The sequence below is a fragment of the Kurthia massiliensis genome, assembly GCF_000285555.1.
In the GTDB taxonomy this organism is placed as follows: Bacteria; Bacillota; Bacilli; order Bacillales_A; family Planococcaceae; genus Kurthia; species Kurthia massiliensis.
Map to the genome: position 1 here is coordinate 730,307 of NZ_HE610996.1, position 83,417 is coordinate 813,723.

The window sequence follows — 83,417 nt, forward strand, 5'->3', positions numbered from 1 at the left end:
AATTCACTTGATAGTCTTTCATGTCGTCGCGAAGTTTCGCTTTTAAAAACTTACCGACAGACGTTTTCGGAATTTCACGTACGAAGACGATATCGTCTGGAAGCCACCATTTTGCTACGTGCTGTGCTAAAAATGCGTTTAATTCCTCTTTTACCGTCTCATCATACTCTTCACGTAATACGACACAAGCGAGTGGACGCTCTTGCCATTTGACGTGTGGAATCGCAATAACGGCCGCTTCAAATACCGCTTCATGAGCCATTAACGCATTTTCTAAATCTACTGATGAAATCCATTCACCACCAGATTTAATTAAATCTTTCGTGCGGTCGGTAATTTTAATATAGCCTTGTGGCGTACGTACCGCGATATCCCCCGTATATAACCAACCATCTTTAAACGCATCTAACGTGCGCTCATCTTGATAATATTCGCTCGAAATCCACGGTCCACGAACGCGTAACTCACCCATCGTTTGACCGTCCGCTGGTACAACGCCATCTTCATTGACGATTTCTGTTTCAATGAGTGGCACCGTTAGCCCTTGTGTCGATAACGCTTTAATTTTATCTGCCTCGTCCCACGTATCCATTTCTGACGTTAATGATGCGACCGATACGATTGGCGACGTTTCCGTCATGCCGTAAACCGTTTTATACGGAATGTTGTATTCTTTCTCATATTTTTGAATCAGTGCAGGTGGTGTTGCTGAACCGCCTGCAGCGACCATTTCTAACGACGATAAATCACGTGGGTTTTTGTCTAACGACTCGCTTACGCCAAGCCAAATCGTCGGTACACCTGCCGTTACAGTGACACGTTCTTGCTCGATGAAGTCGATTAAAATGTCATTCGTAAAGTTCGGCCCAGGTAATACGAGTTTCGCGCCAAAGTTTACAGATGCGTATGGGATACCCCATGCATTTGCGTGGAACATCGGCACGACTGGTAACGTGACAGAACGCTCTGAAATGCCGAATGAATCACGTAATCCTAAATTAATTGAATGTAATACGAGCCCACGATGCGTATAAATGACTCCTTTCGGATAACCTGTCGTTGCAGATGTGTAGCACATCGCAGCCGGTGTTTGTTCATCTAAATCATCTGGGAACTCGAAATCTGAAGGTGCTGCCGCTAACAACGTTTCATAATCATATACGTTCGCAAACGTCGTTTCTGGCACTTCACCTGTGTCGCTCATGACGACGATATGTTTCACGCTCGGTAAATTTGGCAGTAGTCGCTCAATCGTTTCAAATAAATCAATGTCGACTAATAAAATTTCATCTTGTGCATGATTCACAATATATTCGATATGTTCATCAGCTAGACGAATGTTAATCATATGTAGTACCGCGCCTGTGCATGGTACTGCAAAATATGCTTCTAAATGACGATGTTGATTCCATGCGAAGCTGCCGACTTTCATCCCTTTTTGCATACCTAACTGTTGTAATGCTGCTGCAAGTTTACGCGTACGTACCGCAAAATCTTTGTACGTTAAACGATGCGTTTTTGTCGCAGACGTACGCGACACGATTTCTTTATGGCCAAAATACGTTTCTGCTCGTTTGACAAAGCCTGTTAAAACAAGTTGTGTATCCATCATATTGATCATCCCCTTTTCCATATGCACAAGACTTCCAAATCCTGTTAAAAACATTGTATATAAAACGACTCGACAAATCTATATATTTTAGAAAATTTTTAATTTTAATAGCATTTTCATTTACTTATATAGAAAATTTAAGTTTTATATATTAGACCGTTTGACATGTATATAAAAAAGGGAACAACTTACTAGACTAGAAAAGAGGAAGTGAGTCGATAATGGAACGTTATTTTGTCGTTGAAAATGCAGTACGATTGAAAGATCGCGTTGATCTATTGTTGCAGTCAGGTGTAAAACGTGAAGATATTTATTTGTTTGCTCGCTACGAGGAACGTGCGGAAGATATCGCCAAAACATTACATATTTCACAAGTCGGCGTTTCCGAACAGGGCGTTTTGCAATCTGTTAAAAATTTATTTACGTCGCGCGATTATGAGCTACGTGCGCAAATGATGTCGCTCGGCATTAGCGAAGAAGAAGCGAAGCAGTTAGACATTCCACTCGATGAAGGTAAACTCGTCGCGATTATTAAACATTAAAAAAGAGCCGCCCGCTATTTGGGTGGCTCTTTTTCATTGATTATGAAGCTGTACGGTTTAGCTTACGATCTAGTTTTTCTAACATATCAACAGTCATTTTATCTAAGTCATATTGCGCTTTGAAACCCCATTCGGCTTTTGCTGCTGAATCGTCTAAAGAGTTTGGCCAGCTATCTGCAATTGCTTGACGGACAGGATCTACGTCGTAATCCATCGTAAAGTTCGGCATGACACGTTGAATAGAAGCAGCGATTTGTTCTGGTGTGAAGCTCATCGCTGTAATGTTGAACGCATTGCGGTGAATAAGTTTGTCGCTATCTGCTTCCATTAAATCAACGATCGCTTGCAATGCATCTGGCATGTACATCATATCCATATACGTACCTTCTGCAATATAAGACGTATATTTACCTTCTAATACGGCTTTGTAATAAATGTCGACCGCATAGTCTGTCGTACCACCACCAGGAGGCGTTACGTTTGAAATTAAGCCTGGGAAGCGGACGCCGCGTGTATCAACACCGAAGCGTTCATAATAGTAATCGCATAATAATTCACCCGCTACTTTATTAACACCGTACATCGTCGTTGGACGTTGCAATGTATCTTGTGGCGTATTGTCTTTCGGTGTTGATGGACCGAATGCACCGATTGAACTTGGTGTGAAAAATTGTAAGTTTAGTTTTCGAGCTGTTTCAAGTGCGTTCATCAAACCACCCATATTTAAGTTCCATGCAAATACAGGGTTTTGCTCAGCAGTTGCAGAAAGAAGCGCTGCCATATGCATTAACGTGTCTGCTCCGAAAGCTTTCGCAATGTCATACATGCGGTCAGCATCCATGACATCAAGTACTTCAAACGGCCCCGAAGAAGTTACCGGTTTACGGATATCTGTCGCAAGAACGTTTTCTGTCCCGTAGATTGCACGTAACTTTTCTACTAACTCTGAACCAATTTGACCACAAGCACCTGTTATCATGATTTTCTTCATTTCTACGTCCTCCTCTTACAGCTTACAATTGTATTTTTCAGAAATACACTTTTAAAATAAAAACATTTGTGTTTTCTAGATGTACAATAAATATGTTACAAACGCTGTTTTATCAATGTTTTTTGTTGAATTTATTATATAATGTATCATTCAAGAAAACAATATGTGTATTTCTAAAAAACACATCTCCCAAAAGACATGAGTCGTCCTTGATATTAAACAGACAATTTAGAAACGTCTAAAAATAGCGGTACAATAGGAAAGATAGCGTTTTCTAATACCGTCCATGAATGTTCACATTTTAGACACATTTATATTTTTTTGTACAAAAAAACAGCCCGAGTAATGCTTGAGCTGTCGTTGTCATCAATTAACGGTTTTCCATCCATTCTGGTTTACCGAAACCTTTGAAATCTGAATCGATCACTTTTTCAAATTCAGCTGATTCTACAACTTCTTTTAAGTCTTTCGCCAGTTGAGAATTTTCGTCCGCTTCACGTACTGCTACGACGTTACGGAATTTATCCGGCATGTTTTCTAAAAATACCGCATCTTGTAAATCTAAATCTGCTGCTAACGCGAAGTTACCTGGTACACCTGCTAAATCTGTCGTTTCAACAGCGCGCGGAAGACCAGCTGCTTCAATTTCTTTGAACACTAAGTTTTTCGGATTTTTCGTTACGTCTTTAATAGAAGCTGTTAATGGATCTACATCCTTGCTTACTTCAATTAATCCTTGTTCTTGTAATGATTGCAACGTACGTGCTTCATTTGATGGGTCATTCGCAAGTGCGATTGTCGCGCCATCTGGAATATCTTTTACTGATTTATATTTATCAGAGAAGAAGCCCATCGGAGCAGTTGGTACGATAATAAGTGCTTTTAATTTCGTACCGTTTTCTTTGTTGAAGTTGTTTAAGTATACAGAGTGTTGGAAAAGGTTCGCATCAATTGCGCCTGAATCTAACGCTTTATCTGGTTGAATGTAATCGCTAAATTCTTTTACAGTTACTTTGTAACCTTTGTCTTCTAATGCAGGCACGATTGCTTTGTTTAACATATCGCTATAAGGGCCTGCTGTTGCGCCAATCGTAATGTCTTTTGATGTCGTTTCTTTCGCTGTGTCTTTTTTGTCATCGCTACCACAAGCGGCAAGTGCTGCTGTGACGACTACTAACAATAATGCTACGAGCCATTTTTTCATTCGTAAATCCCCCTATTTTTTATTGACTGCTTTCGCAATCGTATCGCCCGCAATTTGTACGACTTGGACGATAATAATTAAAATCACGATCGTGGCAATCATAATCGTATTGTCGTAACGGTAGTAACCGAAGCGAATCGCTAAGTCCCCTACACCACCGCCGCCGATCGTACCTGCCATTGCAGAGTACGCGATTAAGCTAATGATCGTCATTGTAATTCCTTGAATGATGCCTGATTTTGCTTCTGGTAATAATACTTCTTTAATGATGAGCCAAGGTGATGCACCTGCCGCAATCGCTGCTTCGATGACCCCTTTGCTCACTTCTTTTAATGATGTTTCAACGAGACGTGCGAAAAATGGAATCGCTGCGACTGATAAAGAAACACTTACCGCAAGCGGCCCTGTCGTATCCGTTAATAATACTTTCGTTAATGGAATGAGTGCGACAAGTAAAATGATGTACGGAATTGAACGAATGAAGTTGGCGATAAAGCCAAATACATTGTTTACGAGGCGGTTCATTTTTTTGCCGAAGCTACGAACAGCGAAGAGCTCGCGACTCGTAATAAATAGTAATAATCCTAGCGGTAAACCGATAATCATCGCAACGATTACCGAAATGCCTACCATTAGTAACGTTTGTCCGAATGCTGTCCAAATGTCTGGCAACATCGATACGAAGTGTTCGAAATCAAACATATTATTGCACCTCCACTGTTACGCCGCGCGATTCCATATACGTCGTCGCGCGGTGAATATCTGCATCGTCACCGATCAGTTCCATAATGAAAATGCCGAGTGGACGTTCTTGTATGTACTCGATTGTTCCGTGAAGGAAGTTGCCGCGTACTTCGAATTGTTGCAACATATCTGAAATAACGCTTTGACCAGCGATATTCCCTTTGAACAACACTTTGACGATTGTTCCTGTAAACTGCTGCATAATATGTGCTGGGATGTCGAACGATACGACGCTTCCGATAAATTCTTGTGTTAATGGCTTTTGTGGATTCGCAAAAATGTCGTACACACTGCCTGATTCAACGACACGTCCATGTTGCATAATTGCCATGCGGTCACAAATGTCTTTCACGACTTCCATCTCATGTGTAATGAGTACAATCGTAATGCCGAGTTCACGGTTAATTTGCTTCAACAATTTTAAAATTTGTGTCGTTGTTGTCGGATCGAGTGCGGACGTTGCTTCATCACAAAGCAGTACGGTCGGTTCGTTCGCCAGTGCTCTAGCAATACCGACACGCTGCTTTTGACCACCTGATAACTGTCCTGGATAAACGTCTTTTTTATCTGATAAACCGACCATCGTCAACAATTCATTAATACGTGCGTCAAACTTACTTTTCGGCACACCCGCTGCCTTTAACGAAAATGCGATATTTTCGCCGACTGTTTTTTGATCAATCAAATAAAAATGTTGAAAAATCATGCCGATTTTCAAACGTGCTTGGCGTAACGCCTTTCCTTTTAACGTCATTAAATTTTGTCCATCGACTAAAATTTCTCCACTCGTCGGTTGTTCTAATAAATTGATACAACGTAGCAATGAACTTTTTCCTGCACCTGAATAACCGACAATCCCGAAAATTTCACCATCTTCAATCGTCAAATTGACTTGATCGACACCAATGATTTGTTTGCGCTTTGCTTTATATACTTTTGACATATTTTTAATTTCAATCATCTGCATAACCTCATATTTCCCAAAATAAAAAGACGTCTTTCACTGAAAGACGTCCTATGTGTAAACGTATTTATCTTTCAGAAATGAATTCTGTAGGAATTAGCACCTTCCCATATTGGGGGTTGCTGGACATCGTCGGGCCTAATCCCTCCGTCGCTCTTGATAAATCCTAGTTATTCGGTTGTTTTTATGTTGAAATTAATATTATTGCTTTTTAAGTAATATGTCAACGAATTTTCAGAAAAAAATTAATTTTTCAACATATCTGCATATAAATCTGCACGACGGTCGTCATATACCGGAATACGCGTACGTACTTCATCGACTTTATCGAAATCAACGTCGACAATTGCTAATTCTTCATCTGGTTGACCCGTCCATAATACTTCACCCCACGGTTCAATAACCATTGATGAACCGTTGAAGTTTTCAGGTTTGTAGCTCGTACGGTTAACCGCTACGATGAAGCATTGGTTTTCGATAGCACGCGCTTGTAATAACGTTTTCCAATGATCGATACGCTCTGTCGGCCATTGCGCAGACACGAAAATGACTTTCGCGCCTTTTATCGCGTGCAAACGAAGCCATTCTGGGAAACGAATGTCGTAGCAAATAACGCCTGCCGCATCTAAGTCCCCGAGTTTAAAATTATTTTGGCCACTACCAGCCGATAAATATAAATGCTCGTCCATTAAACGGAATAAATGCGCTTTATCGTATTCACCGACTTGTTCACCTTCGTTATTAAAGACGAGCATCGTATTGTAAAATTCATCGCCTTTTTTTGTTGAGACAGAGCCACCGACGATATGAATATGTAGTTCACGCGCTAAGTTGCTTAAAAATTGTTTCGTACGTGCACCGTCTCGGTCTGCTAAATCTTCAAGTTTTTTTAATGCGTAGCTTGAATTCCACATTTCGGGCAATACGACAAGCTCTGCACCTTTCGCATGTGCTTCACGAATCAGTTCTTCAACACGTGCAAAGTTTTTCTCGACATTACCTGTTGCGACTTTAAATTGGATACATCCTAATTTCATTCCGACACCACCTATAGACATTTTTCTGAAAAAGTACTAACATGAGATTAATTTTCAGAATATTCCTTTCTATTATACAATAGATTGTTTTCGGGGGCACTTACATGAAACTATCAAAAAAAATGAACGCACTACCAGAACAATTTTTCGCGAAATTATCACACAACGTCGCACAAGCGATGGCAGAAGGACGCGACGTCATTAACCTCGGACAAGGCAATCCAGATCGTCCGACACCGACTCATATTATCGAAGCGATGCAACAAGCTACCGCAGATGCTAGCATGCACAAATATTCACCATTTCGTGGTACAGTAGAATTAAAAGAAGCGATCGCGACATTTTACAAACGTGAATATAACGTCGATATTGATCCCGCAACAGAAGTCGCTGTGTTATTCGGCGCAAAAGCAGGGCTTGTAGAACTGCCACTCGTCCTACTTGATGATGGTGATACGATGCTTTTACCTGACCCGGGATATCCAGATTATTTATCAGGTGTGGCACTGGCCAATATTCAATTTGAGACGATGCCATTAGTCGCTGAAAATGCGTTTTTACCAGATTATTCAGTGCTAACAGATGCACAAAAACAAGCTGCAAAATTGCTATATATCAACTATCCGAACAACCCGACAGGCGCTGTCGCAACACCTGCATTTTTTGAAGAAACGGTACAATTTGCGCGCGACAACGATATTGCTGTCATGCATGATTTCGCTTACGGTTCACTCGGCTTTGATAGTGTGAAACCACCGAGCTTTTTACAAACACCGGGCGCAAAAGATGTCGGCGTTGAATTTTACACGTTATCTAAAACGTACAACATGGCCGGTTGGCGCGTCGGTTTTGCTGTCGGAAATGCGGACATCATTGAAGGATTGAACTTAATTCAAGACCACTTGTATTGCAGTTTATTCCCCGCGATTCAACATGCCGCTGCCGTCGCACTTACATCACCACAAGACTGCGTCGCGGAACAACTGGCGATTTATGAAAAACGTCGCAACACATTAAAAGCCACTGCTGAAAAAATCGGTTGGCATATCGACGTGCCCGCAGGTAGCTTTTTCGCGTGGTTACCCGTTCCAACCGGCATGACGAGCAGCGAATTTGCGGATTTATTGCTTGAAAAAGCAGATGTCGCTGTCGCAGATGGTAACGGCTTCGGTCCACACGGTGAAGGATATGTGCGTGTCGGATTACTCGTCGACGATTCACGTATTGAAGAAGCAATGAACCGCATCGCCACACTTAACTTATTTTAAGAGGTGACATTTTGATTATTATTGCACTCGTCATTAGTGCGTTTATTGGTTTTCTTAGTATTTCGATGCAACGCTATTTACTCAATCAAATGAGCAAACAAGACCAAAAGAAAACGATTTTCGTATTTGGTTTCGGCACGACGCTTGGCGTTTTTTTAGCGATTATGATTATGTTCCGCTTGAAGTTACCAGTAAGTAGCTTCGTTGAATTTATCATTCAAATCGTCCTCGTACTCGTCGTCGCGCTCGTATTCGGTAAAGTGATGAACATCCTTGCGCCGAAAAAGTATAAAGAACTCAAAGCAAAAGAACGCAACTAAAAAAGAGGCCTCGCGCATATGCGAAGCCTCTTTTCCGTATGATTAAATAACGCCTAGCTCTTTACCGACACGCTCATAAATCGCAATCGCTTCATCAAGCATCTCTTTCGTATGCGCCGCTGTTGGCATGTTACGCACGCGACCTGTACCTTTTGGAACGGTCGGGAAAACGATTGATTTAGCATAAACGCCTTCTTCAATTAAACGTTTTGAAAATTGTTGTGTTAACGTTTCATCACCGATAATACATGGCGTAATCGGCGTTTCAGAATGACCGATATTAAAGCCTAATTGTTGAAGACCCGCTTTTAAATAGTCCCCATTTTCCCATAGTCGGTCATGCAGTTCTGTAGAGTCGATAATCATTTGAACAGCTGCTGTAATCGCCGCAACGTCTGCTGGTGGTAACGCTGTAGAGAATAGGAATGGACGTGAACGCACTTTTAACCAGTCAATCACATTTTGTTTCCCTGCTACGTAACCGCCGACAACACCGATTGCTTTTGAAAGCGTACCGATTTGGAAGTCGATGTCGTTTTGTAGGCCAAAATGTTTCACAGTCCCTTTCCCTTTACCGGTCACACCTGAACCGTGTGCATCGTCGACGTACGTAATTAAATCAAACTCTTTTGCAATCTCAACGATTTCAGGAAGCTTCGCGATGTCGCCGTCCATTGAAAATACACCGTCTGTAATGACCATTACTTTATTGTAAAGACCCGATTCTGTTGCTTCTTTCGCTTTTTGGCGAAGGTCGTCCATATCTGAGTGATTGTAAGCGATAATTTTCGCTTTTGATAAACGACAACCGTCAATAATAGATGCGTGATTTAGCTGATCTGATAAAATCGCATCGTTTTTGTCCATAACTGCTGAAATGGCCGCCATATTACAGTTAAAGCCTGATTGATAACTAATTGCCGCTTCTGTTCCTTTGAACTCTGCTAACTTTTCTTCGAGCTTCACGTGGAGGTCGAGCGTTCCGTTAATCGTACGAACAGCCCCTGCCCCGACGCCATATGTATCGATCGTTTGTTGTGCAATTTTTTTCAATTCATCGTTCGTTGCTAATCCTAAGTAGTTGTTTGATGATAAGTTAATGAGCTGTTTGCCACGAATCGTAATGATCGGTCCATTAGCACCTTCTACTGGATCAATTTCATTGTATAAACCTTGTTGTTTTAACGCTTCTAAGTTTTCATTGACGAATGTATTTAAAATGTTTGACACACGAATCATCCTTTCTCTTTCAATTGCACTCATTTTAACATACTTTTCTGACAATGTTCTTTTCATATGTACATTTTTTATAAAACTTTAAAATATGTTAATTTAAAAGCTACATTTGTATTTTTCAGAAAAACACAAAAACACGCCGCAATGTGCGACGTGTTGGAATGGATGGTTATCGTGTCCACTTCGGACCTTTTCCTTTCCCGTTATTAGTACCTTTTCCTTTGTTTGGATTCGCTTGTTTAAACAACACTTCATACGTGAAGTTCACCGGTTTTAAATCGCCTGGTTTTGCTGCATAAGAAGTAATCATTTTCGTATTTCCTTCTTTCAGCATGTTGTTTATTTGCAACGCTTTTTGCGCCGTTACATCGTACGGATTTACTTGTTCGACTTTCGTTTTACCATTTTTCTTCGTTTGGATAAACGTCGTTAAAAACTTTACGTAATCTTTATTAATCGCTGATAACGTTTGAAGCCCTTCTGTCGAATCACCTGCAATATGAACGTTCGCTTCATTAATGCGAATGTCTTTCACGTACCAACCTTTTTGCTCTGAACCCCAGTCCGTTAAATAGCGGAACGATACGAGCACTTTTTGACCTTTGTATTGTTCTAATGAGAATGCTTCATTTTGCCAGCCATCAACAGTACCCGTAAAGCCTGGTACGTTATCTTTAATTTTCGGGTAACCTTGTGGATCTACGTCGTTACGCGTATTAATATTTGATAAACTTTCCCACGTTTCGCCGTTATCTGTCGATACTTGGACGACGCCGTAATCCCACGCTTCTTCGATATCATACAAGTTTTGGAACGTTAATGTTGGCGCTGTCGCATTCGTTAAGTCCGCTTCAAAAATCATTTCATGGTCGGCTTCTGAACCGTCACCGCCCCATAATACTTTTCCTTGTCCAGTTACTGGGTCTGTAACAGGTGCCCATTGTAACGGTAAGAAATCGCTACCGTTGAAACGAAGGCCTCGTACATCTTTCGTAAAGTCGAACGATTTAAAATCGCCACCCCACGCTGGAACGCCTTCTTTTTCATACGTTTTTGCAGATTCAAAATCGACTGTTTTGCCACGTTTCGTACCTTTATTATCAATAGTAATATCACGTAAATCGATGCTATCGATATCGTATTTCGCATCGACTGATTTGTCATCGAGCGCAACAGCTGTCATAAAGTTTTGATACGTTTCGGTAAAGTTCGTACCGCGTTCTTTCAACGCTTTATCAACGCTTTCCATTCCTTGTAATTCACCGTCTAATGCGATTTCTTTAATGAAATCGTGGCCGAATTTATCGTATAAATATTGCGTAAATAAATACACTTGGCCGTAGTCGGCAATCGTTTCAGGGCCGGTTACAGCTGTCGCATGTTCGTCCCAGTTCACAAGTGAATTTTCAGGGTGATCTAAGAAGAAGTTAATTGAGCTTTCCGGTGCACCGTAGCCACCGAGGTATTCAGAAAATGTAGAGAACCCTTCATTTAGCCATGATTCTTCTGATGAGTCATGGTCCGCTTGAATTAAATGTTGTAACTCATGAATCGTCGTGCCATAAAACGTATCTTCTAAGCGCGTTTCCCAATTGTTCGTATCGATTGTGACGATATTACGATTAATGTAGTTTTCAATCGTTTGCCAATAGAAACCAGCTACGAAAAATGGATAGTCTGGATTGTTCCAGCCTTCATCTTGCACATTATCAACGAGTAAAATGACTTTATCTGAGCCTTCATAATAATTTTTCGGTAAGCCTACGAGACTTGGTAACGTCGCATTCGAACCGTCTAACTGATCGGGTGTGCCGAAGAAATCCGTTACTTTCGGGTAAATATTGCTTTCAAATTCATCACGCAATTTGTCCACTTGCGATTGCGTCACGACGTCTGCTGGTTTCGGATTGTTCGGGCCATATGCTAAATCATGTGCTACCCAAATTTCTACGTTATCGCCCACACTACGAAGCGTAAAATCTTTTAAGGATAAGTCATTCGTTAAAAACTTTTTCGTACCGCCATCGTACGTAAAGTCACTATCGTTATCAGACGTTGCCGCTTGTTTTGCCGCAGAAGCTTGCGCCTTTAAACGGTCTTTTAATTTCGCATTAAAATCTTCATCTTTCGATAACTTGTCTAAATATGGATCAATTGAAATCGTATCGCCATATTTTTCAGTATTGAAATTTTGTACTGACTTATCCACAGGTGCTGCATCTGCTATTGTCGGTGCTACGAGTGAAGTTAATAATGCACCTGCCATTAATAATGAACGCCATTTTTTGTTTTTCTGCACATAAAGCCCACCTTTCAGTTCGTTTTCTGCCTCTCTAGCTTAACATGTTTGAATTTTCAGAAAAATATGTAAATTTTCGTTTCTTTTCAACATTTTTTATAATTCTTTCGATAGACGAAATATTCTGACTTTTAGTTGTAAAGTTATCCACATGTGGATAACTTTTCTGAGCAAGTGGGTTGATTTACTTGTAAATAACGTTCCCACTTTGTAAACATTTCGCCAGTGTTTTTTGGCAAAGTGGTAAGAAAAACTGAATAACAGGGCCTAATACGAATACCATAATGACTGTACCGATACCGATTGGACCACCCATTGCAAAACCGAGGCCTGCCGCAAATACTTCCATTAGCGTACGTGCAACGGTAATACTAAATTTTAATTTATCGACCATAATCAGCATTAAGCTGTCACGTGGACCAGCGCCTAAGTTTGCCGATACGTAAATCGCACAACCTGCACCAATCAGTACAGTTCCTGCGACGAAATAAACACCTTGTAATAACATACCTTCTACATCTGTTGGTAAGATGTTGTTAAATACGTCAATGAAAACACCCGTTACGAGCATGTTACAAAACGTACCGATGCGTGGTAGTTGTTTTAAAATAAGCGCTGTTAAAATAATAATCGTTAACCCGACGATAATTGACCAAGTACCGACTGATAAACCGAAGTGATAAAACAGCCCCATATGGAATACGTCCCATGAACCGAGACCGTAGTTTTTTCCACGAATTGTTAATGCGACACCAAGTCCGATGACCATTAAGCCGATGACGAAAAATAGCCAACGCATTGCGTAATCTCTTTTCATTCGATAGCCTTCTTTCTATTTTTGAACATATAAAAAAAGACAATGAAAAAGGTTTCCCTTCATCACAGTCTTTTGAATCGTCTAAACTGCAACTCGACAATTGTATCAAACGATGACTTAAATTTCAACGGTGATATCGACAATTTCCGCCTTTGCAGCTTCGACTAAATGTTCAGGTTTTAAGCATAATTGCATGCCACGTTTTCCCGCACTCACGAGCACTTCATCTACTAATTCAACATCGCGATCAATGTATGTTGGATAATGCTTTTTCATGCCAATTGGCGAACAGCCGCCACGAATGTAGCCTGTGTTTGCTAGCAAATCTTTAACATGAAGCATTTCAATTTTCTTCTCATGTACGGCTTTAGCAGCTTTTTTCAAATCGAGTTCCTTCGCAACCGGAATGACAAATACGTAAAGTTGCCCTTTAGTTGATTTCGCCACGAGTGTTTTAAACACCTTTTCCACAGGCTGGCCAACTTCACGCGCAGCTGTTACACCATCTAAATGGTCTTCATTCACTTCGTACTCTTGCAAAGCATAAGGGATTTTTTGCTGATCTAGCAAACGCACCGCATTCGTTTTTTGAATTTTTTGCTTACCCAAAATCGTACACTTCCTTCATTCAAACTAAGCACTTTGATAAAAGATTGGCTCATCCATTCGGAATCCACTCCGAGCCATTTGTGCTTGGAACTGATAGCACGCCGTCGCTTTTTCAAATAAGCGATTGTGAAATGCTTGTTTTACATTCATTTGTGTTTGTGGTTTTTCCACAACGTCCCCTGTTTTTTCAATCGATTGCGCGACGTCTGTATGCGTAGAAGAAACGACTGGCTGTGCGATAGAAGGCGCAGCAAATGATGCTTCCGCTACCGGCGTTTGATCTTGGTCGATGGTCATTTGTGCTGACGGCTTTTCTTCGCGTGTTTGTGACAATGCACCATTCACTTCACGCTCTTTTTTGCCAGTCAATAAATCGACGAGTTGTTCTAACGCTGGATTAGACATCGGTTGAAAATATTGTGCATTTTTCTTATATGCTTCATCTGCGTTTTTTTGTTTTAACGCGCGTTTACGGTTTTCAATTTCCGCATAGCGGTTGTTCAGTAGTGCTGCTAATTTCATATCGTCCACCTCTTTCTACTATCCAGATATTGCTTACATCTTATCATTTATTGAAAAAAAAGTGTTTAAGCTATGCCTTTTTTAATCGTTATTATTATTAAATAGCCCTTTTAGTGCATCTGCAAACGCATTGTTTAGAGGCTCTTCTTCCTTATTTTGTTGCTTCATATATTTATTCACATCACGTTTTGAAACTTTAGTCTTACTTGATTCTTTTTTACGTTTTTCAAACGCTGATAGTTTTTCACGATAACCACATTTACATGTGAACGTACGGCCTTCACCTTCACCGCGTAATTCTAATTTTTTATGACAAGTCGGACAGCGTGCATTCGTTAGCTGTGACACTTTTTTCTTATAGCCACATTCGCGGTCTTGGCAAATGAGCATTTTCCCACGTTTGCCGTTCACTTCTAACAGTAATTTACCGCAATCTGGGCAACGTTTACCTGTCACGTTATCGTGTTTGAATTTTTGGTCGCTCATTTTAATTTCTTTCACTGATTTCTCAGTAAAGGCGATCATTTTGCCGATAAATTGTTTTTTCTTCGCTTTACCTTGTGCAATTTTTGTCAATTCTTTTTCCCATTCTGCTGTTAACGCTGGTGATTTTAAATCTTCCGGCGCAAGGTCTAGCAGTTGACGCCCTTTTGACGTCGTGAAAATGTCATTGCCTTTTTTCTCAATGACGAACGACTTGAACAGTTTTTCGATAATGTCTGCACGCGTTGCGACCGTACCGATACCGCCTGTTTCATTTAACGTTTGAATTAACTCTTTCGACTCGCCTTGCATAAATTGCGTTGGATTTTCCATCGCCGCAAGGAGCGTTCCTTCGTTAAATGGTGCCGGTGGCTTCGTTTGTCCTGAAGTCATCGCTACTGCGCGTACAGCGATTTTTGCACCTTTTACGTATGTTGGTAATGTCTTCACGTCATCCTCATCTGCACCGTAAACGTTACGCCAGCCAAGGTCACGTACAGTGTTGCCTTTTGCTGTGAATAACTCATTGCCAACTTTTACAGTTACAACTGTTTGGTCATAGACGTAAGGACCATAAAATACTGCTAAGAAACGTTTTACGATTAAATCGTATAGTTTGCGTTCTTTATCTGATAGGTTCGGTAAAATGACCGGTTCTTCTGTTGGGATAATGGCGTGGTGATCCGATACTTTTGCGTCGTTAATGACACCTTTTTGTGCTTGGACAGTTGATTGACGCAATAATAAATTTGCGGCTTGACGAGAATCACCACTTGTCGTCGCTTTAATGCGGTCTTTAAATGTCGATTGAATATCGGCTGTTAAATGTTTTGAATCGGTACGTGGATACGTCACGATTTTATGATGTTCATATAAATGTTGTAGCGTTGATAACGTTTCTTTCGCTGACCAGCTCCAACGTTTATGCGCTTCTTTTTGTAGCTCTGTTAAATCGAACAATGTCGGCGCAAATTTTTTCTTTTGCGTCATTTTCACGTCGACAATTTCCCCTTCGTGCATTGAATCTAACGTTTTTAAAATCGCTTCAATTTTAGCTTTATCGAATGATTGCGCTTGATTCGATGTTGCATCATGCCACGTAAACGTCGTTTGATTCGTTAACGCTTGCATACCGTAATACGTTTTCGGCTTAAAGTTTTTAATTTGTTGCTCACGTTCGTAAATCATCGCAAGTGTTGGTGTTTGTACACGACCGCAAGAAAGCTGTGCGTTATGTTTTACTGTTAAAGCACGCGTTGCGTTAATGCCGACAACCCAATCCGCTTCAGCACGTGCAACGGCCGCTTCATATAATGCATCGTATTTATGACCGTCTTGTAATTTATTGAATCCTTCTTTAATCGCTTTATCTGTCACAGAAGAAATCCATAAACGTTTAATCGGCTTTTTCGATTTTGCTTTCGCTAAAATCCAACGCGCGACAAGTTCTCCTTCACGCCCTGCATCTGTTGCGATAATAACGTTCGTAATATCGCCGCGGTTCAGTAACGTTTTCACCGCATTAAATTGTTTCGTCGTTTGACGAATTGGTACGAGTTTAAATGGTTCTGGCACAATCGGCAGATCCTCCATTTTCCACTCTTTATATTTGTTGTCGTACTGTTCAGGGTCCGCATGTGTCACTAAATGGCCAAGCGCCCACGTCACGACATACTTGTCGCCTTCAAGACAGCCATTTCCTTTTTTCGAGCACTTCAGCACGCGCGCGATATCGCGACCTACTGATGGCTTTTCTGCAATAACTAATGATTTTGCCATATATCTCATTCCTTTCGATTTCTTTATTATAACGGAACACACATTGAAAAAGGAGAAGCAGTGCCGCCCCTCCTTTTAATTAGTCTTCGAAACCGAAAATCTTTTGCTCTTCCGTTTCGTATAGACGACCTAAATTTTCTGTATCGCGGCTAATCGCTAATGTAACGGTAAATTTCACACGTTCATCATCGAGTTCTTCGCGAATTTGTTTCGCTACTTCTACTTGATCTAATTCATATTTTTTCGCATACGCTTTTAAATCTTCAATTTCTTCTTGAACGTCCATTTCATCTTCTTCAAAAACGATCAGTTCTACTTTTGATAATTCTTTTTCAATCATCTCGATCACCTCTTAAGTCGAGTATAACAAAAAAGGCACCGCGCTGTGCGATGCCTAACTGTTACGGTTGATCGATTGTTTCTTTCGGTAAGCTTTGGCTCATCGCGCAATATTTCACGAAGACGCGCGCAAGTTCTTGTAGGCGCTCTTGTACGTCTTGGTCTGTAATATTGTTATCGCGATCAAAGTGACTTGAATGTGTATACACATAGTTTGGTGTCACTAAGCAACGGAAGTAATCAAGAATTGGTTTTAACTGATTTTCAACGACTAAATGGTGTTGATACGTACCGCCATTGGCGACGATTGATACCGGTTTGTAGCGTAACGCTTTCGGATGTAAAAAGTCGAATGCATTTTTTAAGACGCCTGGAATTGAACCTTGGAAAATCGGTGTCGCAAAAATATAACCGTCCGCCGTTTCAATTTTTTTAATCATTTGTTGTAAACCTTCGTTATATTGATCGAATGGACGACCATCGACGATTTCATGTTGATAATCGGCAAACGTTAAAATTTCTAAGTCTAAACTTGCATCAAATTGTTCAATATATGTTTTAACTTGCTCTAAAATAGCACCCGTTTTACGACCAAGCACTGTACCGTCAACAAGCAAAATTTTCATCAAGAAAACCTCCAAAAAGTTCAGTATATAATCGTATTGTACCAATGATTCCTGACGTCAAAAACCCTTTTTTCCCAATTTCAGTCTTTTGAATGAACTAAAGTGCGTGAACGACACCTTTTACGAGACCCGTAAATTTTTTGTTCACTTGTGCTGCGACATCAATTACTTCTTGGTGATTTAACGGTTGATCTAAAATACCAGCCGCCATATTCGTTAAGCAAGAAATGCCAAGGACGCGCATCCCACTATGACGTGCGACGATTGCTTCTGGTACCGTCGACATCCCTGCCGCGTCCGCACCGATTGCACGCATCATACGAATTTCTGCTGGTGTTTCATACGTTGGACCACTCCACCAAGCATACACACCACGTTGTAATTCGAACCCTTGTGCTTGTGCAACATCATTTGCAAGTGCGCGTAAGTCCTTGTCATAGACGTTCGTCATATCTGGGAAACGTGTCCCTAACGCATCGTTATTCGGCCCGATTAATGGATTTTGGCCGGTTAAATTAATATGGTCTTCAATCAGCATTAATTCCCCTGGTTTGAATGACGTATTCACCGCACCACACGCATTTGTCACGATTAACGTTTCAATACCTAACGCTTTCATAACGCGCACTGGAAACGTTACTTCGTCCATCGTAAACCCTTCATAGTAATGGAAACGACCTTTCATCGCTAAAACGGTCTTTCCTTCTAATTCACCGATGACAAGCTCATTCGCATGACCAACTGCACCTGACTTTGCGAATCCTGGAATGTCTGCATATGGAATGACTGTCGCATGTTCAATGTCGTCTGCTAACGTTCCTAATCCTGAACCTAAAATAAGCCCTACTACTGGTTGCACAGATAATTTTTCTTGAATAAATTTCGTCGTTTGTTCGATTTGTTCTACTGTATGCATATGTCTGCTCCGTTCTATTGTTTTACCATTAGTGTACTAAAAGTTCCAAACAGATGCGATTACGAAAGAAATTAATACGGTAACGACGATGCTCTTTAAAAAATCTGGCTTAACCCAAACGAAAGCACATGACGGTAAAAATGCGAGTACGACCGCACAAAACCAATTAACGTCGTTAGCAGATTCATTTACGTTAATTCGTGACAACTTTACGCGTTCCGTAAACGTCTTACATCAAAATGCGTCGTCGTTACATGCGGCTTCTGAAGAAGTAAGTCAAACGAAGGGGCAAATTGAACATATTACGCAAATTTCTGAAGAGAACAATGCTGCCACACAAGAAATTGTGGCAACGCTCACAGAAGAAAATAAATTGATTCACTCGTTAAAAGATAACGCGACGACGTTGAATGAATTAAGCAACAGTTTATTAAAACTATGTAAACAATCATAATTGCATAAAAAGCTGTCCACGATGAAAGATTTTTGGACAGCTTTTTTTCGTATAGCTATGGTACAATGACATCATTGAACAAAAGCGCTATCGAAGGAGAATTTGAATATGGCTACAAAATCAGAAATCGAATATCAAATTTTAGAGCTAAAAAGTGACTACATTCGTCAACAAGGCGATATCGAAAAAATCGAGTCAACTGGTCACCACGATCAATTAGCAAAAGCTGAGCAACGTTTAGTTGATATGGAAAACCAATTAGCTGAACTAAATAAACAGCTTCAAGAACTACAATAACTTTTTACAAATTGACATCTTAAACTCAAGCTCCAAAATACCTCGGTGTTTCGGAGTTTTGTTTTGCACATAATAGGAGGAAAACATCGCAATATGGCAATTTTAACAGTAGATAAACTTGGTCACTCGTTCGGGGACCGTACATTATTCAAAGAAGTATCTTTCCGTATCGTCGAAGGTGAACATGTCGGTTTAGTCGGCGCAAACGGCGTTGGTAAATCAACATTAATGAGCATCATTACAGGTCAAACGGTACACGATACAGGCCGCGTTGAATGGTTACCGAAAACACATTATGGCTACCTTGACCAACATACGGTTTTAACACCAGGGAAAACGATGCGTGAAACGTTGAACGATGCGTTCGCAGACCTTTTCAAAAAAGAACAAGAATTAAATGAAATCGCTGCAAAAATGGGCGATGCAACACCAGAAGAATTAGAACAACTATTAGAAGACATGGCAGAAGTACAAGACGCATTAGAAGCAGGTGACTTTTATTCTTTAGATATGAAAGTTGACGAAGTAGCACGCGGTCTTGGTCTTGATGCGATCGGTTTAGATCGTGACGTCGCAGCCCTTTCAGGTGGTCAACGTACGAAATTACTTCTAGCAAAATTATTATTAGAAAAACCGAAAGTATTATTACTAGATGAGCCGACAAACTATTTAGATGAAGAACATATCGAATGGTTACGTACGTATTTAAAAGATTATCCACACGCATTTTTATTAATTTCACATGATGTTGAATTTATGAACGATGTCGTAGGCGTTATTTTCCACTTAGAGTTTTCTAAATTAACGCGTTACACAGCGTCATATGAAAAATTCTTAGAGCTTGCAGAAATTAATAAACGTCAACATATCGACGCTTACGAAAAACAACAAGAATTCATTAAACAACAAGAAACGTTTATTCAAAAGAACAAAGCGCGTTTCTCTACAACAGGTCGTGCGAAATCACGTCAAAAACAACTGGATCGCTTAGAAGTGATCGAACGTCCGGAAACAGCTTCTAAACCGACATTCCGCTTTGAAGAATCTCGTAGCTCAAGCCGTTACGTCGTAGAAGCGAAAGATTTATTAATCGGTTACGATAAAGAAAAACCGTTATTACCACCACTAACATTCCAAATCGAACGCGGTGAAAAAATTGCCCTTGTCGGTATGAATGGTGTCGGTAAATCAACATTATTAAAAACGATGCTCGGCAAAATCCCAGCACTTGGCGGTAAAGTTGAACGCGGTGACTTCCTATTTCCTTCTTACTTCGAACAAGAAGTAAAAGCAGGTAAAGAAACACCGATCGATGTCATTTGGGATGCATATCCAAGCTTAACGCAAGGGACTGTTCGTTCATTACTAGCAAAAACAGGTCTTAAAAATGAACATATCGGTCGCCCAATGAGCCAATTATCAGGTGGCGAACAAGCGAAAGTCCGCATTTGTAAATTAATGATGGACGAATCAAACTGGATGTTATTCGATGAACCGACAAACCACTTAGACATCGATGCAAAAGCAGAATTAAAACGCGCGATGCAAGAATATAAAGGCACAATCGTACTCGTTTCCCATGAACCTGAATTTTACGATGGTTTAGTAACGAAAGTATGGAACGTTGCAGAATGGTTCTCTGAAGCACATAAAGAACAATAATAATAAAACGAAAAACCTTTCACTTTTTTGTGAAGGGTTTTTCTCATTTTAGCCATATGTTTCGCATCATATGCATTTTCTGTTTACAATAGTAGTATAAGGATGGTGTCTCAACATATGAGCAACAACGATTTAGCAGACAGTTACGCCCCGAAAAAAATGGCGAAGCTGCAAAAAACATTTTTACGATTCCTCGGTATTACGATTGGCGCACTTATTATGGCCGTCGCACTTGAAGAAGTACTCATTCCGAATCATCTCGTCGACGGTGGCGTCACCGGCATTGCGATGATGATCTCCCATATGACTGGATTATCACTCGGTCTATTCTTATTTATTTTAAACTTGCCGTTCCTTTATTTCGGCTATAAACAAATCGGCAAAAGCTTTGCGATTTCCGTCACATATGGCATTGCCGTCTTATCAGCCGCGACAACGTTTATTCCCCTACCTGGTGCCTTCACGAACGACACATTGCTCGCAACCGTTCTTGGTGGCATCATGCTAGGCATCGGTGTTGGGATCGCAATTCGCTCTGGCGGCTGCCTCGATGGTAGTGAAACGCTCGCGATTATGTTTAACAAAAAAACGCCCTTCTCCGTTGGCCAAATTATTTTAATTATGAACTTATTTATTTTAGGTAGCGCGAGCTTCGTCTTTGGTTTAGACCGTGCGATGTATTCTCTAATTGCGTATTTTATCGCATTTAAAACGATTGACCTCGTTTCAGAAGGTTTCAATCAAACGAAATCGATCTGGATCATTAGCGAAAAGCCAGAACTCATCGGTGAAAAAATTATGTTCCGTCTCGGACGTGGTGTGACGTATTTAAACGGACGCGGTGGCTATACGAACGATGAAAAGCAAGTCATCTTCTGCGTCATTAGTCGGTTAGAAGAAGCGAAACTCAAAACGATCGTGCATGAAGTCGATCCGTCTGCGTTTCTTGCCTTCAGCAACATGACGGAAATTAGCGGTGGGAACTTTAAGAAAAAAGATATTCACTAAAAAATGTGCGCAAGCAAAGCTTGTGCATATTTTTTTGAAGATTTTTTGATATTTTCGTGACAGAAAGCGTTTTCATTGAAGCAAACTTCCTCAAAACCGCGTCACGACGGCATTTATCGATATTTTCTGACAAAAAAACAATTTGAAACCTGTACTATTTTTTTACGTCCTATATATAAATACAGCGCGATAAACGGCAATTTGCATGTAAAATGCTCTTTTCTCCGTAAATATATGGCGTTTGTTCAAAAAAATCAATTTGACTTATAGATATCTTACTGATAAGATATATGTATCATATAAGAACGAAAGTAGGAATCCACATGACTGTTACAATTTACACACAAACAAGCTGCACATCATCAAAAAAAGCACTGCAATGGTTACGCGAAAACGGTATTCAATATACTGAAAAACGTATTACGTCTGATCCGCTAACATTGTCAGAGTTCAAAACGATTTTAAGCATGACCGAAGATGGCACAGATGAAATTATTTCAACAAACTCAAAAGACTATAAAAACTTGAACTGCGACATTAATACATTATCAATTCAAGAACTATATGCAATTATTAAAGAACATCCAAAAATGTTACGTAGTCCGATTTTATTAGATGCGAAACGTTTACAAGTCGGTTACAACGAAATGGATATTCGTCGCTTCATCCCACGTAAAGTTCGTGCCTTCGAATTGTACGAAATGCAACGCCTTGCAAATGAGTACTAAACGTCAGAAAATTTGGAGATGATTGAACGTGATGGATCGCCGCAACAATGGCATCACAGCTCTTTTTGAAGTAGCAACTGCTATCGAACGAAAATGGGCAAATGAATGGAATAGCCACAATAATTTAGGCTTATCAAAAACGCATATTTTATTATTGGACTTATTAGATTCCAAAGGACCACTCCGCCCTTCTGATTTAGCAGAAACACTACATGTGACAACTGGTGGCGTCACTGTTCTGACGAGTAAACTGATTAAAGCCGAATATATTAAAAAACAACAAAACCCTTCTGACCGTCGCGCATCTCAACTGGAGATTACCGACGCTGGAAAAGCACTTCTCGAAGATGCATACGACCATATCGAAGCACTTGTGAATCGCATGTTCGGTATGCTTACGCCTGAAGAAGTCAAAACGCTGCAAGTCATTTTTATGAAATGTTTGCAAGCATAACAGTTCATGCTTTTCGCTGTTCCTAGTGTGTGGAGAACAGCGTACGAGCACGTCTTTATAGGCGTGCTTTTTTTTATGCACGAAAAAGCCTTGCTTCAGACGAAAGCAAGGCTTCTTTTCTATATAAACCTCGGGGGATGAGGAGTTTGTTATGCAGGCATAATAGCAGATGCTGACACTTCATCTGACAACATCATTTCTTTTAAACGCGCTTTCGCACGGAAAAGACGAGATTTTACAGTACCGATTGATACTTTCATAACATCAGCGATTTCGATTAAAGATAACTGATGCACGTAAAAGTATAGTAACGTATTTTTGTAAATACCGTCTAATTGACCGATTTTGTCTTGAACGATTTTCGCCACGTCTTCCTTTTCGATTAATTCCTCTGTTGATAATTCATCGTTTGGAACTAAATCAAGAACAGGCACGTCTAATGTATCAGGTTGGTTAATCATATATTTGCTGCGGCGTACATTTTTGCGATAGCGGTCGCGGAATGTATTCATGCAAATTGTTGTTAACCATGCTTTTAAATGATCGACTTGTGCAACGTATGATTCGTAGCGGACAACTTTGACCCATACTTCTTGCATTAAGTCTTCTGCTTCTGCTTTATTGCGTGTTAGCTTTAAGCATAAGTGGTAAATGTAGCGATTGTATTCTTCGTATACGTCGTTTAATGTAGTGTTTTGTAATTGTTCCATAGTGTGTAACCTCCTGAGTGGTTCGAATTTTTTCGTTATATGTGTGCTGTATGTATCAGCGAAATGTTTAAGTTATGTTTTTCTTTATACACTTATTATTACGGAAACGAACCTTACGCTCTATCGGTTTAACTTTCATTTACCTTACAATCGTGTAAGATAAGGAACTTTTTCATGTAAGCTACCCATACAAAAAGGCATTTCCGAATTCGGAAATGCCTTTTTTCGTTATATGATTTTCATAATGGTTACCTTCGTCGCATGTGTACCTTCCGTATCATCAATGACGAGCGACACATCCCCTACTTGTAGGCGATCGCCGACTTGTGGCAACCTTTGCAACTCATCAATAATAAGTCCACCGATAATGCCATGCGCATCTGTCGGTATGTGACATTGTAATAACTGATTCACTTGGTCAATATCAATACGGTCACTACAAATGACGCGGTCCGCTGCTACTTCATAAATGAGTGGTGTCGTACGGTCCGTTTCATCTTCAATATTTTGACCGATCATATCTTCAATCATATCTTCGGTCGTCACGATGCCGAGCGTACCACCGTATTCGTCTAAAACAATTGCTAAATGTTTTTTCGCTGAAATCATTCGTTTGAACACTCGTTCCACTTCTATATTTTGCGCGATAAACAATGGATCATCATCTAAAAATTCTTCTAGCTGGCGCGTCGGATCAATCGACCATTCGACTAATTTTTTTGATAAAAACAGCCCGACGATATGGTCGATATCTTCATCGTATACCGGGTAACGTGTATAACCGTGATGTAAAATGACGTCACGTACATCGTCAAATGTCGATGCGAGTGGCAAGCCGATAATTTCTGTGCGATGCGCACCGAGCACATCTTCTACATCTTTATCTGGAAAGTCGAGCACTTCTTTCAGTCGTTTCCCTTCCACTTGGTCATACGCACCTGACGTCTCTGCGATATCAATGACCGCGCGTACTTCCGCTTTCGTCATTTTCCCTTCTGTCACCGCACCACGTGTTAAAATGCGCATGAAAATGTTCGTAAAGCTCTGAACGATGACCGCAATTGGCGTACAAATTTTTACTAAGTAATAAATCGGTTTCAACACAGGTGCCGAATAAGACATCGGCTCAGCATACGTTACCGCCATCGTTTTCGGTAACACTTCTGCAAATAAAATAAGTACGATCGTTAAAATCGCCGTCGCAATCGACACTTTCCAGCCGTGGTTAATTGCAATAATCGTCACAATTGTTGGTAGTAAAATGTTGACGACATTGTTTAAAATGAGCACCGTCGTAATCATACGGTCTGGTTTCTCAATAATTTTTAACATAAAAATCGAGCGCTCATCTCCAGACTTCGCACGTAATCGTACTTTCATTTTATTAATAGCAGTCAGCGCTGTTTCCGCTGCCGCAAAATAGCTTGATAATAACAGTAAAACGCCTAGTAAAATAAATTCCATATAAACGCTCCTTCCCCATTTATATACTAAGTACCCGAAAACATGACTACTTTGACACATCATTTTGTCGCTATGATATAATTTGTAGTGCTTAACAATAAATAAACAAAAGCGAGGGATTTTCAGTGAGTAACTTAGAAAACTTAAACAAATATTTTGCAGAAAATCGCGAACGTCATTTAGAAGAAATGAAAGCTTTCTTATCAATTCCAAGTATTAGCTCTCTTTCTGAACATAAAGATGACATGTACAAAGCTGCAAACCACTTATCAGATTTATTAACAACAGCAGGTATGGAAAACGCAACGATCCACGATACAGCGGGTCACCCAGTCGTAACTGCTGATTGGTTACACGCTGAAGGTGCACCAACTGTTCTTGTATACGGTCACTACGATGTACAACCAGTCGATCCAATCGAACTTTGGGATAGCATGCCTTTCGAGCCAGAAATCCGTGACAACATTATGTTCGCACGTGGTTCTTCAGACGATAAAGGTCAAGTGTTCATGCACGTAAAAGTACTTGAAGGAATGCTTGCATCAGACGAAAAATTGCCAGTCAATGTGAAAGTCATCTTTGAAGGCGAAGAAGAAATCGGTTCTGTTCATTTAGACCAATTTATCGCTGACCATAAAGATTACTTAAAATCAGACGTTGTCGTAATTTCTGATACGTCTCTATACGCACCTGGTAAGCCAGCTGTCGTTTATTCATTACGTGGCTTAACAGGTATCCAAATCGACGTACGTACTGCCAAAGGTGACTTACACTCAGGTATGTACGGTGGTGGTGTTCACAACTCTATCCACATCTTATCTGATATTCTTTCTTCATTCCACGATGAAAACGGTCATATCGCTGTTGAAGGTTTCTACGACAACGTATTACCAATTTCAGATGAAGAACGTGCAGCTTACGCAGAGCTAGGTTTCGATGAAGAACAAATGAAAGAAGAAGCTGGCGTTAAAACACTTTACGGTGAATCAGGCTTCACTTATTTAGAACAAACTTGGGCACGTCCAACGCTTGAAATTAACGGCGTATTCGGTGGCTTCTCTGGTGAAGGTGTTAAAACAGTTCTTCCTGCACAAGCTGGCGCAAAAATTACTTGCCGCTTAGTACCGAACCAAGACCCACACGAAATCGTTGCACTACTTCGTGCACACGTTGCGAAACATACTCCAGAAGGCGTTGATATCGAAATTACTGAATTCGATAAAGGGAAACCATTTATCGCACCATTCGATCACCCTTACGTACAAGCTGCTGGTCACTCTTACGAAACACAATACGATCAAAAAACAGCGTTCATCCGTTCAGGTGGCTCAATTCCAATCGTTTCAACATTCGACGAAATTTTAGGCGCGCCAGTCATTATGATGGGCTTCGCATTATCAACTGAAAACTTCCACGCACCGAACGAACACTTCCACTTAGAAAACTTCGATAAAGGTTTACGCGTTGTGTCTCACTACTTCAACAGCGTTGCTGGCATTGAAAAAATCTAATATAGCGCAACAAAAAAGCCTCGATGTTTGTCGAGGCTTTTTTATTATTCTCCGAAGAACGTTACGATTTCTTCTGCTGATTTACGTGGTTTTTTCTCAGGAACTTTATCAAAGTAGCCAAGTTGTAACATCGCGATGACGCGTTCTCCTGGTTTTGCACCGATTGCTTCGATGAATTCTGGGCTATCTAACCAAGTTGGATTTTTCCAAATAGAGCCGATACCGCGATCCCATGCAAGTAACATCATGTTTTGAATGAAACAGCTTGCTGCCGCAAAATCTTCTGTACGCTCATGTTGACGTAAATCTTCTGGTACGACAACGAATGCATACGCACCTGGTGTTAAAAATTTCGTCATTTTATGTTCGATTTCTTCTGCTGACAGTTTTGCATGGTTCGGAATTGTCACGTCACGGATGACGTCCAATACTTTCGGTAACCCTTCACCAACACCTAAAATAACGCGCCAAGGTTGGCGATTTTTATGGTTTGGTGCCCATACTGCGTCATCAATAATATCTAAAATATCTTGTACATCTACAGGCTGTTTGTTAAATACACCGATTGAACGGCGCTCACGAATAGCCTCTTTGACTGTTAAAGATTGTTCGTTCACTGCTACTCACTCCTAAGACTTATTATCGCTATCAACGATACCACATCACGTTAAAAAATCAATCGCGTTATTTGTCGTTCGGTTTCTTCCATAGCTTTCCTGGCCAGAATGCGTAGCGACCAAGTACCGTCGTAATCGCTGGTACGAGTAACGGACGAACGATAAACGTATCAAGTAATACGCCAAGCGCTGTAATAACACCGAATTGTACGAGTACTTGAATCGGTAACGTCGCAAGAACTGCGAACGTACCGGCTAAAATTAAACCGGCTGACGTAATAACGCTACCTGTATATTTTACACCTTCTGATACCGATTGTTTTAACGGTTTGTTTTTACGACGTTGCCAAATTTCAGACACCATGAAAATGTTGTAATCGACACCGAGCGCGACAGAGAATACGAACGTATACAATGGAATCGACCCTTGAATCGCATCAATGCCCATACCGTAGTGCAATACAATCCAACCTAAGCCTAATGCTGAGAAGTAAGATAAAATGACCGTTGCCATTAAATAAAGCGTTGCTGTAATCGAATGTAAATAAACGAGTAATAGCAATGCGATGAAGGCAATAATGACCGGCATAATTAAGCTTTCATCGTCAGCGATTACTTGCATCTCATCGTATTGAGACGCTGTTTCGCCACCAATCCATACTTTTTCATCTGCTTTTTCGACACCCGCATCTTTTAATAACGCAATCGCTTTGTCTTTAATTTCTGGAATGTGATCGAGTGATTCCGCTGAATATGGGTTGTCATCTAAGCTCAATTCGTACAGTTGAATATTGTCATCTTTTTCACCGACACGCTTTTCACCAGCCACATCAATAAAGCCTAAATCACCTAAGCCTTTTTGTAAGTCGACATCTTGACCATCTGTATCGACAACGACTTGTACAGGTGCTAATTCACCTGGTGAGAAGTTTTCTTCAACAAGCGTATAACCTTCACGTGACGTCATATCTTCAGGGAATGACGATAAAATATCGAACGTGAATTGAATTTTCGGTGCGAATGCAGCAAGTGAACCTAAAAATACGACCGTCGCGATAATGATAGCAATCGGTTTTTTCGTTACGAAATCACCAACGGCTGCACTCCATTTATGTTTCGGACGGTGCTGTTTAAACGGTTTATTACGTTTTTCAGCGCGTGCACGTTCCGCTTCTTCCGTACGTGGTACGAATGGCCAAAACGCTGCGCGACCGATTAATACGAGAATTGCTGGTAATACGACAAGCGCCGTAATCCCCATAATGAGTACGCCAAAGCTAAATGGCACCGCGAAACGATCAAATGTACCGTAGTTTGCAAGACCGAGTGTTGCAAGGCCGACAACGACCGTTAAAGCACTCATTAAAATGGCACCGCTTGATTCTTTCATCGCAATGGCCATTGCTTTCCCTTTGTCTTCTACTTCTAATAAGATTTCACGATATTTTGAAATTAAGAATAAGCAATAGTCTGTCCCTGCACCAAATAGTAATACAGTCATAATCGACACAGCTTGCGCATCTTTGTCAATCCATCCTTGTTCAGCCATAAAGCCAAGCGCCGGGCTAATGACACCGTACGCTAAGCCGACAGCGATTAACGGGATAATCGCAAGCAGTGGTGAACGATAAATAATAATTAATAAAACGAGTACGAGTAAAACTGTAGCAATCATCAATTTTACATCAGCGCTTGCGAATAAACCTGTCGCATCTACTGAGATCGCAACGGGACCTGTGTAGCGCAAGTTTAATTCATCTTTCGTGTAATCGCCCTCTAGTGAGGCGTCATCTTTTACGAGTTTCGTAATGTCATTCATGCCTTCTTCAAATTGTTCTGTAGAGGCACCTTTTTCAAAAAATACAGGTGTAACGAGCGTTGAACCGTTTTCCGAAACGCTTTCCATCAATGCTTGTGGTGGTAAGTTACCGAATGGTGGTACGAGCGATTGTGATTGCACTGGATTTTTTTCTAGTTCGCTATACAATGCTTGTACTTTTGCTAAATCTTTTTCTGTCAGGCCGTCTTCACGATGCCAAACAAGTAATAGCGGTGTCCCGGAATCGTCTGGGAACTGCTCCTCAACCATTTTCGCAGCTTGTTTCGACATTTCCGTATCTGCTAAGTTTTCACTAGAGACGTTGTCAACGCTATTAATTTGCGGCCAGCTAAACGATACGACCGCAACGAGTAAAATCCAAAAAATTAATGATAGCCAGCGACCTTTTTTACTTGCAACCATCTGACCCCATGCTTCTAATGGATGTTTCTTCATGAAATCCCTCCTTTTTGTTACTTACATTATATATACTAGAGGGTTAATTTAACAACTATAATTCATTCGTTTTGAACACTTCATGGTATAATTGAAATACAACCAATTAGAAATGGGGTGTCATTATGTCGAGTCCACAAGGAAGAACGATTGGTCGACCGAAAAAATCTTCGCAAGATATGCCGATGCAGCAGAAGATTTTATGGGTAGCGACGAATGAATTTATGGCACACGGTTATAAAGCCGTATCAATGGATGGTATTGCAGCTGCAGGTAATGTCACAAAAGCAACGATTTATTATTACTACGATTCAAAAGCTGCTTTATTTACAGAGACAGTTGTACATTTAATGTCACGCGTCAAAACACATACAGAAAGAATGTTAGCGGATGAAAGCTATCCGTTTAAAGAGCGTCTTATCAACATGCTAGAAGCATACGCAAATGCCACTGCATCGATGGACGTGAATAATTTTATTCGTGAGGCGATGCCGAGCTTATCCGAAGCGCAAAAACGTGCTGTACACGAATCAGAAAAGTTTATGCATCAAGCGATTATTGAATCATTTGACCGCGAAATGAAGCGTGGGACGATTCCAACAAAAAATATCGACTTCGTTTTGCATACTTTCCTAGCGCTTATGAATGTCGGACGTTATACAGATTATGATGAAAAACGTTTATTCCCAGATACACGTCAAGGCGCCGAAGACATTGTTAATTTTTTCTGGGCCGGACTATTTGCTTAAACGTTGCGCTGTATTTAGCAATTAGCTGAATACAGCGTATTTTTTTGCTACAATGAACTTATATTTAGGAATCGGAAAGGATGTTTATCATTGACACAGCATGCTGAAAAAGAATTGCTTGAGCCAACGTTGCTTTGCGACCGTAAAGGAAATTTAAATCCACTCGCAATTGGCTATGCACGAAAGCCGATCATTACGAGTAATTTGAAGGGTCATTTTATGCGTAAGAAAAAGTGGAATTACTGGTGCGTTTTTGGCGATGAGATTTTAGTTTCAGCTACGATTAGTCACCTCGATTACGCTGCTGTGTGCTTCGTCTATATTTTAGAATATGAAACGCAACGATTTTTTGAGAAAACGATTACGTTACCCCCACTCGGCAATCGCGTCAAAATGGCTGAAGAAGTATTACAACATACGACGTGTCACGACGCATCGATGAAAATTAATATGCTGCATACGCAAGGTGAAACGATACTCTCTATATACGTACCCGATTTTGACGATGACATTCTTGACGTTCACATAACAATTCAACATCCTGAAGATGATGATAGCTTAAACGTCGTTATCCCGTGGAATCGTCAAACATTCCAATTTACTGCGAAACATCATACATTGCCGGCGACTGGCTATGTGAAACTTGGCGAGAAAACGTATACGTTCGAACCACATGAATCGTTTGCGGTGCTCGATTACGGTCGTGGTATTTGGCCACGTAATGCGATGTGGAATTGGGCGATGGCGTCACAACGACTCGGTTGTCATCGCGTCGGTTTAAATCTCGGTGGTCAATGGACGGATGGCACGGGCATGACCGAAAATGCGATTTTTATCGACGGGCATATGACGAAAATTCACGAAGACGTCTTGTTTACGTACGATACGAACGATTTTTTAAAACCGTGGCGCATTGAAACACGCTTTTCAAATGATGTCGATTTAACGTTTACACCGTTTTTTGAGCGCGTTGCTAATTCGGATGCGAAGCTCGTATCGTCAAGTGTGCATCAACTCGTCGGCTATTATAATGGGCGTGTGAAATTAGACAACGGCATGTATTTCCACGTCCAACAATTACTCGGCACGTGCGAAGAACATGTCGCGAAATGGTAAACAACGAGGACTTGCGGAGGCAAGTTCTTTTTTTGCGCGCTTTTTTGGCGTATAGTAGAAAGTATGATTTTTTGAAGCGGAGGGATTTTTCATGCATCCAGAGTTTGAACAAGAACGGCAACATTTAGCGTACGTGAAGCATTATATGCAACGTCTGCTAGAGGAATCTAAAAGCGACCTCGAAACAGCACAAGACAACATTCGTAAATCGATGGCCGATTTAGAATATTTAGATTCGAGTTCGAGCTACTTAAACATTTTAACGAATACGCGCTTTTTTGATATGGCACGCAATCAACAAGAAGGTTTACAAGCGATTATGCAAAAACCTTATTTCGCGCGCATTCATTTCCAAAAAGAAGGCGAAATAGCCGAAAAGCTGTACATCGGTAAAACGTCGTTGTTCGATAAAGAAACGCAAGAACCGGTCGTCATCGATTGGCGCTCTCCTGTTGCGAACGTATATTATGACGGGCGTTTAGGTGACGTGACATACGACGTCAACGGCGAAGAAATGAACGGACATTTATTTTCAAAACGCCAATATAAAATTGAAGATGGCAAGCTCGTAGACGTGCGCGATATCGACTTAACGACGAACGATGAACTACTACAAGATGCACTCGCTGGAAAAGCGGACGTACGTTTAACAGAAATTGTCTCGACGATTCAAGCTGAACAAAATGAAATTATTCGTGCGCACTTAAAACAACCGATCATCGTTCAAGGTGCTGCAGGCTCTGGGAAAACGACGATTGCTTTACACCGTATTTCATACTTTTTATATACGATGGGCGAACATTTCAACGCGTCGCAACTAATGATTTTAGCGCCGAACAATTTATTTATCGACTACATTGCAGACGTCTTGCCAGAACTAGGTGTTGGGCAAATTCGTCAATCGACGTTTAGCGATTACGTTATGAGCGCGACGAAAATGAAGCTAAAGCTAACAGATCCGAACCAATATTTAGAACAACTCGTCAATACGCGAAAAAAAGCCGGACTCGATATTGCACGTTTAAAAGGTTCGCTCGCCTACCGTGACATGATGCAAACGTATGTTGATGAACTTGCAAAAGAAATGGCGATTTTATTCGACGACGTTTATATCGAAAAATACCGCATTATGCGTGCGAGCCATTTACAAGAACTATTTTTAGAAGACTATGCATACTTGCCATTAGAAGAACGTGTTAAAAAACTAAAGGCCGTCATTCAAAGTCACGTCCGCCAAAAGAAAAAACAAATTTTATATACGCTTAACAAAAAATATGATGACATTATCGGCCGTGCGTTAAACATTTTTGACCCTGCCCGTCGCAAACGCGAAGTGACGAAATGGATTGATGAACGCGACCGTCGTCTGCCTGCCATCGAGCAAGAAGCAAAAACAGTTGCCTCTCACTATATGAAGCGTTTTTCAAAACATAACGTGAAAAAGTTGTACCGTGCCTTTTTAACCGATGATGATATCCAACAACGTCTCGCACCGGAATGGACGAAAAAAGAACGCACTGCTTTTAAAAAAGCACATGAAAAAGAAGTTTGGTCGAACGAAGATTTAGCAGCGCTCTTTTTCTTACATGCGAAAATTAAAGGCATCGATGAAAAACATAAAATTCGCGTCGTCTTTATTGATGAAGTGCAAGACTATAGCCTCTTCCAACTTGCCGCATTAAAAGAAGGACTCGATACGGACATGTTTACGATGGTTGGCGACTTAGCACAAGGGATTCATAGCTATCGTTCGCTCACTGATTGGGCGCCGGTGCGTGAACTGTTCCCTCGCGCAAGCTATAAAACGCTACAAAAAAGTTACCGTACGACGATTGAAATTATGGCAGTAGCGAATGACATTTTAGCAAAAATGGATGAAGATTTACCACTCGTTGAACCAGTCGTCCGCCACGGATTACCACCCGCATTCCACACGATGAAAACATTCGATCCAACTGTCATAAGCGAACTATTTGCCGATATTCAACAGCGTCATCAATCGGTCGCATTGATTTGCAAAACTACGGCACAAGCGCATGACATTGCCCAAATGCTAATGGAAGCAGGTGTCCATACGCAACTATTAGATGAAGGTGCCGCGATTGACCAGCAAGCGTTGCTCGTCGTACCGAGTCACTTGTCTAAAGGGCTTGAGTTCGACGCTGTGATGATCGTTACCGACAAAACCGGCTTCCGCGACAAGCCACTTGAACGTAAATTACTGTACGTTGCGACGACACGTGCGATGCATGAACTGCATTTACTCGGTCCATCGAAAAAACAATTTTTACTTTAAAAAAAGGTTTGCACAACATTTGTGCAAACCTTTTTTATGCCTTTTTCGTATCCATCCATACACCAATTGTTAACACGATTGACGCAATTAAAAAGACGTACAATCCAGAGCCTGTCGCGTTAATCGTTGCACCGAATAAATCCCCAGATTTTGAGTTCATAAAAATGAATGATGCGACGATGGCGATAATACCACATGCTAAACCACCAATTTTATGAATCGGTTTATTTTTAAAAATGGCGTACACAGGATAAATAAATGCAATTAAAAATAAATACCCTTGCTGTTGAAAGCCAGATGCACTCACGATGCCTAAGTCTACCCACGGTAAAAATAATGAAATAATCGCTACTGCACTCGCACCGAGCATTAACTTTCTTGGAAATGATAGTTTTTTCAAGTCCATATAAGCACCTCCCATTAGTTCTATCATAACATTTTTTTGTAAAATAAAGGTTTTTAACAACAAAGAAAAAGGACGAGTACAAACCCGTCCTTCTCAAATAATTATTTTACAACGTAATAATCGACTTGGCCTTTCACTGTAAAGCCTAGTTTTTTATAAATGTTTAATGCTTCTTCGTTGTCTGATTCAACGTCTAATAGCACTTCTGTTTGGCCATTTTTAACCGCTTCGTTTTGTGCCCAATTTAATAAGTTTGTACCGATACCTGAACGACGGTAACCAGGTTCTACTGTAAATGCAGTTACCCAAAGTTCGTGCTCGCGTACCGTCGTTGAAATCGTACCGACTGCGACACCATCTTCAATGTACATCGCTAATTGCATATGTTTGTTTTTTTCTGTTTGTGCGACAAGTTGCTCCGTTTCTTCTGCAAGGTCACCGAATCCTAATTCCATCATATGTTGAAGTGCTAAATAGTCACCTTTCTCATAAGGACGGATATCATCGTCTTCTGGTAACACGAGTGTTTGTTCCGCTGCTTGTTTCGTTAGTGTCGCTTCTGATGAATTGTATTCGTATCCCATTGCGGCCATAAAGCCAGCCGCAGCTTCTGTTGGGTAAGTTGTCGCCATTTCACCTGTTGATGAACGCTCTGATAATCCGTGTTTAAAGCCTGCCACAAGTTCTGTGCCGATACCGATACGACGGTAAGCTGGATCTACAACAGCTGCCCACTCATATGAGTTTAAGCCAAATAAATCTAGCGCGCTTAGTGCACCGACTAATACGTTTTTATCATCGTCATATACGAGCACCATGAAGCCACGTTGTTCCGCTGCTTGCCAAAATGGTGCGTGCATTAAAACGCTATAATCTGTGTCGTCCGCTTGTTGGGCGCGTGTGAGTAAATCTTGTACTTCTGTTTTTGTTTCTCCATCTAATGGATAAGAAGCTTTCATTGCAAAAAGTTGCATATGTGTTCCACCTTTTTTGTCATGTTTTTGAAATCGTTTCGTAATCAATTTGTCATATAACGTGCTGTATAAAAATGCGTCCTAGGTATAAAATATACTAGGTTTGGAGGCTTACAAATGAAACAACGTTTAACATGGGTTGATGCGACGAAAGGTCTTTTAATGTTACTCGTCGTCATCGGCCATTACCCTGGTGAAATGGACCACCCATGGCTCACCTATATATATTGGTTTCATATGCCAGCGTTCTTTTTATTAAGTGGCCTCTTTTTCCGCCCTGTACAGCGCGGAAAATCAATGGCAACATCTATTAAAAAACGCATTTTACAGCTTATGATACCATACGTATTTTTCGTACTGATCATTACCGTTTTACGTTATATTTTAGCATTATCTACGGGAAATGTTTCGCTCGATTACTACATCAATGATTTATATTCTATCGTAATTGGTGGTCGCTTTGCACGTGGTTGCTACGCAGTTATTTGGTTTATGACGACAATGCTCACTGCGTACATCTTATTTATGCTCATTACGCGCTATTTAAAATGGCCGTTCCAATTACTCGTACTCGCGATTTGCTATTACATCGCTGAAAAAGAAAGTGATTACGTCATCGACTTTTTAGGCGGTCATGCAGATCTTGCATCACAAACTATTTTTATCCCGTGGAACTTAGACGTTGCGTTACTCGCTGTCGTATACTTTGCAATCGGCTATTATTGTCGAGAGTTATTAAAACATATTCATCCGATTGCTTACATCATTGCAACAATGGTCGTTGTTTGGGCAATGCGTGGTGCTTGGAATGAGACGCTCGATTATCATATAAGCATGAAGTTTATTCGTTACAACCACATGGTGCTCGATCTTGTGATTCCGATGGCATGCATTATCGTTCTACTCGGTACGATTCAATACGTCACAAAATTCGTCCGATTACGATTGTTTGAATTTATTTCAAAACATTCTATCGTCATTATGTATACGCATATTTCTTTCGATAAACTATTTAACAACTTTTTCGATTATGAGCTATTCGGCTATACATGCTTTAGCTTACTGCCTGCACTGTTATTGTCTTGGGCATTTTACCGCTACTTCCCGTACGCGGCATTTTTCACAGGCAATATCCGCGCACCGCGACCACAGCTATTCAAGCAAAAATGGTGGACGGTTCCATAATAAAGAGGCTGGGACAAAAGTATAAAAAAAACACCTCAATTGAGCATAAGAAAAACCGGAATCGCGCTGTGGCGCGGTTCCGGTTTTTTGTTGCGAACGCTAAAAAAGGGAAATGAAATGTTTTGTCCTAGCCTCTTTTAATGGCGCGGCGCAAATAAAATAATAGCGGCCCCGATTAAACAAATGATACTTCCGAGCCAGTCATAGACGTCTGGTTTTTGACCATCTACGACCCACCCCCATAATACGGACATGACGATAAACACGCCACCATACGCCGCATAAATTCGCCCAAATGACGGGAAAGCTTGAAATGTCATAATCACACCATACGCAGCGAGAATGATGCCGCCGAGTACACCAACGTACATTGGGTATCCAGCGCGAATCGCTTGCCATACGAGGTAACCTCCGCCAATCTCTGCGAGTCCCGCAAATATAAACAACACAACTGCCATACTGTCACCTATTTTCCTTGCATCACCATATCGTAGTAACGCCCTTTCGTTGCGAGTAATTCCTCGCGTAATCCACCTTCAATGAGACGTCCTTGCTCAAGCACGAAAATATAGTCCGCATTTTTCACTGTATTGAGTCGATGGGCAATGACGATGCTCGTACGCCCTTGCATTAATCGATCGAGCGCTTCTTGAATCGCCATTTCTGTAACGGTATCAATGCTAGACGTTGCTTCGTCGAGCAGTAAAATCGCTGGATCTGCAACGAGCGCGCGGGCAATCGACAGCAATTGTTTTTGCCCTTGGCTAATATCTCCACCGTCTTCTATTAAAATGTGGTCGTAACCCCCGGCTAATTTCATAATGAAATCATGGGCATTCGCTTGTTTCGCTGCTTGTTCAATGTCCGCATCGGTCGCATCTAAACGGCCGTAACGAATATTGTCACGAATCGTACCTTCAAATAAAAACGGTTCTTGTAAGACGAATGCCATTTGTGCGCGCAAATCTTGGCGGGCAATCGTTTCAATATTGCGGTCGTCAATCATGACACGCCCTTCATCGACATCGTAAAAACGTGCAATCAGCTGCATAACCGTCGTTTTACCGGCACCTGTCGCACCGATTAATGCAGCCGTTTTACCAGCAGGCACATGAAACGACATATGACTTAACGTCGGTTCTTCTGTCGAGGCATCGTAGCGGAACGTCACATCGTCAAAGGCGATACGTCCCGAAAGACGCTTTGTGAGTGGTTGTGCATGTGGCTCTGTCTCGATAGGTTCATCTAAAATTTCAAATACACGTTCAGCCCCTGCAATCGCAGAAAGCACATTGTTAAACTGGTTCGCTAAATCGTTTAGCGGACGCGTAAATTGACGTGCATATTCGGTGAAAATGACGATCATACCGACAGATAAATGACCTTGTACTGCTAGCATACCGCCGACGAGTGCAACGAGCGCAAAACTTGCGTTGTTTAAAAAGTTCATCGTTTTCGGAATCCCGCCTGCGTACACATTCGCCCAATAGCCGACTTGTTTTAATTCGTCTGCTTTAGTTGTAAAATCATCAACGATTCGACTTTCTTGTGAATACGCTTTAACGATTAACTGACCAGAAATCGATTCTTCTACCATACCATTTAACGTACCGAGACGTTGTTGTTGGCCTTTGAAAAGTGGACCTGTACGACGCGTAATCCAACGTGTTGCGACGAACATGACCGGAATAATGACCATCGTTACGAGCGTCATGAGTGGACTCAAACTAATCATGACGACAACTGTTCCGGTCAGAACGAGAATACTTGAAAACACTTGGATAAACGTACTATTTAACGTCGCACTCACATTGTCCATATCGTTCGTCATACGGCTCATTAATTCACCGTGTTGCTTTCGATCGAAAAATGAAATCGGGAGCTTTTGAAAATGGTCGAATAAATCGGTACGCATACGATATACCGTCTGCTGTGCGATTCCGATCATCCAATAGTTTTGTAAAAACAAACTAATCGATAGCAATATGTAGCTAATCGCCAATACCGCCACGAATGTAAAAATGCCTTCAAGCTGTTTCGGAATAATATGTTGGTCGATTAACCGGCCGATTAAATAAGGACCGAGCAATTGTAGGGCAGAGCTTAAGACGACCATTAGTAATACGACGATAAGCAACATACGTTGTTCATCTACGTAATGCCAAATGCGTTTCAGCGTAGCCCCCATGTTCGACACTTTATCGCGTTTCTTTTTATTGCCTTGAATCATTTCTTTTGTCAGCACAGGTTTGTAGCTAAACGATTTAAACATGTGCTTCCACCTCCTGTTGAGAGGCGATAATCGCTGCATATAATGGTGACGTTTTCGCTAATTCGGCGTGTGTACCACTTGCAACAATTTCCCCATCGTCCATTAAGAAAATGCGATCTGTCGCTTGAGCTGTATGCACTTTTTGCGTCACGACAATCATCGTCGCTTTTTCTTCTTGCAGCGCATCCCATAGCTTTTGTTCCGTTTGGATATCGAGTGCACTCATACTATCGTCGAACAATAAAATCGCGGGCTTTCGAATGAGCGCACGAGCAATCGCAATTCGTTGTTTTTGACCACCTGATAAATTCACACCTTTTTGACCGACGCGTGTATGATAACCGTCATCAAATGTCATAATTGAATCGTGAATTTGTGCTTTACGACATGCTTCAATGACTTCTTCCATCGTCGCATCTTTTTTACCCCACGTAATGTTGTCAAAAATCGTACCTGTAAATAATAGCGAACGTTGTGGTACGAAGCCAATTTGTTCGCGTAACGGTTGAATCGGCCATTGCTTCACATCGACCCCTTCGACCGTCACTGTACCATGTGCGTCATATAAACGCGGAATGAGTTGCAACAGCGAGCTTTTACCAGAACCCGTTGCACCCATAATCGCGATTTGTTCACCGCGCTTCATCGCGAACGAAATGTTTTTCAACACATCTTTCTCATTGTCACCGTAACGGAACGAGACATTATCAAAGCGAATCGCATCGTCATTTTGACGCGTTTTTGGCATCGTCGTCGGTGTCGGTGCTTGATCAAGTTCGAGCACTTCTTCCATACGTTCTGCCGATGCTTTTGCACGTGCAAACAGTACGATAATAAATGAAAACATACTAAAGTTGCCGGTAATGCGTAGCGCATAGTTAATAATCGACACTAAATCCCCGACTGGCATCGCGCTCGATTGAATTTGTTTTGCACCGAACCAAATGATTAGTAACAACGCTCCGTTCATGACGATTAATAAAATTGGTTGTACGATTTCCATTAATTGCAGTGCGCGCGACGTATTGTTGCGGAGCGCTTTAGCAATTTGTACGAAACGAGACGACTCGTACAAGCCGCGCATATACGCTTTAATAAGACGCGTCGCTTGTAAATTTTCTTGAATGACGCGGTTAATGCGGTCAATCGAACGCTGAACACGCTCAAACCCACGTCCTCCTTTACGCACCATCACCCATAAAAATAGCAATAGCAACGGTACAGGTGCGACTAAATAAAGTGCGAGTTGTACATTGACGAAAAAGACGAGTATTAAACTACCGATAACGACGAGTGGTGCGCGTAAAATAAAACGCATACTCATGAAAAACACTTGTTGTACTTGTGTAACGTCATTTGTCAGTCTCGTAATCAATGCAGAAGTTTGAAATTTTAAAAAATTAGCCATTGATAACGACTGTACTTTTCGAAACAACGCGATGCGCAAATCATACGCAAAACTTTGTGCTGCATGCGCTGAGAAAAATGAGTTCGATAAACCTGCTGCAAATGCGAGCAAACCGAGGCCAAGCATTATGCTGCCCCACGTGACGACATACGTCATGTCGCCTTTCATAATTCCCTCATCGACAATTTTACCGATGATGAGTGGTTGGATTAATTCAACCGCCATTTCGATGAGCATAAAGGCGAGCGCGATGATGGCAGGCCATTTATACGGCCCAATAAAGCTGAACATTTTTTTCATCGCTTTCAATCCTTTCTTCTATTTTGTACATAATTCATATTTTCCCATAAAATTTCGGTTTACGAAATAGGAATGGCTCAGTCATGTTATGAGAAATGATGAAAAAGATATGTGTAACGGGACGATAGATGCAACTTCTCGATAACAGGTACAACGCCTCAAGCACCGTTGTACTTCATCATGTACATTTTAATAACGATGTGTACACCACAATATTTTTTTAAAATGAACGCACTGTAGCGCAATAATAGTTCCTCTCACCTGCCATTTGTTAAAAAAAGTGCAGCATGAGATCGCGTTGAAAACATCAATTAGTTATTAAATTTTGCGATATGTATTTGCGCACATTATTATAAAAATCGCCACAAATATTCAATACAACGTTCAAGAATATTTGATGATGATGTTGACGCTTGCATGATTGCTTCAACTAACGATATAGTAATTTTCAAATGTCATGAAAAATGTTATAAGTGGACAACTCGTGAAACGTCTTAGCAACAGCATTTCACCTATTTCTTCCCGCATATGCATATCAATATTGCATGAACCGATAAAATGACATAAATAATTAATAGAATACGTATCGCTCATATATCTATTAAAGGCACGTAACGTAACACTTACAATACGAATAGCCTAGGTATAAATCTTTTTAAGTTTATATTTTTTACCTTTAAATGGTTATTAAATATAAATTTAGTACTTGTATCATTTAAAAAATTAAAAAGACAAAATAACTATTTTATATTTTTTATATTGTATCATATACGCTCTTTTTCCCCTATGTGGAAAATATTATTGCCAATTATCTATTCATTAGTAATGACTTACAACTCATTTTTCTTTATAATAGAATTTATTAAAGCATTTCCAAGGAGTCGTTGTAGACATGAAAGAAGTCGAGAGTATTTTTCAATATGCGAACCCAATATTGAATTACACACTTTGTCCGATAATGACATTGAACCATGAAGGCAAGATTATTTCATGGAATTTTGAGTGTGAAAGTGTATTTGGATATAACGCAGATGAAGTTTTAGGAAAATTCCCACCAATTTTTAATAGTGAACAACAAGAAATTGAGGAGCAATTTAATACGATTTTACGTTCTCATAAAGAGCTTGCATTCAATACACTTACATTGCTCACGAAAAATGAAGAAATTTTGCAAATGTCTCTTTTTGCAAAAGCATTAACAATTAAAGATGAACGCATTATTATCGTCCGTTTTATGAAGGCGTTTACTTCAGAAGAAAGTGCAGCAGCGGAACTTAGTTGCCTTCGCGCAGGCTTAGAAGAATCTTTCATGGTTCTGTCTCTTGATCACGAAGGACTTATTAACTTTGCAAATCCACTTTACTTAAAATATAGCAAATGGACACCGAAACGTATTTTAGGTAAAACTTTATGGCAAATGTTCCCACAAACTGAAGAAGGAACAAACCAAGTTAATGAAATTTGGAACGTCATCCATAGCGGAAAAATCTGGCAAGGTGAAGTCGAGAAAATGGCAAAAGACGGCGAATCTTATTGGGTTGAATTAATTGCGATTCCGATAACACTAAAAGGTAATTCACCAGATTACTTCTTAGTATTGGCGAAAGATATTACAGAAAAAAAATTATTGCAACAACGATTAGAAAAAATCGCGTACGTCGATCAAGAAACGGGCTTAATGAACCGTTATCGTTTAGAACAAATCGTCAACGAAATGATTGATGAAAAACAACATTTCACATTCGTATATTTAAGCATCGACAAATTTTACTCACTAAAAGAGCTTTATAGTGAAGAAATGGAAACATTCCTATTACAAGAATTTACGAACCGTATGAAAATGTACTTCCAAGATAGCATTATGGCGCGTATTACGATTAATGACTTCGCGGTATTAACGCCACTTGGTGAATGGTTCATTCAAGGGTTCTTATCATATTTAAAACAACACCCAATTTATATTGATGGCATGGCATTGCCACTGACAATTTGCGGTGGTATTTCAAAATATCCAGATGATCAACAAACGTTCAACCATTTATTAAAAGCATCACATGCAATTATCGATAAAATTCATACTGAAGGTGGCAACACAATTTCAAGCCTATCAACAGATGACCATAAAGCGTTAAGCAAACGTGCACGTATCGAAAAACGATTAATGGTAGCACTCGATCAAAAAGATTTAAAAGTACTTTACCAACCACAAATCAACTTAGAAACAAACAAAATTGAAGCTGTCGAAGCACTTGTCCGTTGGGAAGATTCAGAGTTAGGTATTATTCCACCAGATGTGTTAATTCCAATCGCTGAAGAAACAGGCTTAATTAATAACATCGGCACATTCATGTTAGAAAAAGCATGTGAACAAGCAGTGCAATGGAAAAATCGTGGCTACAACATTCGCGTCAGCGTCAACTCATCTGTGCGTGAGTTCCGCGACAAAAACATGGTGAAATTAATTCGTGAAGTATTAGAGCGTACAGGCTGTACAGCAGACTTACTACAAATTGAAATTACCGAAAAATTTGCGTTAGAAGCCGAAGCGGAATCTTCAATTATTGCACAAATGAAAAAACTGCAATCAGAAGGTATTAAATTCGTACTTGATGACTTCGGTACAGGTTATGCATCATTCCGTTACATGCAGTTATTACCTTTAGAAGAATTTAAAATTGATCAGACGTTTATTTCAACGCTTGCGTATCAAAAGAAAACACAAAAATTGATTCACGGTATGATTCAATTTGGCCATTCTTTAAACATGCGCGTCCTTGCAGAAGGGGTAGAAACAGAAGAACAAATCGAATTATTAGCCGAATATGGGTGTAATGCGGCCCAGGGTTATCACATTGGACGTCCTTCGGAAGCCTCAGTTGTAGAGACATTGTTTTAATAAATAAAAACCACTTTTAGCTAATTTCGGCTAATTGTGGTTTTTTTTATTTTGTAGTGTAAAATGGAGTTACTACCGCAACAGGAGGGACTCGCGTGCAATGGTTTCCAAAGACTAAATTAGGTAAAATTAATTTAGCACTCGTGATAATACTACTTATTTCATTAGGGTGTTTTTTAGTATTAGTTAATTTACACCAAAGTGGACAAAATTTAGCTGGTGCTGTAAAAAAAGTGTCGCAAGATGAACAAGACGACAAACAACAAAAGAAAGCTGTCAATAAAGTTCATGTGACGACAGAAAAGTCTCCGTTTGAAGGCGTAACATACATAACTGAAACATCAAAAGTGGACCGCTATAAGTTAATGTACCCAAAAACAGGTATTGCAACAATTGATGATGGCATTCAAAAAAGTGTGTATGCAAAACGAGATGATTTTTTATTCGGCGAAACGGAAAAATTAACGATGTCGATTAAAGCAATGACATCTGACAATTACATTACATTCGTCTTGAAACAAAAAGAATTATTGATTAACAAAGATGTATCAACGACCGCGCAAGTCTTTACATACGATCGTAAAACGAAAAAACTTGTCGACATTAACGACGTCCTTAAAACGAAAGAACGTTTAAATCGTTTATCAAAAGAAGTACGCATTCGCTTACAGCAAAAAAATCGCAAAGCAACGATTGATGCGAAAAAAATTGATGCGTTAACAGAGCCTAAATGGGCTAACTTCTCAACGTTTGCATTAGACGGTAAAAACATTAAATTTTACTATCAACCGAACACATTTAACGATGAACTAACAGCCGTGAGTGTCCCACTTGCATCATTAGATAAGAAATTCGATAAACCTGTATTTGATTTAAAAGCAAATGGCAAAAAGTATATCGCTTTAACGTTTGATGATGGTCCAAGTAAAAAAGTGACACCACGTGTATTAGAAATTTTACGAGACCATAACGCGAAAGCAACGTTCTACATGCTAGGACAATCTGTACAAGAAGCACCGGAAATGGCAAAAGCTGTTGCGAAAGACGGTCACGAAATTGGTAACCACTCATACAAACATGATAATTTATCAACAATGACGGCTGCGCAAGCATTCGCTGATATTACGAAAACGAATAAAATTATTCAAAAAGCATCTGGCTACGAACCATTAACGATTCGTCCGCCATACGGTGCACGTAATCACGGTTTAGAACAGCAATTATCACAACCGACTGTGCTTTGGAGCATTGATACGTTGGACTGGAAAACATTAAACCCTACGGCAACGATTGGACAAGTTAAACAACATGCTTATCCAGGTGCTATTATTTTAATGCACGATATCCACCCAACGACTGCTGACGCATTAGATGGTGTGCTCACGTATTTAGAACAACAAGGTTATGAATTCGTGACAATTTCACAACTAGAAAGTAATCAATAATCGACACTATAAAAGGCGCTAGAACAAAATTCTAGTCAATTACAAAAGACATTCACGGTTTGAATCAAATCGTGAATGTCTTTTTTTCAGCTTTTATTGTGTATCTATTTGTGCGCGTTGTAATTTACCGCTAAAGTCGATATAAACACTTTTCACTTCCGTATATAATTCAACAGCACTAGCGCCTGCATCTCGGTGACCATTCCCCGTTCCTTTCGTTCCGCCGAACGGTAAATGAACTTCTGCCCCTGTCGTGCCGGCATTTACGTAAACGATACCGGTATCTAAATCGCGCTGTGCACGGAAAACAGTATTCACATCTTTCGTATAAATCGAGCTGGACAACCCATATGACACGCTATTATTAACGTCGACCGCTTCTTCTAAACTTGCCACTTGAATCAATCCGATGACCGGCCCAAAAATTTCTTCTTGTGCTAAACGTGAATGTGGGTGCACATTTTTAAACAATGTCGGTGCATAATAACAGCCTAAATCGTAGTCATCTCCTTCTAAAATATGACCACCTGTCAGCAACGTCGCACCGTCTAATTGCGCGAGTTCGACGTAACTATGAATTTTATAAAGTGCCTCCATATTAATAACTGGCCCAACCCGATTGTTCGGATCGATGCCATTGCCAATCGTCAGTTGTTCAATTTCTGCTAGTAGCTTTTGCTCCAACTGTTCGGCAACCGCTTCGTGTACGATGACGCGACTGCAAGCTGTACAACGCTGTCCCGCCGTTCCGAACGCACTCCAAACGATACCTTCTACGGCCAAATCAAGGTCGGCATCGTCCATTACGATGACCGCATTTTTACCACCGAGTTCAAGCGATACTTTTTTCAAATGATAACCGCCAAGCTCGGCCACTTTGCGTCCTGTCGACGTAGAGCCCGTAAACGAAATAACTTGCACATGTGGGTTTTGAACGATTTCTGTGCCGATTTCATTGCCCGCCCCGAAAATAATGTTTACGACGCCTGCTGGCAAACCGACTTCTTCAAAAATTTTCGCCATTTCATACGCGATGATCGGCGTTTCAGACGCAGGTTTCCAAATGACCGCATTCCCACTCACAATCGCTGGTAATGCTTTTAACAAAGGTACACCGATTGGGAAATTCCACGGTGTAATTAAGCCAACGATACCAACGGGCGTACGCACGCTCATCGCAAATTTATCGTGCAGTTCAGATGGCGTCGTCTCTCCTAATAGACGGCGTCCTTCCCCTGCCATATAAAACGCCATGTCGATGCCTTCTTGAATTTCACCGCGCGCTTCTTCAATTACTTTTCCCATTTCTTCTGTTAACACACGTGCTAAATGTTCTTTTTTCTCTTTTAGTTTGTAGCCAACTGCTAATAAATAATCGGCGCGTTTCGGTGCTGGTACTTTTCCCCACGCTTTTCGTGCAAGCTCTGCCGCTTGAATCGTTAAATCGAGCGTATGTAGAGATGCCATTGGTACTTGTGCTAATGTGTCGCTCGTTGCTGGGTTGATGACGTCTAAATATTTCTCTTCATCATCACTGTAAAACGCTCCACCAATATAATGCGCTAATTTCATAGGCTTATCCCCCAAAAAGTCGTTTTTTTAAAATTAACAGAAAAAATAGAAAATTAAAAGTGTCTGTCATCGAATTTAATAGAATTGAAACTTTTTAAAGGTGGAAACGTATATAAATACATACATAACTACACAATTTGGAGGCTGACACATATGAGAAACGACGAAATTGATTTTAAAATTCATGGCGATGATATGCAGTTTGTAGAAGTAGAATTAGACCCTGGTGAAACAGCAATCGCTGAAGCTGGCGCTATGATGATGATGGAAGATGGGATCGTCATGGAAACGATTTTCGGAGACGGTTCACAATCGAGTAACGCATCTGGCTTTATGGGCAAATTAATGGGTGCTGGTAAACGTTTATTAACAGGTGAAAGTTTATTCGTCACAACATTTACGAACCAAGGACAAGGGAAACAACACGTTTCATTCGCAGCGCCTTACCCTGGTCGTATTATTCCGCTAGATTTAAGCCAATATAACGGGAAAATCATTTGTCAAAAAGATGCGTTTTTAGCAGCGGCACGCGGTGTCTCTGTCGGCATCGAATTTCAACGTAAATTAGGCACAGGCTTCTTCGGTGGCGAAGGTTTCATCATGCAAAAACTTGAAGGCGATGGTCTTGCGTTCGTCCATGCAGGTGGTACGATCATTCGTAAAGATTTACGCCCAGGCGAACGTCTGCGCATCGATACAGGCTGTTTAGTCGCTATGACAGACCGTGTTGACTATAACATCGAAGCAGCGGGCGGTATTAAAACGTCGCTGTTCGGTGGTGAAGGTTTATTCCTTGCAACACTACAAGGACCAGGCTCTGTTTGGATTCAATCTATGCCATTTAGTCGCCTCGCTAGTCGCGTCTTTGCCTCTGCCCCTGTATCTCAAGGCGGCGGTGGTCGTTCTTCAGATGAAGGCGGTATCGGCGGTATTTTTGATTTATTTAACCGCTAATCGAACATCCCCTTTTCTCCTCGTAGAAAGGGGGATTTTTTTTATCATTCTTTCGTAGAAAAACTACGCGCAATAAATGGCGTGCGCAGCGTCAGCTATCGAGCAGATCATTCAATAATTGGTAAGGGACACATATTCACATTAAAAACATGTTAAAATATAACTTTAACTTGGTCTTAATGTAAGGAGTGCCTATTGTGCAACAAGCATATAATAGCCTTATTTTGGCGCTAAATATTAAACGTTGTTTGAGTTTAGCAAAAATTATTGTGACGATTAGTATCTTTCTCGGTCTTTTAAATATCGTCGCTCGTCTTTTTTATCCGTCGCCCCGGCCATACTATATCGGTTATTTATGGGTGTATACCGCATTAGTCGTCATCAATATCGCTTACAGTTGGTATTTCAAAAAATATCCTCACGTCAGTGAAAAAATTCGTGCACGCGTCATGGCGAGTTATATCGGCATGATGCTACTCATCGGTGCAATCATTACATATATTGACGAATACATGTACGGCCACCTTTTAATGTTTATGCTCTTTTATTTTTTATGCAGTATGTTATTTATAACGAAGTTACGTTACATGCTACCATACACACTAATTGTGTCACTCATCGTGTTAAAAGGTGTTTATGACTCGCCTATTATTGCACCGAGTAGCCGTTTATATATTATTTTTATGATTAGTATCGTATGCATCGGGATCACGATGCAAGTACGCGTCGGTCGGTCACAACGTACTGTTATTTTTCAGCAATTACAATTAGAAATAGAAAGTACACGTTCGAAAAAACTTGCGCAACAACTCGCCCATTCAAATGAGCGTTTAGCAGCCGCTAATGAACAACTAACGAAAATGGCGATGTACGATGCACTGACACATTTACCGAATCGTTATGCTTTTTTAGAACATATTAAACAAGCTGCCGATGCGCACCCAACGACACATTGTGCCATTTTTATCGTCGATATCGATTATTTCAAACAGTACAATGACTTTTATGGTCATCCACAAGGAGATATCGTCTTGAAGCGTGTCGCTGAAACATTATCCACAATCGGTACCGAACAAGCGATTTATTTCGCACGTTGGGGCGGTGAAGAATTTATCGGTGTCAATATCGGAGACGTAACAAAAGCAGACGCGCAATGCCAACAAATTGTCGATCACATTGCCGCATTGCGCATCGAACATGCCCTATCGATCAATGGTTTCTTAACTGCTAGTGTCGGTAGCTATGCGGGAACGTTATCGGCGGATGCGACATTCGAACATTTTTATAAAGAAGCAGACAAAATGCTTTATGATATGAAACAACAAGGTCGTAACGGCTACCGATTGAAAAAAGAAATATTTACGAATGTATAGACGACAAAAGGCGTTTAGGTGCTCTCACCTAAACGCCTTTTATTAATCCCACGTATTGAAAATTATTTCCCCTAAATTACGCGGCGCCCAATGTTGAATATTGTGGCGCTCATATTCATCGAGCTGTGTCAGTTGTTCACTCGTCGGATAAGTCATTAATGCATCTTCATCTAATAACGTATAATGCTCACTTAACGATTGGAGTTGTGCTGGAATATCGCAAAATACTAACGGGTCATCATCTTTAACGAACCCGATAATCGGATAATAATTGTTCAGTAACGCGATGACACGTTCATCGTTTACGTTAAAAATCGCTTTATGATACGTAAATGGATAGTCACAATCAATAATATTAACCAACGTCACTTCTGGGTGTAACGCGGCATCATAACATGCTGATCGGAATGCTTTCGCATCTATTTCCTCAACTGTATGTAACACATCTTCACTACAAAAACCTGTAATCCCTTTTGCTAAAACCATGATAAATCCCCTTTCTATACGACTCTATACGGAATATCTTCATTTGATAAATAAGCTGTTAGCGACGCGACATTACGGTCAACCATCGCTAAACGCGTATCGACTGTTGCGCTACCGATATGTGGCATCGGCGTAAAGTTTGAAAGCGATAAAAGCGGGTGCGTTGTCGGCACTGGTTCTTGAACGAAAACATCTGACGCTGCCGCTAAAATCGTGCCGTTCACGAGCGCATCATATAAATCATCTTCATTGACGATACCGCCACGTGCGACATTAATTAAAATAGCAGTTGGCTTCATTAATGCGAGTTGTTCTTTCGCGATTAAATTACGTGTCTCCGCTGTTAATGGCGTTAAGACGATGACAAAATCAGATTCACGTAATAAATCTTCTTTTGAACGATACGTTACACTATAACGCATTTCAGCCGTTTCTTTGCGATTGCGATTATGATACAGCACCTTCATATCAAACCCTTGTGCGCGTTTTGCGACAAGTTCGCCAATGTCGCCCATACCGATAATACCGAGCGTTTTATGATGAATATCTTGGCCAGTAAAACCGAGTACTTGCCAGCCCGCCCATTGTCCTTGATACAACGCTTTTGCACTTTCAATCATACGTCTACCCGCTGCAAGCATGAGCGCAAACGCTAAATCTGCTGTTGTATCTGCGAGCACATCTGGTGTATTCGTGACGATAATGCCTGCTTCTTTCGCTGCTTCGACGTCGATATTGTTATAACCGACTGCTAAGTTCGCAACCATTTTTAAACGACTAGCCCGTTGAATCACATCCGCTGTTAACCGGTTCGGTACGACAGTCCATAAAATATCTGCTTCATACGCCGCCACTTCAAACTCTTGCTGCGGCATATCATTCGTCGGATCTTGCCAACACTTCACGTCAACAAAAGGCTTGAGTGGCTCAATTAAATGATCAGGTAAATAAAAAGTAATCCATAATAACGGTTTCGCTTGCATAACAGTCATCCCTTTGCACTTTTACCAAATTATAGCATGAAACGATAAAAAAACACTCGCTATAAAAGCGAGTGTCTCTCATTATAATTCGTCGAAACCGTTATCTTGTACGTTTACTTTTGTATATTGACGAGATTTTTGTTCGAAGAAATCTGTTTTACCAAGATCGACGTCTTCGTACGCTTTAATCCATTTTAATGGGTTTTTACGGTAGCCTTCGAATGGACGTTCATAGCCTAATTGGTTACAACGAACGTTTGCGTAGAAGTAAATGTAATCTTCTACTTCTTCAATATCTAAGCCGTCGATTTTTTCACCGATGACTTCGTTTGCCCATTCAATTTCAAGCGCTGCTGCTTCACGGAATACGTTTTGGACGTATTCTGCACGTTCTGGTGTATCGTATTCAGGATATTCTTCTAATAGTTCTTTATAAATTTTCACGAATAAATCGACATGTAATTGTTCATCGCGATTGATGTAGTTAATCATCGTAGACGTCGCAACCATTTTTTGATTGCGCGCTAAGTGGTAGAAGAATGAGAAGCCAGAATAGAAGAATAAACCTTCTAAAATGACGTCATGTACGATTGAATCTAACATATTTTCCACTGTTGGCTCATTTGAGAATTTTTCATAACCTTTGATGACGAAATCATTACGTTTTTCAAGTACTGGTTCTGTACGCCAGTAGTCAAAAATACGGTCTTGTTCATCTTTCGATACAAGGCTTGAAAGAATGTATGAGTAAGAGTGGTTGTGGATAACTTCTTGTTGCGCCAAAATAATCATCAATGCATTTAAGCTTGAGTCTGTTAAGAAGTCTGCCACACGACCCGCGTAGTCTGTTTGGATACTATCTAAAAGCGCTAGTAAACCGATAATTTTTTTAAACGTTTCTTTTTCATCATCTGATAAACCTGGGAAATGTTTCACATCTGAAGACATATTAATTTCAAATGGTGTCCAGAAGTTACCGAGCATTTTTTTATATTTTGGGTATGCCCATGAGAAACGTACATCATCCCAGTTTAAAACGTTTGAAGAACGACCGTTTACGATCGCCGTCGAACGGTTTGGTGCCTCTTTATCCATTAATTTACGTGGTTCGATTTTTGTCATTGAATCTCTCTCCTCTGTTTACACTGTTGCCTTTATATTATCACAAACCCTACTAAAAAAGAAGGAATTTAAAGACTATAATAATAGATTTTTAGTTAAATAAACTATTTGATTAGTGCTATGTACTCAAAATAGAGGACGCATGCGAGATGCGCCCTCTATTGATTTTAAATGTTGTTTAGCTTGCGCAAGACTCACATTCTAGTAATTCAACAGATGTTGAACGAACGTAATATGTCGTTTTCACACCTGAAGACCAAGCATGAATATGCAAGTTTAATAAGTCTTTCGCTTTCACGTTGTTTTGCACGTAAAGGTTTAAAGAAATCCCTTGGTCAATGTGACGCGCACGTGCTGCATTTTGTTTAATCGTCCAGTTTTGGTCGATGAAGTATGCTGATTTGTAGTACCAAGTCGTTTTTTCGTTTAAGTCTGGTACTGTTACAGGAATTTTATAATCTTTTTTCTCTTCAGCGTATGATTTTTGGAAGATCGGATCGATACTTGCTGTAGAGCCTGCAATGATTGATGTTGAAGAGTTCGGTGCAACGGCCATTAAATAACCGTTACGCATACCTTGCTCGGCAACTTGTTGTTTTAATGCTTCCCATTTTTCATCGCCGTCATAGCCATGTTTTGTGAAGTATTCACCTGTTTGCCAGTCAGAACCTTCGAAGTATGGGTAAACGCCTTTTTCAGCAGCTAACGCTGAAGAAGCTTGAATCGTTAAGTAAGCAATTTTCTCGTATAACTTGTCTGCGTATTCAACTGCTTGATCTGTTTCCCAAGCGATGCCTTCTTGTGCTAACAAGTGGTGCCAACCGAATGTACCGAGACCGATACCGCGGTAGCGAGAGTTTGTTAACTCTGCTTGTGCAACTGGAATCGTATTTAATTCAATGACGTTATCTAACATACGTACTTGAATTGGAATTAAACGTTCTAATACGTCTGCAGGAACTGCGCGACCTAAGTTGATTGAAGATAAGTTACAAACAACGAAATCGCCCGCTTTACGACGTGTGACGATAATGCCATCTTCAAGTGTTGTTGATTCATACGTTGTTGCACTCATGTTTTGTGTAATCTCTGTGCAAAGGTTTGAAGAATAAATCATCCCTTTATGGTTGTTCGCATTTTGACGGTTTACTTCGTCACGATAAAACATGAACGGTACACCTGTTTCAAGTTGTGAACGCATAATACGTTTCATAATGTCGATCGCTTTCACCGTTTCGCGTGATAGCTCAGGGTTTGCAACACATTGCATATATTTCTCGCGGAATGAACCTTCACCGCGTTTTTCATCGTAGTAATCTTCTAAATCGAAGCCCATCACTGTTCGTACTTCGTGTGGATCGAATAAGTACCAGTCCGCACGTTCTTCAACAGCTTCCATGAAAATATCTGGTAAGCAAACGCCTGTGAAAATATCATGCGCACGCATACGTTCGTCACCGTTATTTAGTTTTAAATCTAAGAATGGCATAATATCGCGGTGCCATACGTCTAAGTAGACAGCGATGGCGCCTTGGCGTTGGCCAAGTTGATCTACTGATACCGCTGTATTGTTTAATTGTTTAATCCAAGGAATGACGCCACTTGATGCGCCTTTGAAACCGCGAATTGATGACCCACGGCTACGTACTTTACCCATATAAACGCCAATACCGCCACCGAATTTAGAAAGTGTCGCAACGTCTGTATTTGAATCGTAAATACCTTGTAAGCTGTCATCTACTGTGTCGATGAAGCATGAAGACAATTGACCGTGCGTTTTACCAGCGTTTGATAATGTCGGTGTTGCTGTTGTCATATAAAGATTCGACATTGCCCAGTAAGATTCGTTAATCTTCGCTAAGCGGTCTTCTTTTTCATCTTGCATTAAAGTCATCGCAATGATCATGAAACGCTCTTGAGGAAGCTCTAAAGGTGTTTTATCGTAGTCGCAAGTCACGTAACGATCTAGTAATGTTTTTAAACCGATGTATGTGAAAATTTCATCGCGACTCGGATCGATCATCGCCGCTAATTGTTGACGTTCTTCAGCTGTATATTTTTCAACTAGGAAAGATTCGTATAAACCTTTCTCCACTAATTTCTCAATATGCTCAGGGAATTTCGTATACACTTCTTCAGGATTTACGACGCCACGTTTTTCTGCGGCTTCCTTGTATGTTTCCATCATTAAAAGACGGGCTGCTACGAATGTCCAATATGGCTCTTGTTCGTCTAAGAAGCCAAGTGCATCTAGGCTCAATTTCTTCGTCCATTCCGCATCATCTGCTTCTGGATGTCGAGATTCAAAGCGTTCGTGTTTTCGTAATAATGGGCTTAGCTCCTCACGACCGAATTTTTCTTCTAATTTTGCTAAAATTGATTGTCTATCATATGTCATCATCTGAACCATTCTCACCGTCTCCTTTTATACTCCAAAATAAAAAAACGAGCAAAATTACAGCAAAATAATGTTTTGCATTATTTCCTATAGCCTTCGTTTTTTAACTCTTCATATTCTTTTAACACGCTACATAATGTGTATAAACACTATATATTGTGTCAAGCACTTCCAGAAATGTTCTCTATGTATGTTGTTCTGGGTAGCTTTATCGCTACTTGCCTTGTAAAAAACCATAATATATTCGGCCGATATCGGAAATAATCAGGATATGTATATTTCCCACATAACACAACATGTTGTGTCTATGTTGATTACACATACAAATATATTGTGGTTTTTTCATAGTATTTAATCTATCATATTTTTCACCTTTTCAACAAGGTATAAAACCTAATTATTTAAAAAGCACACTAAAGCCCTATAGTTTCTCCAATTCCAAAATAAAAATTATTCTTTTGATGTATTTACACCTGAAAACGTAATGTTTTTTTGACCGCATATAAAAAACGAATGGCGCGTAGCCATTCGTTCCCTTTATTTTAATATCTGAATATATTGATTTGGAACTATTGTATTTATGCTTGATTATACAAATTTACGCCTAAAAAATCAGTCTAAATCATCTTGTTCATACTCGATGATCTCGCCTGTTGATGCATCAATTTTAAGTTCATATTCCATCGTCTTTTTCACTATTTCAATATCATACACCGTTAGGCCATCATCATTTTCCAATACAAGTTTCACAATTTCTCCATTGGACACTTCTTTTTGCGCAATTTCAATCGCTTGTTGTTGCGAAATTTTTGCTGTTACAGGTCGTTCATACTCTGATTCAAGTTCTGTTACTACACCACTCTCCTCATTTACTTTCACTTCTGACATGCTGTCGTCATGTTGAATATCAAATTCATCATGTGTATCATCACTCGCATCCGTTCCGATTACATCACCATTTACTTTTTCTAATGTGCTACGCTTCGCATCTTCTAATGTCGTCGACACATTGATTTGCGACCACTTGTACGTCTTGTGCACCTTTCCCATCCAATGTAGAAGCTGCATACCCGACGATGCTTGACACACCTAATGTACCGATTAATGTTGCGATTAATAATGCTCTTTTCATATCATCCACTCCTTTTGTCTTGTCATACTTTTACTATAGACCGTTTAGATGAGATGATTCGAAGGACTACATTAACATTTCATGAGAAAACATTCCGAAAAAAAACAGCGCTTTTTATACGCTGTTTTTTCATATGATGTTATTAATTAATCACGACGATCGCGTTCGTAATCTAAAATTTTACCTGTCGAAGCGTTAATGTCCATTTCATATTCGTATTTGCCTTTAATGATTTCAACTTCGTATTTGTTACCATCTAATTTTAATTTCACGACTTTGCCGTTTGGTACTTTTTTCAGTGCGATTGCTTTTGCTTGAGCACGCGTCACTTTTACTTTTTTCACAGGTTTGTATTCTTTTTCAGTAATGTACGCTTTACCTGTACGTTTTTTTACTTCTACTTCATATACGTAATTCCCTTTACGGATTTCAAATTCATATTCACCATCATCTGCACCACGATCTACTTCGATGATTGTACCGTTTACTTTTTTCAATGCGATTTTTTTCGCTTGGTCAAATGTTACACTTTTCGCAAAAGCCGTCGTTTGTGATGAAGCTTGGTCTGGTCTGCCACAGCGAACCCAATGACACTCGATAAGCCAATTGTTGATGCAAATACAGTCGTTACAAGTAATTTTTTCATATGTTTTGTCCTCCTCAAATTTTTCATACTCCTACTATAACGTGTGAATATGAGAACATATGGAGCTGAACATTAACGTTTCATGAGAAAATTAATCATCCCATGTCATCGATAAAATTTCACCGGACAATGCATGAATTCCTTCAAATTGCAATTCTAGCTCTAATACACGTGCAATGTTTTGCTCATCTTCAATAATTAAAATCCGCTCCGCCATTTGAATCCCTGCTCTTACATTTTTTCTTTAGTGTACCAACAAATTATTAAAAACTGCTGAGAAAAGACACAAAAAAACGTAGCGCACGTGGCACTACGTTTCTTCTATTATAAAAAGACGATAATTCCTAAAATAATCGCGATGACAATACGGTAAATCGCAAACGGTACAAGTTTAATACGGTCAATCAATTTCAAGAAGAACTTAATCGACAATAGCGCAAAAATAAAGGCACTAATAAAACCGACGGCGTAAAAGCCCATGTCGCTCGGATTAATATCTTCCCAATGTTTGAATAACGACAGTGCACTCGCACCGGCCATAATCGGCACCGCCATAATAAATGTAAAGTCTGCGGCTGTTTTATGGCTCAAACCGAATAGCACACCACCTGAAATTGTCGAACCAGAACGTGAAAAACCTGGCCATAACGATAAACATTGCACGAGGCCAATTAGAAAAGCATTTTTATAGCTTAGTTGGTCAAGCGACGTAATACGCGGCTTTTTCGGCCCTAATTTGTCTGCAGCAATCATTAAAAACGCACCGACTAACAAGCCAATGATGACGGTTTCGATACTAAACAGATGTGCATCGATATAATCTTCTACAAGTAATCCTAAAACACCCGCTGGTAAAATACCGACGAATACATGCAGTAAATTAAAGTGCTGTGATTTCGTTTGTCCTTCAATATGGTACAAGCCGATTAAACTTAAAATTCGTTTCCACATAACAACGACGACCGCTAAAATCGATCCGAGCTGAATAACGATTTTAAACGTATTCGCTGACGATGACCCTAAAAAATCCGCGGTTTTTAACCACATATCATCGACAATAATCATATGCCCTGTTGATGATACAGGTGCAAACTCCGTCATCCCTTCAACGAAGCCGAGTAACAATGCTTTCAAAAACTCTACAATATCCATAAATTCTCCTTTATCTACTACATTTTCTATTACAAACAATTTGGCATTATCATACCATGTTCGTCGCATGAAAAAAGTTACAGCTTTGTAAATGTTCAAAGACTGAGACGTCCTCAGCCTCTAGACCTAGTCAAAAATCCATTTCCAGACCGTTCTAAAAAATACGCATTCACCGTATCATAAATTTACAAACAACGAAGGAGGCATAAACAAATGAAAAAATTTGGACTTGCATTACTCGGTGTCATCGCCGGGATTACGATTATTGGCGTGATCGGACCACTTGGAGGTTTATTGTTTTCAGGAGCAATCGCTTACGCAGGTTTTCACTTCTACGTTAAAGCAGATTCTAGTTTCTCAAAAGTTGTCTGGGCTTTAGTCGGCATCGCAGGCGCTGTCACAGCAATCGCAAACTTCCCTGGTGTACTCGGTGCTATCGCATTAGCAGCACTTGCATACGTGTACTATAAATGGAATCACTCAGCCAAACCGAAAACAACGACAAAAAAATCAAATGACCCATTCCAAAACTTCGAAAAAGAATGGTCAAACTTTAAATAACGCTTAGGAGGAATTTTACATGAACTTACTACAACGTCTTAAATACGCCATCGAATCCGATTTAAATATGCAACCAACGAGTGACAATCCACTTGCTCGTTTAAATCAATACATTCAAGAAGCAGAGCGACAAACAGAAGATACGAAAACGTTTTTAGAACGACAAGTAAAACTCAAGCAACATTTAGAAACACAACTTGCAGAAGCGAAATCTTTACTTGAAAAACGTACGACACAAATTACACTCGCAGAGCAAACCGGCGAAGCCGACTTAATCGCATTTGCACAAGCAGAACAAGCAGCGTATACGAATCGTGTACAATTGCTGACACAATCCGTACATGAAACGACGAAATCAGTCATCGCGCTCGAACAAAAATATGAATTAATGAAACATAAGATTGAAGAAATGAAAATTCGTCAATTACAAGTAATGAGTTATGAAAATAATGCACGTGCTAACTATCATATGGATGCGATGCTACACCCTGAAAAGCAAAACGTAGCAGACGTAGACGGTTTATACGCATACGTTGACACACTTCAACATCCAACAACGGTTGTAACACCGACGAGTTCACTCGAAGATCGTTTAAATGCGCTTGAAAAACAATCGCTCAAACTAGCAAAAGACGTTTAAATTATATACACTCATGAGGAGATACCATTTGGTGTCTCCTTTACATATTTCAAAGGAGGAATTGCGATGCCGCAGCGCACGAATATTTTTACCCGCTTTTTCTTAGTCGCCTTGTTGCTCATTTTTATAGAAGGTTTTTTATTAGAAAACGGTAATATTTTTTTCGCATTGCTCGGCTTAGCGGGCATTTTATATGCGATGAAAAAGCAGAAACGCGCGATTTTTTGGATTAGCGTCGGCTTAATCGTCATCGTCTTTATGTCGATGTGGAGTATGCGTATTATTATCGTCCTCGTACTTACCTATATTATTTGGAAAATGATACAAAAAGAGCCACTTGAAGTGGACGTCTCGGCGTATCAAACAAATGCGGTGAAACAAAACAACCCGATCATTTCATTCGAGCAATCATCGACAGAAGCGTACCAGTGGCAAGATGTCCACATTCAAAATGCAGCTGGTGATTTAATTGTCGATACGACGACGACGATTTTACCGAAAAATGTGTCGCTCATTAACGTACGACAAGGGTTCGGTAAGACGACGGTTTATGTTCCTTATGAAGTGCCGGTACGCATTCATTTCAATACGCTTTACGGTGAAGTGCAAGCATTTGGCAATCAATATAGCCGCCTCTTTAATCAATCTATCGTATTAAAAGATGGCGACTTAATTGATACACCTCAACAGCTCATCATTACCGTTTCAACATTTTTAGGGGATTTGGAGGTCGTGCGAAAATGACGAAACTCATGCTACGATTTTTTGGTTTCCTTCTATTATTTATAGTGCTCTGCAGCAGCATCGCATTTTTATTATTTGATGAACCAGCACAATTCCGATTTTTCATTGATCGGACGTATTGGCAATTACCGTACGGCGCTTGGGTGCTTATCATTTTAGCGGCACTTAGCTTCTTCATCGCGACGTGGGCTGCTACTATTACACGTCAACGCGATGTTATTTATAAACAAACGCTCGATCAATTGTTAAAAGACCAAACGAATATGCCGCGCCTACGTCAATTACCGCAAAAACAGCGTCAGCAATTAAATGAACTCGCAGAACTAATTCAAACGCAGAAAAAAAGTTTGCAGCGATTAATTAACGACGATGCAAAAGCAAAAGAAGCGATGATTGAAGAGCAAGTCATTCAAGAGCGACAGCGTCTCGCACGTGAACTACATGACTCGGTTTCACAACAATTGTTTGCCGCATCGATGATGTTATCAGCAATTAACGAAACAGCTGACGTAAATGATGTCGCAGCGAAACAGCTCGCACAAACGGAAAAAATTGTCCAACAAGCACAATTAGAAATGCGCGCGCTGTTATTACATCTTCGCCCTGCTGCGTTAAAAGGAAAAACGCTTGCAGTCGGCATGCAAGATTTGTTAACGGAATTACGGCAAAAAGTGTTATTTACGATTCATGAACGCATTGAAGAAGTGCATTTGCCAAAAGGTGCTGAAGATCATCTATTCCGTATCGCACAAGAAACGCTCTCTAATACACTCCGCCATTCAAAAGCGACCGAAGTAGATTTACTGCTCGTCGAACGCGACAATCGCGTCATTTTACGCGTGCAAGATAATGGTGTCGGATTTGAAGCGTCGGACGACACGCACGGTGGCTCGTACGGTTTACGCAACATTGAAGAACGTGCGATTGAAATCGGTGGGACGTGTAAAATCGTTTCTGTAAAAGACCAAGGGACGATGATCGAAGTACAAATCCCGACAGAACAGGAGGAATAAAATGATTCGAGTTTTATTAGCGGACGATCATGAAATGGTACGTATCGGTGTCTCAGCTTATTTGCAAGCGCAACCGGATATGGAAGTCGTCGCCGAAGCAGAAAATGGCCAGCAAGCAGTCGAAAAAGCGCTCGAAACGAAACCGGACATTATTTTAATGGATATGGTCATGCCGATTATGACCGGAGCTGAAGCGACAGCTGCCATTATCGCACAATGGCCCGACGCGAAAATTATGGTCGTTACGAGCTTTTTAGACGACGATAAAGTGTACCCTGCACTTGAAGCAGGTGCTGTTAGCTATATTTTAAAGACGACGAACGCAAAACAAATTGCCGATGCGATTCGTAAAACGTATAGCGGCACATCGGTATTAGAACCAGAAGTGACAACGAAAATGATGAAGCGCATGCGCGAACCAGACCGTGCGTTACACGAACAATTAACCGAACGTGAACATGAAGTGTTATTATTAATGGCACGCGGCATGACAAACCAAGAAATTGCCGATACATTGTTCATCGCGCTCAAAACTGTCAAGACACATGTTAGTAATATATTATCAAAACTAGAAGTGCAAGATCGTACACAAGCAGTCGTATATGCCTTCTCAAATCATCTCGTAAAATAATTAAAAAGGCGAACTTCTTTTAGAAGAATTCGCCTTTTCTCATTACATAAGGACTATTTCAAGCAAAAATGCTCTTTATATTTAACAAAATATTAACTGTTTCGTCTGGTTTTTTGGCAATTGAAGTTTTTCGAATAGTAAAACAGGAAAATGTTCGGTATTATTAGTACATATTATTTTCATTTAGAGAGGGTTTTCATTTGAATCTCGGGCAAAAAATTAAGTTAGAACGTCTCAAAAGCCATATGACTCAACAGCAACTCGCTGAAGGTATTTGTTCAACGTCTTATTTAAGTAAAATCGAGAAAAATCACGTTGTACCAAAGCAAACGATTCAACGTGCATTGTTCAATCGATTAAACATCACAGAAACGCCAGCTGAATTAGATGAATCAACCTTCATGTCCGATCTTTTGATCGCTTATCATGCTATTTTAGAAAGTCAGTCACCTGATCATGCGCGAATTGCTTTTAACACATTTTATAGTGAGCAGATTACGTTTACGAAGCAAGAGAACTTTTATACGACCAATTTATATTTACTGTATTTCGCGGTTATTGCGAAAGAACCCGCATCTCAAGTGAAACATCTTTTGTACGGTATGCTGGCGATTAAATATAAATTTACTGCGTATCAAAAGTATGTTTTCCACGTAGTGCGTGCACTTTATCATTACGAACAAAATGAATTTGAAGAAGCGCATTTACAAGCAACTTCCGCCGAAAAAATTCAATCTCTCCACCACGTTGCTGAAGATATTGAGTATGCGTCCTTACTATTTTTAGAAGGTCTGATTTATTTCCGTACATATGAACATGGCAATGCGTTTTCAAAAGTAAACAAAGCATTGCAGCTATTTACGCAATATGAAATTCATGAACAGATGTTGAAAGCGTACAATTTATTAGGCCTCATCAATTTACAATTCGGCAACTTCGAACAAACTTTGAAATATTTAAATGATGGCTACAACTACGCTGTACAGCTTGATAAAACATCGCATTACGGACAATTACTACAAAACATTGGTTATACATACGCACGTATGCAACAACCAAAAGTAGCAATTCAATATTACCGCCGCAGTTTAAAAGTAAAAGAACTGCCTCTTCCACAGCTCGTAACGATCCATTCAATTATTAAAGAATACTCAAAAATTGATAACGGCGAAAAAATTTTGAAATGGTGCCAAGAAGGTTTAGCCATTATCGAAGCACATGACTTAAAAGATGCAGCGCTCAGCTACCACTATCATTTCCATATCTATCCGATGCTTCACCATTTAGAGCCATTTAAGCCCTATTGTTTAGAAAACGCCATTCAACATTTTACGTCGTTAAAAGATCATCGCAACGTGCAAAAATATGCCCTTGCGCTCGCAAAAGGCTATGAAACGATGGGCAACTTTGAAAAAGCTGTCCACTATTATCGTCTCGCAAATGAAGCATCATTTGCGGTACGAGGTATTAAAGCATGGCAAGATTTATAACGACAAAAAAGGTGTAACCGAATCGTCCACCGTTTCGGTTACACCTTTTGTTTTGGCCGCATATTTGTCTGTTAAACCAACTCGGCGACACTTTTAAATCTTTACTACTTCCGTAAAGATATTCGTTTCCATATCCTTAAGGAATTAAGTTCATTACAAAGTTTGTAAACTGTTGTAATGCGGTTAAATTGAATAGTTGCTGTGAGCAAAATAGCAAGCTACCGCAAGCCAATACTAGAGAAAATACAGAACCAACTAAAGCGCCTTTCGTTGGAGTTTTAGCAGACATAAATAGCGGACCCTCCTGTACATTTGATTGATTAACGCTAGTATACGGGATTTGTTTTTCATTTATATGACAAAACGCTTACGTTATGATTAAATCAACCAATTTGTGTCATATTTCGGTCTTTTTGTCGCAGATGCAAGCCCTTCCAAATTTCGTTATAATGGCTTATAGAAAAAGAGGTGCTATGTCATGTATAAAACAGTCGCTGAAACTGCAAAAGATATCCACATGCCTGAGGCGCAAGTGATGCGTTACGTACTACATGGTCGCATCCGTGCTGTCCATGACGGCGAACAATTTTTAATTAATAGCCAACAGTTTACGACGTACTTTGAACAACTTGAACGTATTAAACACGAAATTGACTTATGGAAAGCAACGCCAATTCCTGAAGATATCGATATTAAAGATGAAGACTAAAAAAACGTCTACAATGGAAATTCGACAAACCACTGTAGACGTCTTTTTTTGTTATTACGCTAAAGATACCGCTTTTTCTGGCTTCGCTAACATATCTGCATAATCTTCCATCATAACGCTCGCTGTCGGATACATTCCCGCACCTGGACCGACCATCGTTAATGTGCCGATGTAGTTCGTATCCAATGCGACGGCGTTGTTCACATCGTCGATTGCGTATAATGGATGATCTGGACCAACAAGTTCTGGGCCGACTTTCGCAATGATTTCTCCCGCTTCATTACGGTATGCATCTGCAACGTGACGGTAGCGTAAGCCTTTTTCTTTCGCTGCTGCTACTTGTTCCGCTGTAATGCCGTCGATACCGACCATTTCAACTTTGTCCCAATCTGGTTGTTCACCAAACGCTAACGCGCAAAGAATCATTAATTTACAAAAAGCATCTTTACCTGAAATATCGTTGTAAGGATCCGCTTCTGCATAACCAAGATCTTGTGCCGCTTTTAGCGCGACATCGAAAGGTAAACCTTCTGCACGCATTTGCGTTAAAATGTAGTTTGATGTGCCATTTAAAATACCTTGCACATGTTTCACTTCGTTGACGCGTAGTAAGTTTTGCATCGTTTTAATAACAGGCACGCCACCTGCAGTCGTTGCTTCGTACCCTACTTGGACGCCATATTTTTTCGCTTTTTGTTGTAATGCTTGTCCGTAACGTGCGAACATCACTTTATTCGCCGTAATGACGTGGCATCCTTTTTCAATCGCTTTGTCTAAGTATCCGTATGCAGGCTCTTCACCGACAATACCTTCAAAAACGACTTCTAAATCTGGGGTTGCTAAAATATCATCAAATGACTCTGTGAATAATGATTGGTCGATGCCTTCACGTACTTTAGATGCGTCACGCACTAAAATTTTCGCAATTTCAACTTCCACCCCTAATGTTTTTTTGAAATGTTCACGACGTTCATGAACGATATTGTAAATGCCTTGTCCTACTGTACCGAATCCTAAGATTGCTGCCTTGACTGATGCCATACTATGTTCGCCTCCAAATGCTTTTTATATTCTAAACGGTCATCATTGTACGCCTAAAGTGTACAAGTGTTTCTTCAAAAGAAACAATTATTAATAGTTTAGACGATAAAGCATAGAATTTCAAGAATATTCTTTCTTCAATGGACAACTGTCTTTTTCAAAAGGTCATATACGTATAATGTAAAAAAGGACAACGAATGAGCTATCCTTTTTCATGATCAAATGAGATCTATAGCGCGGCGAATGCTTTTTCTAACGCTGCAATAATATCGTCTGCGTTTTCAAGGCCGATTGATAAACGGACAAGTTCTTCTGGCACGCCTGATGCGATTAATTCTTCTGCATTTAATTGTTGGTGCGTTGTAGAAGCTGGGTGAATAATTAATGAACGCGCATCGCCGACGTTGGCAACGTGTGAGAATAACTCAACCGTATCGATTAATTGACGACCTGCCTCACGACCACCTTTAATGCCGAATGTTAATACTGAACCAGCACCATTTTTTAAATATTTTTTCGCAAGTTCAGCATTTTCACTATTTGGTAAACCGTTATAACGTACCCATTCGACCTTGTCGTGTCCTTGTAAATATTCGGCCACTTTCAACGCGTTTTCGTTATGACGAGGTACGCGTAAATGAATCGTTTCTAACCCTTGAATAAAGTTAAATGCGGCATCTGGACTTAACGTTGGACCGAAGTCGCGTAATAAAATGACGCGTAAACGTGTCGCAAACGCTGCCGCTGCTGCATCAACGCCGTAACGAATACCATGATACGAAGCATCTGGCTCTGTATAGTCTGGGAATTTACCGCGTGTCCAGTCGAAGTTACCTGCATCGACAACAACGCCACCGATTGTCGTACCGTGACCGCCAATCCATTTCGTTGCAGAGTGGATGACGATATCTGCACCGAATTCGATTGGGTTCGCACCGATTGGTGACGCGAACGTATTATCAATAATAAATGGAATTTCATGTTTGTGCGCGATATCTGCAAGGCGTTCGATATCCACGATTGTTAAACTTGGGTTACCGATTGTTTCGGCGTAAATCGCTTTCGTATTGTCTTGAATCGCCGCTTCGAATGCGTCTGGATTGCGTTCATCAACAAATGTAGTTGTAATGCCGTAACGAGGTAATGTATTCGCAAATAAATTATATGTACCGCCGTAAAGACTATTCGCTGCAACGATATGATCCCCTGCACGCGCGATGTTTAAAATTGAGAACGAAATCGCTGCCATGCCTGAAGATAATGCAACTGCTGCTGCGCCACCTTCAAGTGCTGCGACGCGTTTTTCAAATACGTCGACCGTCGGGTTCATAATGCGAGAATAAATATTCCCTGGTTCTTTTAATGCGAATAATTTACGTGCGTGGTCTGAATCGTTAAATTGATAAGCAGTCGTACGATAAATCGGTACCGCAATTGCACCTGTCGATGGGTCTGGTGTTTGTCCTGCGTGAACTGCTAATGTTTCTTGTTTGTAGTTTGTCATATGATTTCCTCCTAGTTATGTTCGATGGAATATCGGAGGTGAAGAGAGGAAAATAAAAAACCCTTCTTCATAAGAAGAGGGTTGTATAAGCAATAGTCCTCCCCTTATCTTTCAGATCCGATCAATCTGTAGGAATTAGCACCGTAGTATGTATACTGGTTGCCGGGCATCGCAGGGCCTAGTCCCTCCGCCACTCTTGATAAAGGTTATATGATTTTATTTGTTCCATCTGATTGGTAATCAGTATACACGAACATTCTCTTATGAGTCAACCGAATTTTCTAAATTTTTAGATTAATATCATCTCATTTTAGCAAAAATCGCACACATTTGTCGGAAATGATACTGTGAGTAGCCAAATCCCGAACAAATCCGTTATAGTTAAACTGATTTTATACTATTACATAAGGAGCTGATTTTTATGAACGACGTACAAAACTTATTACGTAATCATACATCTGTCCGCAAATATACAGGTGAAGAAATTCCGAAAGAAAAAGTGTATGAAATGCTTCAAACGGCTCAAATGGCCGCAACGTCTCATTTCGTCCAAGCGTATAGTGTCATCTACGTAACAGACCCTGAGAAAAAACAAAAACTCGGTGAATACTCAAAAAATGATTTCCAATTTAAAACGGCGGGCGCTTCATTACTATTTTGCGTCGATTTCAAACGTCTACAAATTGCTGGCCAAAAATACGGCATCGATATTACAGCGGATACAGCTGAAAACATTTTAGTCGGCGTCAATGACGTCGGTTTATTTGCACAAAACTTTGTCGTGGCAGCTGAATCTGAAGGTTATGGCATTTGCTATATCGGTGGTGCACGTACTGGTATTCAAGAAATTAGCGAGCTATTCGACTTACCAGACTACGTATTCCCTATGTTCGCGATGACGATCGGTACACCGACGAAAACGAACGATTCAAAACCACGTTTACCAATCGATGCCATCGTTCACGAAAACGGTTATGACGTTGAAAAATACGACGAATTATTATCGCAATACGATGAAGATTTAAATCAATATTATTTAAACCGTAATGCGAACCAAAAAAATGAAAACTGGACACGTCAAATGGCTGATTACTTAGTTAATCAACAACGTCCACACATTAAAGAGTTTTTAGCATCAAAAGGCTTCACTTGGAAATAACATAAAAAAAGCAGTCATCGCTATGCGATGGCTGCTTTTTTATATTAAGCTACAACGTGACGTTTTCGAATAGCAAATATCGTGATGCTACCGAGGATCAATATAGCCCCGATAATAGAAATCAACGTCGAACGCTCCCCTGTTTGTGGCAACATTTGATTGTTCGCTGTATTCGTAGCGAACTGTGTCGATGCATAAGCAGGTTGTGTTGTTGACGGTAACACCGTGCTCGATGTCGTCAGTGGCATCGTTGAAGCAGCTGGTGTATTCCATCCACTTTGTGAACGTGCACTTTGATAAGGCATCGTCGTTGGCAGTTGTTGCGTGACTGTACTTGCGTATTGAGAAGGCGTAGCTGTCGGTCGCTCATACGTCGTTGTGAACGGTGGCTGACCTGTGCCTCCTGGATTTGGCGTAGTTGCTGGTGGATTGTTGTTTGTAACCGTCGTCATGTAGTAGTTCGTAATCGTAAATCCATCAATCGATGTTTTGTACGCTGGTACGGGGACTTCTACAATTTGATAGTCAATTTTTTGACCATTTTTGTAAACTGGCATATTTTCAAACGTATATTGCCAGTTCATTTGCGCGTTTAATTGTTTCGTTTCAATCGCTTTACCGTTCGCTAGTAATACGACCGTTATATTTTCTGGACGTTGTTGCGCAGCATTCGATTGATCTTCCCATTTTTTCACGATTGGAATCGTTGTCGTTTTCGGCTTATGTGTATTGACGATATCGTAGCCTTTTACAGTCGTTCGATAACCTGCTACCTTTTGTTCATCGACGCGGTATTGGATCAACTGTCCATCTTCATACTTTGGTAACTCAGCAAAACGATACGTCCAATTACTTTTCGCTGTGATCCGTTTTTCGTCTACTTTTTTGTCATTGGCAAATAGCGAAACGATAATACTTTCTGGGCGTTTACCGTCTTGGTTATCGTTGTCTTTCCAAATCTTTTTACCACTTATAGCTGTCGTTGCTGGCTTATACGTGTTAACGAGATTGTTTCCGACGATTTTCGTGCGATAACCGTCGACTTTTTGCTCATCGACGCGATATTCGATGAGCGCGTCATCATGATATTTCGGCAAGTTTGTAAATTCATACGTCCAATCGTCTTTTGCAGTGACGCTTTTCGAACTAACTTTCTCACCATCTGCTAGTAAATAGACTGTAATCGATGTTGGGCGCTTCCCATCTTGGTTGTCATTGTCTTGCCAAATCTTTTTACCACTCACCGTCGTCGTTGCGGGCGGTTCAGGTGTCGGCTGTTTTTCGTACGTGTTCGTAATGACCGCGCCGTCTACTGTCGACGTATACCCTTCTGGCACATCTACTTCTTTCACACTGTAACGATATGCAACGTCATCTTTGTCGTATTTAGCAAGTCCTTTAAACGTCGCAAACCAACCATTATTTTCATTTAAAACGACCGTTTTATCTGTCGGTTGATCGTTTTGGTATAGTTTCACTTCGATGCTGTCAGGACGTTTGCCCGCTTCGTCATTATCATCTTGCCATTGTTTCATTACAGAAAATGTAGCAGTAGGTTTTCCTGAGCCTGTTCCTGAAGCACCTGATTTTGGCGTCCATACCGTTTTTGTCGCAATATTTTCACCTTGTGCTGTCAGTTTACCGGTATTTTCATATTCGTTGTTTAACGTACCTGTTGGCTCTGTTTTGTATGAAATATATGCGGACAGTTTATTTAAATCACCGAGCGCAACTTTGAAACCTCGATCGGTCTTTTCGATAGTTGCTTGTCGGTCTGTCGTTTTCGTAAACGATACTTCTAAATCGTCGTTAAACTGACCGTATTGTACGTTGACATCACCAACGAGTCGTTGTCCTTCGCCGAGTATATCTTCATACACAACATTCGTTAATGAATCTTGCGCATAATTAATGCGGACACGCCATTCAATGACATTGTTTTCAACGTCAATCCAACCGTATTTACCGATTGATTCATCATCAGCTGGCCCAACGTTCGTCACGCGAATCGGAACTGTCGCATAGCCAAAATCTAATGCGTTTAAGTCATTGATTTCGACCGTATTTTGCTGTTGCCAATTCCAATTCGTCCAAAATGCGAGTGTCCCCGCTTTATCTTTCACATTCGTCTCAAAATAATCGTTAAACGTAATCGTCACCGTTTGGTCGCTTTTGTTTACTGCGGCGACACCGACGACCGTATCATCATTTTCCGATACGTGTACGTTAAACGTGTCGATACCGTCTGCAATTTTTAATTGATTCGGTAATTGAAACACCATTTGATCCCCATTTGCGATTTTCATATCATCTGGCACTGCCCAATTATAATGGACTGAAACCGATTCAAATACATCAAATGACGTTTGTGGATTTTCTACATATTGACTATACAGTTGCACGTCGGTTACGTATGCATTTGCTTCTTTCGTAATATGCCCTTCTGCCGCAGTCGCCATGGACGTCGAGCTGAACGGGAAAAATAAATAAGCACATACGAATAGTAGTCCGGTAAGAAAATAGTGTACGACTTTCATCGAATCCCTCCTTCTGAAAAAGTGTTTTTTTGCGTATGTCACGATTGATGTATATACTATTTATTTACCTATTTAACGATTCAACAAAACTTTATTATCAAAAAATTCAGTAAATTAGTCATAAATCTTTAAACACGTTATGCCGTTTTCTATTCGTCTAGGCCCAAAGCGAAAAAAAAGAGAACCACCGAAGCAGTTCTCTTTCATCATATTTTATTGCAATCCTTTAATCGTTAACTCTTTCACTGGTAAGAAAACGTCTGTCGATTGAATGTACGTCACGGTCACTTGGTCTTTCTCTTCTAAATAAATCGCAAGTGGTGCGACTTCCGTTGACACGATATAGTTATCACCGTTGTCTAATAAGAAGGAAACGTTTGTGAAATCACCATTTGCTTCTTTATATAAACGAACGATTTTCCCTTTTGCTGTTTTCTCTTCTTGTGACGAACTACCGTTTACAGTACTCGCTGCGCCGGTACGATTTAACACCGTTTTATATTGGCGTAGCGCCTCATTCGGTGTCGTTCCTTGAACAGCGATTTCAGGATTAGCTGCTGAGACGATATAGTAGTTTTGTAAAAAACCATTTGAATCAAGAATAGGCACTAGCCAACTTGCTTCACCGTAAAAATTATACAGTAGTGGCATCGACCCTTCCCATTTTTTTTCGACGAATTTTTTCTCAACGACTTGTAGTGCGCCTTCAGAATCCATATACGCTTCTTCTTTATTTCCTGTATAATACGTACCTTGTCCTGTACGTGCATTCGTTAAAGCATATCCAAGCATTGAATCAACGCCCTCTTTCGGACTTGTGAAATCTGTGAAGTAATACATATCGCCTTTTTCATCGAAAACAGGACTCACATTTGCTTCTGTTCCTTCATCTGAAGGTAATTTCACATCACGTTTACCGAAAATTGTATTGAAATAACCATGTACGTATTTACCGAAGTAACTATTTTGTAGGCTAACTGCCTCTGGAGATACGGCACCGTCGATAAACGCTGGGACATCTTTTAATGCGTACGTCGTCGTTTTACCTGATGCTGCATCGACCATCACAATCCCTTGCGATTCAAAGCCGTTACGTGCTGAAATAAACTTCCCGTACGTACGAATGTAGAACGGTTTTCCGTTGTCATCAATTTCTAATTGTACGTCCCCACTAAAAATTTTCGTCGGGTTGTGTAAACGCATGTAGCGTTCAACGTTGTTGTTTAAATATGCCGATTCAACATATTTCATTTCAGACTTGATAAATTTCGGATTCGCAGATGAGTCTGTAGCGCTTAATGAGAAATAACCTGGCGTCGTATTCCCTTTTAGCCATTTCCAAAAATCCGAAAATTCAACAGGTGCGATATAGACGTACTCCCCGTTCACTTTTTGAATTTGTAAATTCCCAAGCTCATAATAGCTCGTATTTGGCACTTGGCTAAACGCTTTTTTCATTTTGTTGCGTGCATATTTCGGCGGCACACTCGCTGGCGTTTTCGTTTCATCAAACGCTTTTAATTCTGTTTTCGTGTCCATTTTCGCAGAATCGTATTTTTTGTTAGCGTTTAGTACAGGTGCAACGATCATATAAATCGCAAATAGCACGCTTAACCCTGCAATAACGAACTTTACTTTACGTTCAATACCACTCGCAACAGTTGCACCGATGACCGCTAAAATGAAGAACGCAGGCCATAGTGCCGTCCAGTTTTGATCGATTTTTGTAATATAAAAAATAAGACCGAATACGATCAAACTCGCGACGAAAATACCGGCGAAAAATGCTGCTTTAAAGCCCCATTTATAATCGTCATCTTTCGTCTTCCCTGCAAACGGCACGATTAAAATCGCTGCAATCGCCGCAAAAATCGCTGCAATGACAAAAGTCATGATCATGTTGTTCCCTCCCATCTCGAATACTCACTATACGGTTGAAGCATTAAAAAGTTTCAATTAGGCAACAAATCGGGAATAAATACCCTAACATTCTCTAACATTGAGGGGGGAATTTTTATGCGTAATGTTTGTTATATTGTTGGAGCCATTGCATCCGCGATTTACTACTTACACTTTATGCCCCAACAAAGTCCGTATTTTGTTGAACAGATTTTCAAAGTCATTCCGATGCTGTTCATCATCTTACTCAGCTACCGTTTTCACGATGTCCGGCAGGAGAAGTATTCCGAAGCAATCGTTTTTGCGCTCATTTGGATTACGCTCGGTAACATCACCTTACCTTATCTATTTTTAAGCCTCATTTGTTTCTCACTCGGCCAACTTTACTTTTTACGCGCCTTTTCAACAACACCTTGGAAAACCCCACCGAAATGGCTACTGTCGATGCTCGTTGCGTTTGCTGCAATTGTCATCGGCTGGGTAGTCGGCAACATTTTAAAAGATCATTTATATGTCCTTGCTGTCATCATTAGTTTTTATATCGCCATTACGCTTACGACGCTTTGGGCTTCGTTTCATACGCGTCAATGGACGATTATTTCAGCGACGGTTTGTTTTATGTTCTCTAACTTATTATTTGCGATCGACAACTTCATTACCGCTTTACCTGAACTCCAATTAATCGTTATGACCCCTTACTATTGTGCAGGCCTTTTATTTAGTATTAGTATCGTAAAATATTTCGGTTTGCCAAATAAAGTGGTAGAATAACGTAAGAATAATCTTTATTTTCAAAAATTATATCTTACGTAACCATTAGGAGGATCTCTTACATGAAAGAAACAGTCATTGAACGCCTCGTGCGCTATACAACAATTGATACACAATCGGACGCAAACAGCGAAACAACACCATCAACTGCAAAGCAATGGGATTTATTACGCGTCCTTGAAGAAGAACTAAAAACGATCGGTATGTCAGACGTTGCAGTCGATGAAAATGGCTATTTATTCGCAACATTACCAGCGAACTCATCAAAAGACATTCCAACAATCGGTTTCCTTGCACACGTCGATACAGCGACAGACTTCACAGGTACGAACGTGAAGCCACAACGTTGGGATAACTATGACGGTAAAGACTTACAATTAAATGATAACGTCGTCTTAACGACTGCGATGTCACCAGAATTATCAAATTACGTTGGCCAAACGTTAATTACGACAGATGGTACGACATTACTTGGCGCAGATGATAAAGCCGGTATCGTTGAAATTATGACAGCGATGGAATATTTAATCCAACATCCTGAAATCGAACACGGTGAATTGCGCGTCGGCTTCACACCTGATGAGGAAATCGGTCGTGGCCCACATAAATTTGACGTCGAACGCTTCAACGCTGACTTCGCCTACACAATGGATGGTGGCCCGCTTGGTGAATTAGAATATGAAAGCTTCAACGCCGCTTATGCGAAAGTGACATTCGTCGGCACGAACGTTCACCCTGGTTCTGCGAAAGACAAAATGGTGAACTCAATTACAGCAGCAATTAAATTCCAAGAAATGATGCCGAAAGATGCGGTACCAGAATTAACAGACGGTCGTGACGGTTTCATTCACTTAATGGACTTCCACGGTTCAATTGAAAAAACGGAACTACAATACATTATTCGTGACCACGATCGCGAAGCATTCGAAGCGAAAAAAGCGCTTATCAAACAAGCTGTTGAAGCGATTGCGAACGAATACGGCAATGATGCAATCGAACTTGAAATGGCTGACCAATATTACAACATGGGCGATAAAATTGAACCTGTAAAACATATCGTCGACATCGCACACGAAGCGATGACAAATTTAGGAATTACACCAATCGTGAAACCGATTCGCGGCGGTACAGATGGTTCTCAATTATCTTACATGGGTTTACCGACACCTAACATTTTTGCAGGTGGCGAAAACATGCACGGTAAATACGAATACGTATCTGCTGAGACGATGGTAAAAGCGACAGAAGTCATTATTGAAATGGTGAAATTATACGAAGCAAAAGCTTAGTATATGAAAAACCGCGGTTGCATGATGCAACCGCGATTTTTTTTGCATATTTTTTAACTGTCCGGTACAATAAATGAAAATATTTTACATATTTTCCGCATAAAAAAAGAACGCTTTGGCTGGCGAAAACCTAGCGTTCCGGGAGTGTCCGTTCTATTCTAAACTTTTGAGGGGGGTAAAGAATAGTCCGTGTTTGATTAACTAAAGTTTGGAGAAAAGTAGTTAATCGAGTATCTTCTCAAAGTTGCAATGAAGAGAAGGAGTTTTTCTTTATGTGATAATGATAATCTTTCTCAATTAAATAGTCAATACATTTGAGAATATTTTTTCGTATTTTTTAAGAAAAGGAGTTTTTTACTATGTCTTCATTATCGCGCGATCAGTTGATACAACTGGGTTCGTACAGTATTTACCCAGATGAAATGGACCATATATTATTTTCGTTACAGGACGTTCTAATTGAGAATCGACAAACGGATATTTTAAATATGGCGAAAGTTTTCAGTGACAATGACAATGAAACAGTCGCATTGTCATACTTTACGAAACGGTATGGTATGTTCATCTCTATGCAATTTTATATGATGATTGCATTTGAAGAATGTTGGCAAGGTGACGTGGCCGACATCGGCTTCATTGCTCGCGACGAATATGGCCGTCGCTCATTATCAATGACAGCGCGTAGTAGTGATTGGGATTTCGTTGATGAAGATGAACGATTTGAAACGATTCATACGATTTTACATACGCAATGCTTCCCTGTCATTCAAGCGCTCAGAAAGATGACGTCCATTTCCCCACTTCTCCTTTGGGAAAATATTTTCGGATACATGTTATGGCACTTCCACACACTTTCTCAAAACTCGATGACCGAGGAGGCGACGCGTGAAGTACTCGATATTTTAGAAAGTCTGGACGTTTGGCGCGGCATTAGTGACCAGTCAATATGGCACCGTTATACAAATGGTGTTCATCCATCTTCACTCATTAACGTACCCGTTCGCAAAACGTGTTGTTTCTCAAAAGACGTGCCTGGTTTAATCGTCTGTGGTTTTTGTCCATTAAAATAACGTACTTTACAATATCAAACAACAGCAGTACACTATAGTTGAGTTTTTCCTTAAGGAAACATTTTGTACTTAGTGAAAAAGAAAGAAGGACTGCAACATGGCAAATATGAAAATACCGAATTTTCGTCCTTTTCAACAACCTACTGCACAACAAGTACTGCACGGTGACGTAAAAGGATTTCGTAAAGTTTTACCGTTTTTAGGCCCCGCATTTATTGCGGCGGTTGCCTATATCGATCCAGGTAACTTCGCAACGAATATTACGGCCGGCTCTCAATACGGCTATTTGCTGTTATGGGTCATCGTCGTATCGAACTTAATGGCCGTACTCATTCAAGCATTATCTGCTAAACTCGGCATTGCGACAGGCAAAAATTTACCGGAAGTTGCGCGCGCGCAATTTCCAAAATGGGTATCTGTCGGTTTATGGATTCAAGCTGAACTCGTCATTATGGCGACAGATTTAGCTGAATTTATCGGTGCCGCGCTCGGGCTTTATTTATTATTTGATATTCCGATGATTCCAGCCGCTCTCATTACAGCGGTCGGTTCATTTGCTATTTTAGAATTACAGCGTCGTGGCGTTCGCGCGTTTGAAGCAGGCGTTTCTGCAATGGTCGTCATGGTCGTATTAGCATTCGCCGTCCAACTCTTTATCGCACAACCTGTCGCTAGTGATGTCGTTGGTGGCTTCATGCCCGCATTTGATGGCGTCGACTCAATATTACTCGCAACAGGTATTCTTGGCGCAACGGTCATGCCACATGCAATTTATTTACATTCATCATTAACCCAACATCGTGTGAAAGCTGAAACACCTGCGCTGAAAAAACGTGTATTCCGTTTTGAACTACTCGATATCGTCGTAGCAATGATTGTTGCAGGTGCCATTAATATGGCGATGCTTATTATCGCCGCAGCCGTATTCCATACGAAAGGACTCGTCATCGATGACTTAGACATTGCGTATCATGCATTTCATGATATGCTCGGTCCAATTGGCGCAATTTCGTTCGGCCTCGGCTTACTGATTGCGGGGCTCGCTAGTTCTTCAGTCGGTACACTTTCTGGCGATGTCGTCATGCAAGGATTTATTAATAAAAGCATTCGACTTTACGTGCGCCGGACGATTACGATGCTACCACCACTTGCGATTATTCTTTTCGGCATCAATGCGACGAAAGCGCTCGTTTGGAGCCAAGTCATTTTATCATTCGGGATTGCGTTTGCACTTATCCCACTCGTTTTATTTACGAGCAACAAACGAATTATGGGCGCACTTGTCAATCATCGCCTCACAACGATTACTGGTTGGGCGATTTCATTGCTCGTCGTATCATTGAATTTATATTTAATTTACGAAACGTTTTTCACACATTAAAAAAACCTCGCAGATTGCGAGGTTTTTTAATATATTAATTCCTTATTTTTCATAAATGACCATAAAATCATTACTAGTTGGTATGAGCGTCGTACCGACGAAGCCTTGTTTCAACAACGCTTGTTGTGCTTCTATATCGCCCATAGACACTTCGCGCTGTTCTGCGTATTGTGGCGCTGCTTCTTTTAATGCTTTAAAGAAAATGTAACGCAATTTGCCACCGTATTTTAATTTTAAGCCTTTAATGACAAGCCCTTGTGCAAACTTATCTTTTAAGCTCGGAATGTTGTAAGGCTTCACCGTTGCACATACGTAGTCATAACGTGATTGGTCTGCGGCTTCCATAATAATACTAGCCATTATTTTTTGTAAGCCGTATCCACGCCAGTCTGGATCAACATTTGAAATTTCTTGGTAAAAAACGCGGCTTAATTGCGCTTCTGATAAACCACAATCAACACCTAAATGTTCTGGGTCGTCTTGTGGATCTAACAATGCGCGGAAAGCAATGAGCGCTTCGTTCACGTAAATGCCAATTAATAATCCATTGCCACCTAAAATGTTTTCAAATTCTTCCGTTGATAATGGTTGTAACGTATTTTTATCTGGTAGTGCGTCATACACTTTTTGTTGTAACGTTTCAAGCTCCGGCAGTTGTGCCATCGTTAGCTTGCGCGCTTCGAATGTATGCGTTCCTAACATGCCTTCGTGTAAATGCATATTATCCCTCTTTCACGACCGTTTTAAATTTGCATAGCTCTTCTAAAATCGTTTCGTCGACAGTCACACCTAAACCTGGTTTTTCATTTAGTTCAATGAATGGTACATCGTAATGTAAGTCGCCGATATCTTTTGAGAATTTTAACGGACCTGTTAGTTCGACGCTCGTCATAATTTTTTTCGAGAAGGCAACGTGGAAACCAGCAGCAGAACCGACAGATGATTCGACCATTGAGCCAACTTGGCATTCAATACCGGCCATTTCAGCCATAACTGCTAGTTTCATCGCTGGATAAATACCGCCGCATTTCATTAATTTAATGTTCACTTTATCTGCGGCGCGCTTCGCGATAATTTCACGCATTTCTTTCACGCCGTGTAGCCCTTCATCAATCATCAATGGCACATCTGATTTTGATTTAATTTCGACCATCGCATCGATGTCATCCGCTTTAACCGGTTGCTCTAACCAATCGATATCTAAATCTTTTAATGCGCGTAAACCGCGTAACGTCGTCGCTGCATTGACCCAACCTTGGTTCACATCGACGCGGATTGCAATGTCGTCACCGACGCGTTCACGTACCGCTTGAATACGCGCCACATCTTTCATCACTTCTGTGCCGACTTTCATTTTAAATGAGCGATAACCCATCTCTACACGTGCCGCTGCTTCTGCTGCCATCTTTTCTGGCGCGCCGATGCTTAATACGTGTGTGATCGGGAATTTTTTGTGGAAACGTCCTCCAATTAATTGATATACTGGTACTTGCAATGCTTTTCCCGCAATATCAAAACATGCAATATCGATCGCCGCTTTGGCAGCTGGGACGTCGCGAATAATTTTGTTCATTACGTCGTGGATATGTTCAAATGCAAGTGGATTTTGACCAATCATCGCAGGTGCTAATTGATGTTTCAGTACAGCATATGTGCTTTCCCATGACTCGCCTGTCACGTGATCATCTGGTACAGATTCGCCGTAGCCGACAATTCCCGTATCTGTCGTCATTTTCACAATGATAGAAGGCATTGTATCGTAAGAATCGTATGAAATGACAAATGGTTCGATTAATGGTAAATGAATTGCATAAATTTCAATTTCTTTAATTTTCATGTTTTGTATACTCCTGTTATAATTAAAATAGGTTTTGTCGCTAAATAGTCGTTAAATAACGACATGAATAAATGAAAAGGAACGATAAAGTATGTCTACAAAAGTAGCTGTTATAAGCTCGCACGCATTCCAACATCGCTTATCGAAGCTTGCAGAGCAAATCGATGATGTTGAGCTCGACTTTTATATTTACGAACAGCCATCTGAGGCACCTTTGCTGTTAAAGCAAGTAAAACCTTGTGACGTTCTGTTCATTACTGGCACGTTGCCTTACCTTTATAGTAAACCAATGTTAGATAAATGGCCAATCCCCTGGACGTATTTAAAGCAAGATGAATTCGCCGTATCGAACACGCTACTTGCGATGATGGCAAACCATGCGATCTCGTTAAATCGTCTATCAATCGACGTGATGAACGCACAATTCGTTGATAATGTGTTAAAAGACATTGAATATGACGGACGTCCACCGTATACATTTGAAATTAAACCGCCCGTCGATGTCGATCAGCTGTTTGAGCATCACGATCAATTATGGCGCGAGAAAAAAATCGATTTCGTCGTCACAAGTAGTCATAATGTGTACGAAAAACTACGACGAGTACAAATTCCTTGTATGCGTTTCCTTGATTCTTCGACTTCTATTTTAAGACGTTTGGAAGAAACGAAAGCGCTTTCTCGAATGACAAAATCCGAATCGGCGAAAGTCGTCGTCGGTATTGTCGAGATGTCCCCAGTTGATAAAGTATTCGTACAAAGTATCGCCTCATCGGTACATGCGATTCAACAGCCGATTAGTGAAGGACGCATTGAACTCTATACGACAATGGGTCATTTACAACATGCGCTCGATCATCAAAAAATTACACAACTCGTTCAATTGGCGAACAACGATGCAAAAATTTCATTCGGTTTCGGCCAATCAATTAACGATGCTGAACAAAACGCGCTATACGCTTTACAATATACTGCGCCGAATAGTATTTGTATTGTCGATGAACGTAAAAATTTAATTAACCCGATTTTAAAAGACTCGAAACTGTCGCTTCAAATTCAAGATCCGTACATTATGAAGCTCGCGAAAGAAACACAACTGAGCCCGCTGAACATCTCAAAAATTATTTCGTTTAGCAAATCACGTCAAGATCAAGAATTTACGGCACATGACTTATCCGAGTATTTACAAGTGACGCGCCGCACGACGGAACGTATTTTGAAAAAGTTACTCGATAACGAGTACGTCCGCGTCGTCGGTGAAGAAATGGGTTATCAACAAGGCCGTCCGCGTACTGTCTATGCGCTCGACTTTGCTGTTTATGAATCTTAAAAAAAGGATTCGCAACGATTGCGAATCCTTTTTTCTATGCATGAACGCTCACAGGTGTTTTTAACGTTTCCGCTAATACTTGTGCCGCAACATATAATGCATCGTGATTAAATGTCATATACGGATGGTGTAAGCCTGGCGCTAAATCTGCACCAATACCAATCATCGTCGCTTTTAGTGCTGGCTTTTTCACCGTATAGAAATGGAAATCATCACTACCCGGTGTGTAAATGTGTGGTGCTAGCGCTTCTTTACCACATACTTTTTCAATCGCACGTTCCGCAATGTCAGCAGCTTCATCTGATACGACCGCACCTGGTGTATAATCGACCCACTCCCAAGACATATCGATGTCGTATTGCGTACGAATCATTTGTAAGCCACGCTCAATATGCGCATGCATGTCGTCTAGCGTCGCATTATCTTGTGCGCGCACATCCATTGAGAAGCTAGCCGCACCTGGAATAATGTTGACGCTACCGCCATCAGCAACGATTTTCGTTAATTTCGCTGAATGTGGTGTAAATGGTGATACGTGTAGCGACTGTAACATTTGTTGAATCGCCATAATAACGTCAATCGCATTTTTCCCTTGGTGTGGGCGTGCGCCGTGGGCATCTACACCTTGAATTGTACCGTTTAAAAAGTACGCAGCCCCGTGATGCATCGCTGGCGTTACTTTACCGAATGGAATTTCATCAATTGGTCGTAAATGGACACCGAATAAATGCGATACGCCATCTACCGCACCACGTTCAATAGCCGCGACCGAACCGTTACCCATTTCTTCTGCTGGTTGGAAAATAAAACGAACGCGGTGGTCGAGTTGTTCATCTTTCAATAGCATTAATGCACCGAGCACCATTGAAATATTCGCATCATGACCACAAGAATGATTCGCTTGCCATACACCGTTTACTTCTTGCCAAAGCGCATCGATATCTGCACGTACAGCGACGCATTGTTCTCCTTCACCAATTTCTGCAACGAGACCTGTTACATCATTAAATAAACGATAAGATACATTTAAATCATCTAAAATTTCAGCGATTTTTTTCGTTGTTTCGACTTCTTTCCAGCTAATTTCAGCATGTGTATGAAAATGGTTAAACCATTGTAAAATTTGTTGTTCTACTGACATTTAAAACGCTCCTAACAATTTAAAACTTCCTCTACTATACATCGAACGCAAAAAAAAGAAAACGGCCATGCTTCCACACTCCGTTTTCATACTGTTAAATTATGCACGTAAAATTTCAGCTTCTTCTGTCGTTGTCGATATACTTTTTTGTTTCACCTCTGCGAGCACATATAATTCCATTAAATCTTGTTTCGTTAAACTTTGCATCATGTCATTCAAATCACGCAATAACGAATTGCGGCTTTTCGTCACGTCTGATAAACTTGGGATTTCGCCGTCGTCTACTTGATTTAATAACAATTCATCAGCTGAAATGGCAAGCGCTTGGCTCAATTTAACGATCCATTTTGCAGAAGGCACACTTTCGCCTACCTCCCAACTTTTAATACGACTTGCGGATGTGCCGATTTGTTTAGCAAGCGACAACATCGAATGATTACTCGTTTCTCGTAAAGACTTTAACTGTTCTCCGAATAATTTAGCATTGAACATTTTACGTCCTCCCTTCTCGATAATCCCCAAAACATTAGGTTAAATGACTAAACCAATGGTACACTGATGAACAATTGGATAGTATTTCCTTTATTTTAAAACAAAATCACAGTTTAAAGTAGAATTTTTTTATTTTTTTTAGCTATTTTCTTCAAATCCTAAAAACATAGGATGAATAGCATAAAATAACAAATGATTTTTAGCTATAAATACATGATAATAAGTAAGAAGGAGGGCATTCGATGAAAAAAAATACAATGATGAAGCTTGGTATTGGCATCGCATTCGTTCTCATCGTTACATTGATCACTATAGGTATTTCCAACCATAAAGATCAAACAGCGCAAGAAGATGTCATGAATACGTGGAAAACGATCATAGAGCAACATCAATTCAAAAAAATTCCTGACGTTGTGACAACTTCTTCTCTTGAGAAAAATGACTTTACGAAAAAAAGCGTCATCAAAAAATATAAAACGGTGTTTAACGGTATCGGCGCCACACAAACGAAAATGAGCAATATGAAGTTAGTCGAAACGAGTAAAGACCATTATAAATTCACGTATCAATTAACGATGCATACGTCGATCGGACAAATTCCAAAACTCGACTATAGCGCAAACGTCATCAAAAAAGATGGTCGCTATATCATTGAATGGACACCGTCATTATTATTCCCACATATGCAAAGTACCGATAAAATTTCTTATACGATTGACCGCGCCATTCGTGGAAACATCGTCGATCGCAACGAACAACCACTAGCGATAATGGCACCTTATTATGAAATGGGTGTCATTCCAGGAGATTTAGGAACGGGCAAAAAACGTGAAAAGAACTTACAAAAAATCGCGGATAGTTTCGACTTAACGGTTGAGAGTATCGAGAAAAAAATGGCGCAAAGTTGGGTAACAGATGCATTATTTGTACCGCTGGAAATCGTAGAACAAAAAGACGTCCAAAAAATTGATGGCGTCCAATACGGAGCGCGTGATTTACGCTATTACCCTCTCGGTGAAGCTGCTGCACATTTAATCGGGTATACCGGCAAAGCGAACGAAGAAGATTTGAAAAAAGACAAAACGTTGCATCGCGATGATGTGATTGGTAAAACGGGACTTGAAAAAGCGTACGACAAAGAATTACGCGGTGAAGATGGTGGACAAATTGCCATCGTTACGCAAAGTGGTCGTGTACGTGACGTCTTACTACATGCAGAGCGGACAGACGGTAAAAATATTCAATTAACGATTGATTCTACAATTCAAAAAGCAACGTTCAAAGCGCTAGAAAAAGCGACCGGTGCTTCTGTCGTCATCAATCCGAAAAACGGCGACTTAACAGCACTTGTCAGTAAGCCTTCATTCGATCCAAACTTAATGGTTCGCGGCATTTCACAAGAACAATATGAAAAGTATGCAGAAAATGAAGACTTACCATTTTTAAGCCGTTTCACACAACGATACGCACCTGGTTCAACGATGAAAACGATGACCGCTGCTATCGGACTAGATAACGGTACGACGACGGAAAATAAAACGCATCGCATTGAAGGGTTGAAATGGCAAAAAGATACGACATGGGGTTCGTACTATGTCACACGTCTTCACGATGATGTAACGAACGTTGAATACAAAAGCGCCCTTATTTACTCAGATAATATTTTTTTCGCTAAAGAAGGGCTTGAAATGGGCGAGAAAAAATTACGCGCTGGGTTAAGTAAATTCGCTTTCGATAAAGATTTCAATTTACCGTTAGCAATGAAACCGGCACAAATTTCAAACGACAAAACGTTCAAATCTGACATTTTACTTGCCGATACAGCTTATGGGCAAGGACAAGTGTTAATGTCCCCTATCCAGCAAGCAGTGTCTTACACAGCTTTCGCAAATGATGGCAATATGAGCTATCCACGCTTAGTAATGGATGCAAAAGAAAAGTCATCACAAGCAATTAGCGCAACTACTGCACATAAAGTACGTGCAGCGATGCAGCAAGTCATTCGCCACGATGGCGGTACAGGGAACATTTTAAAAAGCTTGCCATACAACTTAGCTGCCAAAACCGGCACAGCTGAATTAAAGCAAAAGCAAGGTGTTTATAACGGCACCGAAAATAGCTTCGTACTCGTCTTCAACGCTAATAAAGAAAATTACTTACTACTATCTATCGTTGAAAATCATGAGAAAACAGGTCGTACAGCAATTGAACTATCTAAATCGCTCATTCCTGTCTTAGAAGCACAAAAAGAACCGCGTTCATAGCGCGGTTCTTTTCTTTTACCAAAATAGTGGCTTGGCGACCATTAACCAAAGCATTATCAATAATAAGATGATGTAAATCAATACGGCTTTTCGTAATGCACGTACAAATGTATGCTGTACGAACTGAGGTGTGCCAAACGTGCGTAGCGTTGGCTTGAAAGCACGCGCTAAATATACGACGGCACTCATCAACGTTACGAACGTCACGACGATCCACGGTGTCGTCCAGCTGTATCCCCCAGTAATTGCCGCAAGTATGCCAAATACGACGAGGAAATGTCCCGCATGTTTAACGACTTGTACAGCTAAGCGAAATACTTCAACGTATCCTTGTAACACACGCAAATCTTGTTCGCGCGCCATCTTTGTTAATAATGGAAAGAGCACAAAAAATGGTCCAATCGATAAAATCGCTCCGATAATATGCAAATAAACAACGATCGTATGTAACATGTAACTGCCTCCAATATGAATAACTTGTAAACCTTATGTAAACCTTTTGTAACACCGTTTTGTTTTTTGAAAATAGGGTATATGTATCATTACTATAGAGAATAGATGGGAGAGAAGCATATGGGAATCCACAAATTTTTTATGAGCTTGAACGATTTAGAAAGAATCATTCGATGCCCAGGACGCTTTAAATTCGAGGAACACAATGTTGCTGCCCACTCATGGAAAGTTTCACAGTATGCGCTCGTCTTCGCCACAATCGAAGAAAATCACGGTGCGACGATCGACTGGAAATCATTATATGAGAAAACTATTAATCACGATTACGGAGAAGTGTTCATCGGGGATATTAAAACCCCTGTGAAACACTCCTCACCAGAATTGAAAGAAATGATTGCCCACGTCGAAGAAAAAATGGTAGAGGACTTTATTTTACGCGAAATTCCTGAACATTTTCAAGCTGTCTTTAAAGAGCGCTTAAAAGAAGGCAAAGACGGCTCACTAGAAGGACGTCTACTTGAATTAGCAGATAAACTCGACCAATTTTATGAGTCGTTCTCAGAGCTTAAACGTGGCAATACGGATCCTGAGTTTATCATTATGTACCAACACGCATTAAAAGGCATTTTAAAAATTGACCTTGTCCCAAGTGTGCGCTACTTTAAAGAAACCATTTTAACCGACGTATTGCAAGAAGATACGACGATCGATATTACAAAACTAACAAATGAAGTCATTGAAAAAGTGTAGCATCGGCTACATTCTTTTTTTATACTTTTTTGACTATAGCGTTCTCCCTTGCACAAATATATCAGATGCAGTATAGTATTAATACAAGCTGCATTGCTCGTAATAATATTAAGTTTTAACCTTTGAGCTGTAATAGGGAGTTTTAGATTAAGAGTCGACTGGCAGGCCTTACTTTAATGTAAGGACATACAAGAACCTCTTTGCGAACACCCACTTTGAGAAGTGGTGGTTTAAAACTTTCAATATAATGACTTACGGCAAAGGCGGCTTTTGAATTGTCTATTATACACTTTATATAGAAACATCGTATACGTTTTGTATACGGTGTTTTTTAATCGTATTTTTTATTTTTGAGCAAACA

At 40.4% G+C, this 83,417-nt stretch carries 76 protein-coding genes, 1 other RNA gene, 1 pseudogene and 2 riboswitches; of the genes and pseudogenes, 34 read left to right on the forward strand and 44 right to left on the reverse strand.

What is annotated here, in order from left to right; genetic code table 11:
* On the reverse strand, positions 1-1,612 hold a 1,612-nt coding region (locus tag KMHG_RS17335), incomplete at its 3' end, for a long-chain fatty acid--CoA ligase (protein ID WP_010287176.1).
* Positions 1,613-1,833: 221 nt separating this feature from the next.
* Here KMHG_RS17335 and KMHG_RS03910 point away from each other — a divergent pair.
* Positions 1,834-2,154 carry a YflT domain-containing protein gene (locus KMHG_RS03910; protein WP_010287178.1) on the forward strand — a complete coding sequence of 107 codons (321 nt, stop codon included), beginning with the start codon at positions 1,834-1,836 and terminating at the stop codon, positions 2,152-2,154.
* A 40-nt stretch (positions 2,155-2,194) separates the two neighbouring features.
* Here the strand turns inward: KMHG_RS03910 and KMHG_RS03915 are convergent, their stop codons facing one another.
* From KMHG_RS03915 to KMHG_RS03935, 5 genes are all read right to left on the reverse strand, one after another.
* Complete coding sequence (locus KMHG_RS03915; RefSeq protein WP_010287180.1) at positions 2,195-3,145, reverse strand: L-threonine 3-dehydrogenase; 951 nt, start codon at positions 3,143-3,145, stop codon at positions 2,195-2,197.
* 370 nt (positions 3,146-3,515) lie between these two features.
* Positions 3,516-4,349: a MetQ/NlpA family ABC transporter substrate-binding protein gene (locus tag KMHG_RS03920; protein ID WP_010287181.1), complete on the reverse strand. Its 834-nt coding sequence runs from the start codon at positions 4,347-4,349 to the stop codon at positions 3,516-3,518.
* A gap of 12 nt (positions 4,350-4,361) precedes the next feature.
* Positions 4,362-5,051, reverse strand: coding sequence for a methionine ABC transporter permease (locus tag KMHG_RS03925; protein WP_010287183.1), 690 nt, complete (start codon positions 5,049-5,051; stop codon positions 4,362-4,364).
* Position 5,052: 1 nt separating this feature from the next.
* Positions 5,053-6,054, reverse strand: coding sequence for a methionine ABC transporter ATP-binding protein (locus KMHG_RS03930; RefSeq protein ID WP_010287184.1), 1,002 nt, complete (start codon positions 6,052-6,054; stop codon positions 5,053-5,055).
* Between the two features lie 67 nt (positions 6,055-6,121).
* Positions 6,122-6,223, reverse strand: a riboswitch (SAM riboswitch).
* Positions 6,224-6,302: 79 nt separating this feature from the next.
* A complete protein-coding gene (locus tag KMHG_RS03935) occupies positions 6,303-7,094 on the reverse strand; it encodes a carbon-nitrogen family hydrolase (RefSeq protein ID WP_010287185.1) in 792 nt (263 codons plus the stop codon).
* 104 nt (positions 7,095-7,198) lie between these two features.
* Between KMHG_RS03935 and KMHG_RS03940 the strand changes: the two genes are divergently transcribed.
* Complete coding sequence (locus KMHG_RS03940; RefSeq protein WP_010287186.1) at positions 7,199-8,362, forward strand: pyridoxal phosphate-dependent aminotransferase; 1,164 nt, start codon at positions 7,199-7,201, stop codon at positions 8,360-8,362.
* A gap of 11 nt (positions 8,363-8,373) precedes the next feature.
* Positions 8,374-8,682, forward strand: coding sequence for a hypothetical protein (locus KMHG_RS03945; RefSeq protein ID WP_010287187.1), 309 nt, complete (start codon positions 8,374-8,376; stop codon positions 8,680-8,682).
* A 42-nt stretch (positions 8,683-8,724) separates the two neighbouring features.
* On the opposite strand, the gene KMHG_RS03950 is transcribed toward KMHG_RS03945, so the two are convergent.
* From KMHG_RS03950 to KMHG_RS03990, 9 genes are all read right to left on the reverse strand, one after another.
* Positions 8,725-9,921: a glycine C-acetyltransferase gene (locus KMHG_RS03950; RefSeq protein WP_010287188.1), complete on the reverse strand. Its 1,197-nt coding sequence runs from the start codon at positions 9,919-9,921 to the stop codon at positions 8,725-8,727.
* Positions 9,922-10,087: 166 nt separating this feature from the next.
* Positions 10,088-12,217, reverse strand: a complete 2,130-nt coding sequence (locus KMHG_RS03955) for a M6 family metallopeptidase (RefSeq protein WP_010287192.1) — start codon at positions 12,215-12,217, stop codon at positions 10,088-10,090.
* 184 nt (positions 12,218-12,401) lie between these two features.
* Positions 12,402-13,034: a YczE/YyaS/YitT family protein gene (locus tag KMHG_RS03960; RefSeq protein WP_010287195.1), complete on the reverse strand. Its 633-nt coding sequence runs from the start codon at positions 13,032-13,034 to the stop codon at positions 12,402-12,404.
* 117 nt (positions 13,035-13,151) lie between these two features.
* Positions 13,152-13,643 carry a Cys-tRNA(Pro) deacylase gene (gene ybaK / locus KMHG_RS03965; RefSeq protein WP_010287198.1) on the reverse strand — a complete coding sequence of 164 codons (492 nt, stop codon included), beginning with the start codon at positions 13,641-13,643 and terminating at the stop codon, positions 13,152-13,154.
* 24 nt (positions 13,644-13,667) lie between these two features.
* Complete coding sequence (locus KMHG_RS03970; protein ID WP_010287201.1) at positions 13,668-14,165, reverse strand: hypothetical protein; 498 nt, start codon at positions 14,163-14,165, stop codon at positions 13,668-13,670.
* 81 nt (positions 14,166-14,246) lie between these two features.
* On the reverse strand, positions 14,247-16,427 hold the full coding sequence (locus KMHG_RS03975) for a DNA topoisomerase III (protein WP_010287202.1): 2,181 nt from the start codon (positions 16,425-16,427) through the stop codon (positions 14,247-14,249).
* A 79-nt stretch (positions 16,428-16,506) separates the two neighbouring features.
* Positions 16,507-16,767, reverse strand: a complete 261-nt coding sequence (locus KMHG_RS03980; protein WP_010287205.1) for a hypothetical protein — start codon at positions 16,765-16,767, stop codon at positions 16,507-16,509.
* A 61-nt stretch (positions 16,768-16,828) separates the two neighbouring features.
* Positions 16,829-17,392 (reverse strand): NADPH-dependent FMN reductase, encoded by a 564-nt coding sequence (locus tag KMHG_RS03985; RefSeq protein ID WP_010287206.1) that lies wholly within the window; start codon positions 17,390-17,392, stop codon positions 16,829-16,831.
* Positions 17,393-17,489: 97 nt separating this feature from the next.
* Positions 17,490-18,308, reverse strand: coding sequence for a purine-nucleoside phosphorylase (locus KMHG_RS03990; protein WP_010287207.1), 819 nt, complete (start codon positions 18,306-18,308; stop codon positions 17,490-17,492).
* A gap of 88 nt (positions 18,309-18,396) precedes the next feature.
* Here KMHG_RS03990 and KMHG_RS03995 point away from each other — a divergent pair, with 88 nt between their 5' ends.
* From KMHG_RS03995 to KMHG_RS04020, 6 genes are all read left to right on the forward strand, one after another.
* Entirely contained in the window at positions 18,397-18,762 is a 366-nt protein-coding gene (locus KMHG_RS03995) for a hypothetical protein (protein WP_010287210.1), read from the forward strand.
* 108 nt (positions 18,763-18,870) lie between these two features.
* The gene (locus tag KMHG_RS04000; RefSeq protein WP_010287212.1) at positions 18,871-19,059 is read left to right on the forward strand and encodes an SE1832 family protein; all 189 of its coding nucleotides are present in this window, start codon (positions 18,871-18,873) and stop codon (positions 19,057-19,059) included.
* Positions 19,060-19,152: 93 nt separating this feature from the next.
* Complete coding sequence (locus tag KMHG_RS04005) at positions 19,153-20,721, forward strand: ABC-F family ATP-binding cassette domain-containing protein (RefSeq protein ID WP_010287213.1); 1,569 nt, start codon at positions 19,153-19,155, stop codon at positions 20,719-20,721.
* Positions 20,722-20,838: 117 nt separating this feature from the next.
* Positions 20,839-21,729: a YitT family protein gene (locus tag KMHG_RS04010; RefSeq protein WP_010287214.1), complete on the forward strand. Its 891-nt coding sequence runs from the start codon at positions 20,839-20,841 to the stop codon at positions 21,727-21,729.
* Between the two features lie 323 nt (positions 21,730-22,052).
* Complete coding sequence (gene spxA / locus KMHG_RS04015; RefSeq protein ID WP_010287215.1) at positions 22,053-22,457, forward strand: transcriptional regulator SpxA; 405 nt, start codon at positions 22,053-22,055, stop codon at positions 22,455-22,457.
* Positions 22,458-22,488: 31 nt separating this feature from the next.
* Positions 22,489-22,911, forward strand: coding sequence for a MarR family winged helix-turn-helix transcriptional regulator (locus KMHG_RS04020; protein ID WP_010287216.1), 423 nt, complete (start codon positions 22,489-22,491; stop codon positions 22,909-22,911).
* 149 nt (positions 22,912-23,060) lie between these two features.
* Here the strand turns inward: KMHG_RS04020 and KMHG_RS04025 are convergent, their stop codons facing one another.
* Positions 23,061-23,621 carry an RNA polymerase sigma factor gene (locus tag KMHG_RS04025; protein ID WP_010287217.1) on the reverse strand — a complete coding sequence of 187 codons (561 nt, stop codon included), beginning with the start codon at positions 23,619-23,621 and terminating at the stop codon, positions 23,061-23,063.
* 228 nt (positions 23,622-23,849) lie between these two features.
* The gene (locus KMHG_RS04030) at positions 23,850-25,085 is read right to left on the reverse strand and encodes a hemolysin family protein (protein ID WP_010287221.1); all 1,236 of its coding nucleotides are present in this window, start codon (positions 25,083-25,085) and stop codon (positions 23,850-23,852) included.
* A 125-nt stretch (positions 25,086-25,210) separates the two neighbouring features.
* Here KMHG_RS04030 and KMHG_RS04035 point away from each other — a divergent pair, with 125 nt between their 5' ends.
* On the forward strand, positions 25,211-26,596 hold the full coding sequence (locus KMHG_RS04035) for a dipeptidase (RefSeq protein ID WP_010287223.1): 1,386 nt from the start codon (positions 25,211-25,213) through the stop codon (positions 26,594-26,596).
* A gap of 44 nt (positions 26,597-26,640) precedes the next feature.
* On the opposite strand, the gene KMHG_RS04040 is transcribed toward KMHG_RS04035, so the two are convergent.
* Both KMHG_RS04040 and KMHG_RS04045 read right to left on the reverse strand, forming a co-directional pair.
* Entirely contained in the window at positions 26,641-27,213 is a 573-nt protein-coding gene (locus KMHG_RS04040; protein WP_010287224.1) for a nitroreductase family protein, read from the reverse strand.
* 67 nt (positions 27,214-27,280) lie between these two features.
* Positions 27,281-29,488 carry an MMPL family transporter gene (locus KMHG_RS04045; protein WP_010287225.1) on the reverse strand — a complete coding sequence of 736 codons (2,208 nt, stop codon included), beginning with the start codon at positions 29,486-29,488 and terminating at the stop codon, positions 27,281-27,283.
* A 125-nt stretch (positions 29,489-29,613) separates the two neighbouring features.
* On the opposite strand from KMHG_RS04045, the gene KMHG_RS04050 reads away from it, so the two are divergent.
* The 3 genes from KMHG_RS04050 (at position 29,614) to helD (ending at position 33,649) form a co-directional block, all read left to right on the forward strand.
* On the forward strand, positions 29,614-30,237 hold the full coding sequence (locus KMHG_RS04050) for a TetR/AcrR family transcriptional regulator (protein ID WP_010287226.1): 624 nt from the start codon (positions 29,614-29,616) through the stop codon (positions 30,235-30,237).
* Between the two features lie 90 nt (positions 30,238-30,327).
* A complete protein-coding gene (locus tag KMHG_RS04055) occupies positions 30,328-31,353 on the forward strand; it encodes a DUF2804 domain-containing protein (protein ID WP_010287227.1) in 1,026 nt (341 codons plus the stop codon).
* A gap of 91 nt (positions 31,354-31,444) precedes the next feature.
* A complete protein-coding gene (gene helD, locus KMHG_RS04060; protein ID WP_010287228.1) occupies positions 31,445-33,649 on the forward strand; it encodes an RNA polymerase recycling motor HelD in 2,205 nt (734 codons plus the stop codon).
* Positions 33,650-33,683: 34 nt separating this feature from the next.
* Here the strand turns inward: helD and KMHG_RS04065 are convergent, their stop codons facing one another.
* Complete coding sequence (locus KMHG_RS04065) at positions 33,684-34,055, reverse strand: hypothetical protein (protein WP_010287229.1); 372 nt, start codon at positions 34,053-34,055, stop codon at positions 33,684-33,686.
* Between the two features lie 101 nt (positions 34,056-34,156).
* Positions 34,157-35,029 carry a GNAT family N-acetyltransferase gene (locus tag KMHG_RS04070; RefSeq protein WP_010287231.1) on the reverse strand — a complete coding sequence of 291 codons (873 nt, stop codon included), beginning with the start codon at positions 35,027-35,029 and terminating at the stop codon, positions 34,157-34,159.
* Positions 35,030-35,146: 117 nt separating this feature from the next.
* On the opposite strand from KMHG_RS04070, the gene KMHG_RS17340 reads away from it, so the two are divergent.
* The gene (locus tag KMHG_RS17340; protein WP_010287232.1) at positions 35,147-36,214 is read left to right on the forward strand and encodes an acyltransferase family protein; all 1,068 of its coding nucleotides are present in this window, start codon (positions 35,147-35,149) and stop codon (positions 36,212-36,214) included.
* Positions 36,215-36,351: 137 nt separating this feature from the next.
* Here KMHG_RS17340 and KMHG_RS04080 read toward each other — a convergent pair whose 3' ends face one another.
* Genes KMHG_RS04080 through KMHG_RS04090 form a run of 3 tightly spaced genes read right to left on the reverse strand, consistent with a single transcriptional unit; the run spans position 36,352 to position 40,194 of the window.
* Positions 36,352-36,672, reverse strand: coding sequence for a YnfA family protein (locus tag KMHG_RS04080; protein WP_010287233.1), 321 nt, complete (start codon positions 36,670-36,672; stop codon positions 36,352-36,354).
* Positions 36,673-36,680: 8 nt separating this feature from the next.
* The gene (locus tag KMHG_RS04085) at positions 36,681-38,486 is read right to left on the reverse strand and encodes an ABC transporter ATP-binding protein (RefSeq protein WP_010287234.1); all 1,806 of its coding nucleotides are present in this window, start codon (positions 38,484-38,486) and stop codon (positions 36,681-36,683) included.
* Positions 38,479-40,194, reverse strand: a complete 1,716-nt coding sequence (locus tag KMHG_RS04090; protein ID WP_010287235.1) for an ABC transporter ATP-binding protein — start codon at positions 40,192-40,194, stop codon at positions 38,479-38,481. Before KMHG_RS04090 ends, KMHG_RS04085 begins: the two co-directional genes overlap by 8 nt.
* 892 nt (positions 40,195-41,086) lie before the next feature.
* Between KMHG_RS04090 and KMHG_RS04100 the strand changes: the two genes are divergently transcribed.
* Together KMHG_RS04100 and KMHG_RS18290 are read left to right on the forward strand one after the other, a co-directional pair.
* Positions 41,087-43,090 carry a sensor domain-containing protein gene (locus tag KMHG_RS04100; RefSeq protein ID WP_010287237.1) on the forward strand — a complete coding sequence of 668 codons (2,004 nt, stop codon included), beginning with the start codon at positions 41,087-41,089 and terminating at the stop codon, positions 43,088-43,090.
* A gap of 95 nt (positions 43,091-43,185) precedes the next feature.
* A complete protein-coding gene (locus KMHG_RS18290; RefSeq protein ID WP_010287238.1) occupies positions 43,186-44,535 on the forward strand; it encodes a polysaccharide deacetylase family protein in 1,350 nt (449 codons plus the stop codon).
* A 93-nt stretch (positions 44,536-44,628) separates the two neighbouring features.
* Here the strand turns inward: KMHG_RS18290 and KMHG_RS04110 are convergent, their stop codons facing one another.
* Positions 44,629-46,107: an aldehyde dehydrogenase family protein gene (locus KMHG_RS04110; RefSeq protein ID WP_010287239.1), complete on the reverse strand. Its 1,479-nt coding sequence runs from the start codon at positions 46,105-46,107 to the stop codon at positions 44,629-44,631.
* A 153-nt stretch (positions 46,108-46,260) separates the two neighbouring features.
* On the opposite strand from KMHG_RS04110, the gene KMHG_RS04115 reads away from it, so the two are divergent.
* On the forward strand, positions 46,261-47,061 hold the full coding sequence (locus KMHG_RS04115; RefSeq protein ID WP_010287240.1) for a TIGR00266 family protein: 801 nt from the start codon (positions 46,261-46,263) through the stop codon (positions 47,059-47,061).
* 197 nt (positions 47,062-47,258) lie between these two features.
* Positions 47,259-48,434, forward strand: coding sequence for a GGDEF domain-containing protein (locus tag KMHG_RS04120; protein WP_010287241.1), 1,176 nt, complete (start codon positions 47,259-47,261; stop codon positions 48,432-48,434).
* A gap of 42 nt (positions 48,435-48,476) precedes the next feature.
* Here the strand turns inward: KMHG_RS04120 and KMHG_RS04125 are convergent, their stop codons facing one another.
* From KMHG_RS04125 to KMHG_RS04170, 9 genes and pseudogenes are all read right to left on the reverse strand, one after another.
* On the reverse strand, positions 48,477-48,920 hold the full coding sequence (locus tag KMHG_RS04125; RefSeq protein ID WP_010287243.1) for a hypothetical protein: 444 nt from the start codon (positions 48,918-48,920) through the stop codon (positions 48,477-48,479).
* A 14-nt stretch (positions 48,921-48,934) separates the two neighbouring features.
* Entirely contained in the window at positions 48,935-49,903 is a 969-nt protein-coding gene (locus KMHG_RS04130; RefSeq protein WP_010287244.1) for a 2-hydroxyacid dehydrogenase, read from the reverse strand.
* A gap of 81 nt (positions 49,904-49,984) precedes the next feature.
* On the reverse strand, positions 49,985-51,025 hold the full coding sequence (locus KMHG_RS04135; RefSeq protein ID WP_010287246.1) for a ribonucleotide-diphosphate reductase subunit beta: 1,041 nt from the start codon (positions 51,023-51,025) through the stop codon (positions 49,985-49,987).
* Positions 51,026-51,203: 178 nt separating this feature from the next.
* Positions 51,204-53,435, reverse strand: a complete 2,232-nt coding sequence (locus KMHG_RS04140) for a ribonucleoside-diphosphate reductase subunit alpha (RefSeq protein WP_010287248.1) — start codon at positions 53,433-53,435, stop codon at positions 51,204-51,206.
* 600 nt (positions 53,436-54,035) lie between these two features.
* Complete coding sequence (locus KMHG_RS04145) at positions 54,036-54,431, reverse strand: PepSY domain-containing protein (protein ID WP_010287249.1); 396 nt, start codon at positions 54,429-54,431, stop codon at positions 54,036-54,038.
* Entirely contained in the window at positions 54,400-54,555 is a 156-nt protein-coding gene (locus KMHG_RS19255) for a hypothetical protein (RefSeq protein ID WP_161601004.1), read from the reverse strand. Before KMHG_RS19255 ends, KMHG_RS04145 begins: the two co-directional genes overlap by 32 nt.
* 146 nt (positions 54,556-54,701) lie before the next feature.
* Positions 54,702-55,193, reverse strand: a complete 492-nt coding sequence (locus KMHG_RS17350) for a PepSY domain-containing protein (protein WP_315969396.1) — start codon at positions 55,191-55,193, stop codon at positions 54,702-54,704.
* Between the two features lie 138 nt (positions 55,194-55,331).
* Positions 55,332-55,418: pseudogene (locus KMHG_RS19745) on the reverse strand (DNA-binding response regulator); the annotation flags it as partial.
* Between the two features lie 107 nt (positions 55,419-55,525).
* A complete protein-coding gene (locus KMHG_RS04170; protein ID WP_010287257.1) occupies positions 55,526-56,353 on the reverse strand; it encodes an undecaprenyl-diphosphate phosphatase in 828 nt (275 codons plus the stop codon).
* A gap of 213 nt (positions 56,354-56,566) precedes the next feature.
* On the opposite strand from KMHG_RS04170, the gene KMHG_RS04175 reads away from it, so the two are divergent.
* From KMHG_RS04175 to KMHG_RS04200, 6 genes are all read left to right on the forward strand, one after another.
* The gene (locus KMHG_RS04175) at positions 56,567-56,914 is read left to right on the forward strand and encodes a lmo0954 family membrane protein (RefSeq protein WP_010287260.1); all 348 of its coding nucleotides are present in this window, start codon (positions 56,567-56,569) and stop codon (positions 56,912-56,914) included.
* Between the two features lie 19 nt (positions 56,915-56,933).
* Complete coding sequence (locus KMHG_RS04180; RefSeq protein WP_010287262.1) at positions 56,934-57,554, forward strand: PspA/IM30 family protein; 621 nt, start codon at positions 56,934-56,936, stop codon at positions 57,552-57,554.
* Between the two features lie 66 nt (positions 57,555-57,620).
* Positions 57,621-58,298, forward strand: coding sequence for a cell wall-active antibiotics response protein LiaF (gene liaF / locus KMHG_RS04185; RefSeq protein WP_010287263.1), 678 nt, complete (start codon positions 57,621-57,623; stop codon positions 58,296-58,298).
* Positions 58,295-59,311, forward strand: a complete 1,017-nt coding sequence (locus KMHG_RS04190; protein ID WP_010287264.1) for a sensor histidine kinase — start codon at positions 58,295-58,297, stop codon at positions 59,309-59,311. The genes liaF and KMHG_RS04190 overlap by 4 nt, the downstream gene beginning before the upstream one ends.
* A 1-nt stretch (position 59,312) precedes the next feature.
* Positions 59,313-59,942 (forward strand): response regulator transcription factor, encoded by a 630-nt coding sequence (locus KMHG_RS04195; RefSeq protein ID WP_010287265.1) that lies wholly within the window; start codon positions 59,313-59,315, stop codon positions 59,940-59,942.
* Between the two features lie 200 nt (positions 59,943-60,142).
* A complete protein-coding gene (locus KMHG_RS04200; protein WP_010287266.1) occupies positions 60,143-61,432 on the forward strand; it encodes a helix-turn-helix domain-containing protein in 1,290 nt (429 codons plus the stop codon).
* Between the two features lie 136 nt (positions 61,433-61,568).
* Here KMHG_RS04200 and KMHG_RS18985 read toward each other — a convergent pair whose 3' ends face one another.
* The gene (locus tag KMHG_RS18985; protein WP_154647355.1) at positions 61,569-61,721 is read right to left on the reverse strand and encodes a hypothetical protein; all 153 of its coding nucleotides are present in this window, start codon (positions 61,719-61,721) and stop codon (positions 61,569-61,571) included.
* A 189-nt stretch (positions 61,722-61,910) separates the two neighbouring features.
* On the opposite strand from KMHG_RS18985, the gene KMHG_RS04210 reads away from it, so the two are divergent.
* On the forward strand, positions 61,911-62,141 hold the full coding sequence (locus KMHG_RS04210) for a hypothetical protein (RefSeq protein ID WP_010287273.1): 231 nt from the start codon (positions 61,911-61,913) through the stop codon (positions 62,139-62,141).
* A 54-nt stretch (positions 62,142-62,195) separates the two neighbouring features.
* Here the strand turns inward: KMHG_RS04210 and KMHG_RS04215 are convergent, their stop codons facing one another.
* Positions 62,196-63,182 carry a homoserine dehydrogenase gene (locus KMHG_RS04215; protein ID WP_010287274.1) on the reverse strand — a complete coding sequence of 329 codons (987 nt, stop codon included), beginning with the start codon at positions 63,180-63,182 and terminating at the stop codon, positions 62,196-62,198.
* A 229-nt stretch (positions 63,183-63,411) separates the two neighbouring features.
* Complete coding sequence (locus KMHG_RS04220; RefSeq protein ID WP_010287276.1) at positions 63,412-64,686, reverse strand: O-acetylhomoserine aminocarboxypropyltransferase/cysteine synthase family protein; 1,275 nt, start codon at positions 64,684-64,686, stop codon at positions 63,412-63,414.
* A 101-nt stretch (positions 64,687-64,787) separates the two neighbouring features.
* Positions 64,788-64,892, reverse strand: a riboswitch (SAM riboswitch).
* A gap of 215 nt (positions 64,893-65,107) precedes the next feature.
* Here KMHG_RS04220 and nfsA point away from each other — a divergent pair.
* Positions 65,108-65,845, forward strand: coding sequence for an oxygen-insensitive NADPH nitroreductase (gene nfsA, locus KMHG_RS04225; protein WP_010287278.1), 738 nt, complete (start codon positions 65,108-65,110; stop codon positions 65,843-65,845).
* A gap of 44 nt (positions 65,846-65,889) precedes the next feature.
* Here nfsA and KMHG_RS18295 read toward each other — a convergent pair whose 3' ends face one another.
* Together KMHG_RS18295 and KMHG_RS04235 are read right to left on the reverse strand one after the other, a co-directional pair.
* On the reverse strand, positions 65,890-68,382 hold the full coding sequence (locus KMHG_RS18295; RefSeq protein ID WP_010287280.1) for a Cna B-type domain-containing protein: 2,493 nt from the start codon (positions 68,380-68,382) through the stop codon (positions 65,890-65,892).
* A 213-nt stretch (positions 68,383-68,595) separates the two neighbouring features.
* On the reverse strand, positions 68,596-70,281 hold the full coding sequence (locus tag KMHG_RS04235) for a hypothetical protein (protein WP_010287281.1): 1,686 nt from the start codon (positions 70,279-70,281) through the stop codon (positions 68,596-68,598).
* A 117-nt stretch (positions 70,282-70,398) separates the two neighbouring features.
* Between KMHG_RS04235 and KMHG_RS04240 the strand changes: the two genes are divergently transcribed.
* The 4 genes from KMHG_RS04240 (at position 70,399) to KMHG_RS04255 (ending at position 74,792) form a co-directional block, all read left to right on the forward strand.
* Positions 70,399-71,052 (forward strand): lysoplasmalogenase family protein, encoded by a 654-nt coding sequence (locus KMHG_RS04240; RefSeq protein WP_010287282.1) that lies wholly within the window; start codon positions 70,399-70,401, stop codon positions 71,050-71,052.
* A 62-nt stretch (positions 71,053-71,114) separates the two neighbouring features.
* The gene (gene pepT, locus KMHG_RS04245) at positions 71,115-72,341 is read left to right on the forward strand and encodes a peptidase T (RefSeq protein WP_010287283.1); all 1,227 of its coding nucleotides are present in this window, start codon (positions 71,115-71,117) and stop codon (positions 72,339-72,341) included.
* A gap of 359 nt (positions 72,342-72,700) precedes the next feature.
* Entirely contained in the window at positions 72,701-73,411 is a 711-nt protein-coding gene (locus KMHG_RS04250) for an IucA/IucC family C-terminal-domain containing protein (protein ID WP_010287284.1), read from the forward strand.
* 97 nt (positions 73,412-73,508) lie between these two features.
* A complete protein-coding gene (locus tag KMHG_RS04255; RefSeq protein WP_010287286.1) occupies positions 73,509-74,792 on the forward strand; it encodes an Nramp family divalent metal transporter in 1,284 nt (427 codons plus the stop codon).
* 42 nt (positions 74,793-74,834) lie between these two features.
* Here KMHG_RS04255 and KMHG_RS04260 read toward each other — a convergent pair whose 3' ends face one another.
* On the reverse strand, positions 74,835-75,512 hold the full coding sequence (locus KMHG_RS04260) for a hypothetical protein (protein ID WP_010287287.1): 678 nt from the start codon (positions 75,510-75,512) through the stop codon (positions 74,835-74,837).
* Between the two features lies 1 nt (position 75,513).
* The gene (locus KMHG_RS04265; protein WP_010287289.1) at positions 75,514-76,629 is read right to left on the reverse strand and encodes a mandelate racemase/muconate lactonizing enzyme family protein; all 1,116 of its coding nucleotides are present in this window, start codon (positions 76,627-76,629) and stop codon (positions 75,514-75,516) included.
* Positions 76,630-76,720: 91 nt separating this feature from the next.
* On the opposite strand from KMHG_RS04265, the gene KMHG_RS04270 reads away from it, so the two are divergent.
* Positions 76,721-77,956, forward strand: coding sequence for a hypothetical protein (locus tag KMHG_RS04270; protein ID WP_010287290.1), 1,236 nt, complete (start codon positions 76,721-76,723; stop codon positions 77,954-77,956).
* A gap of 34 nt (positions 77,957-77,990) precedes the next feature.
* On the opposite strand, the gene KMHG_RS04275 is transcribed toward KMHG_RS04270, so the two are convergent.
* Both KMHG_RS04275 and KMHG_RS04280 read right to left on the reverse strand, forming a co-directional pair.
* Complete coding sequence (locus tag KMHG_RS04275; protein ID WP_010287291.1) at positions 77,991-79,097, reverse strand: amidohydrolase; 1,107 nt, start codon at positions 79,095-79,097, stop codon at positions 77,991-77,993.
* 99 nt (positions 79,098-79,196) lie between these two features.
* A complete protein-coding gene (locus KMHG_RS04280) occupies positions 79,197-79,589 on the reverse strand; it encodes a helix-turn-helix domain-containing protein (protein WP_010287292.1) in 393 nt (130 codons plus the stop codon).
* A 242-nt stretch (positions 79,590-79,831) separates the two neighbouring features.
* Between KMHG_RS04280 and pbp4 the strand changes: the two genes are divergently transcribed.
* Entirely contained in the window at positions 79,832-81,853 is a 2,022-nt protein-coding gene (gene pbp4 / locus KMHG_RS04285) for a penicillin-binding protein PBP4(5) (protein ID WP_010287293.1), read from the forward strand.
* Between the two features lie 15 nt (positions 81,854-81,868).
* Here pbp4 and KMHG_RS04290 read toward each other — a convergent pair whose 3' ends face one another.
* The gene (locus KMHG_RS04290; RefSeq protein ID WP_010287294.1) at positions 81,869-82,306 is read right to left on the reverse strand and encodes a hypothetical protein; all 438 of its coding nucleotides are present in this window, start codon (positions 82,304-82,306) and stop codon (positions 81,869-81,871) included.
* Positions 82,307-82,426: 120 nt separating this feature from the next.
* On the opposite strand from KMHG_RS04290, the gene KMHG_RS04295 reads away from it, so the two are divergent.
* Positions 82,427-83,056, forward strand: a complete 630-nt coding sequence (locus KMHG_RS04295; protein WP_010287295.1) for a YfbR-like 5'-deoxynucleotidase — start codon at positions 82,427-82,429, stop codon at positions 83,054-83,056.
* 82 nt (positions 83,057-83,138) lie between these two features.
* A non-coding RNA gene (gene ssrS, locus KMHG_RS18685) (6S RNA) lies at positions 83,139-83,330 on the forward strand.
* The last annotated feature ends 87 nt before the right edge of the window (positions 83,331-83,417 follow it).

Coding starts and splice junctions, on each gene's coding strand:
- KMHG_RS03910 (WP_010287178.1), top strand. CDS start 1,834: ATGGAACGTTATTTTGTCGTTGAAAATGCAGTACGATTGAAAGATCGC.
- KMHG_RS03915 (WP_010287180.1), bottom strand. CDS start 3,145: ATGAAGAAAATCATGATAACAGGTGCTTGTGGTCAAATTGGTTCAGAG.
- KMHG_RS03920 (WP_010287181.1), bottom strand. CDS start 4,349: ATGAAAAAATGGCTCGTAGCATTATTGTTAGTAGTCGTCACAGCAGCA.
- KMHG_RS03925 (WP_010287183.1), bottom strand. CDS start 5,051: ATGTTTGATTTCGAACACTTCGTATCGATGTTGCCAGACATTTGGACA.
- KMHG_RS03930 (WP_010287184.1), bottom strand. CDS start 6,054: ATGATTGAAATTAAAAATATGTCAAAAGTATATAAAGCAAAGCGCAAA.
- KMHG_RS03935 (WP_010287185.1), bottom strand. CDS start 7,094: ATGAAATTAGGATGTATCCAATTTAAAGTCGCAACAGGTAATGTCGAG.
- KMHG_RS03940 (WP_010287186.1), top strand. CDS start 7,199: ATGAAACTATCAAAAAAAATGAACGCACTACCAGAACAATTTTTCGCG.
- KMHG_RS03950 (WP_010287188.1), bottom strand. CDS start 9,921: ATGATTCGTGTGTCAAACATTTTAAATACATTCGTCAATGAAAACTTA.
- KMHG_RS03960 (WP_010287195.1), bottom strand. CDS start 13,034: ATGAAAAGAGATTACGCAATGCGTTGGCTATTTTTCGTCATCGGCTTA.
- KMHG_RS03970 (WP_010287201.1), bottom strand. CDS start 14,165: ATGAAATTAGCAGCACTACTGAACAACCGCTATGCGGAAATTGAAAAC.
- KMHG_RS03975 (WP_010287202.1), bottom strand. CDS start 16,427: ATGGCAAAATCATTAGTTATTGCAGAAAAGCCATCAGTAGGTCGCGAT.
- KMHG_RS03980 (WP_010287205.1), bottom strand. CDS start 16,767: ATGATTGAAAAAGAATTATCAAAAGTAGAACTGATCGTTTTTGAAGAA.
- KMHG_RS03985 (WP_010287206.1), bottom strand. CDS start 17,392: ATGAAAATTTTGCTTGTTGACGGTACAGTGCTTGGTCGTAAAACGGGT.
- KMHG_RS03990 (WP_010287207.1), bottom strand. CDS start 18,308: ATGCATACAGTAGAACAAATCGAACAAACGACGAAATTTATTCAAGAA.
- KMHG_RS03995 (WP_010287210.1), top strand. CDS start 18,397: ATGCTCTTTAAAAAATCTGGCTTAACCCAAACGAAAGCACATGACGGT.
- KMHG_RS04000 (WP_010287212.1), top strand. CDS start 18,871: ATGGCTACAAAATCAGAAATCGAATATCAAATTTTAGAGCTAAAAAGT.
- KMHG_RS04005 (WP_010287213.1), top strand. CDS start 19,153: ATGGCAATTTTAACAGTAGATAAACTTGGTCACTCGTTCGGGGACCGT.
- KMHG_RS04010 (WP_010287214.1), top strand. CDS start 20,839: ATGAGCAACAACGATTTAGCAGACAGTTACGCCCCGAAAAAAATGGCG.
- spxA (WP_010287215.1), top strand. CDS start 22,053: ATGACTGTTACAATTTACACACAAACAAGCTGCACATCATCAAAAAAA.
- KMHG_RS04020 (WP_010287216.1), top strand. CDS start 22,489: ATGGATCGCCGCAACAATGGCATCACAGCTCTTTTTGAAGTAGCAACT.
- KMHG_RS04025 (WP_010287217.1), bottom strand. CDS start 23,621: ATGGAACAATTACAAAACACTACATTAAACGACGTATACGAAGAATAC.
- KMHG_RS04030 (WP_010287221.1), bottom strand. CDS start 25,085: ATGGAATTTATTTTACTAGGCGTTTTACTGTTATTATCAAGCTATTTT.
- KMHG_RS04045 (WP_010287225.1), bottom strand. CDS start 29,488: ATGAAGAAACATCCATTAGAAGCATGGGGTCAGATGGTTGCAAGTAAA.
- KMHG_RS04050 (WP_010287226.1), top strand. CDS start 29,614: ATGTCGAGTCCACAAGGAAGAACGATTGGTCGACCGAAAAAATCTTCG.
- helD (WP_010287228.1), top strand. CDS start 31,445: ATGCATCCAGAGTTTGAACAAGAACGGCAACATTTAGCGTACGTGAAG.
- KMHG_RS04065 (WP_010287229.1), bottom strand. CDS start 34,055: ATGGACTTGAAAAAACTATCATTTCCAAGAAAGTTAATGCTCGGTGCG.
- KMHG_RS04070 (WP_010287231.1), bottom strand. CDS start 35,029: ATGCAACTTTTTGCAATGAAAGCTTCTTATCCATTAGATGGAGAAACA.
- KMHG_RS17340 (WP_010287232.1), top strand. CDS start 35,147: ATGAAACAACGTTTAACATGGGTTGATGCGACGAAAGGTCTTTTAATG.
- KMHG_RS04080 (WP_010287233.1), bottom strand. CDS start 36,672: ATGGCAGTTGTGTTGTTTATATTTGCGGGACTCGCAGAGATTGGCGGA.
- KMHG_RS04085 (WP_010287234.1), bottom strand. CDS start 38,486: ATGTTTAAATCGTTTAGCTACAAACCTGTGCTGACAAAAGAAATGATT.
- KMHG_RS04090 (WP_010287235.1), bottom strand. CDS start 40,194: ATGAAAAAAATGTTCAGCTTTATTGGGCCGTATAAATGGCCTGCCATC.
- KMHG_RS04100 (WP_010287237.1), top strand. CDS start 41,087: ATGAAAGAAGTCGAGAGTATTTTTCAATATGCGAACCCAATATTGAAT.
- KMHG_RS04110 (WP_010287239.1), bottom strand. CDS start 46,107: ATGAAATTAGCGCATTATATTGGTGGAGCGTTTTACAGTGATGATGAA.
- KMHG_RS04115 (WP_010287240.1), top strand. CDS start 46,261: ATGAGAAACGACGAAATTGATTTTAAAATTCATGGCGATGATATGCAG.
- KMHG_RS04125 (WP_010287243.1), bottom strand. CDS start 48,920: ATGGTTTTAGCAAAAGGGATTACAGGTTTTTGTAGTGAAGATGTGTTA.
- KMHG_RS04130 (WP_010287244.1), bottom strand. CDS start 49,903: ATGCAAGCGAAACCGTTATTATGGATTACTTTTTATTTACCTGATCAT.
- KMHG_RS04135 (WP_010287246.1), bottom strand. CDS start 51,025: ATGACAAAAATCGAACCACGTAAATTAATGGATAAAGAGGCACCAAAC.
- KMHG_RS04140 (WP_010287248.1), bottom strand. CDS start 53,435: ATGGTTCAGATGATGACATATGATAGACAATCAATTTTAGCAAAATTA.
- KMHG_RS19255 (WP_161601004.1), bottom strand. CDS start 54,555: ATGAAAAGAGCATTATTAATCGCAACATTAATCGGTACATTAGGTGTG.
- KMHG_RS04170 (WP_010287257.1), bottom strand. CDS start 56,353: ATGGATATTGTAGAGTTTTTGAAAGCATTGTTACTCGGCTTCGTTGAA.
- KMHG_RS04175 (WP_010287260.1), top strand. CDS start 56,567: ATGAAAAAATTTGGACTTGCATTACTCGGTGTCATCGCCGGGATTACG.
- KMHG_RS04180 (WP_010287262.1), top strand. CDS start 56,934: ATGAACTTACTACAACGTCTTAAATACGCCATCGAATCCGATTTAAAT.
- liaF (WP_010287263.1), top strand. CDS start 57,621: ATGCCGCAGCGCACGAATATTTTTACCCGCTTTTTCTTAGTCGCCTTG.
- KMHG_RS04190 (WP_010287264.1), top strand. CDS start 58,295: ATGACGAAACTCATGCTACGATTTTTTGGTTTCCTTCTATTATTTATA.
- KMHG_RS04195 (WP_010287265.1), top strand. CDS start 59,313: ATGATTCGAGTTTTATTAGCGGACGATCATGAAATGGTACGTATCGGT.
- KMHG_RS18985 (WP_154647355.1), bottom strand. CDS start 61,721: ATGTCTGCTAAAACTCCAACGAAAGGCGCTTTAGTTGGTTCTGTATTT.
- KMHG_RS04210 (WP_010287273.1), top strand. CDS start 61,911: ATGTATAAAACAGTCGCTGAAACTGCAAAAGATATCCACATGCCTGAG.
- KMHG_RS04215 (WP_010287274.1), bottom strand. CDS start 63,182: ATGGCATCAGTCAAGGCAGCAATCTTAGGATTCGGTACAGTAGGACAA.
- KMHG_RS04220 (WP_010287276.1), bottom strand. CDS start 64,686: ATGACAAACTACAAACAAGAAACATTAGCAGTTCACGCAGGACAAACA.
- nfsA (WP_010287278.1), top strand. CDS start 65,108: ATGAACGACGTACAAAACTTATTACGTAATCATACATCTGTCCGCAAA.
- KMHG_RS18295 (WP_010287280.1), bottom strand. CDS start 68,382: ATGAAAGTCGTACACTATTTTCTTACCGGACTACTATTCGTATGTGCT.
- KMHG_RS04235 (WP_010287281.1), bottom strand. CDS start 70,281: ATGATCATGACTTTTGTCATTGCAGCGATTTTTGCGGCGATTGCAGCG.
- KMHG_RS04240 (WP_010287282.1), top strand. CDS start 70,399: ATGCGTAATGTTTGTTATATTGTTGGAGCCATTGCATCCGCGATTTAC.
- pepT (WP_010287283.1), top strand. CDS start 71,115: ATGAAAGAAACAGTCATTGAACGCCTCGTGCGCTATACAACAATTGAT.
- KMHG_RS04250 (WP_010287284.1), top strand. CDS start 72,701: ATGTCTTCATTATCGCGCGATCAGTTGATACAACTGGGTTCGTACAGT.
- KMHG_RS04255 (WP_010287286.1), top strand. CDS start 73,509: ATGGCAAATATGAAAATACCGAATTTTCGTCCTTTTCAACAACCTACT.
- KMHG_RS04260 (WP_010287287.1), bottom strand. CDS start 75,512: ATGCATTTACACGAAGGCATGTTAGGAACGCATACATTCGAAGCGCGC.
- KMHG_RS04265 (WP_010287289.1), bottom strand. CDS start 76,629: ATGAAAATTAAAGAAATTGAAATTTATGCAATTCATTTACCATTAATC.
- KMHG_RS04270 (WP_010287290.1), top strand. CDS start 76,721: ATGTCTACAAAAGTAGCTGTTATAAGCTCGCACGCATTCCAACATCGC.
- KMHG_RS04275 (WP_010287291.1), bottom strand. CDS start 79,097: ATGTCAGTAGAACAACAAATTTTACAATGGTTTAACCATTTTCATACA.
- KMHG_RS04280 (WP_010287292.1), bottom strand. CDS start 79,589: ATGTTCAATGCTAAATTATTCGGAGAACAGTTAAAGTCTTTACGAGAA.
- pbp4 (WP_010287293.1), top strand. CDS start 79,832: ATGAAAAAAAATACAATGATGAAGCTTGGTATTGGCATCGCATTCGTT.
- KMHG_RS04290 (WP_010287294.1), bottom strand. CDS start 82,306: ATGTTACATACGATCGTTGTTTATTTGCATATTATCGGAGCGATTTTA.
- KMHG_RS04295 (WP_010287295.1), top strand. CDS start 82,427: ATGGGAATCCACAAATTTTTTATGAGCTTGAACGATTTAGAAAGAATC.